This window comes from Polaribacter sp. KT25b (assembly GCF_900105145.1).
Classification (GTDB): Bacteria; Bacteroidota; Bacteroidia; order Flavobacteriales; family Flavobacteriaceae; genus Polaribacter.
In genome coordinates this window covers 980,416-1,095,758 of sequence record NZ_LT629752.1, presented here as the reverse complement: position 1 = coordinate 1,095,758, position 115,343 = coordinate 980,416, and the positions used below count along the sequence as shown (strand labels likewise).

Sequence of the window (115,343 nt, the reverse complement as noted above, 5' to 3'; positions counted from 1 at the left end):
ATCGTGTTCGCCATTATCTATAACCATCACACCACCAAAAGTTGGATACGGAAAAAAGAAACCTTTCCATTTTATTAAACTTACAACCTCAACCCAAGCTCCTTTGTCGTTTTTCATGTAATAGGTGTCACTTGGCTCGTAGTTGAATAACATCCAAGGATTTAAACGTTGCACAACTGCATTATACGTATTTCTACTAAACTTTAAAGATTCACCAATTGAGAATGTAACCGGAATTCTATTTTCTGATGAAAAACGAGGAAAAGGTGTTGTACTTGACACAGAAAAAACCTCTTCTGTATTGTCTTTAATACCTTGCCAAACATATTTTTCTGTTGGTTGAATTGCCATTGTCCATTGGTTTTTTCCATCAACTCTTACCAAATGCGGTAAAGAAACATCTTTGGTTTCGCCTACAGATTCATTTGCCATCGAAAAAATATTTCTTAATGGTTGAATTCTTTCGTTTTGTGTTAGCGGAAGTTCTACAATTTCATAACGGTTTAAATTGTTATAAACATTGTACGTTTTCATATAATCATACATATTGTAATGAAAACCTACAAAATAAATAAGTGTAAAAAACATGGTTAATAGCAATAAAATTCCTATTCTTTTTCCTGCACCTACTGATTTTCTGAACTTTCTTAATCCGAAGAAAAGAACAGTAAAACAAAGTAAAATAATAAAAATAAATTTTCTTATAAATAATAATACAGGTTGATAATCGTCTCTTAAAAAGAATAATAATGCTAACAATATTATACTAAATATAATGACTCTTTTCTTTTGTTTTGAACCTTTGTTCCAATATGTTTTTATCATTTTTTTAATATTTTGCCACGAATAAACTTTTTTTCTTTAATAACAACCAAATAAAGGTCTTCTATTTCAAAAATCCTTTATCTTTTAGACGTTCTCTTGCACTTTTTTTATCCGTTTTTGGTGTTTCTTTTTTTATCGCTACTTCTTCTTTAGCATCTTTGATTTGTAAATCGTCAATAAAGTCTTTTCCTTTTTCTAGAACTTCATCAAGTTTTACTTCAAAAGACTCTGATTGTTCTTCTATAACTTCGCTAGATTTAAAAATAAAATTAGCGATATATGTTCCTATCAATGTTCCAAAAATCATGGATGCAAATAATGAAATTGTTGCTAAATCAATAGGTATTAAAAAGCGAGTTATAACAATTACAATCAAAAACAAAGAGGTTACAAATACCAATCTTAACAAAAATGATTGCTGATAAACAAATCCTTTTTTATCTGTTAATTTCATTTGTAACTCTTTAGAATTCATTATTTTATTAAAAAAACGATACATTCCATTTCCTTGAGATTCTCTCCAATAAATAACAACTCCAAATAAAATTGAGGTTATAAATACAATTAATTCTAATGTCATAATTTTAAATTTTGAAGTCCTTATAAAGTTAGTCTTTTTTTTTAGAAATTGTTACTAATAGTTTCTACAACCCAATCTTTTTTTGATTCTTCCCAATTTTTAAAATTTGCATAAAAATTTTCTTTATCATACCAATACCAAAACAACACATCTTTTGGAGCAATGTTTATCAACAGTTTCCAAATTAAATCTTGATGATTTGGTCTTAATGATGAATGTGGTTTGTGTAATGAAAAATAAAATTCTTCATCTACAATATCTTTAATTTTAATATCTGGATTGATTTGTTTTTTCTCCAAATATCGTTCTACACTCATTACTTTTTTTCGTGTTTTTATATCAACCTTATTCAAATAACTTTTAAATAACATTTTATCCTTTAAAATATCATTTACAGGATGTTGTGTTTCTTTTAAAGCTTCTCCAAAAATAAATTTCTTAATTCGCTCGTATCTTTTTGAGGTAACTTCCTTAGTTAAATCACACTCAATAATTACGTGATCTCTTAATTGTGTAACCAATTCTGGTTGTGTTATATGAAACATCAACACGTCGTAAGTTGTGTCATTTATTGCTTCTTTATAAGCTTCTTGATTTTCGAAAACAAGAATTGGTTTTATAAAGTTTCTCAACAAATAGACACCCCCAAACGCCTTGGTATAAAATGAATCTGATGTATAAATAATAGACTCTAAACTAATATCCCTTTCTCTTAAATCGCCATATTTTTTTGCTGATTTTAATAATTTTTGATGCAAGTTTTCATCAATAAAATTATTGTCTTTATGAAAAGTTTCTATAAGTTTTAATTGTTCTTCTTTTGCTTTGTGCAAATTATCTATTAAATGAAATTTGATTTCTACATCTTGATATTTTAATACATCTAAAGGTTCGTAAAAAACATCAATACTTTGATCAAAATCAATACAAAGTGCAGAATCTCTTGTTATATTTTGAATTTTTTGTTGATGTGTTCTAAACACTAATTTCATCAGTTCTACATCAAAAGAATGAAATGGATTGTAAATTGGCAATCCTTTTTGCAATGGTGTAATTATTATTGCATGCGGATTTGCTTCCCCGTTATTTAAATAAAACACCTCGCTCTTTTCTTCTGCAATTTCTGGACTCCAACCAATTCCGTCTATAGAAAATGATGTTAATTTGGTTTTTGTAAAACCTAATTTTACTAAACATTTATTATAACGTTCTACTAATTTTCCGCTAATAGGAATTAGTTCGCTTCTGTATAAATTGGCTTTGATTAGTTTTTGCATATTCTTATTTCACTGATAATCAACGAAAAAAATCACTGAGAATCTCTGAGTTTTTTAAAAGTTATTCTTACCTATTAAAAAATAACATCTTCTTTTATTCTTTATATTTACTATTAATTACAAATGTTCCTGCAGCCATATCTCCAATTCTCTGGTTGTCTTTATTTATTATTGTAGCAATAATTCCGCTAATAAAAGAACAATCAATAAATCCTAAAACAAAACGACCAAAAGCTTGCCCCATATTAACATCAGTATAATCTTTAGAAACCACTTTAATATCCATAAAACGTTTTCCTATAGTTTGTCCCCAAATTCCTTCGCTTACTGGCCAAAGAAAAAAACCAATTAAAAATGCCACTAAAGCTGAAAAACCTTCTAAATGAAAGCTAAAAATGCTTTCAGAAGAATTATCTAAAACTAATGCCAAAAAGACACAAACAAAGTAATAAATAATAAAATCTATTACAGACGCAACTATTCTTCTTCCTATACTTGCTTTTTCAAATTTAGCTTGATAATTATCAAACTCTTCGAATCCACTCATTTTAGCAGTTTATTAATCTGTAAATATTGCAATAACATAATTGTTCTTGCATCAATAATTTCTTCGGTTGCTATCATTTTTAAAGCGTCTGAGAATTCAGTTTCTAACACTTCTATTTCTTCATCTTCTGCTAGTACTCCTCCTCCATTTTCGGTTTTATTTTCATCAGCATATTCACCAATAAAAAGATGCACTTTTTCGTTTACAATTCCTGGAGATAAAAAAACCGTACTTATTCTTTTAACTTTATCTATTTTGTACCCAACTTCTTCTTCAGTTTCGCGAATTGCAGCATGTTCTGGAGATTCATCTTTATCGATTGCACCACCAACAACTTCAATAGAAAATCCATCAGAAAATCCGTGAACATAAACAGGAACTCTAAATTGTTTGGATAAAATTACTTTATTAGTTTTAGGATTGAATAACAAAATGGCAATTCCATCACTTTTACCATAAATCTCGAAAGTTAGGTTTTTTGATGTTCCACTCTCAAAAGTATAGTCAAAATTTATGTCTTCTAATTTTCCCCAACCATTAGATTTTAAGGTTGATGAAACGTTGTTAATTTTCTTTTTAATTTCCATTTTCAAAACTTTTTCTCGCTTCTAAATCTATATTCAATTGATTTACTCTTGCATCAACTTTACGTTTAAAATCGGTATCTGCAATAGTTGCAACATTGTCTAAATATCTGACAACTTCTTGTCTTCTAATTTCAGAAAAATCGAGGCCTTTCATATTGGCTTTCATTAATTCTTGTAACATATTAAACTTCGTTTGATAATCTTTTTTAAAGTAAATTTCAGGATTAACGAACCAATCTTGTTCTAAATCAAAATCTGTTAATCGCAAAGAAATTGCAGACTGAATGTTTCTAACATCTCTTGATGAAAAGAAAGGAAATATGTTTTGAATTTCTTTATACAAACTTGCAAAAAACGAATGTTCGTTGGTTTTATGATTCTGACTTGCTTTGTCATAGGCTTCTAAAACCCTTGCTTCTGATGGTTTTTCTATTGCATTTAGAATTTCGCCCATACTTTTGGTTAAACCTTGATCTTTTAAAAAATCGTATTTTTTTGGATTTTGCATATTCACAAAACCTGGCATTGTTTTTTCAAATTTCTTCCACCAAATGTAATCTTGATCTAGAAAATCGTGCTCAGTTCTTGCGCCATCAATCTTAAATCGACCTTGAATTCTAGAAATTACAGCTTTGTCTAACATTTCTGGCAAATTTGTAAATAAACCTACTGAAGAATTTCCATAATTTACGGCATAAGCACCTTCTGTATATCTTAAGAAAACACCAATAACTTCTTTAACTCCAGCAGAAACACCTTGTGCAGTTCTTTCTTGTAAATTATTCTCAGCATCATCAATAGGCGCAAAAATTATTTTTGTAGGATCTTGCATAGGTTTCATCCATTCTACCATTTTTTCTGCAGAACCACCTTGAAAAGTTGAAATTAACGTGTCTGGCATTGGATGAAATAAAAACGGAATATCTAAATGATCACAATGTTCTTTTAAACGAGTGGCTATGGCCGCAATTAACATCGATTTTCCTGTTCCTGGAATTCCATATCCCATAAAAACGGGCATAAATCCACCTAATTCTTGAAACGGATTTTTCTGTGCTTCAAAATCATAACTCAGCATTCTTTCTGTTAATCTACGTGCAAAATGTTTGGCATCTTTGTTCCCTACAATTTGCTCAAATTGAATTTTATTAAATTCAACACTTTTTGCTGTACCCTGAAAAACGTTTTCCCAACCAGAAATAGCAAAATCAGAATTTTCTAGTTTGTAGGTTCTATCAACAATAGTTTCTGTGTATTCTAAACTACTTTTACGCAACTGAATTTCATCAATTAAAGCTTCGAAATACACTACTGTAAAATCGATAACATCTTTATCTGATTTTATGATTTCTGGATGTCCTAAATATTTATCAAAATAAAATAATGCACAAGCAATTCCTTTTAAAGGTGATAAAAATGACACTTCTGGAATACCTGCAAATTTCTGTTTCATTACAGATAAATCATCACTAGCAGATGGTTTTAAATCGTGTAAAATTTTATAAGCAGTTGCAAATAATTGAAATGCTGTTGCTGTTTGTAACTTACTTTCGAACTCTCTTTTTTGGGATGAATTTAAGCCAGATTTACGCTCGTTTAAAGAAGATAAACCTGATGCATCATAGTAAGAATCTTTAATCCAAATTCCTAAAGTTAAGCCTTCTTGCACTGCAAATAAAGTCTGATTTAAATGCACAGGAATTGCAATTGAATCTGGCAATAATCTTTTTTTAAGTGCTAAAATGGTTTTAGAAACAGATGTAATTTCTACATTACTTCCATTATTTGCTCTTGATAAATACAGTAAAATAGAATCGTCTTTCGCATCTTTTTCCCTACTTTTTGCTTTATTACCTTGCTCCCATTGAACGGTTTTTATATAATCTGTAGCTTCATCACGAAGCATATCTAATTCGTTTTGTTTTATAGGGAAAGTTGAATTGTGTTCCATTTTTTTTAGCTTTTAGCAATTTGATTTTGGCTGTTAGCCACTTACTAATTTTGTAATTCTTTTTCAAATTTTATTTAACTTTCAAATCTGCCATTTGAATAGGTTCTTTGGCTAAATTATCTAGTGACCTAGGAATTTGATTGTGCAAAAGTTGAATAATTCTATGTGGTGCAAAAAGATATTTTTGTTTGATAACATCGCTCCATTTTTGCATTGTCTGTTTTGAGAAAAATCCGCCTTCTGTAAATGTGTCTCCAGAAAAAACTTCATCAATGGTTAAAGAAACAGCATAAGATTCTAATGAAACTGTTTTGCTTGAAATTCCGCTTAAAATTGCGTGTGTAATTTGGTTTTCATCCTTAGCAAAAACATTGTGTAAAGGCCCAAGATCTATTCTTTTGATGTGTTTTGGTTGAATTCCTGTTAATTTTCGATCAATATTATAAGCCATTGTGTCTAAAGACATTTCTCTATCTGCACTTTCTTTTAAAGTTTGATAAATTTTTTCTTTATCCTTAATCGCATTATTTCCATCGTAATTGAAATACATAAAACAGATAAATGGTCTATTATGACTAACATCGTAAAAACTCCAGCTGGTAACATAATCGTAATTCGCATCTTTTGGAGCATCTAAAATTTTACCTTGCACAAATCGATTGAAAATGAATTGTCTTTCTACAGAAGTGTAATAAATTATTGATGATGCTTTAAAAAGTTCTGTTTTTTTTATGGGTTGCTTTTTTCTTAAAAGCGTATCTAAAAATTGTTCTTTTAAAATACTTGTATCTACTAATTTATCTAAATATTGTTTTCTAAGCTCTAAATCGTTATACAAATATCTAAATTCTAAATAATTAGGGAATCCAGAATCTGTTAAATCTACTTTCATATTATCTTCTTCATCATACATATATTTAATACGCATTGCCTCAATAGAATATAAAAGTAAATCTGAATATTGCTTAAAAAACACCACTTCTTGTTGACTGCACAATTGCTCTTGCTGTATTCTTACAATAATTTCTTTTAAAACAAAATCTACCATTTTGTGATAAAAAACGTATTGTTCTTTGGTGTTTAAAACAGCAGAATCTAAGGGAGTTGTTATCATAGCTAGTACTTCAAAATATCGTTTAAGGTTTTTTTAATGACCTCAACATCTTTTAATGGAATTTCGCCTAATTTTTTATCGAAACGTGTTTTAGAAACTGAACGAACGTGAAAAGTTAATACTTCAGAAATTTTAGTTAAACCATTTTTTGCATTTGGTTTGATAATTAAATTGCCTTTATAATTCTTAACACTTGTGGTTAAAGGACAAACAATTACAACTTGTAAATATTTGTTTAGCATATTACCGCTAATAATTACAGCTGGTCTTCTTCCACTTTGTTCACTTCCTTCTGTAGGATTTAAATATAACTCCCAAATTTCACCTTGCTTCATTATTTAGAATCTGCATTATTAACAGTATTAAAATAATCTTGCATACCTTCTTCTGCAACCACTAAAATATCTTTATCTGTAGCAGCTTGCTGATACGATTTTATATAACTCGCTTTTTCTATTTGCTCTAAGTATAATTCTAAAGCATTTTCTATAAGCCTATTTTTAGGAAGCTTTAACTCTTTTGCTAAAGTTGATAGTTTTTCTAAAAGAGCATCTGGTAAAGAAGATGTGAATGTTGCCATTTTATATTTATTTTTCACAAATATAATATATATTTATATTTTGTGTTTTAATTTGATATTATCTTTAAATAAACAATGCACTTTTAGTTATCTAAAAAGCAACAAGTAAGCCTGCGTTAAGGATTGAAATGGCATCCTTTTTTCTTTTTCTGAAAAAAGATATAATGGAAAGCCTGACCCTGATTTTTCATCAGGGAAACGCCCTTCAAATAATTTTCTTTTAAAAATTAGCTTAACATATCATCATCAGAAACCTCTTTTTTAGGTGCTTCTGTTGTGGAATTATCTTCTAAAACTGGAGTTTCTTTATCAGCTTTATAGAAATCTTCGAAAATCTCTTTCATATCAATTCCATATCTGTCTGCAAAGTTCTTTTGAATATCTCCATCCTTTTCTCTAATTTCTTGTAACGCTTCTGCATAAGTGCTGTACACACCTTTCATTACTTTTTCGTGAACAGGAATATTGTCCATCATTTCTTGACGAGCTCTGGCACTTGCAGAATGCATTGACGCTAAAGTTGCACCTATATGCTCATCGGTTTTTACTCCTAAATGCTCTAAAATAGCCGCAAATTCTTGATCTGTTCTTGCTTTTAAGGCAACTACATAACCATCATAATACTTTAATCGCTCTTCAGTATCTGACTTTAATTTAGCTCTATGTGTTTGTAAATTTGAACGCAAAGAAGTTAAAACTTTGATTGTTAAATTGTGTTTGTGAACAAAACTATCTTTGGAAGCTGCTAAAGTTGTATATGCATTTTTAAGACCTTCTAACTCTTCTACTTTTTGCTCTAAAGTGGTAACTTTTCCAATAGCTTCTGAATATTCTGTAGATTGTTTGTCAGCAATTTCGTCTAATTCTTGACGAGATTGTTTTAATAAAGCATATTGCTCTTCTAACTTATCTTCTATTTCTTTCTTCTTTTCTAAAGCTTTTGTATGGTTTTTAGAAGCTTCTACAATTGCATCTTTTAGCTTTTCTTCAACTTCTTTAATTTCTACTTCTCTGTTTTTTAAACGACTTACTGCTGCTTGAGATTTATAAGAAAGTTCACTTAATAAAGTTTGAATATCTGCACTTTCTATACGTTGCTGAAACATTGCTTTTGCTTTATTATCTGCTCCTGCTCTAATTTTTTCTGCTTCTGCAAACTCTACTTCTTCTTTTTTAATCTTGGATTTTCTTCCCCAAAGATTGTTCCACCAAGTATCTGGTTTATTTTGTGCGTCTTCTAATTCAATTCTTGCTCTTTCTAGTTCTTTTTGAGCATCGTCTATCACTTTTTGTTCTGTTGGGTTTAATGCCGAAAATTTTTCGAACATAATACCAACTTCATCTTGATAGTCTGTTAAATCTTTAATAGCATCTAAAAGTGTAGTTCTATCTTTTTCTGCCATATGTACAACATCATCTAAGGTAGCATTTAAGATTTTTTGACGTTGTTGAGGATCATCTTCTTGAGCCAATTTAGACTTCATAGTATCTACAGCTTTACCCCAATTTACATCTACCTTTTCAGTTTTTTCAGCAGAATTAGTTTCTAATAAATCAAAATCATCAGACATATTTTTTTTTAGTTTTTAAAGTTGAACAATTTTTAGACAAGCAATTTCGTTATTTTTTTTTAGTAAAAGAAATATTACTTTAATTATATGTAGCAATTAAACCTTCTTTGTTACTTAATTTTAGGTAATTGTTTGAATTTTTGATTAATTTCTAACTATTTTTGACAAAATAATTTATTCTATATAGCAACTTGTATGTTAAAAAAATCCTTTTTTTATTCAATTCTATTTTTAATTAGTTTTTTTACTTTTCAAAACACTAATGCTCAATTAAGTAAAACACATTATTTACCACCAATTACGAGTGATGATCCTATTGAAAATCAATACATATATATTTCTACTCCTAAAAATAATAATGTTAACTTTACAATAACACCTATCGGTAGACCTTCATCCGAAGAAATAAAAGGAACTGTTTCAAACTCTAAACCCTACACTACAACTTCATCAAGAGTTGGCGATCAATTATTTCAAGAATCTAATAATACCGCAACAATTATAACTACTAAAGGCTATATTATTGAAGCAGACGACGTAATCTATGTTTCAATCAGAATGGTATCTTCAAGTACATTTCAAGCAGCAGCAATAGTTAGTAAAGGGAATTCGGCTTTAGGAACCGATTTTAGAATGGGAGGTTTTTGGAGCCCTTCTCCCAAAGGAGGTTTTTTAAATTTTATTTCTGTAATGGCAACAGAAGATGATACTAATATTACTTTTGATGATTTTTCTGCAGGAATTTCAATTAACAACTATTCTGGCTCTCTCCCTTTCACAAAAAATCTAAATAGAGGAGAAAGCTTTATAGTTTCTGTATCTTCGGATGCTGGAGGAGATCCAAATGACTTAATAGGAACTTTAATTCACTCAGAAAAACCTATTGTAGTAAACTCGGGTTCTGCAACGGGTAGTTTTTATGAAGGCAGTAATAATAGAGACTATGGTATAGATCAAATTGTAGATGCATCAAAAATTGGAACTGAATATATTTTTGTTAGAGGAGACGGAGAAGATGAATGGGAAAATGTGCTTATTGTTGCCCACGAAAACAATACAGAAATAAAAGTTGGAGGTACAGTTGTTAAAACAATAAACACAGGAGAATTTCATGTTATCGAAGGAGGATATTACAATGCAAATGGAAACATGTACATAGAAACATCAAAACCTGCATTTGCTTATCAAGGTGTTGGTTTTGGTGACGACGCCGCCAACCAAGGTTTATTTTTTGTACCTCCTTTAAATTGTGAAAGCAAAGGAAATGTAGACAACATATCATCAATTGACGAAATTGGAAGTAATAACTTTGGAGGAGGGGTAACGATAGTTACAAATACTGGCGCAACTGTTAGTATTAATGGGCTACCAACCTCTTCATTTAGTTCAACTGGACCAAGTTCTGTAAACGGAAACCCTGATTATGTTACTTATAAAATAACAGGCCTTACAGGAAATGTAAGTGTAGAAAGCAGCGAAGAATTATATTGTGCTTATTTTAACAGAAATGGAGCAGCCACTTCTGGTAGTTTTTATTCTGGGTTTCCTTCTGCTCCAGAAATTAATTTTAACACAACCGTTTCTTCTTTAGGAAATTGTATACCTAACATTACTTTACAAGCAGCAAACACAGAACTTTTTGATGGAGGCATAAAATGGTATTATTACAATGAAACCACATTAACTTGGGAAGAAAGAAGTACTAATTCTAGTTACAAACCTATTGCATCTGAACCTGGAAGATATAAATTAGTTGGAATTATCGACTGTACAGGAGCTACTTTTGAATCTATTGAAATACCTGTTAGTATTTGTCCTGATGATTTTGACGGCGATTTAATTATAGATAATTTAGATGTTGATCTTGATAATGACGGAATTTTAAATTGTGATGAATCTTTTGGAAACGCAGCTTTAAATTTATCAGATATTAATAATCCTGAAATAATTTTTGCAGACAATACAAAAACTTCATCAATTACAACACCTATTTTCACAATAACAGAACCCACCAATTCTTTTACAGGAAATACTGAAGGGGATTTTGTTTCCGTAATAAATCCTGCAACAGATTCTAAATTAAAATATGAAATTAACTTTAATCAAAAAATCAACTTTAAATTTACTCAAAACAAAGCTTTTGACCATAAAGTAGTTGCTGGAGAATTTTTTATCCTAAAAATTGGCCCAAACTCTAAAAATATCACACTTTTAGACCCTGATGACCAACTTTTAATCGACACTAATTTTGATGGCGAATTTGAAGACGGAATTACCAATATTTCTGCATCAGAAATCTGGTATAAATATAAATCAAATACAACTGGAGCGGCAAGTACTTTTGAGTTTTTAGCAAATCAAGTAGATCAAATCGATTTTAAACATCAATCTTCAGGAATAGCTGCTACATCAACATTTAATGGAAACATTCAACTTACTTGTTTTTCTTTGGATTCTGACGGCGATGGAATTGAGAACATGTTTGATTTAGATTCTGATAATGATGGAATTCCTGATATTTCAGAAGCTTCTTCTCCACAGATTATATTATCAAATCTTGATGTAAATCAAGATGGTTTAGACGATATTTTTAACGGAATTATCACAAATATTGACACAGATAATGATGGCATTCCTAATTACTTAGATGTTGATTCAGACAATGATGGAATTTTTGATTTAGCAGAAGCTGGTCATAATTTAGTGGATACAAACAATGATGGAATTATTGATGATGCAAACGCAACCTCAGTTGGAATTAACGGTCTTATTAACAATCTAGAAACAACTGCTGATAATGCAATTCTTAATTACACAATTACAGATACTGATTCTGATACTATTTTAAATTTCTTGGAACTAGACTCAGACGATGATGCTTGTTTTGACACTAAAGAAGCCGGTTTTACTGATGCTAACTCCGATGGAATCATTGACGCAAGTCCATTTCAAGTAGATACAAATGGAAAAGTATTAAACATCACAAATGGATATACAACTCCTAATTTAGATTATATAACAAGCGCTCCAATAGTTATTACAAAATTTGAAGATGAAATTTTTTGTGAAGCTTCTACAGACACAATTACAATAGAAACTACTGCTGATAGTTTTCAATGGTGGGTTTCAATTGACGGCACAACATGGAACATCATTTCAGATGATGCTATCTATAGTGAAAGTAGCACCAATTCGTTAAAACTTACTAATATACCTTTAACTTACAACAACAATAAGTACAGAGTTGTTTTAAATAGAACGGGAAATGCCTGTACAATAACATCAGACATAATTACCCTAACTGTTAACCCTAAACCAATAGTTACAGCTATTGTAGAATTAAAACAATGTGATGATGATTTAGACAGAATTTCTACTATAAACCTTACTGAAGCAGAAATTAGTATTTCATCAAATTACAAAAATGAAACTTTTACATATTTTGCAACCGAAGCGCATGCAATAGCAGGAACCCCAGAAATTACAGACAAATTACGATATCCTGTAAATCAAAATGGAGAAGCTTGGGTTAGAACAATTTCTACTGAAGGATGCTACAATATCTCTAAAATTAATTTAGAAGTTGAAGCTTCTGCAGATGTTATTTACAACAAAGAATTCCCAGCTGTTTGTGATGATTTTCTTCAAACTGATGGAACAAACGGAGCATTAAATAATGATACAGACGGAATTACTAATTTTAATTTTAGCGACGCAGAATCAGAAATTTTATTCTTCTTCCCTGCAATTTTAAGACCCGATTTAGAAGTTTCTTATTACGAATCTAAAGACGACAGAACTGCTGTTATCAACAAAATTACCGACATTTCTAATTACAGAAACATTGGCTTTCCATCAAACATAACTAGACAAACTATTTATTTTAAAATCACCAACAAAAATAATAACAATTGTAATGGAACTGGAGAATTATATTTAAAAACCAATTCTGTTCCAACCGCAAAAACTGTTGATGATTTAGAATTATGTGACGATATAAATGATGGAGACGCAACAAACGGAATTGTACAAAGCTTTAATTTAGAAAGTCAAACTGCAACAATTTTAGGAACTCAAAATCCAGCAGATTTTACAGTTACATATCATGATTCTGCCGCAAATGCAAATTCTGGAAACGATCCTCTTTCATCTCCTTTTACAAATTCTGTAAGAGATTTACAGACCATTTATGTTAGAGTTACAAATAATTCAACTGGCTGTTTTACAGATCACACAACTTTTAATTTAATTGTAAATCCTTTACCAATTGCCAATTTTGTAGGCGATTTAGAAGTTTGCGATGATAATACCGATGGTTCTGCTAGAAACGGGTTCTCTGACACAATTAATTTAGAAAGCCAAACTGCAGGAATTTTAGGAACTCAAGATCCTAGTTTATTTACAGTAACTTATCACAGATCACTTGCAGAAGCACAAAATGGAAATTCACCTTTAGTTTCACCATATACTAATTTAACACCTTATCGAGAAACAATTTATGTACGTGTTTATAATGCTGATGCACAATGTGCAAATGGAATTTCTAATTTTGATGTAATTGTAAATCCGGAACCAACTTTCGAAACAATTTCTAATCTTTCTGAATGTGATAATAATGATGATTTTGATGATGCAAATAACATTATTCAAACCATCGATTTAGACGGGAAAATTCCTGAAATTTTAGGCGCTTCTCAAGATCCAGATGATTTTAATGTAACTTTTCATTCATCAAAAGCAAATGCAACATCTGGAGATTTACCAATTTCATCTCCTTACGAAAACTCATCAGCAACAGAAACAATTTATGTTCGCATACAAAACAAAAAAACTGGCTGTATAAATGATGATGCCTTTTTTGATGTAATTGTAAATCCATTACCAGATTTTACGGTAACAACTCCGCAAATTTTGTGTTTAAACAATTTACCACTTAATATTTTTGTAGAAAATCAGAAAGGTACTTACGAATATGTTTGGAAATATCAAAACGGAGATACAGTTAGCACAGAAGACAATGTTAATATTTCCGTTGCGGGAACTTACACTGTAACTGCTACAACTACTAACGGAACTTTCTGTTCTAGAACAGAAACAATTGTTATAAACGAATCAAATATTGCAACTTTAGAAAATAGTTTTATCACCATTATTGATGAATCTAATAATATTGGTAGCGAAAGCAATTTATCTATAGCAATTAACACAATTGACAATGATTTAGGTCCTGGTGATTATCAATTTGCAATTGAAAACACAGATGAAAATACGAGAATTCCTTTTGCTGGTTTTCAAGACGATCCTCTTTTTGAAAACCTAGAAGGCGGAATTTATAAAATAATTGTAAACGATAAAAACGGATGTTCTCCAGATACAACTTTGTTAGTTTCTGTTATTCAATTTCCAAAATTCTTTACACCAAATGCTGACGGAGATAATGACACTTGGATTGTAAGAGGTGCAAACAAAACTTTTTACCCAAATAGTAGTATCAATATTTTTAACAGATACGGAAAATTAGTAGCTCAGTTACCAATTGACGGCCAAGGTTGGGACGGAACTTATGGAGGAAAAACGCTTTCTTCTGATGATTACTGGTTTAATGTTACGCTAATTCCTGCGGACATAACAAAACCAGCCATCAACAAAAAAGGACACTTTTCTTTGATTAGAAAATAACAAACAATCAAAAACCTCTTTGAAATAATTCAAAGAGGTTTTTTTTAACCAACTATTAATAAACTAGCTTATCTAAGCTACTTTCCCTATTTCATTTCTCATTTCTTTAGATTCCTCAACTGTTTCAAACTGATTTGAAGTATTATTTTCTCCACTAGCTTTTAGAGCTTTATCACCTGCAAAAAAAGTTTTATGATCATCACCTAAATCAGAACCTGCCATTCTTTGATGTTTCACACAAGCAACTCCTTTTCTAATTTCTTGTCTTTGAACACCTTTTACATACGCTAACATTCCTTCTTCACCAAAATAACCTTCAGTTAAATCATTCATGTGTAATGCTGTTGTATGATACGTTGGCAACGTAATTAAGTGATGAAAAATACCAGCTTCTCTTGCTCCATCAATTTGAAAAGTTTTAATTTTTCGATCTGCACGATATCCTAATTCAGATGCATCATATTGTTGATCCATTAAATTATTTTGATCATAAGCAGTCATATTTTCTCCCTCCGCAAGCATTTCTTCATAAGTTTGCTGTCTAAAGTTTAAAGTCCAATTAAATGAAGGCGAGTTATTATAAACTAATTTAGCATTTGGCACAATTTGCTTCACTCTATTTACCATATGTGCAATTTGTTTCACATTTGGCGTTGGTGTTTCTATCCATAATAAATCTGCACCATTTTGTAAACTTGTAATACAATCTAATACAACTCTATCAACATTAGAACCTTCTTTAAATTTATACAAACCATTTGCTAACCTTACAGGACGAACTAATTTTCCGTCTCTTTTTAATAAAACATCATCTTCTTTTGCTTCATTAATAGCAATCTCTTCTGCCTCTACAAAAGCTAAATATTGAGAAGCTAAATCTCCAGACTCTTGACTTACTGGTAATTTTTGAGTTAAACCCGCTCCTTCAGAATCTGTTCTTGCCACAATAATTCCTTCTTCAACTCCCAATTCTAAAAACGCATATCTTATTGCATTTAATTTTGCAATAAAATCCTCATGAGGAACCGTTACTTTTCCGTCTTGATGACCACATTGTTTTGCATCAGAAACCTGATTTTCTATTTGAATTGCGCAAGCACCAGCTTGAATCATTTTTTTAGCTAACAAATAAGTAGCTTCTTCATTTCCAAAACCTGCATCAATATCAGCAATAATTGGCACAATATGAGAATCAAAATTATCAATTTCATTTTGTACATCCTCTCCTCTTTCAAGTCTTCTAAACAAATCATTCAACTCAATTGCATCCGCTTGACGTAAAAAATCATAAATTTCTTCAATTAAGGATGAAACTGCTGTTTTTTCATGCATAGATTGATCTGGCAAAGGACCAAATTCTGAGCGCAACGCAGCAACCATCCAACCTGATAGATATAAATATCTTTTGCTTGTTGTTTTATGATGTTTTTTAACTGCAATCATATTTTGTTGCGCAACAAATCCATGCCAGCAACCTAAAGATTGCGTGTAATTTGCAGAATCTGCATCATACTCTGCCATGTCTTTTCTCATAATTGAAGCCGTATATTTTGCAATATCTAAACCTGTTTTAAAGCGATTTTGAGAAACCATTCTTGCAGCACTTTCAGAATTTATTGCATTCCAAGAATTCCCATATTTTTGTTTTAGATTTCTTACAGTGTCTAAAGCTGAACTATAACTATTTTCTGATAAATTTTTCATAATTTTGTATTTGATTATTAAGGTTTTTCTAGATTTTGATAATTTCGTCTCGTTAACTATTACAGTAGTTGCGAGACATTTTTTTTATATTTGATCGTACGCTTTTAGTGTTAAAAATTCTTCGAAATTCTCTGTTAAAACAAGTTCATCAAATAACTGTATCGCTTCCTTGAATTTACCAGTATCAAATCCACTTTGTCCAACATAATTTTTAATTTTTTCAATCTCTTGATGTTTGAATTTTTCATAATTTTTAGTGTTAAATGTTTCTCCGTTATTTATTATAATTCCATTTCTAAGCCATAACCAAACCTGAGTTCTAGAAATTTCTGCAGTTGCAGCATCTTCCATTAAATTATAAATTGCTGCTGCGCCATTTCCACGCAACCAACTTTCTATATATAAAATACCAACGTTTATATTTTTTCTTATTCCTTCTTCAGTAATTGTACCTTTTGGTATTTCAACTAAATCTGCTTCAGAAACTTTTACATCACTTCTAGATTTATGTATTTGATTTTTAGTTTTCATGTTCTCATTAAAAACAGCCATTGCCACAGAAACCAATCCTGGATGTGCAACCCAAGTTCCATCATGTCCATTTTTTACTTCTTGTTCTTTATCTGCTATCACTTTTTTAAACGCTAACTGATTTGCCATTTCATCATTTTTAATTGGAATTTGAGCAGCCATTCCGCCCATAGCATGAACATTTCTTTTATGACACTTTTGAATAACCAATAAAGAATACGCTTTCATAAAAGGTGTTTTCATCGTTATTTGATCTCTATTCGGAACCATGAAATCTTTATGATTTCTAAATTTTTTGATGTAAGAAAAAATATAATCCCAACGCCCACAATTTAAACCAGCCATGTGATTTTTTAACTCATAAATAATTTCATCTAACTGAAAACTTGCTGTAATTGTTTCTACCAAAACCGTTGCTTTAATCGTGCTTTGAGGAACATTTAAATAATCTTGCGCAAAAACAAAAATATCATTCCACAAACGCGCTTCTAAATAATGTTCTAGTTTTGGTAAATAAAAATAGGTTGCAGAATTTTGTGCTTGCAATGCTTTTATATTATGAAAAAAATACAATCCGAAATCAACCAAAGAACCAGACATTTTTTCGCCATCAACCATAAAATGTTTTTCATCTAAATGCAAACCTCTTGGTCTAACAATTAAAGAGGCAGTATTTTCACCTAACTGATATGTTTTATTTTTTTTGTCATCATGAAATGAAATTGTCTTATTAATTGCATCTCTTAAATTAATTTGACCTTGTAAATTATTATGGATGTTTGGAGAATTACTATCTTCAAAATCTACCATAAAAGTTTTAGCGCCAGAATTTAAAGCATTAATTACCATTTTACGATCTACAGGACCTGTAATTTCTACTCTTCTATCCAATAAATCTTCAGGCAAAGGAGCACAAACCCAATTAGATTCTCTAACACTTTTTGTTTCCTTAGGAAAAGAAGGAAAATTTCCTGCATCAAAATATGCTTGTTCAACTTTTCTCTCTTCCAATAATTTTAATCTTCTTTGATTAAATTTATCATGTAATTCTAACAAAAACAATTGTGCTTCGCTTGTTAAAACATCTTGATACTCATCAATCTTAAAGCCATTAAAACTGATTTCTTTTGCAATTGTATTTTCTTTCATGATTAGACTTTTTTAATTTCTATACTGCAATAATATAAATAATTTTTGAACTCCACAAGCGAACGTTCGCTAAATTTAAAAAAAACTTTATTTTATTTAATTCGCTATTTATTATTATCTTTGATATTATGATGATAGAAGACGAATACATTCGGTTAATTTTTGGCCTAAAACTCAAGCAAATACGTACAGAGAAAAATCTTTCTCTATTTGGATTATCAAAATTATCTGGTCTTTCAAAATCGTATTTAAATGAAATTGAGAAAGGAAAAAAATATCCAAAACCAGATAAAATTTTATTACTTTCAGAAAGTTTAGAAGTGCCTTACGATCATTTTGTATCTTTAAAGTTGGATAAAAACCTTGCTCCGATTGGCGATATTTTACAATCTAAAATTCTAAAAGAAATACCATTAGAACTTTTTGGCATAAAAGAGAATAATTTAATAGACATTATTGCAAATGCACCAGCAAAAGTAAATGCGTTTATAAGTACTATTATAAAGATTTCTCAAAACTATAATCTTACAAGAGAAAGTTTCTTTTTAGCTTCTTTACGATCTTACCAAGAAGCACATAATAATTATTTTGAAGACATCGAAAATGATGTCGAAAAATTTGCAAAATCCTATCATTTAGATGTATCAAAAAGAATTACTTCTATTCAGTTAGAAGAAATTTTAATTGAAGAATTCAGTTATACAATTGATGATAAAGAGCTTTCTAAATATGAAAATTTAGGAGAAATTAGAAACATATACATTCCTAAAAACAAAACACTTTTAATAGATAAAAATATATCCGAAGCTCAAAAAACATTTATTTATGCAAAAGAATTGGCGTATAATTATCTAAAAATTGAAGACAGACTATATACGTTTCCTTGGGTAAAATTCGAAAATTTTGATCAAGTTTTAAATAATTTTATTGCCTCTTATTTTGCAGGTGCTTTAATTATTTCAAGAAAATCTCTTACTGAAAAACTAACAGATTTCTTTGCTTTAGAAGACTGGAAACCACTAAAACTACATCAATTAATTAAGCATTATAATTGCTCTCAAGAAACTTTTTATCAGCGTTTAACAAATATATTGCCTAAATATTTTAATATAAAAAATTTATTTTTCTTGCGATTTACCCACAAAGAGAATTCGCCAGAATATAAATTAAGTAAAGAATTACATATTACACAGCAGCAATCGCCTCACGCAAATAGAAACAACGAGCATTATTGTAGACGTTGGGTATCGATAAAAACGATTCAGGATTTAGAAAAATCAAACAAAAAAAGAGCCACTTTTGGCATTCAAATTTCTTCTTACGAAAATCAAAAAAACGAGTATTTAGTACTTTCATCTGCAACTCCAGATCCTTTTAAAAAAGATATTAATAGAAGCGTAAGTCTTGGACTGTTACTTTCTCCGCATTTAAAAAAGAAACTTGCTTTCTTGAAAGAAAATACATTTCATAAAAATCTTGTAGGTGTTACTTGCGAAACTTGTTCTGTGAAAAATTGTACTGAAAGAATTGCAGAACCTACTCGTTTAGAAAAGCAACATCTACACAGTGAAATTGCAAAAACAGTTGATAATATTATTAATTCTTACAGCTAAATTTTTCTTATTTTAGCAATTAAATACAATCATTTTTTATGGATATCAATTTCAATAAAAACGAAGATTACAATAAATTATTAGTTTCAGATTTACGTAAACGTTTTGCAAAAGTAAAATTAGGTGGTGGTCAAAAGAGAATTGACAAACATCATTTAAACGGCAAAATGACAGCTCGTGAAAGAATTGATTATTTATTAGACAGTAATTCTAAATCCATAGAAATTGGCGCTTTTGCTGGTGATGAAATGTATGCAGAACATGGTGGTTGCCCTTCAGGTGGAGTTGTTGTAAAAATTGGATACATCAAAAATAAACAATGTATTGTTGTTGCCAATGACGCAACTGTAAAAGCTGGAGCATGGTTTCCAATTACTGGAAAAAAGAATTTACGTGCCCAAGAAATATCCATAGAAAACAAATTACCAATTATTTATTTAGTGGATTCCGCTGGAGTTTACTTGCCTTTGCAGGATGAAATTTTTCCTGATAAAGAACATTTTGGACGCATTTTTAGAAATAACGCAATTATGAGCAGCATGGGAATTACTCAAATATCTGCTGTTATGGGAAGCTGTGTTGCCGGTGGTGCATATTTACCAATTATGAGCGACGAAGCTTTAATTGTTGATAAAACTGCTAGTATATTTTTAGCAGGAAGTTACTTGGTAAAAGCTGCAATTGGCGAAACTATTGATAACGAAACATTAGGTGGCGCAACTACACATTGTGAAATTTCTGGCGTTACAGATTACAAAGCAAAAGATGATAAAGATGCGCTTGATAAAATAAAATTTATTATTGATAAAATTGGCGATTATGACAAAGCTGGCTTTAGTAAAACCGAAAGTTTTCCGCCAAAAGAAAATGAAAATGATATTTTCGGAATTCTACCAAAAGAAAGAAATGCACAATATGATATGCTCGAAATTATTAAACGTTTAGTTGATAATTCTGAGTTTGAACAATACAAAGAAGGTTACGGACAAACCATTTTAACTGGTTATTCACGAATTGATGGTTGGGCAGTTGGTATTGTTGCAAATCAAAGAAAATTAGTAAAAACCAAAAAAGGAGAAATGCAATTTGGTGGTGTAATTTATAATGATTCTGCTGATAAAGCAACTCGTTTTATTGCCAATTGTAATCAGAAAAAAATACCTTTAGTTTTCTTACAAGATGTTACTGGCTTTATGGTTGGCAGCAGATCTGAACACGGCGGAATCATAAAAGATGGCGCAAAAATGGTAAATGCAGTAAGCAATTCTGTTGTACCAAAATTTACAATTATTATTGGTAATTCTTATGGCGCAGGAAATTATGCAATGTGTGGTAAAGCGTATGACCCAAGACTAATTGTTGCTTGGCCAAGTGCTGAACTTGCAGTTATGAGTGGAAATTCTGCTGCAAAAGTTTTACTTCAAATAGAAACTGCATCACTAAAAAAACGCGGAGAAGAAATAACGCCAGAAAAAGAAGCAGAATTATTTGATAAAATAAAATCAAGATACGATAAACAAATATCTCCTTATTATGCAGCCGCAAGAATTTGGACTGATGCTGTTATAAATCCATTAGATACCAGAACTTGGATTTCTATGGGAATTGAAGCCGCAAACCACGCTCCTATTGAAAAGAAATTTAATATGGGAATTTTACAGGTTTAACTCTTAAACCTATTTTTTTATAAACACTAAATGATATTTATCACAAAAATTAACTATTTTATCCTTTATTTTTGCCTCACATATTTTAAGAAAAATGAGTAAATCAATTTATATTACTACCATAGAGCCCAATAGCGGTAAATCTTTAATGTCTTTAGGTATTCTAAGGATGATGCTAAATCAATCGTCTAAAGTTGGTTATTTTAGACCAATTATCAACAAAGACAAAAACAGTCTTTATGATGATCATACATACACTGCAATTAATTTTTTTAATCTTGATATAAAATATGAAGATTGTTACGCTTTTGAGCAAAGTGAAGTTGTTGAGTTATTAAGTGAAGGAAAAAAGGATAAAGTTATACACGACATTATTAAAAAACATAAAAGCCTTGAAGCTCAATACGATTATGTTTTAGTTGAAGGTACAGATTTTTCTGGCGAAGGTGGTTTTACAGAATTAGATGTAAACTTAATGATTGCTAAAAACTTAGGAATTCCTGTATTAATTGTTGGTGCTGGTAATGATAAAAAGAAGAAAGATTTTATCAACACAATGCAACTTTCATATAACTCATTTATTCAAAAAGAAGTTGATGTAATTGGTGTAATTGCTAATAAAATTGAAGTTGATGAAATTGGCTATATAAAAACAGAATTAAGAAAAGTAATTCCGAATGAAGTACATATTGATGTGGTTCCTAAAGTACACTTTTTAGCAAACCCAACTGTTAAAGAAGTTGTAGAATCTTTAAACGGAAGAGTACTTTTTGGTGAGCAATTTTTAGATAATTCAATTGGTAGTTATAGTACAGGTGCCATGCAATTGCGTAATTATTTAACACGTATTAAAGAGAACACGCTAGTTGTTACCCCAGGAGACAGAGCAGATATTATTTTAGGCGCAATACAAGCAAATTCATCTAGTAATTACCCTAGAATTGCAGGAATCATTTTAACTGGAAGCTTAATTCCTGAAGATTCTATTTTAAAATTAATTGAAGGAATACAATCTTCAGTTCCTATTATTTCTGTTGAAGGAGGAACTTTTGGAATAACCAATAAAATTGGTGCTGTAAAATCAAAAATTTACGCATCCAACAGTAAAAAAATATTGTTAGCTTTAGATACTTTTGACACCTATATTAATGTAGAAAGTCTTAGTAGTATTTTATCTAAATTTAATTCAGATAAATTAACGCCAAGTATGTTTCAATACAATCTGTTGCAAAAAGCAAAAAGTAGCAGAAAACATATTGTTTTACCAGAAGGAAATGATGAACGAATTATGGAAGCTGCAGCTCGTTTGCAGTTATTAAATATTGTTGATTTAACTTTATTAGGCGACAGAAGAGAAATTCAAAATAAAGCAGATCAATTAGGATTACAGATAGATTTAGATAAAATAAATATTTTAAATCCAGAAAATTCTATACACAATAACGATTTTGCAAAAACACTTTATGAAGCTCGTAAACATAAAGGTTTAACAGAAACTACAGCAATGGATTTAACCAGAGATGTTTCTTATTATGGAACATTAATGATTTTAAATGGTTTAGCAGACGGTATGGTTTCTGGTGCAGTGCATACAACAATGCACACTATAAAACCAGCTTTACAAATCATTAAAACCAAACCTGGAGTTAGTGTAGTTTCATCCGTATTTTTTATGTGTTTATCAGACAGAGTTTCTGTAATGGGAGATTGTGCTGTAAACCCAAACCCAAATGCAGAGCAATTAGCTGAAATTGCAATTTCGTCTGCACAATCTGCAGAAGCATTTGGTATTGAAGCAAGAGTTGCTATGTTGTCTTATTCTTCTGGAAGTTCTGGAAAAGGAGAAGAAGTTGAAAAAGTTAGAAAAGCAACTGAAATTGCTAAAAAATTAAATCCAGACTTATTAATTGAAGGCCCAATACAATATGATGCCGCGGTAGATATGTCTGTTGCAAAAACAAAAATGCCAGATTCTAAGGTTGCTGGTCAAGCATCTGTTTTAATTTTTCCTGATTTAAATACAGGAAATAATACATACAAAGCTATACAAAGAGAAACTGGTGCTTTAGCTATTGGACCAATGCTACAAGGGTTAAATAAACCCGTAAACGACTTAAGTAGAGGTTGTACTGTAGATGATATTTTTAACACCGTTTTATTAACTGCTATACAAGCAAATCAAGAATAAATATGAATATTTTAGTTTTAAATGCAGGATCTTCGTCCTTAAAATACCAAGTTATAGAAATGCCTTCGCAAATTGTAGAATGTGTAGGTTTAGTAGAAAGAATAGGAATGGAAGATGCCATCTTTACGCATGAGAAAAATGGTGAAAAGTATTCTGAAACATTACCAATTAAAAATCATGAAGTTGGTTTACAAAAAATTGCCAAAACTTTATTAGACTCTAAAATTGGTGTTATCAATTCTGTTGATGAAATTGAAGCTGTTGGACACAGAGTTGTTCATGGAGGAAGTAAATTTAGCAAAACAGTAATTATAAATGATGAAATTAAAGATAAAATTAGAGATTTATTTGATCTAGCTCCCCTTCATAATCCTGCAAATTTAACCGGAATTGAAATTGCAGAAACTATTTTTACATCAGCAAAACAAATTGCAATTTTTGATACAGCATTTCACCAAACAATGCCAAAAGAAGCATACCAATATGCAATTCCTAATTCATTTTTAGAAGATCATAAAGTTAGGGCTTATGGTTTTCATGGCACAAGCCATAAATATGTTTCAGAAAAAGCAATGGAATACCTAGGCGAAAAATCTAAAAAAATAATTACTATTCATTTAGGAAACGGCTGTAGCATGTCTGCAGTTAAAGACGGAAAAAGTATAGAAACTTCAATGGGTTTTTCGCCAACAAATGGTTTAATTATGGGAACAAGAGCTGGAGACATCGATCAAGCTGTTATTTTCCTTTTGATGAAAAAACTAAACAAATCTGCAGATGAAGTAAATAATATTCTACAAAAAGAATCTGGAATGCTAGGTTTAACTGGTTTTTCTGATTTACGTGAAATTGAAGAAGCAGCAGAAAAAGGCAATGAAAAATGCCAAAATGCTTTACAATTAGCTGCTTATAGAATTAAAAAATTTATTGGTTCTTATACAGCAATTTTAAACGGATTAGATGCGATCGTTTTTACAGCAGGAATTGGAGAAAATTCTGATTTAATGAGAGAATTAGCTTGTAAAAACTTATACTTTTTAGGTATTGATTTAGATAAAAATAAAAACAAAATTAGATCGAAAGAAATTAGAGAAATTCAATCAAATGAATCTAAAGTTAAAATATTGATAATCCCTACAAATGAAGAACTTGAGATTGCAAAACAGTCTTATAATCTTTTAAAATAAACATTTAAATTCATAAAAAAGACCTTTCAATATTAAAATTGAAAGGCCTTTTTGTTTACAACGAACTCTAAAAACATTTGAGGATTAATTCTTTACAAATCTTTTTGTAGCAATATTACCTTTATCATCTTGTACTTTTACTAAATAAACTCCGTTTACTAAATTTTCTATATTCAATTGGTTTATGCTTGAAGTTACAATTTTCTTACCAAGAACATTATATACTTCAACATTTTTAATAGTAAAATTACTGTCATCAATATTTAAAACCGAAGTTGCTGGATTTGGATAAATTGTAAAATTAGCCAAACTAAAATTATTTACGTTTGCAGTTGCATCACCATAATTATATGTTGTTCTATAGTTTGTTGAAGATCTTGCAAGAATTTTATTTACAATTCCATTAGCAGAAAATATATAATCTATACCTGTTCTATCTTTAAAAGGATGCAAATAACTAGATATTAACTTTGAAGTATCAAAAGTAATCGTTTCTAAATCTCCTTCAACTAAAACATCATCATCTAAATAATAATCTTTTTCTGTAATAGCATTTCCATTCGCATCATACGTATATTCAGATTTGTAATCAGTTTCCCAATTTGTGCCATCCCAGGTTTGCCCATCTTCTACAATAATTCTATTATTAGCATCATAAGTATAAACAGTTCTATCAGAATCAATCCAATTAGTGCCATCCCAACTATCAGATTTAGAAATATAAACTTTTCCATTTGCATTGTATGTTAAAGTAATTCTAGAAGAATCATCACCAAAAATCCAAGTTGCACCATTCCATTCATAACCTAAAGCAGAAGAAAGTCTATTATCTGTGTATGATAACTCAAATTTACCTTCATCTACCCAATTTGAATTTACGGATTTTTGGTTTAAAATTTGACTTAAATCGCCACTAGAGTTATATGTATTTATAGTTTTATATTGCTCTCCGTCGATATTACCAGTTGCATCATAATTTTCATAAGTTTCAGAAATAACCCTGTTATCATCATTATAAACATATTTAGACGCATAGGATTTAATCCATTTAGAAGTTGAACTATCCCAATAAAACTCTACTTCTTCAGTAAAGTTATTATCATTATCATAAGTAAAGGTAGCTTTATTGCTACTTACCCACTTTTCTCCGTTAAAATATTCAGACAAACTAGATGTCAGTTTTTCTTGTCCAAAAAAAGCAGTTGTTACAATAGTAAAAAGTAAAAAAGTAATTTTTTTCATATTTATTGTTTTTTAATGTTTGTATAAAAATAAACTAGTTATACTACTAAGTCAATACCTATAAATAGGTATATTTCCATTAAAATCAACATTCAAAATAATTGTAAATCATCTTTCAAATTTTTATATTTGCGTGTTAAAAATTTAAAGAAAACAATCAACAGAAATGGGTAGAGCATTTGAGTTTAGGAAAGCAAGAAAAATGAAACGTTGGTCAGCAATGGCAAAAACTTTTACCAGAATTGGTAAAGATATTGTTATGGCCGTTAAAGAAGGTGGACCAAACCCAGATTCGAACTCTAGATTAAGAGCAGTTATGCAAAATGCAAAAGCTGCCAATATGCCTAAAGACAATGTAGAAAGAGCTATTAAAAAAGCTACCGACAAAGACACAGCAGATTACAAAGAAGTGCTTTTTGAAGGTTATGCACCTCATGGAGTTGCCATTCTTTTAGAAACCGCTACAGATAACAATAATAGAACAGTAGCCAATGTTAGAGCTGCATTTAATAAATGTGATGGAAATTTAGGAACTTCTGGTTCTGTTGCTTTTATGTTTGACCATACATGTAATTTCACAGTAAAAAAAGAAGACATTACAATGAATATGGAAGAGTTAGAATTAGAATTAATTGACTTTGAAGTTGAAGAAGTTTTTGACGATGAAGAAGGCGTTATTATTTATGCTCCTTTTGAGCAATTTGGAGCAATACAATCTTATTTTGAAGAAAATAATATAGAAATTTTATCATCTGGTTTTGAAAGAATACCAACTACAACAGTAAAATTAAACGATGACCAAAAAGCTGATGTTGAAAAACTTTTAGAAAAATTAGAAGAAGATGACGATGTAAATTCTGTGTATCATTCTATGGAAGAATAATTAAAAAGATTATATATAAAACAAAAATCCCAAATCTAAAACGTTTGGGATTTTTTTATGCCTTTTATTTATTTATCAAGGCAAGCCTTGGAAAATTGAAAACTTAGGTATCACTCTGCGATTAAAACCGATTATCTCCATCTAATAAATCTCCTATTCCACCTAAAACAGAACCTTCTCCTCTACTTCCATTTCCAGTTTTTGGAGCCATTGCTAGAACCCTTCCTGCTAATCTACTAAATGGTAAAGATTGTACATAAACTGTTCCAGGACCACGTAAAGTTGCAAAAAACATTCCTTCTCCTCCAAAAATGGTGTTTTTTATTCCGCCAACAAATTCAATATCATAATTTACATCTTGTGTAAAACCAACTATACAACCAGTATCTACTTTTAAAACTTCTCCAGGTTTTAAAACTTTTTTTGCCATTGTTCCACCTGCATGAATAAACCCTAAACCATCACCTTCCATTTTTTGCATGATAAAACCTTCACCACCAAACAAACCTCTTCCTAGTTTTTTAGAGAATTCAATACCAATTGAAACTCCTTTTGCAGCACATAAAAATGCATCTTTCTGGCAAATAAATTTTCCGCCAAACTCTGTTAAATCAATAGGAATAATTTTACCTGGGTAAGGAGATGCAAATGAAATTTGTTTTTTACCAACTCCATCGTTTGTAAAAACTGTCATAAAAAGGCTTTCGCCAGTTAAAATTCTTTTTCCTGCAGAAAATATTTTTCCTAAAAGTCCTTTATCTTGATTTGATCCATCACCTAAAATAGTATTCATTTTAATATTATCATCCATCATCATAAAAGTGCCTGCTTCTGCAACAACACCTTCTTGCGGATCTAATTCAATTTCTACAAATTGCATTTCTTCTCCAAAAATCTTATAATCAATTTCATGAGCGTTTAATCTATTGCTACTATTTGATGAATTTCTTGGTAATTTATCTTGATACATAAAATATTATTTTAAAGTTCGTATAATATTAGAAGGTTTACAAACACATTTGTTACATCAATATATTAGTAAATTTAATAAATTTTGATTGAACATTTATTATAACACTAAATTAACTCTTAATTATTATACTGCTTTAACTAAAATATTACTTTTGACATCAATAAGAAAACTGTAAAATAAATACTAAATAATTATGAAATATTTATCACCACAAATAGAAGCTTTATCTAAGCAATTTGAAATAACAAAATCTTTAGCACGCACAAATGTATCTTGTGGTATTTTTCAAGAATGTGATTATAATGAAGAAAGACCAAAATTGTATGAAAAGCGAAACGAGATTTATAAAAAATAAATAGTTTTTAGGTATTTTTATTGTTTTTAAGAAAATCTAAAACTCTTAAGTGCTCTTAAACTAAATTTCGATTTCTCTTTACTTTACTTTTAAACTCCATTGAAATTTAAAATTAGAGACCACAACTCCATCTTCGTTAATACCTTCAGAAATTAAATCAACAACCTCACCTTCACCAGTTTTTATAGATTTTTCTATTGCTTCTCTAATTTGATTTCCACCACTACAAGTAAAAACAATCTTACCTTTTGCTTTTTTAAAAAAATCACCTTCCTGATGTGTAACTAACATAGAAACTTTACGATTAGATTTTTCTATTTCTTGCATTACCAAAACGCCTGTACTCATTTCTGCTGCCATTCCTTGTGCAGCCCAAAACATACTTTTAAACGGATTTTGATTCATCCATTTATACTTAATATTTACAACTGCAGTTGTATTCGTTAAGCTTAATACACGCATTCCAGACCACCAACCCAATGGCAATTTAAAAAACATAAACATATTTATTTTACCTGTAGTTATCTTCATAAGTATTGAATTTACTTGCAATTTACCACTTTTTTATCAGAATAAATAAAAATCATAAATGTTAAATATATGTTAATTTTAGTACTATGTATTGCATAATACTTTCTTTAAGATATATATTTGCATAAGAAAGTATTATACTAAATTTTAAATAATGAAAAAAAATAACGAAAACACAAATGCTTTTTTAATACATATTTCTGCTTTTGCTGGTTTTATATTTCCTTTTGGCAATATAATAACCCCATTAATTGCATGGCAAACATTAAAAGATAGAAGTACTTTTTTAGATGAACAAGGTAAAGAAGCAGTTAATTTTAACATCAGTTATACACTTTATGTTTTTCTTTTAACACTAACATTTATTCCGTTTGCTTTTGGCTCTATTTTTAGAAATAACCATCATTTATGGAATAATAATCACTTTAATTTTAATTTAAATTTTGATAATCTTTTTGGATTTATAAGTTTTGGCACTATTACTACCTTTATTTATATTATAGGTATTGCTTTAGTTATTATAGCATCAAAAAAAGCTAGAGAAGGCGAAAATTATAAATATCCTTTTACAATAAAATTTATAAAATAAAACCACATTTATGAAGATTGAAAACACAAAAGCACAAATGCGAAAAGGTGTTTTAGAGTTCTGCATATTATCCATCTTAAAAAATGGCGATGCTTATACTTCTGAAATTCTTTCGAGCTTAAAAAGTGCAGAAATGATTGTGGTTGAAGGAACCATCTATCCGTTATTAACGCGTTTAAAAAACGCAGGTTTATTAACGTATCGTTGGGAAGAATCAACCTCTGGACCACCAAGAAAATATTACGTACTAACAGAAAACGGAGGCATGTTTTTAAAAGAATTAGACAAAACATGGCATAATTTAGTAAATTCAGTTCACCAAGTAACTAGTAAAAAAGCAACTACAAATGAATAAGACAATCAATATAAATTTAGGCGGATTTTTCTTTCACATTGATGAAGTAGCCTATCAAAAATTAAGAAGATATTTAGAATCGATTTCTAAATCTCTAAGCGATGATCCTCAAGGTAAAAACGAAATTATTGCTGATATTGAAGCAAGAATTAGTGAACTTTTATCAGAAAAAATTACAGATGCCAGACAAGTTGTAAACGAAAGTGATATTGATGACATTATTAAAATAATGGGACAGCCAGAAGATTATGCAGAAGCAGAAGAAAGCTACAATGAATCTACTTATTCTTACACAAGAAATAATGCTTCTGGAAAAAAATTGTTTAGAGATGGTGACGATAAATTTTTAGGTGGTGTTGCATCTGGAATAGCTCATTATTTTGATATTGATACTATTTGGGTGCGTCTTGGATTATTAGCTTTGTTTTTTGGTGCCGGTTTTGGTGTTTTAATTTACATTATTCTTTGGATCTTATTGCCAGAAGCTAAAACTACAGCAGAAAAATTACAAATGGAAGGTGAACCTGTAAACATAGATAATATTGAAAAAAAGATTCGTGAAGAATTTAATAATGTATCAGAAAACGTAACAGTTTTTGCTAACAAAGCTTCAGAAAAGATAAAAGATGGTGCAAATGAGTTTTCTGATAAAATGAGTAAAACTTTTTCTGGAAAGACAAAAAAAAATAACGGATTACAAGATTTATTTGAAACTCTAGGAAAAATTATACTTGCCATTTTTAAAGTAATTGGTAAGTTTATTGGGGTAATTATAATATTTGTTTCTGCTGCTGTTATTTTATCTCTAATTATTGGAGGGTTTTCTGTAGGTAGTTTAGAATGGCTAAATGTTGATGGTCAATTATTACAATATCCACCTTTTTTCTATGATGCTACATTACCTAAATGGTTACTAGTTTTAAGTGCATTTTTTTTGATTGGCATTCCGTTTTTAATTTTATTTATTTTAGGCTTACGAATTCTATCTAGTAATGTAAGAAAATTAAGCAAACCTGCTTCTTTAACTCTTTTAGGCATTTGGATTGTGGCTCTATTAGCAATGATTTTTACAGGTTTAGAATACGGAACTTCCTATGCTAATTATGGGCAATCAACAGAGAAAAACACGTTAAATATTGTTAAAAATGATACTTTAAGAATAAAGATGATTAATGATGATACAATTTATTATCGCCATAATTTAAGAAGAAATTCATCACAAGAAGAAGTAGAAATTGATGGTACAATGATGACATATTCTAACTACATAAAGGTTGATGTAAAAAGAAGCTCTTCTAATGAAAGTTATGTAATTATCCAAAAAGAATCTAGAGGAAAAAATAAAAGTAATGCCAGCAAAAATGCGCAGAACATAAAATACAAATATGAAGTTGTAGACAATACAATTGTGTTAGATGCTTATTTTTTATCAGAATATAAAAATATGTGGAAAGATGAAGAAATTAACATTACCATTTATGTAACAGAAAATGCATACGTTTATTTTGATAATTCAACAAAACACTTTTTAAATGATGTTGATAATGAAACAGATATTTATGATAAAGAAATGGTAAATCATCACTTTTTAATTACAGAAAGCACTCTAAAGTGTACAGATTGTATCGAGGAAATTGAAGATAAAAAAGAAGTGTTAGAAGAACAAGCAAATGAAAAAGTTGATGAAAAACTTGTAAAAAAACACGAACTAACTGTTTAAAAGACAGTTCAACTAAATAAAACAACAATTCGGTAACCAAGTTTTCTTTTTAAACGTCTTATTAAAGACATTTGATACATATTTAAAACAAAAATCATGAAATCAACAACCACAAAATTTTTAACTCTTTTATTTACAATTACACTTTTTACTTCTTGTAATATAAATATGTTTAATAGAGTGAACGGTAACAAAAATGTAGTTACAGAAGACAGAACTACAAAAGAAGCTTTTACAACCATAAAAGTAAGTTCTGGTTTAGATTTATTTATTTCTCAAGGATCTAAAAACAAAATTATTGTTGAAGCTGATGAAAATTTACAAGAAATTATTATCACAGAAGTTAAAAACGGCGAGTTAAAAATCTATTCAGAAAAAAATATTTGGAGAGCAAAAGCAAGAAAAATTTATGTAACAGTAAAAAATCTAGAAACTTTAACAGCAACTAGTGGCGCAGAAGTGTATGCAAAAGAAAGCCTTAAAGTAAATAATTTAAGAATTAGCGCAACAAGTGGCGCAGAAATTAATATTTCTGTGAATGCAAATACTGTTGAAACAAATGCAACAAGTGGCGCTGATATTGAAATTTCTGGTATTTCAAATAAATATATAACAAATGCAACAAGTGGTGCATCTATTGATGCATACGAATTAAAAAGCAAAAATGTTATAGCAAAAGTTACAAGTGGCGCAGATATTAACCTTTTTGTATCAGAAAAATTAGATGCAAAAGCTACAAGTGGTGGAGATATAGATTTTAAAGGAAATCCAAAAAAGGTTGATAAAAAATCGACTTCTGGAGGAAGTATTTCTGCTGAATAATTTCAACTAAAAATCAATTAAAAGCAATCAAACATGAATTCATTTTTAACACCTTTTAGAGAATCAATAATTTTAAAAACACTTTTTGCAATTGCATTATTCCTTTATAGTTTGATGACTTCTGCTCAAGTTGATAAAAATTCTGATTTATTTAAAACTTTAAAATCAAAAGACAGTATTCTTTTTGCAAGCTCATTTAACAATTGTGATATTGAAAAATTTGAACCAATTATTGCAGAAAACTTTGAATTTTATCATGATTTAGGTGGTGTTCAAAATAAAGAAGAATTTATAGCTGTTATAAAAAACAATCTATGTACGAATCTAGGAATGAATCAAAGAAGTCTTGTTGATACTTCTTTAGAAGTTTTTGAGATGAAAAATAACAACAAATTATATGGCGCAATTCAGAAAGGAAAACACACTTTTCAGCAAAAAATTGATGGCAAAATGAAAACTGTTGGTATTGCAGATTTTACACATCTTTGGATATTAGAAAACAATCAATGGAAATTAAAAAGAGTGTTGAGTTACAATCATCAACCTTTAACAGAATAAAAAATTATTAGAAAGCTAACTTCTAATATAAATACTAATACTTGGTTTTATTAGTTTACTTGGTAAGTCGTCATTTTGTAAAAAATGGCGCTTACTTTTTTTAATTGAACTTGTTATAACATCAGAATAAATAAAATTTAAGCTTTATCTAACAAGTTTCTACATCTCTTTTATTTGCACCTAAACTTTAAAAAAATTAACTTCGCTTTATTGCATGTAAAAAAAATCGTGTTACATAAACTACTCTAAAATGAAAATTAAATTTTTATATATAATTCTAAGTACTCTTCTTTTTAGTTGTAATAATGAAAAAGAAATAAGTTCTGTAAATCCTGAAAATTGGACTAAAAGAACAGCTGATATTAGTACTAAAGATTCCCTTGAAAACGGAAAATCTTACCTTTCTATTTATTCTCAAATCTACAGCATGTCAGAGCACAAAACACATAATTTAACTGCAATGGCAAGTTTAAGAAACACGAGTGATGTAGATTCTATTTATATTACAAAAGCAGTTTATTATGATACTCATGGAAAAGTTGTAAGAACCTATTTTGATTATCCAATATATTTAGCACCAATGGAAACTACAGAAATAATTATTGATGAAGTTGACGTTTCTGGCGGAACGGGTTCTAACTTTATCTTTGAATGGAAAATTCCTAAAAATTGCCCAGAACCTTTATTTGAGGGAATTATGAGTTCTACAATTGGGCAACAAGGGTTATCATTTACAACACACGCAAAACGAATTAAATAATCATGGAAAATAGATTTAATATTTCGGTTCTTATTGACGGAGACAATGCACAACCAAAATTAATAAAAGAAATTATTGAAGAAGTTTCTAAATATGGAAAAGCAACCATAAGGCGAATTTATGGAGATTGGACATCGCAACAAATGAATAGTTGGAAAGCAACTATAAACCAACACTCTATTACTCCTATTCAGAAATTCTCTTACACAACTGGTAAAAACTCTACTGATGGTGCATTAATTATTGATGCTATGGATATTTTACACGGAAAAAGTACTGAAGGTTTTTGTATTGTTTCTAGTGATAGTGATTATACAGGTCTTGCAAAAAGAATTAGAGAAGAAGGTTTATTTGTAATGGGAATTGGAGAGAAAAAAACGCCTACAGCATTTGTAAAATCATGTGAAGTTTTTACATTTACTGAAAACCTAAAAAATGATGAAGAAGAAGATGAAAAAAACACTATTGAGACTGATAACACTAAGAAAAAAGCAGTCAAAAAAGCAAAATCAATAACCTCAAATATAAGACTATCTAAAGAAGATTGGAAAACAATAATGAAAGCTTTTGATATTTCTTTAAACGAAGAAGACAAAGCACATATTTCAACTTTAGGTTTAAATATCAGAAAAATAGACCCAAGTTTTGACCCTAGAAGTTATGGTTTTAAAAACTTAACGAAACTTTTTGAAAATATAGACAAATTTGAAGTCATTAAAAATGAAGTTAACGGATTAAATCATCCATTATTAAAAATGAAATAACTACTAAATTTTAATTTTTGTTTTCTAAATGCTCTTCAATATCAGCAATATGATGCTTTAAAGCTTCATTAGAAATATGTATTTCTTTTATTAATAAAGCTAAAGAAACGATTAATAAAATAAGTGCAAATCCAAAAACAAATTCTGCAACTCTATGATAATTAATGTAAATTATAAACATTGATAACACACAAAAAAGCAAACTAGAAATTCCGAAAATTTGCATCCATTTTGTTAAACTTAAACGCAATTTTAAATTTTTAATTTGTCTTAACAAAGAAGCGTCTTTGCTTTCTAAATATTCACTATGCAAACTTCTAATTACCGCTGCATAAGCTAAAAAACGATTTGTATATGCAAGCATTATCAATGAAATTGCAGAGAATAAAAGGGCTGGGGTTGTTAAAGTAAGTTCTTCCATAAAAATTACAAAATTAAATAAAATTTCTAGTATAAATTGATAAAATCAATTTTGTATTTTTGAAACATGAAAAATTTACTTTTCCTTTTAACTGTTATAATTAGTTTTACTCTTTATGCCCAAAAATTACCAGAAGGTTTTGTATATCTTTCTGATGTAGATGCTACTATTAAATCTGAGTTAAGATATTTTAGTAATAATAATTTTATTGGTAAAAAAATAGATGGTTATTATGCTAATTGTGTAATTGTAACCAAAGAAACTGCTGATGCATTGCAGAAAATACAATCGACTTTAGCTAAAAAAGGATTAAGTCTCAAAATTTTTGACGCGTATAGACCACAACAAGCTGTAAATCATTTTGTAAAATGGGCAAAAGTTTTAAACGACACTTTAATGAAACAACAGTTTTATCCAAAAGTTCATAAATCAGCATTATTTAATAGCGGTTATATTGCATCAAGATCTGGTCATACAAGAGGTAGCACTGTCGATTTAACAATTGTTGATGCAAAAACTGGCAAAGAATTAGATATGGGAAGTCCGTTTGATTTCTTCGGCGTTGAATCTCATCCGTTTTATAAAAACATATCAGAAAATCAAAAAGAAAACAGGTTTTATTTGCGTAAAATTATGTTAGCCAATAACTTTAAACCTTATGATAATGAATGGTGGCATTTTACATTAAGAAACGAGCCTTTTCCAAAAACCTATTTTAATTTTCCTATTAAAGACTAATTTTTAACAGTTTATAAACAGCTTCAATAAAAATCGGCATTATATTTGTAATTAATAGCTAGAAATTTATATATCTATGAAATCATTTTTGAACGTTTTACTTCTTATATTTTGCTTCTTTTTATCTACTACAACCTTAGTTGCACAACTAGATAATAACAATGACAGCAAAGAAAAAGGTAAAATAAAAGCAATTATTTTAAATAACTCTAAAGAAGCTACAAAACCAAAAGCGTTAGACTTAGATGGTTCTGATGGTTTTAAAAAAGTGTATGATGAAGAAAATAAAAAGTTAAAAGAGAAACAGAAAAAAAGCGATTTAAAAAACAAAGGAATTCTTACCCAAGAAAAAATTAATGAGCAAAATTTCTTAAAATCGTTTAAAAAAATAAATGGCCAATATAGTATTCCAAAAATAGATCAAGATCTAGGCAGTTTTAGAACAGATTCTAAAAGTGTAAATATTATTTGTAGAGATTTTCAATATCCAGATGGCGATAGAATTACAATTTTTGTAAACGACATTCCTGTTATACATAATATAGAATTAAAAAGTAGTTATCAAAAGTTTAATATTCCTTTAGAAATAGGAATTAACAAAATTGCATTTACAGCTTTAAATCAAGGAAGTTCTGGCCCAAATACTGCAGCTTTTAAAGTTTTTAATGATACTGGTACGTTAATTTCTTCTAATGAATGGAATTTAGCAACAGATGCTAAAGCAACAATAGTAATTGCTAAAGATAAATAATTAGTCAACGAAATCGTTTTCGCTAATTTAAAAAACTCTAATTTTTTTATTCCTTAAAAAACAGCTATTTTTGTCTTTGGTATTGTGTAGTATAAGAACTGCTTAAACGATTAAACAAACAATAATTCCTTAAGAATGAAAAAAATCACCAAACAAACCTATCTAGATTGGTACAAAGACATGCTTTTCTGGCGTAAGTTCGAAGACAAATTAGCATCAGTTTACATTCAACAAAAAGTAAGAGGATTCTTACACTTGTACAATGGTCAAGAAGCTATTCTTGCAGGAGCATTGCATGCAATGGATTTATCGAAAGATAAAATGATAACGGCATACAGAAATCACGTTCAACCAATTGGTATGGGAGAAGATCCTAAACGTGTTATGGCAGAATTATATGGTAAAGCAACTGGTACTTCTAAAGGTATGGGAGGTTCTATGCATATTTTCTCGAAAGAATTTCGTTTTTATGGTGGTCACGGAATTGTTGGTGGTCAAATTCCTTTAGGCGCTGGTTTAGCTTTCGCTGATAAATATAAAGGAAATGATGCAGTAACTTTAACATGTTTTGGAGATGGAGCTGCAAGGCAAGGTTCTTTACATGAAGCTTTTAACATGGCAATGTTATGGAAATTACCTGTAATTTTTATTGTAGAAAATAATGGTTATGCAATGGGTACTTCTGTAAACAGAACTGCTAACCATGAAGATATTTGGAAACTTGGTTTAGGTTATGAAATGCCTTGTGGACCTGTAGATGCTATGAATCCTATAAAGGTTGCTGAAGCTGTAGACGAAGCAATTCAAAGAGCTAGACGTGGAGATGGACCAACTTTCTTAGAGATGAAAACATATCGATACAGAGGTCACTCAATGTCTGATGCGCAACACTATAGAACTAAAAACGAAGTTGAAGAATACAAAAAAATAGACCCAATAACTCAAGTATTAGATGTAATTAAAGAAAATAATTACGCTACTGACGAGGAAGTTGATGCTATAAATAAAGAGGTGAAAAGAATGGTGAAAGAATGTGAAAAATTCGCAGAAGACTCTCCATATCCAGAGCCTAAACAGATGTATGATATGGTTTATGAACAAGAAGATTATCCTTTTATAAGTTAAAAATATGGCTACAATAATAAATATGCCGAGATTAAGTGACACCATGGAAGAAGGTGTTGTGGCAAAATGGTTAAAGAATGTTGGAGATAAAATTGAAGAAGGCGATATTTTAGCTGAAATTGAAACAGATAAAGCTACAATGGAGTTTGAATCTTTTCATGAAGGAACTTTATTATATATAGGAATTCAAGAAGGTGAAACTTCTCCAGTAGATACTTTATTAGCTATTATTGGTGAAGAAGGCGAAGATATTTCTGCTTTTGTTAAAGGAAATTCTCCATCAGAAGAAACAGAAACTAAAGCTGAAGTTAAAGAAGAGGTTGTTGCTGAAACATCTAATTCGGATGCTGTTGAAATTCCTAAAGGCGTTCAAGTTATTATGATGCCTCGTCTAAGTGATACGATGACAGATGGTACTGTAGCTACTTGGTTAAAGAAAGTTGGTGATAAAGTTGAAGAAGGAGACATTTTAGCTGAAATTGAAACAGATAAAGCTACAATGGAATTTGAATGTTTCTATGAAGGAACAATCTTATTTATTGGTGTTCAAGAAGGTGAAACTGTACCAGTTGATAGTCTTTTAACTATTATTGGCCCAGAAGGAACTGATGTTTCTGCAATTGTTGCTAATGGTGGAAATGTATCATCTAGCGAACCATCAGAAAAAGCTACTCCATCAGAAAAGAAAGAAGAGAAAAAAGTAGAAACTGTTGCAGAACCTGTTGCAACGACTAATACTTCTACAAATAATTCTGGAGGACGTATTTTTGCATCTCCTTTAGCTAAGAAAATTGCTTCTGATAAAGGAATTAATTTAGCTGATATAAATGGTTCTGGTGAAAACGGAAGAATCATTAAAAAAGATGTAGAAAATTACACGCCTACTGCACAACCAACTCAAGCTGCTGCATCTAACGCTGCTCCTGCTGTAAGTTTTGTTGCTGCTGGTGAAGAAAAATCTGAAGAGGTTAAAAACTCTCAAATGCGTAAAGCAATTGCAAAATCTTTAGGTAACTCTAAATTTACTGCTCCAGACTTCAGTTTAAATATTGAAGTTGATATGGACAATGCGATGGCTTCTAGAAAAACTATAAATGCAATTCCTGATACTAAAGTATCGTTTAATGATATGGTTGTTAAAGCATGTGCAATGGCTTTGAAAAAACATCCACAAGTAAATACTTCATGGACAGATACAAATACAGTTTATCATAGTCATATTCATGTTGGGGTTGCTGTTGCTGTAGATGATGGTTTATTAGTACCTGTTATAAAACATACAGACGCATTGAGTTTAACTCAAATTGGTGCTGGTGTTAGAGATTTAGCTGGTAAAGCAAGAAACAAAAAATTAGCTCCTACCGAAATGCAAGGTAGTACTTTTACAGTTTCTAATTTAGGTATGTTTGGTATAGAAAACTTTACTTCTATTATAAACCAACCTAACTCTGCTATTTTATCTGTGGGTGCAATTGTACAGAAACCTGTTGTTAAAGACGGACAAATAGTTGTTGGTAACACAATGAACTTAACATTAACTTGCGATCACAGAACTGTTGATGGCGCTGTTGGAGCTCAATTTTTACAAACATTAAAAACGTTTATAGAAAACCCAGTTACAATGCTAGCGTAGGTTTTTTTTAAACTATATTATATAAAAAAGCTCGCAAATTGCGAGCTTTTTTTTACACCTATTTTTGATGAAAAATTTAGAAGACAAACTTAAAAACCCTGTTTGGTATTCATTAAATGAAACCCACAAAAAGTATTTAATTGAGTTTGATGGCGTTCAATTTTATAGACCAAATGTAAACATATTTGGTGCTTTTTTTGATGAAGAAAAAACAGCTAAAGCTCTAAATGAGTATTCTAAAATTGCCAATAAATTCTTTTTAGTTTCAGAAAATCAAGTACCCATAATAGATGCAAATCATGTAATTTTAGAGAAGAAAATTAATGGTTGCCAAATGGTTTTTGACCATTTAATAGATATAGAAATTACAGAAAATATTGTTTTATTATCCAAAGAATATATTGATGAAATTTATGAATTAATCTGGCTGGTAATGCCTGGGTTTTATCAAAAGGGAGGGTTCGAAATGGGTAAATATTATGGAATATTTAAAGATAACAAATTAGTTTCAATAACTGGACAAAGAATGCAAACTGATGATTTTATTGAAGTTAGCGGTGTTGTAACTCATCCAGAGTACACAAAAAAAGGATATGCTAAACAATTAGTAACTTACACTACTAAAGAAATTTTAAAGGAGAGAAAACTCCCTATTTTACATACCAACAAAGGAAACCCTGCAATTGCACTTTATAAAAAACTAGGTTATAAATTAACTAGAGATATGAATTGGTGGTTATTTAGTAGAAAATAATATTAAAAAAAGTCTCAAATAATTATTTATTTGAAAATAAAAAAAGCCTTGAAAAATTAATTTCAAGGCTTTTCTTTTATAAAATATATGCTTATAATTTAGTCATTGTCATTGTAACTTTTGAGATCAAGTCTTGACCTTGCATAGAAAGTTTCATGTCTATAACAGAGCTTAAAGGAACTCCAGACTCTTTATCAATGTTCATTGTTCCTGTAATATCACCTGTTGCCATTCCTGATGATTTACCTGTAATATCTAGTTCAACTTTATCTTTTAAAATAGATTTTACAGTATAAACAAAATCTAAAATCATTCCTTTTTGATTTTTTTGATACGTCCAAGTAGAACCAACTTTTACTGCTTCTTTAGGATATATAACATTAGATTGATTAGCAAAATCATCCATTCCTGGAACATTAGGTTCTGCTTTCATTTCTATAACTTCTCCTAAATTATTTCCTTTAGCTGTAAGAACTGCAGCTAACATTGGAGACATTTGAGCTTTTACCATTTTACCTGCTTCATCCAATTCGTCGTCACTTTTAGTAGAATCAAAACTCATTACATTTCCAGCTTGTAACATATCCATTGTCATTTTTGTAAACGACATTTCGCTAGTATTTGTATCATCAGTAACATCAATAATCTTCATATTCATATCTATATTCATCCCCATAGACATCATTGTTCCCATTTCTTGAGACATTGTCATTTGCGCATTATACACATCTCCTTTATTATAATTTAACCTTAATAATACTGATTCTTGAGCAAAGCTAATTGTAGAAGATACAACTAGAAATAAAACTAACAATTTTTTCATGTTTCTGATTTAAAATTAATATTGATTTTTGTTATTGACAAATATAATCGTTTAAAAAGAAAAAACGCTTGGAGTTACCAAGCGTTTTTTAAAAATATTTATAGAAAATCTAAAAATCTTGGTTTACATCCCAAGCTTCTAAAATTTCTTTAAGAGTTTTAATAAACATACCACCTAAAGCACCATTTACTACTCTATGATCATAAGAATGAGATACGAACATTTTTTGTCTTATTCCTATAAAATCACCTTCTAGAGTTTCAATTACTGCAGGAACTTTTCTAATAGCCCCTAAAGCTAAAATTGCAACTTGTGGTTGATTTATAATAGGCGTTCCCATAACAGAACCAAAACTACCAACATTTGTAACGGTATAAGTTCCTCCTTGAATTTCATCAGGTTTTAACGCATTATTTCTAGCTCTTACAGCTAAATCGTTTATTGCTTTTGTAATACCAACTAAACTTAGCTGATCTGCATTTTTAATAACAGGTACAATTAAATTTCCGTCTGGTAAAGCGGCTGCCATTCCTAAATTTATATTTTTCTTTTTAATGATATTTTCGCCATCAACAGCAATATTTATTAATGGATATTTTTTAATTGTAGTAGCAACAGCTTGCATTAAAATTGGTGTGTATGTAAGCTTCTCTCCTTCTCTTTTAAAGAATGCATCTTTAACTTTTTCTCTCCATTTTACTATATTAGTTACATCAATCTCTATAAATGATTGCACATGAGCAGAGGTTAAAACAGAGTTTACCATGTGTTTTGCCACAAGTTTACCCATTCTACTCATTTCAATAATTTCATCTTCGCCATTAACAGAAACGGGAGTTGCTTTAGCTACAACTTTTTCTACTTGTTTAGGTGCTTCAACTTTGGTTATTTCTGATGCTTGCTCTACTATGTTTTGTGGAGATTTTACTTTATTTTCAATATATGATAAAATATCTTCTTTAGTAACTCTTTCATCTTTTCCTGTTCCAGAAATAGTTTCTAATTCTTTCATAGAAATACCTTCTGTTTGAGCTATATTTCTAACTAAAGGAGAATAAAATTTACCAGAATGTGAAGTTTTAGCTATTGGTGTAGAAACAACATTAACAGCTTTTTCAATTGCATTTTCTATTTCTTCAACTTCTTTAGGCACTTCAGCTTTGGGTTGTGTAGCTATAGGAGTTTCGCCAGAAGTTTCTGTTTCTATAATTGCAATGGTTTCACCTACGGAAATAATAGCATCTTTTTGGTATAAAATTTCAATTAAAGTCCCTTCAACCTCACTAGGAACCTCAGAATCAACCTTATCTGTAGCAATTTCTACAATTGCTTCATCTAATTCAATGGTATCTCCTACTTCTTTTAACCAAGAAGTAATTGTTGCTTCTGCAACACTTTCGCCCATTTTAGGTAATTTCAATTCAAATCTTGCCATTTTTTATCTGTTTTTACAGAATGCAAAAGTACTAAAAATCGTTGATTTCTTAATACTTTTAAACCTTAAATAAATATTAAATATTAATTTAAAATTACAATATTCATAATATAACTATTCAAAAACAGAAACTAAATAAATTTAATTTAATAAAAAATTGATTTTAATAAAATTAATACAATTTAACTAATGAACGCAGCAGTTTGTTTTACAAAAAAACAATTTATAACCGCTTTAAAAAGATATTATAATATCTGCTAAAAAGAATCGTTTTAAAATTTTATTTTATATTTGAATTTAGAACAAAACGAATTGAACTCTCCCTTAAGTAATTTAAACTTCATATTCACTTGGCGACCTTATCAGGAAAAAGTTTTAAAAAATTTTGATAAGTTTATAAAAGACAATCATTTTCATGTAATTGCACCTCCCGGTTCTGGAAAAACTATTTTAGGTCTCGAGTTAATAAAAAGAATTGGTAAAAAAACACTCATTTTAACTCCTACTATAACGGTAAGAAATCAATGGGAAAATAGATTGCAAACTTTTTTTACTCATAATAATTCTTTTACAGATTTTTCTTTTGATATAAGAAAACCAAAAACCCTTACTTTTTCTACATACCAATCTTTAAATTCTCTTTATAAATCTTTCGAAAATAAAAATGAGTATTTTAATTTTTTTGAAGAACATAACATAGATGTTTTAGCATTAGACGAGGCACATCACTTAAAAAAAGAATGGTGGACGTGCTTATACGAACTAAAAAAGCAATATCATAAAACCATAGTAGCTTTAACAGCAACACCACCTTACGACAGTTCAAATACTGAAATTAAAAAATATTTTAGTTTATGTGGCGAAGTAGATGATGAAATTATGGTACCCGATTTAATTAAGGAAAACAATCTTTGTCCTCATCAAGACCTTGTTTATTTATCAGAACCTCTAGATTATGAAATAAATTTTATTGTTAATTATCGCATTAAGATTGCTAATTTTATTGATGCATTATTAGTTGACACACATTTTATCACTTTTTTAAAACAACATCGTTTCTATCAACAAACAGAAAATAACATTGATGAAATTTATCAAAATATAGAATACTTTTCTGCAATATTAATTTTTCTAAATCAAGTTTCAGAACATATAAATCAAGAAAAACTGAGTGTTTTGGGTTTTAACAAAAATGAAACCATCGAGTTTCCTAAAGTAACCAATAATTGGATAGAAATTCTATTGCAAAACTTATTGGTTACCGATAGAATTAACCTCTTTAATAAGGAAGGTTATCTGCATGAATTAGAAAAAAAGTTAAGAAAAATTTCTGCTTACAAACAAAACAAAGTTAATCTTACAGGTAACAAAACAATTTATAAATCTTTATCTTCTAGCCCAAGTAAACTAAATAGTATTTGTGAAATTGTACTGCACGAACAAATAAATTTAAAAGCTAATTTACACTGTGTAATTTTATCCGATTATATTAGAAAAGAATATTTAAATGCATGTAATACAGAAATTGATGCAATAAATAAATTAGGCATCCTTCCTATATTTCATAAATTAAGAAAATGTATTCCGCATAAAAATACTATTGGAGTTTTAACCGGTTCTTTGGTAATTATACATGAAAGTATTTTATACTTACTACAAGAAAAAGAACCTTTAAGCATGTATTCTGGTACTCCTTTATCTTCGCAAAATGAGTTTTTGATTATCAATTCTAAAAGCTCTAAAAACCAAATTGTGAATAGCATTACAGAACTATTTGAATCTGGAGACATTAAAATATTAATTGGCACAAAATCTTTATTGGGTGAAGGTTGGGACGCGCCTTCTATTAATTCCTTAATTCTTGCTTCTGTGGTTGGTTCTTTTGTCACTTCTAATCAAATGAGAGGAAGAGCAATAAGAATGCATATTAAAAAACCTAATAAAGTTGGTATTATTTGGCATCTAGCCTGTGTAGACTTATCTGAAAAAAGTGGAGGAAAAGACTTGGAAATTTTATCGAGGAGATTTACTGCTTTTCTAGGAATTACCTATTCAGAAAAAGTAGTTATCACTAATGGTTTTGGGCGATTACAAATTCCTGCAAAATTAAATTCTGATACAATTAAAACATATAACCAACATAATTTTAAAAAAGCTAAAAATAGAAATCAGATAAAAAATAATTGGAACAAAGCGGTTTCTATAGGTAAAAGTATTACACAAGAAATCCTTTTATTAAATCAAGAAAAAGATAAACCAGCCACTAAGACAAAAATATTTTACCAAGATATCGTTAAATACTTATCTATAGAAGTAATTATTGGTATTTCTTATTTTCTACCAAATTTTATATTTAAAAATTTAAACATCATCTTAAATAAAGGTATTGTTACTTTCTTCTTTTCTTTACTAAGTGCTTTTGCATTTGCTTTTGGATATAAAATATTTACAATCACAAAATTATATATTCGTTATGGTTTTATTTATAAGAAGATTCACAAAATGGCTTTGACTATTTTAGATACTTTAATTACTATAAAATTAATAACTACAGATAAAAATGAAATACTTATTTCTACTGAAAAATTAAGCAACGGAAATATTTCTTGCAATATACAAGGTGCAAACAAATTAGAAAGTCAATTATTTACAAATGCTTTAGATGAAATATTAAAACCTATTGAAAACTCTAAATACTTAATAGTAAAAACCAATTGGTACAGAAAAAAATTAAACATCTATAATTTCTTTGCGATACCAGAAATCTTTTCGAACAATAAAAAAGAAGCTTTGTTATTTCAAGAAAACTGGTTAAAACATTTAGGAAAATCTAAATTAATTTACACCAGAAATAAAATTGGAAGACGCATATTACTAAAAGCACGACTATCTTACATTTATAATATAGATAAAAAAATCACAAAGAAAAATGTAATTTGGAAATAAGATAATTTAATAGTTGAAATACTTTTTAAGAAAACTTAACTTTTATATTTTTTTGTAACATCAATACAATTTGCAACTATTATAAAAGTGCCTCTAAAATCTAAACCTTTGTTTCTAATCTACTCAGTAAACTAAGTCTTAAAATTAAAAACATACCTTCTTTTATACTTTATAAAAAAGTTTGAATAATAAAAGCAACTTGTAATAAGCTACTTTTATTATTCGTTATATATAATTGGGGGAGGGGAACAATAAAGATTGGGGAAATCGTTTTATTTTCAAGATTTACTCAAACTTAATTATTTAAGCTATTAATTCCACAAAAAAAGGGTAACAAAAAGTAACAAAAATTACAAAAAAGTAATAATAAGTAACAAAATAAAACATAAAAAACTAAAAATAAACATATTAACAATAGAAACACTGTTACATTATAATTACTAAATATCTTACGGTAATTTATTGAGAAAATTAACTACACTGATAAATTTTGAATAAAAATCTCTAACTTTTGACTTTTTGGCACATTCATTTTCTTTCTTATTCTATAACGTGTAACTTTTATTGCATCCGAGCTTGAGTTTCTAATAGATGCAATTTCTTTAACAGATAAATTTAATCTCAATAAAGCACAGACCTCTCTTTCTGTTTTAGTTAAATCTTTATAATGAGAAATTAACATATTATCGAAACCGTCATTAATTGAATTTATCCTCTGCTTAAGTACAGTTAATTTACTATCTGTTGTTATTTGCTGCTGTATTTTAAAAGATAAATCTTTAATATAATTTTTTACGTCAATTGAATTAATTGATTTTCTCTGTTTTTTGAGCTGAGATAAAAGTTGTTTTAAAAACTCTAATCTCATAGAGTTATCTGCCACTAAATTCTTTATTTCTATTTCAGATCTTTTAAACTTTTGTAATAAAACTTCTTTTTTAATTTTTTCTTTTTCTAAATTCGCCTCTATTATTTTGTTTTTATTTTCTGAATTTCTGTAAAGTAAAATAACAAGAGGAATACTCAATAAAAAGAATACAATAATTATAATTAAATACAACTTCTTATCAAAAGCCTGTTTTTGATTTATTATTTCTAAATTTTTCTTTTCTATCTTAAGCTTATTTTCTATCTCTGCTTCTACAATTGTGTTAGATAATTGCGACTCATAAATAGAATCTGAATAAATCTTATACTTTTGATAATATATATAGGATTCCCTATAATTTTTCATAGCATAATTAATCTTAGCAATAGAACCATAAGATTTTGATAATCTTAATTTAAAATTTTCTTTTTTAGCAACCATTATAGCAGAATCTAGATATTTTAAAGCCTTATTATATTCTTTCATTTTACTATAAGCAGCAGCTATGTTATGATAATTAACTGATACTAATAGTTGATTACTTTCTTTTTTAGCAAATTTTAAAACTAGAGTTCTAATATTTATTATCTTATTATACTCACCTTGCTTATAATAAGTATTAGCTATATTATTGTACACATTATAAACTCTATCGTCTCTGTTTAATTTTTTAAAAACTTCAAGAGCTTTATCATAATAATAAATTGATGAATCTAATTTCTGAAGTCTAGTGTAATAATTACCTAAATGCAAATAGCCCTTTCCTAATATCAACTCATCTTGTCCTACACTAAGCTCTAAACCTTTTTTGTAAAACTCAAACTCTTTATTCATTTGATTTTTATAACGATACAAATACCCAATATCAAAAAAAATAGAAGCATAACGTTCTGTATCGTTTGTCTTTTCAAATATATCTTTTGCTCTATTAAAATACCTAAGACTGGTACTTAAATTACCTTTATTCTTCTCTATAAACCCTAATTTATGCAAAACATCACCTTCAATAATAGCATTTTTATCTTTACATAATAGCAAAGCTTCTCTTAAAAAATACTCAGATTTACTAACATTTTTAGAATAAAAATAATTCCCACATTCAAATAAAAACTGCAACTTTTTATCGTCTGTTTTAATAGATTTTAAAATTTCTTTTTTTGAAATAAAGATAGAATCTAAGTTCTGAGAGTTGGCTTTTAATACAAAAAAAAGAAAAAAGATTAATATGAATTTGTAATACATTTATTATATCGTTATTATTTATGTCCTTAAAAAATATTAAATATCATTTTATAAAAAATAAAACAAAATACAGAAACTAACACTAATAAGAAACTAAATCATTCTGGTTTAAAAAATAAAAAGTCTTTTCTTCTTTAGTAACTGATAATTCTGCATAATTTAAAACACCCAATATTTATAAAGTTATAAAATTTCAACTTACAGTACTATAAATTAGCACCTCAATACAATAATTACCATATTCACAAAATAACAACCATAAAAAAGATGATACTTTAAGATATTTTAACAAAACAATATGATTATTATCATATAATAAAATACAGTTCTAATGTAAATTTGCAATATAAAACAGTCAGAGTATGAGAAACAACTAAAAATAATATTTGAATTAATTAATAGAAAAAGCAGGAATTATATTCCTGCTTTTTTATGCAACTTAAATCCACTCTTTAGGACTCTTTAAAATTTGTGTAAGTCTTTCTTCTTCAGAGTTTTTTTCTGGATGATGATTGTATTTCCATTGCACAATTGGTGGCAAACTCATTAAAATACTTTCTATCCTTCCGTTTGTTTTTAAGCCAAAAAGAGTTCCTCGATCATGTACCAAATTAAATTCTACATAACGACCTCTTCTAATTTCTTGCCAATCTTTATGTTCTTTTGTAAATCCAATTTCTTTTCTCTTTTCTACAATTGGCACATAACTTTCTAAAAAACTATTACCAACTTCTGTTACAAAATTAAATCTATCTTCAATCGAAAATTCTTCAGTTTTCTTTTGATAATCAAAGAATAAACCACCAATTCCGCGAGCTTCGTTTCTATGTGAATTCCAAAAATACTCATCACAAGTTTTTTTAAACTTCGGATAAAATGCTGGATGATGTTTGTCACAAGCCGATTTACAAACCGTATGAAAATGAGTTGCATCTTCATCAAATAAATAATACGGAGTTAAATCTTGACCTCCACCAAACCATTGATTAACAATGTTTCCTGCCTCATCATACATTTCAAAATAGCGCCAATTTGCATGTACTGTTGGTACAAATGGGTTCTTTGGATGTAAAACTAAACTTAATCCACAAGCAAAAAAATTACCTTCTTTTACTTTAAATTGATTTCTTAAAACTTCTGGTAAATCACCATAAACAGCAGATATATTTACACCACCTTTTTCAAAAACATTTCCGTTTTCAATAACACGAGTTCTTCCTCCTCCACCTTCTTTTCTTTCCCAAATATCTTCTTCAAATTTAGCTAAACCATCTACTTCTTCTAATTTAGAAGTAATTGTATTTTGTAAATTTTCTATGTATTTGTAAAATTTATTTTTCATAAACTTATTCATGTTTGCTATGTAATAACGATAAAGTTTTTGTTGACGCAGCTGTTACTGATAGTGGTAAAACTATAATAATTCCGATGATTGGAATAAGTAAACACAACATAAAAACAATACCGTTTCCTATTGCATAACCTTTATTTTTACCTACAAAATCTACACTTTTTTTATAATCTAAATGACGCTCTAAAGTATAATCCATATTACCAAAACCTGCGTAATACGCCTGAACTAAAAATAATAAAATAGTAGAAAATATATTTATTATTGGTATAAATTTTAATAGTAAAATTGGAAATGTAATTAAAAGCTCTTTTAATAAATTTCTTAAATTTATTCTTATTCCTCTAATTAACTGTTCTGTAAAAGATGTTTTTCTATGTAAGTGTTTAACATTTCCATAAAAATGATGTTCTATTTTTTCTGAAACTGCGCTCATAAAAGGCGCGGATAATGCCATAATTATGTGTTTATAAACGATTAAACCAATAATTACGACTATTAAACCTCCAATAAAATTGCTAATTGATGTAAAAGTTTCTTTACCTGAATCCCAAACCCACGCTTTTGCTATATAACTACCAATATTATCTGATAAAACATACGCTTCTACACCAATTAAAATAGCAGTTACAATACTTATTAAAACAGGAATTATAAAATATTTCCAAAGTTTTAATTTTGAAATTAGCGATAAAGCACCAGCGTATTCTTTAATTCCTAAAATAATATTTTTAATCATTAGCGTTGGTTTGCGTTAGCGATTGAAGTGGCATCCTTTTTGCTTTTTCTGCAAAAAGATACAACGGAAAGCGCGACCTTTTTAGGGAACGCCCAAATTATAGATACTTTTCAGATATCAAAATTACTCAAAATAAACTTAGTTTTTATACTCTTTTACTGCGTCTATAAATGCTTTTGCATTTTCTAAAGGAATGTTTGGCAAAATACCATGACCTAAATTTACAACTAATTTGTCTTTACCAAATTCATTAATCATTTCATGCACCATTTTTTTGATAACTTTTGGTGGAGAAAATAATCTTGTTGGATCGAAATTACCTTGCAAAGTAATTTGTCCTCCTGATAAATAACGAGCATTTCTTGGAGAACACGTCCAATCTACACCCAACGCAGAAGCGCCAGATTTCGCCATTTTATCTAAAGCAAACCAACATCCTTTTCCGAATGCAATTACTGGTGTTTCATCTTTTAAAGCATCAATAATTTGCTGAATATATTGCCAAGAAAATTCTTGATAATCTACTGGCGATAACATACCTCCCCAAGAATCAAAAACCTGAACTGCATCTACACCAGCTTCAACTTTTGCTTTTAAATAGGCTATTGTGGTGTCTGTAATTTTTTGCAATAAAGAGTGAGCCACAACAGGATTTGTAAAACATAATTCTTTTGCTTTATCAAAGTTTTTAGAGCCTTGCCCTTGTACACAATAGCACAAAATTGTCCAAGGTGAACCTGCAAAACCTATTAATGGAACCTCATCATTTAGCTTTTCTTTGGTTGCTTTTATCGCTTCCATTACATAGCCTAAAGTTTCATGAACATCAGGAACAATTACACGATCTAAATCTTTTTGAGTACGAATAGGATTTGGTAAATAAGGTCCAAAATTTGGTTTCATTTCCACTTCAATATTCATCGCTTGTGGAATTACCAAAATATCTGAAAACAAAATTGCAGCATCCATTCCGTATCTTCTGATAGGTTGTACAGTAATTTCTGATGCTAATTCTGGAGTTTGACAACGTGTAAAAAAATCGTATTTCTTTTTGATTTCTTGAAATTCTGGCAAATATCTTCCTGCTTGACGCATCATCCAAACTGGCGGCCTATCTACAGTTTCTCCTTTTAATGCTCTTAAAAATAAATCGTTTTTTATCATTATATTCTTTTACGTCATTGCGAATGTAATGAAGCAATCTGCTTATCAATTAACAAATTACTTCGTCATTCTTCCTCGTAATGACGGTTTATTATTTACATTTTAGAAACAGCCAACATTGCTTTATCAATTGCGGTAGCTATTTTTTTAATATCCTTATCAGTTAATGCTGATGATAAAAACCAAGCTTCAAACTGACTTGGAGGTAAGAAAACTCCGTTATTAATCATTTCCCAAAAGAAAACTGCAAACTTTTTAGTATCAGATAATTGAGCTTCTACAAAATTAGTTACTTCTCCTTTTAAAAAGAATGGATTTATCATAGAACCAAATCTATTTACAACCAAACCAATTTTATGTTTTTTAGCCGATTCTAATAACAATACTTCTAAAATACTTGCAATTTCTTCAAAATGTTCATAAGGATTCTGTTTTTTTAACTCCGTTAGCGTCGCAATTCCTGCTGCCATTGCAATAGGGTTACCAGATAAAGTTCCTGCTTGATACATACCACCTAAAGGTGCAACCATTTCCATTATTTCGTTTCTTGCCCCGTAAGCTCCAACAGGAAATCCACCACCAATTACTTTTCCTAAACAAGTAATATCTGCTTGAACACCTAATAATTCTTGAGCTCCTCCAAATTTAGAACGGAAACCCGTCATTACTTCATCTGCAATTAACAAAGCTCCTTTAGATTCTAAATATTTTTTTAATTCAACTAAGAAATTATCTTCCGGTAGTACAACTCCCATATTTCCTGCTATTGGTTCAATAATAACTGCTGCAATATCTTTATACTCTTTAAAGTGCTTTTTTACACTCTCTAAATCATTATAATTAGCAATTAAAGTATTTTTTACCGCTCCTTCAGGTACACCCTTAGAACCAGGCAAACTTAAAGTTGCTAAACCAGAACCTGCTGCAACCAATAATGCATCTTGATGCCCATGATAACAACCAGCAAATTTTATAATTTTGTCTTTACCTGTAAAAGCTCTTGCTAAACGAATACCACTTAAAACAGCTTCTGTTCCAGAATTTACAAACCTAACTTTATCCATTCCAGGAAAAGCATCACAAACTATTTTTGCTAACTTTATTTCGTTTTCTGTTGATGCTCCAAAAGAATAACCATTTTTCAACGCTTTTTCAACAGCTTTTTGCACTTTTTTATGTCTGTGACCTAAAATCATTGGTCCGTAAGAAAGTACTAAATCTATATACTTGTTTCCATCAACATCTGTAATTTTAGTTCCTTTTGCTTTTTTGATAAACAACGGATTTCCACCAACTGAAGAAAATGCTCTTACTGGAGAATTTACTGCTCCTACAAGGTTTTTTAATCCTTTTTTATATAATTTTTCTGATTTTTTGAATTTCATTTTTTTAGCTTTTCTGTCATTGCAAATATGATGAAGCAATCTGTTAATTAAGAGATTACTTCGTCATACTTCCTCGTAATGACTTTATTTTTTCAACAAAACTTTTGCCGCTTCCTTTGCAAAATACGTAATAATAATATCTGCTCCTGCTCTTTTCATTGATAGTAAACTTTCCATCATTACTTTTTCTCCGTCGATCCAACCTTTTTCTGCAGCTGCTTTTACCATTGCATATTCTCCACTTACATTATAACAAGCAATTGGTCTATCAAAATTATTTTTTAAATCTCTAATAATATCCAAATAAGATAACGCTGGTTTTACCATTAAAATATCTGCTCCTTCTTGATCATCAAAAGTGGCTTCACGCATTCCTTCATCTCTGTTTGCAGGATCCATTTGATAAGTTCTTCTGTCTCCAAAAGTTGGTGCAGAATCTGCTGCATCTCTAAAAGGACCATAAAATGCAGATGAATATTTTACTGAATACCCCATAATTGGCAAGTTCACAAAACCTGAATTATCTAATGCTTGACGCATCATATCAATCGTTCCATCCATCATTCCTGAAGGTGCAACCATATCTACACCTGCTTTTGCATGAGAAATCGTTTGTTTGGCAATATTTACTAAAGTTGCATCATTATCAACATCATTATCGTGTATAATTCCACAATGTCCGTGAGAAGTATATTCGCAAAAACATACATCAGTAATTACATATAAACTTGGGTAGTTTTTCTTGATAAAACGAATTGCTTGTTGCATTATTCCGTTATCATTCCAAGTTTCTGTTCCTTCATCATCTTTATTTGATGGAATTCCGAATAATAAAACTGCGGGAATATTTAAAGAAACTACCTCATCTAATTCTTTAGAAATTCTATCCAAAGAAAAACGTTTAATTCCTGGCATGGAAACAATTTCAGTTTCAATATTTTCTCCTTCTTCTATAAAAAGTGGGTATATAAAATCATCAACAGAAAGTTTAGTTTCTCTTACTAATCTTCTTATTCCTTCTGATTTTCTAAGTCTTCTTGTACGAAACATAAATTCTAGTTTATGTCAGGTCGAGCGCAGTTAAAACCTAATTTATAAAACCTCTCGACTGCGCTCGAGGATATGTACTGTATTATTTTGTAAAATACGAATTCACCAACTCTAGAGCACTTTCTACACTTGGTAAATGAGCAACTTCTACTTTTTCAAAATGTTTTCTTGCTTCTTTTGCAGTGGTTTCTCCAATACAAAAAGCTACTTTATCTGTGCTATTTTTTTCTAAATAACTTTCTATTCCAGAAGGGCTATAAAATAGTACTCCAGGAACTTCTTTATCAATCTCTACTGGGCTTAACATCGTTTTATAAGCCTCAACTTCGTTAACTACGATATTATGAAGCTGTAAATATGCTGGTAAAATATCTAACCTTAAGTTACTACAAAAATAAGTTACTTCTTTGTTTATCAATTCTTTTGACAGATATTCTCCTAATTTTTTCGCATTTTTTGTTACATGAGCAACTTTACCAATTCTGTTTTCAATCAGTTTTTTTGTTCTTCTACCAACACAATAAATACTCTTAAATTTTATTTCATCCTTTGTAAAAGAATTCAATATTGCTTCTACACCATTTTGACTTGTAATAACTACATTTTCAATTTCTGATTTCATCACTTTGGGAGGAATTCTATTAAAACGAATTTTAATAAAATCACTATCTTGAACACCTATTTCTGGAGATAATATTTCTTTCTGAGCTTTAGATAATTTTTTGGTAGAATATATATGTTGTAGTTTTTTAGAAACTTCATTATCCTCTAACATTAACTCTTTACCACCTCTATTAATTACGTAATCTGCACAATCTTTCGCCAAAAACTTATGGCTTCCCAATTTTACATTTTGATTTACAGTAATTTTTCTAGAACCATCTTTTTTAAGTAAGATTCCTTTAAAATTAACTTCTTGCGTTTTTTCATCAATATAAGCTAAAGCACCAATTGGCGCAGTACAACCACCTTCTAAAAGTCTTAAAAACTCGCGTTCTATACCAACACAAACTTTGGTTTCATAATGATTTATTTGTTCGCAGGCGTCTTTTACATAATCATCATTTTCTAAACAAGCAACCATAATTGTTCCTTGTGCAGGAGCTGGAATCATCCAAGTTAAAGGTATTGCGCCTTTATCTCTAATACCTAATCTTTCTAATCCTGCTGCCGCAAAAACTGCACCATTCCAAGTTTCACTATTATGTAACTTATCTAAACGTGTAATTACATTTCCTCTTAAATCTTCTACTTTATGGGTTGGATATCGGTTTAACCACTGTGCTTTTCTTCGCAAACTTCCTGTTGCAATAACACCGTTTGGTTGTCCAAAAAACTCTTCAGTATCTTTTAAAACCAATAAATCTGTATAATTTGCACGTTTTAAAACAGCAATTTGAATTATCCCTTCTGGCAAAACTGTAGGTACATCTTTTAACGAATGTACAGCAACATCAATCTCGCCATTTAGCATAGCAATATCTAAATTTTTAGTAAAGACACCTGTAATTCCTAATTCGTACAAAGGTTTATCTTGAATAAGATCTCCTGTAGATTTAATAGGAACAATTACCGATTGATAACCTAAAGCCTCTAACTCTTTACGTACTTTATTTGCTTGCCAAAGAGCTAATTTACTATCTCGCGTACCAATTCTTATAATTTTTTGCATGTGTTTTTTATTTGTGATGAAACACTTTATTGATGATTTGAATACTTTCTGATACAGAAGTTTCATCATCTTTTAAATGTTTCACAAACTGAGTTGTAATTTTTTGAATGATGCGTGAAGTTAATATTTCTGCTTGATTTTCATCAAAATTATCTATTTTCTTTTTCTGAAAATTTATTTCATCATTTTTAATATTCTCTAAAGAAACCTTTAAAGCGGCAATTGTAGGTGTAAAACTTCTATGATTTAACCATCTTTTAAATTCTTTTTTATGCGATACTATAATACTTTCTGCTAACGGAACTTCTTGCAAACGAATAGTCAAAGTTTCATCAGTAATTTTAGAAAGCTCATCAACATTTACTAAAGAAACACCTTTAAAATCAGCAACTTCTTTAGAAACATTTTCTGGCATAGATAAATCTAAAATTAGTAATTCTTTATTTTCTGATATGTGTTTTTTTGTAATTGTAGGTTTATCAGAACCAGTAGAAACAATTAAAACATCTGCTTTTTTTATTTCTTCTGATAAATTACCTATCGTAGATTTTCTAATAGAAGCATGTTCTTTTACAAACTCTGCGGCCTTTTCTTCTGTTCTATTTATTAAACAAACCGATTTATTTTGGGTATATTCTGCCAAGTTTTTACAAGTATGTTTACCCATTTTACCAAGCCCAAAAACCAAAATGTTTTTAGAGTTATAATCTGGCAAGTTTTTGATAATATATTGCACGGCAGCATAAGAAACAGAAGTAGTTCCTGAACTTAATTTGGTTTCATTTTTTATGCGTTTACTCGCTTGTAAAACACTATTTATTAACCTTTCTAAATATGCATTTGTAGTTTTTACAGATTTTGCCAATTTTAAAGATTGCTTTAATTGACCAACAATTTCATAATCACCTAAAATTTGACTTTCTAAACCAGTACCAATTCTAAATAAGTGTTTAATAGCATCATTGTCTTTATAAACATTTGATACTTGCGAAAATTCTTGAATTGTACCTTCTGAAAACTCACATAAAAGTTCAATTAATTGACAAGGACGCTCTGCAAAACCAGATATTTCTGTTCTGTTGCATGTAGATAAAATAAATACACCTGTGTATCCTTTTTCTTTAGAAAGTTCTAACAAAGCAATTTGATTCTCTTTTGATAAAGAAAATTTACCACGCGTTTTAGCGTCTGCTTTTTTATAACTAACCCCAATATTGTAAAAGTGCTCTTGCCTATCTTCTAACATAAATTTGTAAAAGTTACGCAAAAGTAGAAACTTCATTAATAAAAAAATGTCGCTAAAAGTACTTTTTATAACGATAACAGATTTTTATGATATTTTAACACATTAAAATTAAAGAAACCGCTACTTTTGCAAGGGAATTAAGGCTATAATTCAATTTTATATAGAATGATTCTAAATAGCTCTAAAACTAAAAATATGATTGAAAATGTCGGCGAAAGTTCTTTTGAAGAAATTAATTTAGAAAAAGGTTTTTATATACTTCATTTTCAGAACGAAAGCAACGAAATTCAATGTTTTGAAAGAGAAATAAATAGCACCTTTATACAAATTCACTTTTGTTTGCGTGGTAATTCTAAATTTCTTTTTAATAATGGCGCATATTCTTTTGATGTTTTAGACAACAGATCTATACTTTTATATAATCCGCAGAGAATTTTACCTATTAATTTAGAGATTCAACCAAAAACAACCTTAATTTCATTATTAATTTCTATTGAAAAATTCCATGCATTATTCTCTAAAGAATCTGGATATATTCCATTTTTAAGTAGTGAAAATAGTAACAAAAAATATTACGATGATAAAGAAATAAAAACAACAGAATCTATTGTTTTACAACAAATCATCAACTCTAACATTAATAGTTCTATTCGAGAATTATATGTAAAAGGAAAAGTATACGAATTACTGAGTTTACATTTTCAAAAAGATGAAACTGCAGATGGAGAGTATTGCCCGTTTTTAGTAGATGAAGAAAATGTTTTAAAAATTAGAAGAGCAAAAGAAATAATTATTTCTAGAATGGCAGAACCGCCAAGTTTACAAGAATTAGCAAATGAAATTGGTTTAAATATCAAAAAATTAAAAGAAGGTTTTAAACAAATTTATGGCGACACTGTATTTAGTTTTTTGTTAGATTATAAAATGGAACATGCAAGAAGATTGCTAGAAAGTAATCAATTTAATGTAAATGAAGTTGGCACACAAATTGGCTATAGTACTGCAAGTCATTTTATTGCAGCATTTAAGAAGAAATTTGGAACAACGCCCAAAAAATATGTAATGGGTTTGAATCAATAAGCAATTAACAAAAATAAAAAATAATTTACAGTAAAAGTTCTCGACACAAAATTCTTAAAAAAACTCACTCGAACTGACAAACTTTGAAAATAAAATAAAGTGATACAATTAACACATAACGACATAGAAAATAAGCAGCAACAATTCCCTATAACAATTGTTTGTGATGCTATTAGAACTCCAGAAAACATTGGAATGTGTTTTAGAATTTCGGAAAATTTTGGAATCCAAAAAATATATTTCCATGAGAGCTCTCCTTCCTTAGAAAACAGAAAAGTTATTAATACAGCTAGAAATACAATCAATCAAATTGAACATGATTATTATACTGATTTTACAACTGTTATTAACAAATTAAAAGCAGAAGGAAACACAATTATTGGCATAGAAATTACTGATAAAAGTATCAATATTCAAGATTTTAATTTTAAAAATCATGAAAAAATCGTTTTACTTTTGGGCAGCGAAAGAAACGGAATTGAAAATATCAACTTGGTAGATTACACAATTTCAATACCAATGTTTGGCAGAAATTCTAGCATGAACGTAATTCATAGTTTGGCAATTACTCTGTATGAAGTTACGAATCAGTTAGCAGTTAGCAGTTAGCAGTTAGCAGTTAGCAGTTAGCAGTTAGCAAAACTAAAAAATAAATTAAAAATAAAAACTCATTGTTTTCAACTTTAAAAAACTTTGAAACTTTGAAACCTTAAGTAAATGAAAGGAATATTACTAAACAATTTAGGATCACCAGATTCTACAGAAACAAAAGATGTTAAAAAATATCTAGGCGAATTTTTAATGGACGAACGCGTAATTGATATTCCTTATTGGAAACGTTGGTTACTAATAAACGGAATTATTTTAAAAACGCGTCCTAAAAAATCTGGCGCTGCTTATAAAAAAATATGGTGGAAAGAAGGTTCTCCTTTGGTTGTAATATCAGAAAGATTTACAAAAAAATTAATTAAAAAAGTTGATATTCCTGTAGCTTTAGCAATGCGTTATGGTTCTATGACCATGGAAAACGGAATTAAAGAATTAGCAGATAAAGGAGTAACAGAAATCTTTTTAGCACCAATGTATCCGCATTATGCAATGTCTTCTTACGAAACTGTTGTTACAAAAGCAGAAGAGATTATTGCAGAAAAATATCCGAATATAAAATTAGACACATTACCTCCTTTTTATAATGAACCAGATTATATAAAAGCAATGAGCAACAATATTGCTAATCATTTAAAAGGCTTTGATTACGATCATATTTTGTTTTCTTATCACGGAATTCCAGAGCGTCATATTTTAAAATCTGATGTTACAAAAAGTCATTGTAAAATTGATGGTTCTTGTTGTGAGAGAAACTCTGTTGCACATCACACTTGCTACAGACATCAATGTTTTGAAACCACCAAAGAAATCGCAAAAACCTTACAATTAAAAAAAGGCACGTATAGCAATTCGTTTCAATCTCGTTTATTAAAAGATCCTTGGCTAAAACCTTATACTGATTTCGAATTGGAGAAATTCCCATCCGAAGGCAAGAAAAAATTAGCCGTTATTACCCCCGCTTTTGTGGCAGATTGTCTAGAAACTTTAGAGGAAATTGCCATGGAAGGAAAAGATGAATTTTTAAAATTTGGAGGTACAGATTACAAACATATTCCTTGTATGAATGACAATGACGATTGGGTAGATGTTGTAGTTAAATGGATTAATGATTGGAAAAACAAGTAAAATTATAAGAAGCTATTTCCTGCTTTTCATTGTATCTTTTTATGCTAAATATATTTCAGCATCTTACTAAATTTAAAAGTAATTTATTATTTGTAACAGATATTAAAACCAGTTCAGCATAAAAAGGATGCCATTTCAATCAGGGCTAAGCTTATTTATAAACGAATTACAAACGCTAAAACTCAATTTAAAACTTATGGATTTTTTATACATAAAAGCATTACACATAATTTTTGTAGTAACTTGGTTTGCAGGTTTGTTCTATATAATTCGATTGTTTATTTATCATATAGAAGCTGAGAAAAAACCTGAACCCGCAAAAGAAATTTTACAAACTCAGTATAAATTAATGAGCAAAAGGTTGTGGTATATTATTACTTGGCCTTCTGCAATCTTAGCTAGTATTTTTGGCATTTGGATGCTAGTTAAAAATCCTTATTATTTAGAAATGCCTTGGATGCATGTAAAATTAACGTTCATTTTAGCCTTATATTTTTATCATTATTCTTGTCATCGAATTTACAGCCAACTACAAAACAACATCATTAAATATTCTGCATTTAAACTAAGAATCTGGAACGAAGTTGCAACAATAATTCTTTTTGCAGTTGTTTTTTTAGTAACACTAAAAAGTGCCATTAACTGGATTTGGGGAGTTGTAGGAATTATACTTTTTGGAGTTTTACTAATGCTAGGAATTAAACTCTACAAAAAAATTAGAGAAAAAAATTCTTGGGAAAAAGCAGAGAAAGAGGTTTTAGATCGTGAATAATTTTTCAGTTTACAGTAGCAGTATTCAATTGCAGTATTCAGAAAACTATAAACTAAAGACCGAAGACTAAAAGCTAGCTCCTTATACTTTGTTCAAAAGGAATTCTATTTATAATAGATCTCCCTAAAGTAACTTCATCTGCGAATTCTAATTCGTCACCAACAGCAATTCCACGTGCAATTGTACTTGTAGTAATTTCGAATTTTTCTATTTGTTTATAAATATAAAAATTGGTTGTATCACCTTCCATTGTAGAACTTAAAGCAAAAATAAGTTCTTTAATTTCACCAGAAGAAACTTTTTCAATTAAAGAATCTATCTCTAAATTTTGAGGGCCAATGCCTTCAATTGGCGAAATTTTACCACCTAAAACATGATACAATCCATTAAATTGCGATGTGCTTTCTATAGCCATTACATCTCTAATATCTTCAACAACACAAACAATTTCTGGGTTTCTTTTTGGGCTACTACAAATATCACACAAAACAGTATCAGAAATATTAAAACATTTTTCGCAATTTTTTACATCATTTCTTAAATGCAAAAGAGCTTCAGATAAATATTTAGTATTTTCTTTTGGCTGTTTTAATAAATGCAAAACCAAACGCAAAGCTGTACGTTTTCCTATTCCTGGTAAACGCGAAACCTCATTTACTGCATTTTCTAATATTTTTGATGAAAAATCCATAGCGTGCAAAATTACAAATTATCAATTATGAATCATAAATTATAACTAATAAAAATAAACCTAAATTCTACTTTTTAATTCTTCCTAAATTTTCTTTTAATAATTTCCATTCTATGAACTCTAAAAAATTCTATATTCGTATTTCTTAATTGAACACTCATATTTAACTATGCAACCAATTCATATAATCCTCTTAATTGTAGCTTATTTTTCTGTATTAATTTTAATTTCTTTTATCACAGGAAAATCAGCAAACAACAAAACTTTTTTTAAAGCAAACAATTCTTCTCCTTGGTATTTAGTAGCTTTTGGTATGATTGGCGCATCGCTTTCTGGCGTAACTTTTATTTCCGTTCCTGGTTGGGTAGAAGCGCAAAGCATGAGTTATATGCAAATGGTTTTGGGGTATGTTGTGGGTTACGCCGTTATTGGTTTAGTATTACTTCCACTCTATTATCGATTGAATTTAACATCAATTTACAGCTATTTACAAGATAGATTTGGAAACTATTCTTATAAAACTGGCGCAAGTTTCTTTTTACTTTCTAGAGTAATTGGCTCTGCTTTTAGGCTTTTTTTAGTAGCAAATGTATTACAATTGTTATTGTTTGATGAATATGGAATTCCTTTTTGGGCTACAGTTACAATTACTATTTTATTAATTTGGCTGTACACTTTTAAAGGCGGAATTAAAACCATTGTTTGGACAGACACTTTGCAAACACTCTTTATGCTAATTGCAGTTGGCGTTTGTATTTATACAATTTCTAATGAATTACATATCTCTAATATTTTCTCTTATGTTGCAGATAATAAACTTTCTAAAACTTTCTTTTTTGATGATGTAAATGCAGGAAATTATTTTTGGAAACAATTTTTAGCAGGTGCATTTATATCAATTGTAATGACAGGTTTAGACCAAGATATGATGCAAAAAAACCTTACTTGTAGAAACTTAAAAGATGCGCAAAAAAACATGTTTTGGTTTACAATTGTGCTCGTAATTGTTAATTTTTTCTTTTTAGCTCTAGGAATTCTTTTAACAGATTACGCTCAAAAAAACGGAATTGACGCTCATAAAGACGAGCTTTTTCCTATTATTGCAACCAAAGGAACACTAGGTTTAGCAACCGCTATTTTCTTTTTATTAGGTTTAATTGCTGCTGCATATTCAAGTGCAGATTCTGCTTTAACTGCTTTAACAACTTCTTTTAGCATTGATATTTTAGAAATTGACAAAAAGAAAAAAGAAGCAGATCAAGAAAAAATTAGAAAGAAAATTCACATATTATTTTCATTTATATTAATAGGCACCATTTTAATTTTCAAATACTTTATTGCTGATGCAAGCGTTATTGCCAAAATATTCACATTTGCAAATTACACCTACGGCCCCTTATTAGGGCTGTATGCTTTTGGTTTATTTACAAAATTGAAAATTAAAGACAAAGCTGTACCTTTTATCTGTATAACATCTCCTTTTTTAACATATTTAGTAAGTTACTTATGTTTACACTATTTAAATTTCGATTTTGGTTTTGCGTTATTAATTTTAAATGGTCTTATTACTTTTATAGCTTTATCGATCTTTAAATTAAAAAAAGCCGAAGCTTAAATCAATAAAAGTCTCTTTTTGTTTAATAATTTTATTGCTCAAGTATTAAAAAAATGCTAAAAACCTAAAAACACTTGGGTTTTCGACATTTTTATTATAAATTTATAAAATCATTGTAACCCCCAACATTATGAACACTCAAAAAAAGATTTTTTTCTCTATTGCTATTATCATACTTTTTATAAAAACAGCATACAGTTTCAACCCATCAATTTCTAAAAAAGAGTTCAATATTTATACCAATTCTAATGTAACTCATACAACTTCAATAGACGTTAATTGCTCTTCTATTTAAAACAAAGGAAGAAATCTATATCTTTAAAAAACATAATCAAAAAATAAATCTATAAAATTTGTATAAGAGCATCCTTCTATACATTCAGATTCATTCAAAAAAAAATAAGGCTTATAATCTTTCGATATTAAAAAAACCTTAAAAATAGTTTAGTTAGTTAATTAGTTAGTTTGATCAATAAGAATGAGGTTTTTAGCCTCATTCTTTTTTCTATGAATTAATCACAAAATCGATACTTAAAAAAGTTTTTTTCTTAAACACTTACACTACTAGACTTCTTTTAATAAAAGCCATAAATAACTTTAATCGCTTAAAGCACAACAAGCAACCTTTCATCGAAAGAAAAAAGCCATTTACCTAAGATGAGCTAAAAAGTCAATATCATAATCTTAATTTTACGGTATAGATCAGTTTAATGATCATTTAAATTACCAGTTATGAAAACATTCAAAACCATTTTAATTACTGTATTTACCTTATTATTTGCACAAATAGCAATTGCAAACAACACAAATAATGCTGTTAAAAATGACAACAAAGTTTTACCTACATCAACTACAGTAATTGACCCTTGCGATGCTGTAGCTTCTGGTAATCTAGATTCAGACAACGATGGCATTTCTGATATTTGTGATTTAGATGATGATAATGATGGTATTTTAGATTGTGATGAGAATAACTTAAATGCTACATCTAGTTTAAGCAGCTTATTTTCTATCGCAGGTACCGCTTCATTTATGAATTCTAATGAAATTGAACTTACTCCAGATTTACAAACTCAAGCAGGATCTGCAATGTCTTATGGAAAAATTGACTTCAATTATGATTTTAATTTTTCAATCGAAATTAATTTAGGTACAAAAGATATTGGCGCAGACGGAATCGCAATTGTTTTTCATAATGATCCTGATGGCATAAATACTGTTGGAATTACTGGTCAAGGAATTGGAGCTTGGCATATTAAAAACGGAATTTCGATAGAATTTGACACTTACCAAAACCAAGACGACATAACTAACGACCACACTCAAATAAAAAAAACAAGTACTTGGGCCGGACTTACAACAATGACTGATTTAGGGAATATTGAAGATGGAAATTGGTATCCTATAGATTTCAGTTGGGATGCAAGTTCTAAAACATTAAGTTACTCTTTTAATGGAAATGTAATCGCAAATTACACAGACGATTTAGTTTCTAATATTTTTAACAACGAATCTAAAGTTCATTTTGGGTTTACTGCTTCTACAGGAGGACAAAGAAATAGTCAAAAAATAAGATTAATAAATGATTTATGTAGCTACCCTTTTGTTTTAGATACAGATAATGATAATATTCCAAATCATTTAGATACAGATTCTGATAATGATGGATGTCCTGATGCTTTAGAAGGCGGAAGCAACTTTACTGTTACAACTAACAACAATCAATTAACTGGTGGCGTAGATGCTAATGGTGTTCCATTAGTTGCATCAACAGTTGGTCAAACAATTGGTAGCAGTTTAAATAACAATATAGTATCTTCTATTTGTGATGTTCCTTACAGCCCAATATCTCCTACTCAAGGATTTAATGTATTTGTTCAAAAGGATTTAACTGTAAAAACTGATGAAACTAAAGGAACTGTTGCAGTTGGAGAAAATTTAACTATTAAAGGTGATTACAGAATTGGTTCTGATACTTGTGGTGATTTTACTACTAATGGCTCATCAACCACAACAAAAATAGGACTTTTAGTAAACGGAAATGTAAATTACCCACTTAATACTACAATAAACACAACCGATGAAGATTGCGATTGCGGAGATCCTACAATAATACACAACGGAAGTTTTGAAAGCAACAATACCGTTACTACTTGGAAACAATTTGATCAAAATAATGTTGATGGCTGGAGAACAACGTCTACTGATGAAAAAATAGAAATCTGGAAATCAGGATTTTTAGGAAAAGCTTCTCAAAATGGTGGATTTCATGCTGAAATAAATGCAACACAAAGAGCTGCTTTATATCAAGTTATATGTGCAGAACCAGGCTCTGTTTTAACTTGGTCTGTTTGGCACAGAGGAAGAGATGGCGTAGATGTAGCTGATGTTAAAATTGGTAGCACTGTAGCATCTGCAACTACAAAAGCTGTAATGAAAACTGGCAAAAATGCTTGGAAACAATATACTGGAACTTATACAGTGCCAGCAGGAGACAACAAAGCTTACTTTGTATTTCAAGCAATATCTAGCAAACCGAACAACAATCTTTCTTACGGAAACTTATTAGATAATTTTGAAGTTACAAAAACAGTAACTGGAACTTGCCCAACAGGAACTACAAACCCTAATGGAATTTTAACAGTCGTTGATCCTTCTTATTATACTAAAATAGGAAATACAAACGGGAATGCTTCTTGGTATTTTGATGAGTTAAACGCTCCTGCTAATATTAGAATTACACCAGATGCTAATTATAATTCATCTTCAAGAATTCAGCTTTCTACAAATTCTACTGCTTTAAATGTATCTTCTAGCAATAATCCTATTTTTGAGAGTAATTTAATAGATTTTACTAGTGCTTTTGAAACTATGAAAAGCTCTTCTACTAGCATGTCTAATTGTTCTAGCAACATTACTTTAACAGATAACAGCAACCAACCTATAAACAACACAAACCTACCATCAACAGTAAAAATTAACCTACAAAATGGCGCTAACTATTTAAACATAAATGGCTCTGATTTAAACAATGTAACTACTTTTACTTTTAATCAACCACCAAGTGCAACTCAATATTTAATCATTAATGTTGATGCATCTGGTACTTTTAATTGGGATGTTTGGAATCAATTAAATATTGGATTAAATGAAAGTTATTATATATTATATAACTTCTATAATACTACAGAATTAAATATTTTAGGCGCTAATGAAATAAAAGGAACTCTTTTTTCGCCACTTGCTGATATCAATAAAACAGTTAATAAAGCAGATATTTACGGACAAGTTATTGGAAAATCTTTTAATCATGATGGTGGAGTTATTCATTGTGTAAAATTTATTCCAACAATAAAAAGCTGTACAACTTCTAGCGTTGCTCCTACTGCAGATTTTTCTTTAAATGTAGATCCTCAATGTTTAGTTGGCAATGAATATCAATTTACAAATAACTCTAACACTGGCGGAACTATACAACCAACAAATCCTATAACTTATATTTGGAATTTTGGAGACGGATCAACATCAACAGAAATGAATCCTACAAAAACCTATGTTAATTCTGGTACTTATACTGTAATACTAACAGCTACAAATACTTCTGGTTCTAATACAACTACAAAACAAATAGAGGTTTTAGCTAATACAGATCCTATTATTACAGAAACTACTAAAAATTCATCAAACGGTTCTGTTACCAAAGAATTAACTTTAACCAATAGTACAGAATTTTCTGAATTCTATTGGGAATTAGCTAGCGAAGGTTCTAATTTATTTCAAGATCAAGCAACAGTTAGTTTTACTTTTACACAAGCAGGAACTTATAATGTAACAGTAACCGCAATTAAAAACGGATGTTCTAGCATGTCAACAATTGCTATAACAATTAGTTCTAACGAAGTTACTACAGGAAATAGTGGCGGTTTAGAAAGTGAAAGCCTAGGAGATGCTGTTACAAAAAGATATGTAAACAGAAAAAAGAAAAGTGAGCCTACAATTTTTGTAAAATCTGATGACATTATTTATAATAAAACAAAATTAAAAAGCGCACAACCGTATCAAGGTAAAGGACAAACAATTTTAGATATGTTTCCTACAGAATTAATTGCAGGTAATGTTTCTCATGTTACTTCTCCAACCGATATTTTAGATTACACAATAGCTGATGAAGTTCTTTCTGTAGATTTCTCTATTGACGGAAATACGAAAGGTGTAGTTTTAGGTGTTAAAACTTCAGATAAAGTGTACAACCACACAAAAGCTTCTTGCGACCGTTTAAAAGGTGCAGAAATACTAAGTGTTCAAGCTGTAAAATTAGACGGATACAACTTTTTAATGCAAGGCATCAAACAAAGAAATGGAGTTATTGAATATGCAATTTCATTTGCTACTGCAAAAAATAATAACGACACAAATTATACCATTCAAACAAATTGGTATGTAAATAACTACACAAAATTTAATGATGTATATAACTTTCAAGTTTGGTCTACAAACCCTACAGATACTCAAAAATTAGTAACTGATATTTTAGCGAACTTAAAATCTTACATTCCGGTTATTCAAACAGAAACTCAAAAAGTTCCTAAAACCTATGCTGCTAAAATTGACAGAGAAAAATCTAATTTATTAATTACATTAAGAAGTATCAAAAAAGCACAAAACATAGAAATTACAATGGAGGAAATCTATTCTGAAACTGCCAACAATTTAAAACATAGATATAACCCAGTAAACTCAGAAACTGAACAAATTTTAAAAATTGATATTGCTGATGGTTATGAATATGATGGCCTTGTTAAAGTGGATGGCGAAATTCAAGATGCTTTTTATCATGCAGATGGTAACTGGGGTTTAGATTTTGATTCTAAATACACAGAAATTACAGAGTACTTTGTTTCTAATGATTTTGATAGAGAATATAATGATGACGAACTTGCAATCAACAGAAACATTAAAATTAAAGCAGTTAGTGAATATGATTATTTAGGAATCTATAAATCATTATTACCTGGAAATATTCCTGCAGATTATACAGCTTATAAATATCTTTCTTTTACTGCAAAAGGATCTGGTTTAATGGAGTTAGGTTTGGTAAAATCTTCTATTGAAAACTGGAAAGCTCAATACAGAATTATGGTAGATTTATCAGAAGAAGAGCAAACCTATTATGTGCCTTTTGATGCATTTACATCTATAGGAACATCAGAAAATATTACAGCAGACGATTTAACAACGCTTACCTTTACGTTTTTACCTGTAGAAGCAAATACAAAAGAATTAGATTTAACAATTTCTGATGTAAAATTCACTAAAACTGCGGTTGAAGAACAAACGATTGCTAAAATTGAAACTTTTGAGAATAACTTTATGGCATATCCTAATCCTTCTCAAGGAAATGTAAATGTGTTACTATATAGTAAAGTTGATACAAATGCAACAGTTTCTTTATATGATGTTACTGGTAAAGAAATCTACACTGCTCCTGTTGAATTATTAAATGGTAAAAACGAAATTTCTTTTAACGTAAAGGTAAAACCAGGAATGTTGTTCTTAAAAGTAAACAGCAAACAAACCAATTACGGAACTTCTAAAATTATATTTAGATAATTTATATCAAAAAGTGGAACCTAAAATAGTTCCGCTTTTTATGTTTAAAAATATTTAATAAAATATAAGTATTTTTTAAGTCTTAAAATATTTTCTTTTTAATAAAAAACAAGTACATTTGCCACCGTTTATTAAAATAAGCGTCAGTTCTAAGCTTAGTAATATCCCCAAATTATTTAAAATATACAATAGGTTTAACAAGTCTAAAGCTTGTTTCATCTAAATAAAATTGCTTTCTAACGAAAGAAAAACAACTATTACAGAAATGAGAATATTTTTGTAATAGATTGGGTATATAAATTAATCATTAAATTAATAACTATGATGCGTAAAATTACTTTTTTATTAACCGCGGTATTGCTGTTTGCAAATACAGTATTCTCACAAAGCCCAACATCTCCCGCTCAAGGTTTCAATGTTTTTGTTGAAAACAACGCTACTTTAAAAACAAATGAATCCGAAGGAGGAGTTGCTATAGGAGGTGATTTGACAATTAAAGGAAATTATAACGTGAACATTCATAATGTTGGAACTTTTTCAACCAATGGTACTTTAATAGGTCTTTTAGTTGGGGGGAAAATAGATTATAATTCTAGCAGTAGTGGAAATATTAGTGTTAATTCTAACCGTTATGTAAAGATAGGAGATGGTACAGGTTCTACAGTTTGGTACCAAGATCAAAACGGAGCTTATTCAAACATTAGAATTACTGATGGGAATAATTATAATTCTTCTTCAAAAATTCAACTTCAAACAAATGCACAAAACTTAGGTGTAAGTGCTACCAATAATCCTGTTATAGAAGGTAGTTTAATTGATTTTGCATCAGCATTTCAAACAATGAGAGCTTCTTCTACAGGTATTTCTCAGAATACAAATAATGCGCAATTAACAAATCCTAACGGACAAACTATTTCAAATACAAATCTTCCAAATCAAGTAAAAATTAATTTACAAAATGGAATCAATTATTTAAATATAACGGGTACAGATTTAAACAATGTTGATGTTTTTACTTATAACAACCAACCAAGTGCATCAAAAGTTTTAGTTATAAATGTTGATGCTGCTGGTACTTTTAATTGGGATGTTTGGAATCAAGCTGGTGTTGGATTTCAGAACGCACCTTATATATTTTATAATTTCTACAACACTACACAATTAAATATAAATGGAAATTCTACAGTTGAAGGAACAGTTTTTGCTCCTTTTGCTGATATTGATAAAAGTGTAAATCAATCTAATATTGAAGGACAAGTTATTGGAAAATCAATAATACATGCAGGTGGACAAATGCATTATGCTTTATTTGACACTACCTTAACAGCACCTGTAGTATGTTCTACTGCTGATAACACAACTTCAACGACTTCAATCACAGAAAACCAAACCAAAACTTTATCAGGAAATCCTACGGGAGGAACTTGGTCTATCGTTTCTGGTGGCGGAACAATCAACGGAAATATTTATACGCCTGCAAATATCAACACAAATACTGATGTTACAATTAAATATACAATTGCTGCGGATGGTTCTTGTGCTGCAACTTCTAGCGATGTTACTTTTACTGTTACTCCGGTTTGTTCAATAGTTGCTGATAACACAACTTCAACAGCAGACATTACTGAAGGAGAAACAAAAACTTTATCAGGAAATCCTACAGGAGGAACTTGGTCAATCGTTTCTGGTGGTGGAACTATTAACGGAAATGTTTATACACCTGCAAACATCAACTCAAATACTGATGTTACAATTAAATATACAATTGCTGCGGATGGTTCTTGTGCTGCAACTTCTAGCGATGTTACTTTTACTGTAACTCCGGTTTGTAATATAGTTGCCGATAACACAACTTCTACAGCAGACATTACAGAAGACCAAACTAAAACTTTATCAGGAAATCCTACAGGAGGAACTTGGTCTATCGTTTCTGGTGGTGGAACTTTAAATGGAAATATTTATACGCCTGCTAACATCAACTCAAATACTGATGTTACAATTAAATATACAATTGCTGCGGATGGGTCTTGTGCTGCAACTTCTAGCGATGTTACTTTTACTGTAACTCCTGTTTGTTCAATAGTTGCTGATAACACAACTTCAACGGCTTCAATAACTGAAGGTCAAACTAAAACTTTATCAGGAAATCCTACGGGAGGAACTTGGTCTATCGTTTCTGGTGGTGGAAGTTTAAACGGAAATGTTTACACACCTGCAAACATCAACTCAAATACTGATGTTACAATTAAATATACAATTGCTGCAGATGGATCTTGTGCTGCGACTTCTAGCGATGTTACTTTTACTGTTACTCCTGTTTGTTCAATAGTTGCTGATAACACAACTTCAACAGCAGACATTACAGAAGGAGAAACAAAAACCTTATCAGGAAATCCTACGGGAGGAACTTGGTCTATCGTTTCTGGTGGTGGAACAATCAACGGAAATATTTATACGCCTGCAAACATCAACTCAAATACTGATGTTACAATTAAATATACAATTGCTGCAGATGGGTCTTGTGCTGCGACTTCTAGCGATGTTACTTTTACTGTTACTCCTGTTTGTTCAATAGTTGCTGATAATACTACTTCAACTGCTTCAATCACAGAAGACCAAACCAAAACTTTATCAGGAAATCCTACGGGAGGAACTTGGTCTATCGTTTCTGGTGGTGGAACTTTAAATGGAAATGTTTATACACCTGCAAACATCAACTCAAATACTGATGTTACAATTAAATATACAATTGCTGCGGATGGGTCTTGTGCTGCTACTTCTAGCGATGTTACTTTTACTGTTACTCCTGTTTGTTCAATAGTTGCTGATAATACAACATCAACTACTTCAATCACAGAAAACGAGACGAAAACTTTATCAGGAAATCCTACAGGAGGAACTTGGTCTATCGTTTCTGGTGGAGGTTCAATTAATGGAAATATTTATACGCCTGCTAACATCAACTCAAATACTGATGTAACAATTAAATATACAATTGCTGCGGATGGGTCTTGTGCTGCTACAACTTCGGATGTAACTTTTACAGTAACTCCAGTTTGTTCAATAGTTGCTGATAACACAACTTCAACGACTTCAATCACAGAAAACCAAACCAAAACTTTATCAGGAAATCCTACGGGAGGAACTTGGTCTATCGTTTCTGGTGGTGGATCAATCAATGGAAATGTTTATACTCCTGCAAACATCAACTCAAATACTGATGTTACAATTAAATACACAATTGCTGCAGATGGATCTTGTGCTGCAACTTCTAGCGATGTTACTTTTACTGTAACTCCTGTTTGTTCAATAGTTGCTGATAATACAACTTCAACAGCAGACATTACTGAAGGAGAAACAAAAACCTTATCAGGAAATCCTACAGGAGGAACTTGGTCAATAGTTTCTGGTGGCGGAACAATCAATGGAAATGTTTATACACCTGCAAACATCAATTCAAATACTGATGTTACAATTAAATATACAATTGTTGCGGATGGGTCTTGTGCTGCAACTTCTAGCGATGTTACTTTTACTGTTACTCCTACAATTCTTGTAGGTAGTATTGGAGACCAAGTTTGGTATGATACTGATGGAGATGGAATTAAAGATGCTAGTGAAAATGGTTTAGAAGGTGCAACGGTAACTTTAGATCCGGGAACTCCTGGTAATCCTACAGATGATATTACAACAATTACTGATGCAAACGGAAATTATTTATTTAATAATTTACCAGCAGGAAATTATACAGTAACTGTTGATATAAGTACTGTTACTTCAGCCTTACCATCAGGAAAAACAATTGCAGATTTAATTCCAACTTTTGATGCAGATGGTGTTGGAACTCCTAATACAAGTTCTTTAACTTTAGCTTCAGGTGAAAATAATTTAGATCAAGATTTTGCTTATGTAGCTCCATCTGGTGGAACTTCTGGTGGAAATAGTGGTGGTGTTGAATCTGAATCTTTAGGAGATGCAATTTCTAAAATTTATGTTGGTAGAAAGAAAAATTCTATGCCAACTGAATTTGTGAAATCAAATGAGAATTTGTACAACAAAACGAAGATGAAAGCTGCGCAACCTTATCAAGGTAAAGGTCAAACAATGTTAGACATGTTCCCAACTGAATTAACAGCTGGTAATATTGCAAACGTTACCTCTCCTACTGATATTTTAGATTACACAGTTGCTGATGAAGTATTATCTGTTGACTTCTCTTTAAACGGAGAAACGAAAGGTGTGGTATTAGGAATTAAAACTTCTGATAAAATTTACAATCACACAAAAGCGTCTTGTGATAGACTTCGTGGTGCAGAAATTTTAAACATTCAAAAAGTACAATTAGAAGGTTATAATTTCTTAATGCAAGGAATCAAGCAAAGAAATGGAGTTGTTGAATATGCAATTTCTTTCGCTGTTGCTAAAAATAATAACGATACCAATTACACAATTCAAACAAACTGGTATGTAAACAACTATACCAAGTTTAATGATGTGTATAACTTTCAAGTATGGTCTACAAAGCCTGCTGATACTCAAAAAATGGTAACGGATATTTTAGAAAATTTACAATCTTTTATTCCGATGAATCAAACAGAAATTCAGAAAGTTCCTGAAACATATGCTTCTAAAATTTATAGAGACAAAGGAGAATTAGTAGTAAACTTAAGAAGTACTGAAGTTGGTAATACTGCAGATATTTCTATGGTAGAATTATATTCTGAAACTGCAAATAACATCAAACACAGATACAATACGTTAGATACTGAAATTCAGCAAGCTTTAAGATTAGATATTGCTGATGGGTATGAATATGAAGGTCTTATTGAAGTAGAGAATGAAGTAGAAGATGCGTTTTATCATGCTGATGGAAACTGGGGATTAGATTACGACAAGAACTATACAGAAATCTTAAATTACTTTGTTTGGAACAATTTTGATAGAACATACGAAGATGATGAGTATTCAATCAATAGAAATGTAGAAGTCAAAGCAACCAGTGAGTATGATTACTTAACAGTGTACAAATCATTATTACCAGGTACTATATCTGCAGATTATTCAGAGTACAAATACTTATCTTTTACTGCTAAAGGTTCTGGGTTAATGGAATTAGGTTTAATTAAATCTTCTGTTGAAAACTGGAAAGAGCAATACAGAATCATGGTAGATTTATCAGAAGAAGAGCAAACCTATTATATTCCTTTCGAATACTTTTCTTCTACAGGTACAACTGCTAAAATAACTGCGGATGATTTAACAACCATCACGTTTACGTTCTTACCTGTTGAAGCAAATACAAAAGAATTAGATTTATTTATTTCGGATGTGAAGTTTACTAAAACTGCGGTTGAAGAACAAACGATTGCTAAAACTGAAACCTTTGAAAACAACTTTATGGCATATCCAAATCCTTCTAAAGGAAATGTAAATGTGCTTTTATTTAGTGAGGTAGACACGCAAGCAACTGTAACTTTATTCGATGTTACTGGTAAAGAAATCTTTGTTAGTGATGTTCAATTAACTACTGGTAAAAATGAAATCGACTTTAATCTAAAAGTGAAACCAGGTGTTTTATTCTTAAAAGTGAATAGTAAACAAACTGATTACGGAACTTCTAAAATTATTTTTAGATAGTAACAATCTTAAATTATAGATAAAAAAAGAGGAACCAGAAATGGTTCCTCTTTTTTTATGTAGAAATGAAAATATAAAAATAGATTATTCTTCATTTTTATCAATTGTAATTTGACCTATTAATAATGTACCAAAAAAAAATTAACATAAATTATAGTTAATAAGTAAAAAACAGTTATTTTCGCATAAATTTTGAAACTACCTTTTTAAAATGTAGTTTAATTACAATTCGCAATACAATCCCCAAATTTATTAAATATTAAATTTAATTCAATAATTGAGTTAGAATTTTGTTGGTCAATAAATTAAGTTTTTTAAAAAAAACTAAACCTTATTTATCGTTCATCGAAAGAAACTCATCTGTTATCGAATCATATTAGAAAAAAAATAATTAATTATTTAATTTTAACATAAAATTATAAATTGGAGATTGAAAATGACAAAATAACAACGTTGAAAACAACAGTAACTCCCCTAATAATTTAATTTTCAACGTGTTAATTTTACCAACTTTTCTTTCACCTTTGCATGTCAAATACCCTTATTAAATCATGAGTTACGCTAACAAAACTACCTTATTTTTAGTGATATTTTTTATATCACTAGTTCCACTTAGTTATGGAAACATTTTCTTGGATAACTTTGAAAATGAAAATGCACTTTCTACTGAGAAAATTACATCTTCAACTAACTTTTACGACAGTTATCAATCTAACTGGAAAAACTTAGAAAAGCAAAAATCTGGTTATTTGTGGAACAACACAAAACCTACAACCAAAGTATCCTTTGCCTCTGTTAAATCAACTATATTGGATGATAAACAAAGTTATATTACTGCAAATGGATATAGCAGTGCTAAGTCAAAAGAAAAAATTTCTTATAAAAGTAATCAAAGTAAATCTTCTACAACTAGTGCAGATGTATGTTACCCTGAAACATCACTAACAATAACTGAAGATAGTGGTTGGGGTATTTCTAGATCTACTTTAAATAATAGTGGTGTTCCATCATTCTGTATGGATATAACTAAAGATGCACCAAATACAGGTAACGTATATAATACAACATTAACACCAGATCCAGATATAAGTTTTAATAATTCAAATTATACACATGCAGAAATAAGGGAACTAGTACAACGTACAGTTTCAATATTAACACATCCAAATTATGCTCCTAACACTTTGCCCTCAAACGAAATGTCTAATTTTTACAAATCCATTCAGGCAACAATTTGGAAATGGACAAATAATACAAATGTAAGCACTAGCTATTCATGGACTGCAAGTAATGGAAGTACTTACAATGCTAATAATATAAAAACTTGGGTTCTTAACGGAACTTTAAGTCCTGCAAATGTATTTTGGTTAGTTCCTACTAATTCTCATAAACAACCAGAAGTTTTATTAAATCAAACTTCTAAACCAGCGCCAGTAATAACGAATGTAACAATTTGTTCTGATGAAACATATCAGTGGTCAGTAAATGGTGTTACTTACAATGGATCAGCAGGAAATACAACTATAACAGTAGAGGGAGACTCATCAGTAGACGGAAATGGTGCAGCAACCTGTGCAGCGGATCAAACTTTAAATATTACAGTTTCTCCTGAACCAACTCCTATCGTAACAGATATAACCATTTGTTCAGATGAAGACTATGTTTGGGCATTTAATAGTGTAACGTATAACGGATCGGCAGGAACGCAAACTGTTTTTGTAGAAGGCGCGAATTGTGCTGCGGATCAAACTTTAAATATTACAGTAAATCCTGAGCCAACTCCAGTTGTAACAGATGTGACTATTTGTTCGGATGAAGAGTATGTTTGGGCATTTAACAGTGTAACGTATAACGGATCGGCTGGAACGCAAACCGTTTTTGTAGAAGGCGCGAATTGTGTAGCGGATCAAACTTTAAATATTACGGTTACTCCTGAACCAACTCCAATCGTAACAGATGTGACTATTTGTTCTGATGAAGATTATACGTGGGCTTTCAATAGTGAAACGTATAACGGATCTGCAGGAACGCAAACTGTGTTTGTGGAAGGCGTGAATTGTGCAGCAGATCAAACTTTAAATATTACGGTTACTCCTGAACCAACTCCAATCGTAACAGATGTGACTATTTGTTCTGATGAAGACTATACATGGGCTTTTAATAGTGTAACTTATAACGGATCTGCAGGAACGCAAACTGTGTTTGTGGAAGGCGCAAATTGTGCAGCGGATCAAACTTTAAATATTACAGTTTCTCCTGAACCAACTCCAATCGTAACAGATGTGACTATTTGTTCTGATGAAGATTATACGTGGGCTTTCAATAGTGTAACGTATAACGGATCGGCTGGAACGCAAACCGTTTTTGTGGAAGGCGCGAATTGTGCAGCGGATCAAACTTTAAATATTACGGTTACTCCTGAACCAACTCCTATCGTAACAGATGTGACTATTTGTTCGGATGAAGACTATACATGGGCTTTTAATAGTGTAACTTATAACGGATCGGCTGGAACGCAAACTGTGTTTGTGGAAGGCGCAAATTGTGCAGCGGATCAAACTTTAAATATTACAGTTTCTCCTGAACCAACTCCTATCGTAACAGATGTCACCATTTGTTCTGATGAAGATTATACGTGGGCATTTAATAGTGTAACGTATAACGGATCGGCAGGAACGCAAACTGTGTTTGTGGAAGGAGTAAATTGTGCAGCGGATCAAACTTTAAATATTACGGTTACTCCTGAACCAACTCCAATCGTAACAGATGTGACTATTTGTTCGGATGAAGAGTATGTTTGGGCATTTAATAGTGTAACGTATAACGGATCTGCAGGAACACAAACTGTGTTTGTGGAAGGCGTGAATTGTGCAGCGGATCAAACTTTAAATATTACAGTTTCTCCTGAACCAACTCCTGTTGTAACAGATGTGACTATTTGTTCTGATGAAGACTATGTTTGGGCATTTAACAGTGTAACGTATAACGGATCTGCAGGAACACAAACTGTGTTTGTGGAAGGCGTGAATTGTGCAGCGGATCAAACTTTAAATATTACAGTTTCTCCTGAACCAACTCCTATCGTAACAGATGTGACTATTTGTTCGGATGAAGACTATACATGGGCTTTTAACAGCATCACTTATAACGGATCTGCAGGAACACAAACTGTCTTTGTGGAAGGCGTGAATTGTGCAGCAGATCAAACTTTAAATATTACTGTTTCTCCTGAACCAACTCCAATCGTAACAGATGTAACAATTTGTTCGGATGAAGAGTATACATGGGCTTTTAATAGCATTACTTATAACGGATCTGCAGGAACACAAACTGTCTTTGTGGAAGGCGTGAATTGTGCAGCAGATCAAACTTTAAATATTACTGTTTCTCCTGAACCAACTCCAATCGTAACAGATGTGACTATTTGTTCTGATGAAGATTATACGTGGGCTTTCAATAGTGTAACGTATAACGGATCTGCAGGAACACAAACTGTATTTGTGGAAGGCGTGAATTGTGCAGCGGATCAAATTTTAAATATTACAGTAAATCCTGAGCCAACTCCAATTGTTACAGATGTGACCATTTGTTCGGATGAAGACTATGTTTGGGCATTTAACAGTGTTACGTATAACGGATCGGCAGGAACGCAAACTGTCTTTGTGGAAGGTGTAAATTGTGCAGCGGATCAAACTTTAAATATTACAGTTTCTCCTGAACCAACTCCTATCGTAACAGATGTAACCATTTGTTCGGATGAAGACTATGTTTGGGCATTTAATAGTGTAACGTATAACGGATCTGCAGGAACGCAAACTGTCTTTGTGGAAGGCGTGAATTGTGCAGCGGATCAAATTTTAAATATTACAGTAAATCCTGAGCCAACTCCAATTGTTACAGATGTGACAATTTGTTCGGATGAAGACTATGTTTGGGCATTTAACAGTGTTACGTATAACGGATCGGCAGGAACGCAAACTGTGTTTGTGGAAGGCGCGAATTGTGCAGCGGATCAAACTTTAAATATTACAGTTTCTCCTGAACCAACTCCTATCGTAACAGATGTAACCATTTGTTCGGATGAAGACTATGTTTGGGCATTTAATAGTGTAACGTATAACGGATCTGCAGGAACGCAAACTGTGTTTGTGGAAGGCGCGAATTGTGCAGCGGATCAAACTTTAAATATTACGGTTACTCCTGAACCAACTCCAATCGTAACAGATGTGACTATTTGTTCGGATGAAGACTATACGTGGGCTTTCAATAGTGTAACGTATAACGGATCTGCAGGAACGCAAACTGTGTTTGTAGAAGGCGTGAATTGTGCAGCAGATCAAACTTTAAATATTACTGTTTCTCCTGAACCAACTCCAATCGTAACAGATGTAACAATTTGTTCAGATGAAGACTATGTTTGGGCATTTAATAGTGTAACCTATAACGGATCGGCAGGAACGCAAACTGTTTTTGTAGAAGGAGTAAATTGTGCAGCGGATCAAACTTTAAATATTACGGTTACTCCTGAACCAACTCCAATCGTAACAGATGTGACTATTTGTTCTGATGAAGATTATACGTGGGCTTTCAATAGTGTAACGTATAACGGATCGGCAGGAACGCAAACTGTGTTTGTGGAAGGCGCGAATTGTGCAGCGGATCAAACTTTAAATATTACAGTTTCTCCTGAACCAACTCCTATCGTAACAGATGTAACCATTTGTTCGGATGAAGACTATGTTTGGGCATTTAATAGTGTAACGTATAACGGATCTGCAGGAACGCAAACTGTGTTTGTGGAAGGCGCGAATTGTGCAGCGGATCAAACTTTAAATATTACGGTTACTCCTGAACCAACTCCAATCGTAACAGATGTGACTATTTGTTCGGATGAAGACTATACGTGGGCTTTCAATAGTGTAACGTATAACGGATCTGCAGGAACGCAAACTGTGTTTGTAGAAGGCGTGAATTGTGCAGCAGATCAAACTTTAAATATTACTGTTTCTCCTGAACCAACTCCAATCGTAACAGATGTAACAATTTGTTCAGATGAAGACTATGTTTGGGCATTTAATAGTGTAACCTATAACGGATCTGCAGGAACGCAAACTGTTTTTGTAGAAGGAGTAAATTGTGCAGCGGATCAAACTTTAAATATTACGGTTACTCCTGAACCAACTCCAATCGTAACAGATGTGACTATTTGTTCTGATGAAGATTATACGTGGGCTTTCAATAGTGTAACGTATAACGGATCGGCAGGAACGCAAACTGTGTTTGTTGAAGGCGCGAATTGTGCAGCGGATCAAACTTTAAATATTACAGTTTCTCCTGAACCAACTCCTATCGTAACAGATGTGACTATTTGTTCTGATGAAGACTATGTTTGGGCATTTAACAGTGTAACCTATAACGGATCTGCAGGAACGCAAACTGTTTTTGTAGAAGGAGTAAATTGTGCAGCGGATCAAACTTTAAATATTACGGTTACTCCTGAACCAACTCCAATCGTAACAGATGTGACTATTTGTTCTGATGAAGATTATACGTGGGCTTTCAATAGTGTAACGTATAACGGATCGGCAGGAACGCAAACTGTTTTTGTTGAAGGCGCGAATTGTGCAGCGGATCAAACTTTAAATATTACAGTTTCTCCTGAACCAACTCCTATCGTAACAGATGTGACTATTTGTTCTGATGAAGACTATGTTTGGGCATTTAACAGTGTAACGTATAACGGATCGGCTGGAACGCAAACCGTTTTTGTAGAAGGCGCGAATTGTGCAGCAGATCAAATTTTAAATATTACTGTTTCTCCTGAACCAACTCCAATTGATACAGATGTGACAATTAATTCAAATGAAACGTATTTGTGGCCAGTAAACGGAATCACTTATGACGGTGCTGATGGAGATCAATCAGTATTAATAGAAGGTATAAATTGTGCAGCGGATCAAATACTTACTTTAACAGTTGTATGTATTACTGCGGATAACACAACAACTACTACTTCTATAACAGAAGATGAAACTAAAACTTTAACTAGTTCTCCTAATGGAGGAACTTGGGCAATCGTTTCTGGTGATGGAACAATCAATGGAAATATTTATACTCCAGATGACATCAATGTAAATACTGATGTAACAATTAGATATACAATTGCTGGTACGAGTGGTTGTTCTGCAACAACAGATGATGTTACTTTTACTGTAACACCTTCACTTCTTTTAGGTAGTATTGGAGACCAAGTTTGGTATGATACAGATGGTGATGGAATTAGAGATCCAGGTGAATATAGATTAGAAGGCGCAACGGTAACTTTAGATCCAGGTACACCAGGAAATCCTAGTGATGATTTAACAACTACCACAGATGTAAACGGGAACTATTTATTTACCAATTTACCAGCAGGAAATTATACAGTAACTGTTGATATAAGTACTGTAACTGGTGGATTACCTCCAGGTAAAGCATTAGCAGATTTAATTCCAACATTTGATGCAGATGGTGTTGGTACACCAAATACAAGTTCTTTAACTTTAGCATCAGGAGAAAATAATTTAGATCAAGATTTTGCTTATGTAGCTCCATCTGGTGGAACTTCTGGTGGAAATAGCGGTGGTGTTGAATCTGAATCTTTAGGTGATGCAATTTCTAAAATTTATGTTGGTAGAAAGAAAAACTCTATGCCAACTGAATTTGTGAAGTCAAATGAGAATTTATACAACAAATCTAAGATGAAATCAGCGCAACCTTACCAAGGTAAAGGTCAAACAATGTTAGATATGTTCCCAACTGAATTAATAGCTGGAAATGTAGCAAACGTTACCTCTCCTACTGACATTTTAGATTACACAGTTGCTGATGAAATATTATCTGTTGACTTCTCTATAAACGGAGAAACGAAAGGTGTTGTATTAGGAATTAAAACTTCTGATAAAATTTACAATCACACAAAAGCGTCTTGTGATAGACTTCGTGGTGCAGAAATTTTAAACATTCAAAAAGTGCAATTAGAAGGTTATAATTTCTTAATGCAAGGTATCAAACAAAGAAATGATATTGTTGAATATGCTATTTCTTTCGCTGTTGCTAAAAATAATAACGATACCAATTACACAATTCAAACGAACTGGTATGTAAACAACTATACCAAGTTTAATGATGTGTATAACTTTCAAGTATGGTCTACAAAGCCTGCTGATACTCAAAAAATGGTTAAGGATATTTTAGAAAATTTACAATCTTTTATTCCGATGAATCAAACAGAAGTTCAGAAAGTTCCTGAAACCTATGCTTCTAAAATTTATAGAGACAAAGGAGAATTAATAGTAAACTTAAGAAGTACTGAAGTTGGTAATACTGCAGATATTTCTATGGTAGAATTATATTCTGAAACTGCAAATAACATCAAACACAGATACAATACGTTAGATACTGAAATTCAGCAAGCTTTAAGATTAGATATTGCTGATGGGTATGAATATGAAGGTCTTATTGAAGTAGAGAATGAAGTAGAAGATGCGTTTTATCATGCTGATGGAAACTGGGGATTAGATTACGACAAGAACTATACAGAAATCTTAAATTACTTTGTTTGGAACAATTTTGATAGAACATACGAAGATGATGAGTATTCAATCAATAGAAATGTAGAAGTCAAAGCAACCAGTGAGTATGATTACTTAACAGTGTACAAATCATTATTACCAGGTACTATATCTGCAGATTATTCAGAGTACAAATACTTATCTTTTACAGCTAAAGGTTCTGGGTTAATGGAATTAGGTTTAATTAAATCTTCTGTTGAAAACTGGAAAGAGCAATACAGAATCATGGTAGATTTATCAGAAGAAGAGCAAACCTATTATGTTCCTTTTGAATACTTTTCTTCTACAGGTACAACTGCTAAAATAACTGCGGATGATTTAACAACCATCACGTTTACGTTCTTACCTGTTGAAGCAAATACAAAAGAATTAGATTTATTTATTTCGGATGTGAAGTTTACTAAAACTGCCGTTGAAGAACAAACGATTGCTAAAATTGAAACTTTTGAAAACAACTTTATGGCATATCCAAATCCTTCTAAAGGAAATGTAAATGTGCTTTTATTTAGTGAGGTAGACACGCAAGCAACTGTAACTTTATTCGATGTTACTGGTAAAGAAATCTTTGTTAGCGATGTTCAATTAACTACTGGTAAAAATGAAATCGACTTTAATCTAAAAGTGAAACCAGGTGTTTTATTCTTAAAAGTGAATAGTAAACAAACTGATTACGGAACTTCTAAAATTATTTTTAGATAGTAAAAATCTTAAATTATAGATAAAAAAAGAGGAACCAGAAATGGTTCCTCTTTTTTTATGTAGAAAATGAAATTATAAAAATATCAGAAATCATTAATAATAATTTATCTTTGTTTGAACAAAAATAAAAATGAAGAAAATTTTCTTTTTATGTATCATTTTATCCTCTACAACAATTTTAAGTCAATTTAAAATTACAGGTTATTTTAATGCAGAAATTGGTTTAACTTACAAATTTTCTAAAAATATACAATCAGAATTAAGAATAAGTGATAATTTAGGAATGGAATTTAATACTGAATTAAGTTTATTATATACTTTATTAGCTAAGGATAATTACAACATGAACCTAGGTACTGGTATCTCTACTTTTCCTTTTCACTCTAAGAATATAGATTTTATTGAAAGTTATTTTATACCAGCTCAAATAGAAATCACACCATTTAAGGAAGTACGAAATTTTGGTTTCTTATTTGAAACTTCATACCACTTTTCTGATATTGAAAATTCATCCGGAGTTCGAAACTCAATAGGAATTAGATATATTTTTAATTAAATAAAATGCAAAAAGACTTAAGTAATTATAGAAAATCTTACGAAAAACAAGAACTTTTAGAAAGTAATTGTCCAGAAAACCCATTACAATTATTTCAAACTTGGTTTTTAAATGCAGATAATTCTGATTCAGTTGATGAAAGTAACGCGATGACTATTTCAACTATCGGTTTAGATGGATTCCCAAAAAATAGAGTTGTTTTATTAAAAAAATATACTTGGGAAGGTTTTATTTTTTATACCAATTATGATTCTGAAAAAGGAAAATCAATCGCTAAAAACAATCATATTTGCTTATCTTTTTTTTGGCCAGCTTTAGAACAACAAATTATTATTAAAGGAAAAGCAGAAATACTTTCAGAAAATTTATCCGACGGATATTTTGAATCGAGACCAGATGGAAGTAAATTAGGTGCCTGGGCTTCAAACCAAAGCACAGTAGTTTCATCAAGAAAAGAATTGGATGAAAACTTAGTATCCTTTGAAAAAAAATTTGAAGGAAAAGAAATTACAAGACCAAAAAATTGGGGAGGATATTTAGTAAAACCTTTTTCTATAGAGTTTTGGCAAGGAAGACCAAACAGAATGCACGACCGAATAAGATATAATTTAGAGAAAGATTTTTCATGGAAAATAGAACGTTTATCTCCTTAATTTTTATATTTACAATCTCAAATAAAATTGAATGAAAACACTTTATATAGTTCGACATGCTAAATCTTCATGGGAATATGAAGGAATTGAAGATATTGATAGACCCTTAAAAAAACGCGGAATTAAAGACGCTCACTTAATGTCTAAAGTGCTATCAAAATTAATTCCTAGACCAGATGTTTTTATATCTAGTAGTGCAAATAGAGCTTTACATACTGCTGTTATTTTTTGTGAAAATTTTGAATACCCGTTATCTAACCTAAAAATTAGACGTCAATTATATAGCTTTAGCGATGGTTATTTAGTAAAAACTGTTAAAGCTTTGGATGATGGTTTTAGTTCTGCTATAATTTTTAGTCATGATCATGGTATAAATACTTTTGTAAATAAATTTGGCCACAAACCTATAGCACATGTGCCAACTTGTGGTATTGTAGGTATCCAATTTGAAGAAAAACATTGGAAAAACCTTAAAAAAGGTAAAACTATTTTAACTGAATTTCCAAAAAATCATAAATAAAAAAGATTTGTTAGAAATAAAAAAATACGGAGCAATAGATATTGGATCAAACGCAATTAGATTATTAGTATCTAATGTTATAGTAGCAAAAGGAAAAGAACCTCAATTTAAAAAATCTGCTTTAGTTCGTGTTCCAATTCGTTTAGGTGCTGATGCTTTTGTTGGCGGAATAATTAGCGAACAAAACACAACTAGAATGATAGATGCTATGGAAGCATTTAAATTGTTAATGAAAGTTCATAATGTAGAACGTTACAAGGCTTGTGCTACTTCTGCAATGAGAGAAGCACAAAATGGTATTGAAATTGCCGATAAAATTCTTAAACAAACAGGTGTTAAAATTGATATTATTGGTGGTAAAGAAGAAGCTGCAATAATTTCATCTACAGATTTAAATCAATTAATACAAGGTAATAATTCTTATTTATATGTAGATGTTGGTGGTGGTAGTACAGAATTTACAATTTTTTCTGATGGTAAAATAGTCAACTCAAAATCTTTTAAGATGGGAACCGTACGACTATTAAATAATAAAAAATCTGTTAATAAAGAAATATTCTCTAATGTTGAGAAATGGATTAAAAAAAATACACACGGTTTAAAAAATCTTTCATTAATTGGTTCTGGTGGAAATATTAATAAATTATTTAAAATGTCTGGCAGACAAGAAGGAAAACCTATTTCTTTTATATATTTAAATGCTCAATATCAGTTTTTAAAACAAATGAGTTATCAAGATAGAATATCAGAATTAAGTTTAAATCCAGATAGAGCAGATGTTATAATACCAGCTACCAAAATATATATATCTGCTATGAAATGGAGCGGAGCAACAAAAATATATGTTCCAAAAATTGGACTTTCAGACGGAATTATTAAAAGTCTGTATTATAATAAGTTATAATTTATTTTTATTTCTTTAAATTTTATAAATGTTTTTAGTACATTTGGCACATTGTTAATTACTTAAAACAAAGGTATTTGTTAATGTTTACTAGTATGAAAAAAATTCTATTCAGTTTCGCTTTTTTAATGTTTAGCGCTGTAGTTTTTGGTCAAGATTTACCAGAAAACCCAGAACCAGGAAAATGTTATGTTCGATGTAAAACTCCAGATATTTGGAAAAATGAAACCGTAAGTGTTGCTGTTTCTCCAGCATATAAAACGATAATTACACATCCAGCAGAATACAGAACAATAGAAGAAAAAGTATTAACCAAAGAAGCTGGTGAAGAAATTTTATTAGTTCCGGCTGTTTGGGGAACTCAAGAAGTTACTTATTACGAAAAAGAAGATGGTTCTAAATTAGAGGTTCAAGAAGCAACTTTTAATCAAGGTTTTGAAACTGTAGAAATAAAAGCAGCATCTGCAACTTGGGCAATGAGTGAAAAAATGCCTGATTGTGAATCTAATGACCCTAATGATTGTAGATATTGGTGTTACCAACCTTTACCTGCTGAATTTAAGACAATGCCTGTAGAAAAGTTAAAAACAGATGCTTCTGTAGTTAAAACACCTGTAACTGGTGTTAAAAAAACGTACAAAAGAAAAGTTATGGTAAACAAACCAACTACTACAATTGTACAAACTAAACCAGAATATAAAACTATTTCAAAAACGGTATTAGTTAAAGATGCTTGGTCTGAAGAAACGATACAACCAGCTGTATATAGATCTATTACTAAACAAATATTAGTTAAAAAAGGAGGATTAACTTCTTGGAAATCTGTAGACTGTAAATTAGTAAATAACACTCCTTTACCAATTAATTGGGATTTTTCTAGTGCTGTTTTAAATGATGGTGCAAAAGCAATTATTGATGCAAGATTATTACCTATTTTAAATGATGGTGTTGCTGTATTTATTGAATCTCATACAGATATGAGAGGTACTAAAAGTGACAATCAAGAATTATCAGACAACAGAGCAAAAGCAGTTACAGATTACTTAATTTCTAAAGGAATTAATCGTAGTCAATTATATGCTAAAGGTTTTGGTGAAACAAAATTACTTAACAAATGTTCTGATGGTGTAGTTTGTTCTGAAGCTGAACATTCAGTAAATAGAAGAACAACTTTTAGAGTTGTTAATCAGAAATAAAATTATTTTCAAATAAAAAAAAGAAGCTAAATAGCTTCTTTTTTTTTGCTCTAAATTTAAAAAACAAAAAATAATCGCTCTTACAAAAAAAAATTTAAATAATAAAAAATCTGTTTTATTCGTGACTTTAGAAAAAAAAATGTGTCACATAAAAAACAAATTAAAAATTAACAAAAAACAAAACAGATTTATTATGAAAAAAATTTTACTAGGAGGTGCTTTTTTACTTTTAGCAACAAGCTCTTTTGCCCAAGCATTAACTCTACCAGAAAATCCAGAACCAGGTAAATGCTACGTAATGTGTAAAACTCCTGAAGTATGGAAAAACGAAGAAGTAACTATAGAAATTGAACCTGCATACAAAAAAATAATTACTCACCCAGCAGAGTATAAAACTATAACTGAAAGTGTTTTAGTAAAAGAAGCTGTAAAAACATTAGAAATTGTTCCTGCGGTTTGGGAAACTAAAGCAGTTTCTTATGTTGCTAAAGAAGATGCAAATAAACTAAGTGTTATTAATGCAACTTTTTCTAAAGATTCCGAAACAATAGAAACAAAAGCTGCATCTGCTAATTGGCAAATGAGTGATAAAAAACCAGACTGCCAATCAGATGATCCAAATGATTGTAGATATTGGTGTTACAAACCAGTTGCTGCAAAATATGTTACTGTTCCGTTAACAAAATTAAAATCTGATGCAACTACTGCTTCTAGCTCAGTTCCTGGTTTTGAAAAATCTTATACTAGAAGGGTTGTTGTTCAACCAGAAACTACTAGAACTGTTGAAATTCCTGCTGTTTATGGTACTATTAAGAAAATAGTTTTAGTTAAAGATGCATGGAAAGAAGAAGTTACTGTTGCTGCAAAATATAAAACTGTAAGTAAAGAAGTTTTAGTTAGTAAAGGTGGTTTATCATCTTGGAAAGAAGTTGAGTGCGAATTAGTAGATAACACTCCATTACCAATTAATTGGAATTTAAATAGTGCTACATTAACTCCAGAAGCTAAAAGAATTATAGATGAAAGATTATTACCAATCTTAAAATCTGGTGTTGCTGTTGCCTTAGAATCTCATACAGATGCTAGAGGCACTAAAGAATCTAACCAAGATTTATCAGACAGAAGAGCAAAAGCAGTAACTAACTATTTAATTTCTAGAGGTATTAATTCAAGCCAATTAACAGGAAGTGGTTATGGAGAATCTAAATTATTAAATAGATGTTCTGATGGTGTTGTTTGTTCTGAAGCAGAACATGCACAAAACAGAAGAACTACTTTTAGAGTTATCAATCAACAATAATATTTAGTTCTTTATAAGAATAAAAAAAGCCGAAGCAAATTTGTTTCGGCTTTTATATGCTTATTAATTTCTTAATAGTTATCAATTTCTGATTGAAAAAAAGGATAATAATATTCACTTAAAATATATCCTTTTTTCTCTGCAATTTTCTTTCCTCTATGATTTACAAACATTAATGTAGGAAACGCTTTTACTTTATATTTTTTTTGAATTGACTTATTTTCAACCATTTTATCTGGAGAAATTATATCTAATCTTCTTGGTATATCTACTTCTAAGAGAATTAAATTTTTATCTGCCAAAGCTTTAAACTTTTCTGTATGAAATAATTTTTTATCTAAAACTTTACATGGTCCGCACCAATCTGAACCCGTAAAATAAATTAAAACAGGTTTTTTTTCTTTTTTAGATTTTTTTAATGCCTCTTTATAATTTGGCATCCAATTTAATGTAATTTCATTACTCTTTATAATTTCTTCATCAGAACTAACTACATCTTGACCAAAATTAACGTGAGATGTAAATAAACAAATACTAAAAACGAAAAATATTTTTCTCATAATAAACTTTATTTCTTTAAAAGTATCAAAAATAATACCATAATTTTTAAATTAAAACTGTGACTTATTAAACCTAATTGTGTCTTACTTATTGTTAGGTAATCAGAAAAAGATTACTTCTAACAAAAATCAAAAATAAACCGGTGTTTTTAACATCGGTTTTGTTGTATATGAGCTTTTATTAGAGCATCAAATTTATTTTTATTTTCTATAAAAGTAGTTTCTATTTCTAAAAAAGAAAGTGCTTTTATTTTATTAGAAATTCTCGTATAATCTTTTTCTGTTGTTAAGATTAATTTCTTATCAGAATTTATCCGATTAAATTTTTGCTTAATTTCTACAATTTCTTTTGATGAAAACTCATGATGATCTCCATACTTTAAATGCATAAAATTGATGTTTTTTGTTCTTAAAAATTCTAATAACGGCTTTGGATTTGCAATTCCGGTAATTAATAAAACTTCAAAATCTTTTAATGTATTCAAACTAATTTCTTCACTTCCAGAAATTCTGTCAGCATAAGAAATCGTTGTAAAAAAAACTTCTTTATTGTACTTCTGTAATTTTAATTTAATTGCATCTTTTTGAGAATCATTTATATTAGAAGGGCATTTTGTAACCACAATTATATCACATCTTTTAGCTCCTGCCCTACTTTCTCTTAAATTTCCTGTTGGCAATAAATAATCATCTGTAAATAAATCATCAAACTTAGTTAATAAAACATAAAAACTTCCTTTTACTTTTCTATGTTGATAAGCATCATCTAACAAAATAACTTCTGGTAACTTTTTTGAAATTAAATTATTGATCCCCTCTACCCTATTTTCATCTACAGCAACATTAATTGCAGTATATTTTTTAAAATACTGCAAAGGTTCATCACCAACATCATTTGCAGAATGATTTTTATTTACTAATACAAAACCTTTTGTTTTACGTTTATAACCTCTACTTAATACAGAAACATTATAAGTATTTTTTAAAAGTCTTATTAAATACTCTATTTGTGGTGTTTTTCCCGTTCCGCCAACACTTAGATTGCCAACAACAATAACAGGAATTTTAAAAGAAGTTGATTTAAATATACCAACATCAAAAAAAATGTTACGAATTGTTGTTATCAAATCGTATAAAATTGCAAAAGGAAATAATAAAAATCTAACTAATTTCATCTGGGTAAAAATACATTAAAATTGTTAACTTTGAATTTTAATACATTCTAAAATGATCATAAAAGAAATTACTAATTATATTGAAAAATTAGCGCCTTTAAATTATGCAGAAGATTTTGATAATGTTGGTTTATTAGTTGGTAATTACAGTACAAATGTTACTGGTGTTTTAGTTACTTTAGATACTTTAGAAGAAACTGTAGATGAAGCTATTGCTAAAAAATGTAATTTAATTGTTAGTTTTCATCCTATAATTTTTGGTGGTTTAAAAAAATTAAATGGCAATAATTATGTAGAAAGAGTCGTGCTAAAAGCTATTAAAAATAATATTGCAATTTATGCAACTCATACTGCATTAGATAATTCTAAAAACGGAGTATCAGCAAAAATGTGCGAAGTTTTAGGTTTACAAAATACCCGTATTTTAATCCCTAAAAAAGGGATTATTAAAAAACTTACTACCTATGTGCCAATAAAAAATGAAGATGCTTTAAAAACTGCTCTTTTTGATGCTGGAGCAGGTAATATTGGTAATTATGATAATTGTTCTTTTACTGTTTTAGGTGATGGAACTTTTAAAGGAAATGAAAGCTCGAATCCTATAATTGGTGAAAAAGGAAAAATTCATACAGAAAAAGAAGCCAAAATATCTGTAGTTTATGAAAGTAAAAATGAAAAAGCTATTTTAAAAGCATTACAAGAAAATCATCCTTATGAAGAAGTTGCGTACGAAATTGTAACTACAGAAAATGTACATCAGAATATTGGAATGGGAATGATTGGTGAATTGCCGTTAGAAATGGATGAAAAAGAATTTTTATTCTATCTAAAGAAAACGATGAAAACAGATTGTGTTCGCCATTCTAATTTTATCAACAAAAAAATTAAAAAAGTGGCTGTTTTAGGCGGATCTGGAAGTTTTGCAATTTCAAATGCTAAAAAGGCAGGTGCAGATGCTTATGTAAGTGCAGATTTTAAGTATCATGAGTTTTTTACTGCAGAAAATTGCATACTTTTGGCAGATATTGGACATTATGAAAGCGAACAGTTTACAAAAAACCTTTTAGTAGATTATCTTACGAAAAAATTTAGTAATTTTGCAGTCATTTTATCAGAAAAAAGTACAAATCCTATATATTATATATAATCATGGCAAAGAAGAAAGAAGTTTCGGTTGAAGAAAAATTAAGAGCATTGTATGATTTACAATTAATTGACTCTAGAATTGACGAAATTAGAAACGTTAGAGGAGAATTACCTTTAGAAGTTGAAGATTTAGAAGATGAAGTTGCTGGATTAAACACTAGAATTTCTAATTTATCTAAAGATCTTGCTAATTTAGAAACTGATATCAATAACAAAAAGTTAGCGATTGACGAATCTAAAAGTTTAATGAAAAAATATGATGAACAACAAAAGAAAGTTAGAAATAACAGAGAGTTTGATTCATTATCTAAAGAAATTGAATATCAAGATTTAGAAATTCAATTAGCAGAAAAAAGAATTTCTGAGTACAGAGCTAAGATTGCACAAAAAAATGAAGTAATTGATGCTACTAAAGAAAAAATGGCGAAGCAAGAAAAACATTTAGGTCATAAAAAATCTGAATTAAATGCTATTTTAAAAGAAACTGAAAAAGAAGAAAAACTTTTATCAGAAAAATCTGTAGAATTTTCTGATTCTATAGATAATCATTTACTTTCTGCTTATAAAAGAATTAGAACTAAGGTAAAAAATGGTTTAGCTGTTGTGGCAATTGAGCGTGGAGCTTCTGGAGGTTCTTATTTTACAATTCCACCACAAGTACAGTTAGAAATTGCTAACAGAAAGAAAATTACTATTGATGAGCACAGTGGACGTATTTTAGTTGATGCTGCTTTAGCTGAAGAAGAAAAAGAAAAAATTGATCAGCTTTTTGCTTAATCTATTTTAAACATAAAAAAACTCGAAGTTTAAACTTCGAGTTTTTTTATGCCTTAATTTAAGGTAAATTAATAATCTAAACTTTTAAGGTAGGTTAGTTTTTCGTTCCAAATAGCTAGTTCATCTTTATGAGCTTCTACTCTATTTTTAACATTAACTAGTAAAGGATTATTATCATCTACATTAGAAAAGAAGCCTAAATTATTCTCTAATTGTTGAATTTCTTTAAAAACTTCATCTATTTTTTTTCTGATGAATATATGTTCAGAATCTAGTTTTCTAACATCATTAGCTGCTAAAAAAGAATCTACAACATTGGTAAACTTTAACATAGAAACTTCATTTTTATCTAAAGATAAACTTTCTAGCATTTTATCAATTTGCTTATTAAACTTACCATCTAAATGACGCATTTCTCTGGGCAATCTTCCTAAATCTCGCCAAGAATTAATAGCTTCTAAAACAGCATCTTTAGTTGTTACTTCTGTGGTTTTTAAAGTATCTAAAAACTCTTTTTTAATATCTACAACTGCTTGTTCTTCTTTACTTACAGCATTTTTTTGCTCATGAAATCTATCAAAATAATGATTACATGCAGCTTTAAAACGTTTCCAAATATCATCAGAAAATTTACGAGGAACGTGGCCAATTTTTTTCCAATCAGATTGTACTTTTTTCATGGCATTTGTTGCCATTTCCCAATCTTCGCTATCTTTAATAGATTCTGCAAACTCAATTAAAGCAATTTTCTTTTCTAAATTTTCTTGCTGATCATTTTTCTCCTGTTTGTAAAAAATATTTTTAGCAGCATTAAATTTCTTAGTTGCTTTTTTAAATTTTTGCCAAACTTCTTCACTTTTAGAATATGGTAATTTACCAGCATCAAAATAGATTTGTCTTAATTTTTCAATTTCATTAATGCTTTTTTGCCAATCGTTATGAGATTTATTTTTAGATGTATCATATGAGTTAATTGCGTTAATTGCAACTTGTTTTTTCTCTATAATTTCATCATATTTAGAACGCATTTCCTTATAATAATCATGTCTTTTATCATGAATATTTTTAGTTGCTGCACTAAATTTTTGCCAAACCTCTTCGCGCATTTCTTTTGCTACGGGCCCAACATCTTCTTTCCATTGTTTATGTAAATCTTGTAATTCTTTAAAAGCAAAATTAATATCATTTTCTTGAGATAAAGCTTCTGCTTTTTCTATAATCTTTAATTTTTTTTCTAAATTATGTTTAAATTCTAGATCTCTAAAATCATTACTTAAATGTAGTAAATCGTAAAAACGCTCTACATGATGATGATACGTTTTCCAAGTATCATTATAATGAGATTTTGGTACAGCACCAATACTACGCCAAGTATCTTGAATTTCTTTAAACTTTTTATACATTGTAGAAGTGTCTGCTTCTTCAATTAAATTTTTAAGATTTTCTATAACTTGCTCTCGTTTTACAAAATTATCATTTAGTTTATTTTCTAAATTTTTATAAAAAACATCTCTTTCTTTTTTATAATCTGATAATAACTGATTATAATCTGATTTTATAGGACTTGAAAACTGAAAATCGATAGAATTACCTCCTTCTGCTAAAAAAGCAGCTTTTTTCTCAGCTAAAGTTTTACCAAATTTTAAATTAAAAGCACTTTTAATAGCTTCTACTTGCGATTTTATTTTTTGAACCGGATTATCTGCTAACGTCTTTTTTAAACTTAAAACTAGCTCTTCTAATGAAAAAGTATCATAATTTACAACAGGAGATTCATCCTCTTTAGAGTCATCATTTTCTGCACTTTCTGCAACAGACTTTTCAATTTCATCTACAGCCTCATTAGCTTCATCAACTTTTATAGCTTTTACTTCTCCTACTTTCTGCTCAGGCTTAGAAATAATTTTATTTACTTTTTCTGATGCTTCTAACTCATTTTTTTCATTTTCATCTAACATATATACAATGTTTAAGGTCGTTTAAAAAATACTATTTACATAATGTATAAAGATACAGACAACTTACAAAATCTACAAGTTTAAGTCTGCAAGTTTTATAAATTATTCATTCCAAATTCTCCAAGATTCTTCTGCTTGTAATTGTAACATTTCAAATCCGTTTTTAATTGTTGCTCCTTTTTCTTTTCCTTTGGATAAAAAAGTAGATACTTCTGGATTATAAATTAAATCGAATAATAAATGCTTTTCTGATATAAATTGATACGGAATATTAGGACATTTTTCTATTGCTGGAAAAGTCCCTAAAGGTGTACAATTAATAATAACTGTATATTTTTTAAGAGTTTCTTCGGTTAAACTATCATAAGAAATTTCTTTTTTTCCTTCAGGATTTCTAGAAACAAATTTAAACTTAATATTGTTCTTCTTTAAAGCATAAGCAATTGCTTTAGATGCGCCACCAGTGCCTAAAATTAATGCTCTTTTATGATGTTTTTTAAGTAATGGTTTTATAGAGTTTTCAAAACCAACAACATCAGAATTATATCCTTTTAAATTTCCTCTTTTGGTAAATTTTATCGTATTCACGGCGCCAATATTTTTTGCAGTTTCATCTAATTTATCTAAAAACGGAATTACTTCTTCTTTATAAGGAATTGTTACATTAATACCTCCTAAGCTTTTTTTATTATCAATAATAGATGAGAAATCTTTTATTTGCTGAATATCAAAATTTACATATTTATAATTTGTGATATTTAATTTTTCAAACTTTTCTGTAAAATATCCTCTAGAAAAAGAATATGAAATATTTTTTCCTAATAAACCAAAAATCTTACTGTTTTCTTCTTTCATAATAATCTATTGCCAATATTAAACCAACACCAAAAAAGATAAAAAAGATAGCAATAAGTGTATCTATGCTATACATTTCTGGAATATATCTTTGGTAATTTTCAATAACTTTATTTCCTTCTTGATCAAACAAAAAGGCACCATTATTTGTTGCGTATATTTTATCTTTCCACGGCCACACAATACCTAAAGAACCAGTTATAAAACCGATAATAATTGCATTTACAATTTTATTCCAACGTTTTAAAACGTACCCTAAAACATGCGATATAGAAATTAATCCAAAAGCAGAACCACTAGTAAAAACAGCTATAATTTTTAAATATCTTATTTTTACAGGATCTGTTAATACCTTAAAATCACCAGAAAGAATACTAGTAAAAACATGTAATAAAACATTTACAGAATCTACTAAAAGCAACACGTAATTACCTAATAAAATTAAAATAAAAGAACCAGAAAGACCTGGAAGCGTCATACCAGAAACACCAATAATACCGCAAACAAATACAAACCAAAGGTTATCATTTTCTTTTGCTGGTGTTAAAAAGCTAATTCCTAAACCTAGTGTTACACCTAAAACTAGAAATATAAAATTTTTTCTAGTCCACTGCCCATAATCTTTACCAATGTAATAAATAGAACCAATTATCATCCCAAAAAACCAGCTCCAAACATACAGCTCATAATGCTCTAAAAGATAATCTAAAATTAAGGAAGCACTAAAATAACTAAAAACACTTCCAAACATTATTAAGGATACAAATTGAGCATTTGTATATTGAATAAAACTTTTAAACCTAGCATTTAAGAGAAATTTTAGGGCAATTATATTTACTCTTTTAAAAGAGAAAATTAACTCTTCATAAAAACCTAAAACAAAAGAAACAGTTCCTCCAGAAACTCCAGGAACTTTATTTGCAACACCCATTAATAAACCTTTTAAGAAAAGATTTAATTTTTGTTTAAAGGTTCTCTCTTTTTGCATTTATTGTTTATTAACTGCTAATTTTTCCATTATTAAAATTAAAGAAAAACCAACGACCGCCAAAACAATTGAGAATAATAATTGTGCATCTCCATCAAAAGAAAAAGGAGAAACACTTTGTTGATTAAATGGAACCTCAACTCCATGAGAATTTATGCGCCAGGTTAAAGTTTCTTTCCAAGGCCAAATTTTATTTAATGAACCAATTATAAAACCTGTTAAAGCAGCTAAAGTGTAATTTTTATAATGAGCAAATAACCATTTTAAAATTTTAGAAAAAGTTAACAAACCTACAATTGCACCTAAACCAACTGCAGCCACCGTTTTTAAATCTCTATCATTTACTGCTGTTAAAATAGGTTTATATGCACCTAATAAAACTAAAATAAATGCTCCAGAAATTCCTGGTAAAATCATTGCACAAATTGCAATTGCACCCGCAAAAAACATAAATAATAAAGAAGAATTCTCTGTTACTAACGGATTTAAAGTTGTTATATAATATGCTAAAAAAGCACCTAAAATTAAAACTATAAAGGAAATAACATTCCAGTTAGAAATTTGTTTAGCTATATAAATAATACTAGCTAACACTAAACCAAAAAAGAAAGACCACAATAAAATAGGTTCGTTTTCTAACAAATATTTTATAGCTTTTGCTAGAGAAATAATACTAATAAAAATACCAACAAAAAGGGATAATAAAAAATTACCATTTAATTGTTTCCAAGCAACTTTAAAACCATCCTTTTTTAGAGTTTTAAACAAATCTAGATTTACATTACTAATAGAACCTAATAATTCTTCATAGATACCAGAAATAAATGCTATAGTTCCCCCAGAAACTCCAGGTACTACATCTGCAGCTCCCATAGCCATACCTTTTAAACCAATAACTACATAGTCTTTAATTTTTCTACTCATTGTAAGTATTTTTTTTAGAAAAACGAAGATACTAGAAATTTAAGAAATATTAAGAAAAGGAATTTTAATTTGATTTGTTTCTAAACTTATTTTCTGATTATAATGATTTTCTAGAATAAATTCTGATTGAAATTATTCTCTTTTTTAATGATAATTTTTTAAGAATATTTCTATACATTTTTTAAAACCACCTCTTTTCTTGCTCTTATTTTTAAAGAAATGGCAGCAATCACAAAATAAATTCCAGTTAAAAACCATAAATGATTCCATTCTTTTAATACATCTAAAAACGAAGCTTCCATTTGTGTTAATTTCACAAAGCCATTCATACCAGATGTTGATGGAATTATTTCTGAAACATATTTATAAAACTCAGAAAACCCTTCCTCCGGAAAAGATAACCCGCTTAACATTAAAGACGGAATAGAAAGCAATACTAAAAACACTATAGAATCTTCTCTTCTTTTAAAAAATGAACTGATAGAAATTCCTAAAAATACTACAGAAAATATATATGGTATTATAAATACATAAATTGTAAACAATGAAGAACGCACCGGAATTCCGAAAATGGTATAAACAATTCCAATTTGAATTGGAATAATAACCATATAAATTAAAGTATACAAACAAGCTTTTGCTAATAAAACTGATAAAACACCTCCTTTATGTAATAATCTTGGAAATTTGATATGCGTAGATACTGTTTCTCGTCTAGAACCACTTAATAGACCAATGCCCATTAATAGTACTAATTGAATAATTAATGCTGTTAACATTGGTATTAGATAAGTTGCATAACCAGAACTTGTATTAAATAAACTGGTAGATATTGCTTTTATAGGTGTATAATCTTTCTGAGCTTTATCAAAAGAAACACCTTTTGCCATTTCTTTTTTTATTGATATTCCAGCACTAAAATATCCGTTAACGGTAGAAACATCACCCAAAACCCGTTTATAAAACAACATATTAGCGGCATCAGAAAAGGTGGTAATTGTAGTTTGTTTACCACTCCTTATATTCTTTTCAAAATACTTTGGAACCAAAATTACTCCTTGTACTTTTCTAGAGTAATACGCAACTTTGGCTGCTTCCAAATCTGTAAATGAAGATATTGTTTTTGTTCCTTGAGTAGCATTTAACATGGCAATATAATCTCTACTCATTCTTGTGCCATCTTGATTTACAATTGCTACGGGAACTTCTTTAATTATTTGATTTGAATATATATACGTATACACAACCAAAATAATAAGTGTTACAGATAAAAAAGTACTTACAACAGCTTTGTCTGATTTAATTGAATTCCATTCTGTTTTAAAAGTATTCTTAAATGAGATTATTCCTTTGTAAAATAATTTATATAAATTCTTCATTTTTAAATATTGTGATTAAACCTACCTTTTAAAAACAATCTTTTTAATTTAATCCAACTTAGAGTAATTGGCGTAATACTTAAAACAACTAAAATTATTATTGCTTTTAAAGAATAAAATGCAGGAAATCCTCTTTGAGATTGATCTAATAATAACTCAAAGAAATGCGTAAACGGAAAAACCTGACTTAACCATTGCAATACTATTGGCATTCCAAAAATTGGAAATGTAATACCAGAAAAAGAAAGACTTACAGCGCCAAAACCAGAACCAATTGTTAAAGCTTCTCTAAAACTACCGCTTATAGATATAAAAAATAAAGCAAATGATTGATTTGCTAAAATCAATAAAAGTAAACCGAATAAAACTGTTATTTTACTTCCAGAAAACGGAAAATCTTGCCATACATACATACTTAAAAGCGTAATGATACCTACAAATAAAAACCAAACAGTATAGGGTAAAACTTTTCCTAAAATTATAGCAGATAAACTTCCATTAGTAATGCTTAATAACTTATTTCCTTTACTGTATTTTAAATCTGCTCCAAAACAATAAATAGTGGTTAGCATAACAAACAATTGAAAAAACATTGTTAAAAATCCAGTATTTAAATAATATGAATAATTTGTATATGGATTTGATAATACGTGGCTATTAGTTTTTATTGGTTGATAATTAACCAAAGCCTGCTCTGTTGAAACTCCTCTTTTACGTTGCTTTTCTATGTTTATACCTGCCGAAATTGTACCAATAACTTTTCTAAATGCCTTATATTCTAACCCACCAGCCAATAACAAATTACTATTGTATTGATTGATAATATTTACTTGTTTACCACTTTTTAAATCTGCTTCAAAATTTTGAGGAATAGTAATTACTCCATATGCTTTTCCTAAACGAATTAACTCCTCTCCTTTTTGCTGATTTAAAGGAAAAAAACCAATTTTAATCTCTGGAGCTGCATCTAATTGAGCAATTACATTTCTAGAAGTAGCAGTATGATCTAAATCTACCACAGCAACAGGTAAGTCTCTTGCTACTCCTTTACTTAAAAGAGAATTAAAAAATAATATAGAAACAAAAGGTAAAATAATTGCAAGAATAAAAGACGACTTACTATTAAACAATAGTGCAATCTCTCTTTTTGCAATCCGAAAAGAAGGTTTCATTTTACTCATTAAATTGAGAATAATCAATTAAAATACTCATTCCTGGTCTTAATGCTAGTTCTTTTTTAACTGGCATTGCTTTTATTTCAAAAGTTCTAACATCAAAATCTCCACTTGCTTTAGTTGCATTCCAAGTAGCATAATCTCCCAAAGCCGCGATATAATAAATTTTAAACTCTACTTCTTTATTATTCAAAGCAGGTATTATTGCTTTAAATACTTCTCCTTTTTTAAAGTTAAAAAGGCTAGTTTCTTTAATGTTTAGAATTGCGTAGCTATTGCTTAAATCAACCAAATGAACAACAGGATAACCAGCACCTATCAACTCACCTTCTTCTGGCAAAAAATTAAGAACTTCAGCATCAATAGGCGCAATAATATTACGTTCATTTTTATATCCTTCTAATTCTATTAGCGCACCATCTGCTTGTTTAACCAAAGCAGAAGCTGCTTCTATATCCTCGTTTCTAGCGCCTTTTTTTGCCATTTGATACATACTTAATGCGGCTTCTTGGTCTTTTAAAGCAACTTCTTTTTTTGCAAAAATCTCGTCTCGTTGTTGTTCAGAAATCACACCATCTTTAAATAAATTTTCCATCCGTTTGTATGTTTTATTCATCACATTGGCAGCAGCCGATGCTTTTTCATACACACTTTTTGCAGCTCTAATTTCTTCTAATCTAGCACCGTTTTGCGCTTTGTTTTTTTGAGCATTTGCAGCATCTTTTAAAGCTAAAGCTTGTTGCTCTTTTGCTAAAATTTCTGGACTTAAAAGCGTTGCCAATAATTGTCCTTTTTTTACGCTTTCTCCTTCTTTCACTTCAAAAGAATTAATACGTGTAGGTATTTTAGCTGATAAATAAATTTCTTTTACCTCTATTCTACCTTGTAAAATAACTGATTTAGGTTTCGTTAATAACCACACACTTGTAAGTACTATAATTGAAAGAATTACAATACCTATTAATGATTTTATAAATTTTGGATTTCTCATTTTTATATTAATTTTGATTTAAGAAAGTAGCTGTTTTTCCTGTAAGTACCATTAACTCTCCGTAAGCAATATTGTACTCATATAAAGCTTTTATTTTATGAATTTTAATTTCTGATAATTTTAATGTAGCATCAACAACCTCTAAAGAAGTTCCGGTACCTTCTTCAAAAGCACGTGTTCTCATAAACTTTAATTTATTTGCCAATGCTTCATCGCTATTTAAACTTTCATATTGTTCCAATTCTTTTTGCATTGTATTGTAAAGTTTTTCTGTATATGTAGTTAAGTTTAATCTTGCTTGTTTATCAAATTCTTCTACTTGAGAAATTTTGTATTTAGATGCTTTTATTTTATGTTCTCTTTGAAAACCATTAAACAATTCCCATTCTACACCTACACCTACAAACCATTTTGTATCTACCAATGGTAAATTATCTTTCCATACAATGTATTTTCCAGAAACCCCTACTTTAGGAAAATATTCACTATTTTCTACTTTTACACCTACTTTAGCTAACTCATGATTTTTGTCAATAATTTTTAATTGTTCATTTTCCGTTAACATCTCATTTGTAAAATCTTGCAGAGGTTTTACAATTGTTGGTTTATTAAATTTACTGGTAAATCCATTAATGGAATCTACGCCAATTAAATTTTGAACAGCAGTTGTTGCTAAATCAACATCTTTTTGGGCAGCTAACAATTCTCTTTTGGCATTAGACAAAGCTACTTTTGCATTTAAGGTTTCTACTTCTGGAATAATTCCATTCTCAAAAAACTTATTTGCTTGGTTGTTATGCAGTAAAATAACGTCGTAAACCTCTTTTCTTAACTTTACAGCTTCTTGCGCTAATTTTAACTTAAAAAAATAGTTGATTAACTGAACAGTTAGTTCGTCTTCCTTAATTTTATGTTTGGTTTCTGATAATGATAATTTAATTTCTGATGCTTTGTTAGCAGCATTAATTTTTCCACCAGCATAAATTGGCATCGAAACATTTGCTGTAGCAAAACCCAAGTTTTTTTCTTGCAAGGTAAAATCCCAATCACCTAAAACTGAAGCAGGATCTGTTATACTTAACAAACCACCAACCATATTTCTTTGATCATTTAAATCAACAGCAATATCTTTATCTAAATGCATATAAGTACCAGAAACACTAACTGTTGGTAAACGTAAACCTTTTGTGGCCTTATGCTCTTCTTCCATGGCTTTTACCTCAAAGCTAGATGCTTTTGCTTCTCCATTTTTAGACAACATTAAATCATACGCTTGCTTTAATGTAATATTTTGAGCATTTGTAAACGTTGTTATAAAACATAAAAAAAGGAATAACTTTACATGTATTCTACTTAATTTCATCGCTTTAAACTTTAAATTGATTTCCATTTATTTTAAAATTTTTAAAATATTATCAGTAAGTTTATCTACATCATCGATAGTTACTTCTTGTTCTCCAAAAATATTTTTCCGTGTAAAATTGATATAATCTACAGCATATACTAAAATGTGATAATGTAATTGATAAACAGAAGTGTTTTTAGAAATTTCTCCTGCTCTTATTCCAATAAGTTTAATATTCTTTATTAAATCTGCACTTTTATGTCTAATTTCTTCGGATGCAAAAAAATTTTCATTGTGTAATAATTGATAAAAAAACTTTGATGCATTTGGCTCTTTTAAGAAATAAGTAATTCTGTTTTTAATAAACGATTTAATTAGAGGTTTTACACTTGTTTTATTTAAAATCAGTAAAGTTTCTAATTCTTTGTATAATGAATCTACTTTATCGTGATATAATTCATTTATTAAATCTTGTTTACCAGTATAGATTCGATACAAATAACCTCCGCTAACATTTGCCTTTTTAGCAATCATTGCAATAGTAGTAGCTTCAATACCTTTTTCTACAATTGTTTGCATTGTAGCTTGTTTAATTCTTGCTATTTTATCTTCATCAATTTTACGAGCCATATTAATTTTAATTTACACTACAAAATTATGAATAAATATTCATTCATTTAAAAAATAATTAAAGTTTCTATAAAAAAATAGCCTGATTAAAAAAATCAGGCTATTTTATATATCTATTATTCTGTTGCTTTTTTATAATTTTTAATAAGTTTCTGCACTTTTTCATTTTCGAAAACAGTTGGATAAATTTCCTTTAAAATTACATGATGATCGTAATCTTGTTTAAAAGCTTTTATCAAATGATGAAAACCATATTTCTCATTGTTTAAAATAAAAAATATTCCAGCAAATCGATACTCTATTTCAGCAATGTTTTTATATATTTTTTGTGCTCTTTCCAAAACTTTAATTGCTTTTTCAAATTCTCCTAAAAAAGATAAAACATCAACTAAACCAATATAAACTTTAAAAGTATTATCATTTAAAGCCAAGCAATTTTCAAAACCAGTAACAGCTTCTTCATAAAAGTTTAGTTTTAATTTAATATCAGAATATTTTCTCCAATACAACAAATTGTCTTCATCAATTTTTAAAGCTTTGGATATATAATAAGATGCTTTTTGGTAATTATCATCATTATAATAAATATTAGTTAGCAAAAGCCATCCTTTATCTAATAATGGATCTTCATGAACAGCTTTTTTATAGTAAGATATTGCAGCATCAAACTTTTGTATTTTTTCATAACACTCGCCAACTCTAAGATAAGCATACGCTGTAGGGTCATCTAATTCAAAGGTAATTAAATAATTCTCTATTGCTTCTTGATAACGTTCTAATTCTTCTAATGTTTTGGCTTTTTCTATATAACCACCAATAAATGATTCATCAATTAAAACAGCATAATCAAAAGAACTTAATGCTTTTTTAAAATTTTTTAATATAAAATTTTGCAGACCTAATTGGTGCCAGGCAACCTCACAATAAGGATTATTATTTAAATATTTTTCTATAAAAACGATAGATTCCTCATGTTTTTGTTCCATATCAAAACAATAAACAATATTATATAACGAAGAATAATCTTCAAAATTTACTTCTATACATTTTTCAAAGCTTAAACGAGCATTCTCATAATTTTCTAAGTATAAATATTCCATACCAATTAAAGACAAAACATCTACTTTATCATCAGTAAAAATTAATGCTTTTTCTAAATTGACAATTGCTTCGTTATGTTCTCCAGATTTAGAATTAATAATAGATTTTTGTATAAAAACCTCTTCATTATTTGGATCTAAAAGTTCTATTTTCTCCAACAAAGTAGATGCTTTATCTAACTCATTTTCGAAAATATAAATCTCTACATGTAATAATTTTAGATAAACAGATTCAGGATGCTGTTCTAAACCTAGTTTCACTGCTTTTTTTGCAAGCGAAAGTTTACCAGCTTCTAAATAATGCACAATAATTTCTTCGAACTCAACTAAATCAAAAAAAAAGATGTTGTTGGTTTTTAGCATGGATTCAAACTTCGTTAAAGACATAACTTAGGTGCTTTTCATTATAAAAATAAAGGTAATACAACAAGTTAATGTAGTTTTAAGCCAATACTTTTTCTTTTCAACAATTTAATTAACAACCATATTTACATAAAGTAATTTGGTTTGATCTTAAATATAACAAAAAAAATTTATTATTATATAAAAAGAGTAAAATAATTATTTCTGAATAGTTTTTTATTATTAGTATCTCATTTTATTTTGCTCATACGTTTATTTACCCTAATTTTGATTTTCAATAACTATCAACTAAAATTTGATAGCATTCTTATGAGCAAAAAAACCTTACTTAACTCAAAAGATATTGAAATTATTCTTCACAGATTAGCGTGCGAGCTAATTGAAAATCATAATGATTTTTCTAATACTGTTTTAATTGGTGTACAACCAAGAGGAACGTATTTAGCAAACAGATTAGCAACTTTGTTAAAAAACGAATACGGCATAAAAGATTTAAAATTAGGTCTGCTAGATATTACATTTTACAGAGATGATTTTAGAAGAAGAGATTCGCCTTTAGCTGCAACATCAACAAAAATCGATTTTTTAATTGAAAATAAAAAAGTGGTAATTATTGATGATGTTTTATTTTCTGGTAGAAGTATTAGAGCTGCTTTAACTGCAATACAGTCTTTTGGAAGACCAGAAAGTATTGAGTTATTGGTTTTAATTGATAGACGTTTTAGTAGACATTTACCAATTCAGCCAAATTATAAAGGAAGGCAAGTTGACGCAATAAATGAAGAAAAAGTTTTAGTTTCTTGGAAAGAAACGCATAAAAAAGATGCAGTTTATATAGAACAAAAATAATATGGATCAATTAAGCGTAGAACATTTATTAGGCATAAAATATCTAAAAAAAACTGATATTGACCTTATTTTTAAAACTGCAGATCATTTTAAAGAAGTTATAAATAGACCTATAAAAAAGGTTCCTTCTCTAAGAGATATTACAATTGCAAATTTATTTTTTGAAAATAGTACCAGAACAAAACTTTCTTTTGAACTGGCTCAAAAAAGACTTTCTGCAGATGTAATTAATTTTTCTGCAAGTCAATCATCCGTAAAAAAAGGAGAAACTTTAATAGACACGGTTAACAATATTTTATCTATGAAAGTAGATATTGTTGTGATGAGACATGGAAATGTTGGTGCAGGTGTTTTCTTATCTAAACACGTAAATGCAAAGATTATAAATGCTGGTGATGGAACACACGAACATCCAACACAAGCATTATTAGATTCTTATTCTATAAGAGAAAAACTAGGAACTGTAAAAGGTAAAAAGATTGTTATTGTTGGCGATATTTTACATTCTAGAGTTGCTTTATCAAATATATTTGCGTTGCAATTACAAGGTGCACAAGTAAAAGTTTGTGGACCAACAACTTTAATACCTAAATATATTACAAGCTTAGGTGTTGAGGTTGAAACCAACCTTAAAAAAGCCTTAGAATGGTGTGATGTTGCCAATGTTTTAAGAGTGCAACACGAAAGAATGGATATTAAATATTTTCCATCAACCAGAGAATACACTCAACTTTTTGGAATTAATAAAGACATTTTAGATAATCTTGGCAAGAAAATTGTAATAATGCATCCAGGACCAATAAATAGAGGTGTAGAAATTACAAGCGAAGTTGCAGATTCTGATCAATCTATTATTTTAAATCAAGTAGAAAATGGTGTTGCGGTAAGAATGGCAGTTATTTATTTATTGGCGCAACAAATTAAAAGGTAAATTAATGATAATAGAAAAAAAAGAAAATTATACTCTTATTACTTCGGATGAAAACTCGTTTTTAGATTTTTACACAACTTTTTTAAAAAAAGAGAAAGATTTTAATGAAGTTCATCTAGTTTTACAAATTTCTAATGAAATTAAAACTACAAAAGAAGAAATTTCTTTATTTTTGAATAACATCAAAAAGAAAAATAGTAAATCTTTTGTTATTGTTTACAATAATGTTGATATTGATGACTTACCAGAAGACTTAAACATTGTTCCTACTTTAACTGAAGCAGAAGATGTTTTAGAAATGGAAGCTATAGAAAGAGAATTAGGATTTTAAAAACACATAAATGATAAAAAAACTACTTTTTATTTTATTTTTAAGCCTAACCACAATTGGTTTTTCACAGCATAAATCTGTTGAAAAATTATCTGCTGCCCCAAATCCGTTTACAGAGAACACAAAAATATCCTTTAAAGCTGCAAATAATGCAACTATAATTTTTTCTGTAATAAATGTTTTAGGTAAAACTGTTTACAAAGAAAATATTAAAGTTACTACTGGCAATAATTCATTTACTTTTAAAAAAGGAAACTTACTTTCTGGTATTTATATTTACAAATTACAAGATAAAGAAACTATAATTTCTAAACGTTTTGTTATTAAATGAGTATAAACCTAACTATTTTAGGCTGTCATTCTGCGACGCCGCGTGCAAATGCTTTTCCAACTTCTCAATATTTGGAAATAAATAATCAACATTTTTTAATTGATTGTGGCGAAGGTACACAACGTCAAATGCGAAAATATAAAGTTGGTTTTTCTAAAATTAACCACATTTTTATTTCTCATTTACATGGCGATCATTTTTATGGTTTAGTTGGCTTGTTAGCTACTTATGGTATTTTAAGTAGAGAAAAAGAATTGCATGTTTATGGACCAAAAGGTATCAAAAAAGTGACACTTTTACAGTTGAAGATTTCTCAATCTCATGCTAAATATCCAATAATATTTCACGAATTAACATCCAAAGAAAGTGAACTTATTTTTGAGGATGATAAAGTTTCTGTAAGAACAATTCCATTAAACCATAGAGTGTATACAAATGGTTATTTGTTTACAGAAAAAGAAAAACCAAGAAAACTGAACATGTTAAATATTAGCGGATATCCAGAAATTGATAAAGCTGATTATTTAAATATTAAAGCTGGTAAAGATGTTGTCTTATCAACCGGAGAAATTGTTACAAATAAGGAGTTAACAATTGCACCAACAAAACCATTGAGCTTTGCTTTTTGTAGTGATACTTACTATAAACCAGATATTATTCCGATTATAAAAAATACTGATTTACTGTATCACGAAGCTACTTTTTTATCCGACAGAGAAGATTTAGCTAAAAAAACAAAACATTCAACGTCTGAACAAGCTGCACAAATTGCGAAAGATGCAAATGTAAAACAACTTATTATAGGTCATTATTCTGGTAGATATAAAGATATTTCATTGTTTCAAAAAGAGGCTAAAGAAATTTTTGAAAACACAAAATTAGCAGAACCAGGTAAAATTTTTAATATGTAACAGATATGAAAAAATTCAAAATAAACTCTATTTATAATGAAATTTTTGAGACATATCCTAATGTTGAAATAGAAGAACACATTAAAAAGTTAATTGAACTAGATTATTATTATCCTTACAATTCTACATTTTACTGCATTACAAATACAGTTCATCAAAATTTTGAATATATAAGTAAAAATTTTACAGCTTGTACAGGTTTGTCTATTGATAAAATGATGACTGGTGGAATGGATTATTATTGGTCCCTTTTTCATCCAGAAGATATTAAACTATGGCTTAATAGTTTAACTGATTTAATGGTTTTTACAATGACTGAGTTGAATGACGAACAACGTAAAAGAATGAGCTATACTTGGAATTATAGAATAAAAAATGCTGATAACAAATATGTAAATATTATTCAGAATACAACTCCTTTACAGTTTGATAGCAGCAATAAACCCATAATTGGCATGGCACATTACACCGTTTTAGATGGTCATTTAAAAATGGATATTTGTGCAACTGCAAAATATTTAAATAATAAAAATGAATATGAAACCTTATTTTATAAGAATCAATCAACTTCAAATTTATTAAATATAATTACAAATAGAGAAAGAGATGTTGTTCGTTTGTTAATAACAAACAAAACAAGCGAAGAAATTTCTAACAACTTACATATTAGCAAGCATACTGTAAATACTCACAGAAAAAATATACTTAAAAAACTAAATATCGAATCTACTTTTGAATTAATGAAATACTTTAAGAATAATCAAAATTTAATTTAGAAACTCTTAAATTTTAACCAAATCAATTTATTACTTTATTAATATTCATTGATAGAAATCATTACTAAAGTACATGCAATTACTGGTTCAATTTTATGTTCTTCCAACAATTTTACAAACTCGTCATTTTCTGCACCAGGATTAAAGATTACTCTTCTCGGTTGCAAATCAAGAATGTAATTATAATATTCTTCTTGTCTTTTTGGATTAAGATATAAAGTTACAGTATCTATATTTTTATAGTCTTGTCTTTTATCAGCAATATTTACATTTAAAACTTTCCCTTTTTTTTTCCCTAAAGCAACAACAGGTAATTCTTTATCTAACAATCTTTTTATTGCAATGTTAGAATATCTGTTGGGGTTTGCAGATGCACCAAGAACTAATGTTACATTTTTCATAAAATTAATATATAAATTATAGGATATTGATTATATTAACAAATATAAGCATTCAAAACACTAAAAAACGAGCAAATAAGATAAAATTAATTAAATAACAAAAAAAAAATATCACTCGTAAAGCTAATACGTAATTGAAAAAAATATTAAACAAGAAATAAATAAATGTTCAAAAAACTAAAATAATTATTACTGAATTCCATAATTGTGAATTAACAAAAAATCCGAAGCAAAAAAATTGTTTCGGATTGTTATTATTTTATATTTCTAATTGTTTGTCTAAATAAATGTTCACTTTTTTATGCACTAAAATCTATTTTACCATCTAATAATTACACTTCCCCAAGTAAATCCACTTCCAAAAGCAGCCAAAACTACTAAATCATTGTCTTTTATTTTACCAAGTTCCCAAGCTTCTGTGAGCGCAATAATTACTGAAGCAGCTGTTGTATTACCATACTTCATAATATTATTATACATTTTATCATCAGATAATTTAAATTTTCTTTGGATAAACTGTGCAATACGTAAATTAGCTTGATGCGGAATTAACATATCAATATCTTCTTTCTCTAAGTTGTTTGCTTCCAAACCTTCTACAATTGCTTCAGAAAAGCGCGTAATAGCATGTTTAAATACAAATTGACCATTCATATAAGGAAAATAAGAAACATCATCAGGATTATTTGCTGCTAAAATTTCTGGAACCCATCTTTGTGTAGATGGTCCTTCTAAAACTAATTCTTTAGCATGTTTTCCTTCAGAATGTAAATGAGTTGATAAAATTCCTTTACCTTTTTCTTCACTTCTTGATAAAATTGCTGCTCCTGCTCCATCACCAAAAATAACTGAAACATTTCTACCTCTAGTAGATTTTTCTAAACCACCAGAATGATTTTCTGCACCAATCACCAAAATGTTTTTATACATTCCTGTTTTTATAAACTGATCTGCAACAGACATTGCATAAATAAAACCAGAACATTGGTTACGAACATCTAAAGCACCTATTGTTGGCATATCTAATAGGTCTTGCACTTGCACGCCACCTCCAGGAAAATACATATCCGGACTTAAAGTTGCAAACACAATAAAATCGATATCATCTTTGGTTAAACTAGCTCTATCTATAGCGATTCTAGCAGCTTTTGCACCCATAACAGCAGTTGTATCTCCTGTTTTTGGATCAATCCATCTACGTTCTTTTATTCCTGTTCTTTCTTGGATCCATTCATCAGAAGTTTCCATAAATTCCTTTAAATCATTATTTGTAACAATATTATCAGGAACATAATATCCAAGTCCGGTAATTTTTGAATTATACATATTTTATGGGTATATTTTTTATTTATTTGATTTTTTGCACCTTGCTAAAATAGAAATAAATTAACATGTTTACAAAAGCTATAGTTTACTAAGTTAAAACTTATAATAGAAAAAACAAAATTACAAGTAAATTATCTACTATAAATTAAAACCATTTAATGGTTAGGTTAATCAATTTCTCTTTAAAGTTTGTATAAGGTGGCATTAATATTTCTAAAGCACCCGGAATGGTTTGTTTTAAAACGCCTCTAGCATTAGAAAACTCTTGAAAACCAAAAAATCCATGAGATTTACCAATTCCGCTATTATTAGAACCTCCAAAAGGCAAATTATTATTAAAGAAATGAACAGCATTATTATTTACACAAGAACCACCTGCTCTTGTATTATTTAAAATATACTCAATATTTTTACTTTTGTTACTATACACATAAAGTGCCAACGGTTTTTCTTTAGAATTGATTGTATCAATTACTTCATTTATATTATCATAAGGGATAATTGGTAAAATAGGTCCAAAGATTTCTTCTTGCATCACTTTAGTATTCATTTTAACATTCGTTAAAATAGTTGGTTCTATTGCATTTGATTTTTCATCAACTTTACCACCGTAAGAAACTATTGCTCCGTTTTCTTTTGCATTATTTATCATGCTTGTAACTCTACCTTTGTGAGATTCATTTACAATACAAGTATAATTTTCAGATTGATTTGCGTTATTATTATAAAACTTGGCCAATACTTTTTTAAACTCATTTACCAATTCTTCTTGTTTACTTTTATGCACATAAATATAATCTGGCGCAATACAAACCTGACCAGCATTTACAAATTTACCCCAAGCAATTCTTTTAGCAGCCGTTTTTATAGTAGCAGTTTCGTCTATAATTGTCGGCGATTTACCTCCTAATTCTAAAGTTACAGAAGTTAAATGTTTAGCAGCAGCAGTCATTACAACTTTACCTATTACAGGCGATCCTGTAAAAAAGATATGATTAAATGGTAATGATAATAAATCTGTTGCTGTTTGCACAGCTCCTTCTATAAGAGTTACTTCGTTTTCATTAAAAATAGTAGCAATTAATTCTTTCATCACTTTAGAAATATGAGGTGTCATTTCCGAAGGTTTTATAATCACAGTATTTCCAGCTGCGATTGCACTTACTAAAGGAGCTAAAGTTAAATTTACAGGAAAATTCCAAGGAGAAATAATTAAACAAACACCTTTTGGCTCATATTTATAATAGGACGAAGATCCTATAAAAGCTATTGGTGTTCCAACTCTTTGTTTTTCTGTCCAAGAATTTAAATGTCTTAAAGTGTGTTTAATTTCACTAGTAACAGGATAAATTTCTGTCAAGTCTACTTCTGCTTTTGGTTTGCCCATATCTTTATAAAGCGCCTCTTTTATTGCCGCTCTATAAGTAATTTCTACTGCTTTTTTTAAAGCTTTTAGTTTTCTCTTTCTTTCTTTTATTGTTTGATTTGCTACAACAAATTGATGTTCTTTTTGTGTATTAAAAATTGCAGTAATTGCTTCAATATTTAATTCGTCTTTAATAGTTTCCATAATTTATGAATTACGTAATTCTTTAAATATTTTGATAGTACTAATTTAAGAATTCTATGATAGAATGATTGAAAATAAAATTTTTATAATTTTATTTTATGCTTTATTCGCAATTTTACGCTCAAAACCTTCCAAAACAACTTCCAATAATTTCAAAATTAGGTTCTAAATCCATTTTAAGGACAAATAATAGATTCTAAAAATATCGAAAATTGAAATAAAAAATAATTTCTGTCATCTTGTCATAAAATTCCTTTTGGTATTTTATTTGACTATTGTAACATCATAAATAATAAAGTTAAACAAAACCTATATAAAATGGCAAAAGGAAATATTAATGTATCAGTAGAAAATATTTTTCCGCTGATTAAAAAATTCTTGTATTCTGATCACGAAATATTTTTACGTGAATTAATTTCTAACGGAACAGATGCAACGACGAAACTTAAACACCTTATTTCTATTGGTGAAGCTAAAACAGAACTAGGCGATGCTAAAATTGAAATTAGCATTGATAAAGAAGCTAAAACCTTAACAATTAAAGACCAAGGTTTAGGGATGACAATGGATGAAGTTGAAAAATACATCAACCAAATTGCATTTTCTGGAGCTGAAGAATTTTTAGAAAAATATAAAGACGACAAAAACGAAACTGGCGTAATTGGTCATTTCGGACTTGGTTTTTACTCTGCTTTTATGGTTGCAGAAAAAGTTGAAATCTTTACTAAATCTTTTAAAGACGAACCTGCTGCTCATTGGACTTGTGATGGTTCTCCAGAATATTCGTTAGTAGAAAATGACAAATCTGACAGAGGAACAGAAATTGTTTTACACATTGCAGAAGATTCTACAGAGTTTTTAACTGAAGAGAAAATTAGTGCTTTATTAAACAAATACAATCGTTTTAACCAAGTGCCAATTAAATTTGGAACTAAAAAAGTTAACGATCCAGATTTTACACCTCAAACTACTACAGATAAAGACGGTAAAGAAACTACAGAACCTCACAAACAAATTGAGGTTGATAATATCATCAACAACACAAATCCTGCTTGGACAAAAGCGCCTGCTGATTTAACGGATGAAGATTACGAAAATTTCTACAGAGAATTGTATCCAATGCAATTTGAAGAATCTTTATTTCACATTCATTTAAATGTTGATTATCCTTTTAATTTAACCGGAATTTTATTCTTTCCTAAGTTAAGTTCTTCTATGGATATGCAAAAGGATAAAATTCAATTGTATCAAAACCAAGTATATGTAACTGATAATGTTGAGGGAATTGTACCAGACTTTTTACAAATGTTAAAAGGTGTTATTGATTCTCCAGACATTCCTTTAAACGTTTCTCGTTCTTATTTACAAGCAGATGGAGCTGTAAAAAAAATATCTGGTTACATCACCAAAAAAGTGGCTGATAAATTAACTTCTTTATTCAAAAATAATCGTGAAGATTTTGAGAAAAAATGGAACGATATTAAAGTAATTATCGAATACGGAATGTTATCTGAAGATAAATTCTTTGACAAAGCTAAGAAATTTGCTTTATATCCAACAGTTGCAGATACGTATTTTACGTTTGATGAATTGATTGAAAAAACAAAAGAAAATCAAACTGATAAAGATGGTAATCACGTTATTTTATATACTTCTAACAAAGAAGCACAACACAGTTATATAAAAGATGCGACTGCAAAAGGTTATGAAGTTTTAGTATTAGACTCACCAATTATTTCGCATTTAATGCAGAAATTAGAAGGTGGTGATGCTAAAGTGAAATTTACAAGAGTTGATGCCGATTTTATTGATAATCTAATTAAGAAAGACGATGCTATAATTTCTAAATTATCAGAAGAAGAAACTGCAAAATTAAAACCAATTATTGAAGGTGCTGTAAACTCAAAAACATATACAGTTCAGTTAGAAGCGATGGATTCTGCTGCTTCTCCGTTCTTAATTACGGTTCCAGAATTTATGCGTAGAATGAAAGAAATGCAAGCTTCTGGTGGTGGTGGAATGATGGGAATGGGTAATTTTCCAGACATGTACAATTTAGTGGTAAACACAAATAGTCCGTTAGTTTCAGAAATTTTAAATAGCAAAGATGAGGCTGCACAGAAAGCATTAATTTCTCAAGCTTTTGATTTAGCTAAATTATCTCAAAACCTTTTACATGGTGAAGAGTTAACAAACTTTATCAAGCGTTCTTACGAATTGTTTAAGTAGAAAAAATGTCATTGCGAGTTCATGAAGCAATCTGTAATTAATTAAAAGATTGCTTCATTACATTCGCAATGACTATTAATACCAAAGCCTCTTTGTTTTCACAAAGAGGCTTTATTTTAAAAACATTATTTTTGTATAAAACAGATTTATAATGCAATTGAAACACCTTTTTGTTTTTTTACTGGTATTTCTTCACTCAGTTGCAGAATCTACTTTTTATGCTCAAGAAAGTACTAGCAATTATTATCAGTATTCTAAGATAATTCAGAAAAAGAAGTTTAATTATAAAAACACAAAACATGTTGTTTTAAAAAAAGACGTATTATCTAGCGCCGATTTTCTTGCTCTTTTCTTTCCTTCTATTTATCTAAAAAGTGCTTTTCAAAAACAAATTAAACTTACTTTAAAACTACAAAAGCAATTGTATCAAAATATTGCTTTACTACATAAACAACATATTTTCTTAATCAATAAAATTATTGCTAGTAATTCAATTTCTAATTTATACATAGCTTAGAACTACATTCTTGTTCTTTGCAAATGCTGAAAATGCATCAGATGATAAAACAAATGTCTCATCATTTATCATTACTAATATGTATAAAAAGAAAAAAAATACTCGTTTAGAAAAAACTAGACGACCAATATATTGGCTTAAAAGAAAATTATTATTAATTATTACCGCATTTATGTTAGGGATTTCTAATTCTATAAATGATGAAGATACATCCATTTTTGGAAATCAGCATAATATAGAACAACAAGATAAAATGGATTGATAAATTATTTTTTTAGTCACAAACTTCTTTATTAATTCTAATCCTTTTTTATAGTTTTAAATTGTAACTTTAGCCAAATAAATAATAAAAAACCTTTATTAAAAAATGATTATAGACGTACATACACATCTTAATAATTATCACGAAGACAGAGTAACTTCTATTAACGAGAGTTTAGATTTATTATCTAAAACAATGAAAGAAAACAATGTCGATTATTCTTTAGTACTTTCTTCTTACAAAGTAAATGAACATAGACCAAGTACAAAACAGATTGTAGAAGCTGTAAAAGGGTATAAAAATATTGGTATTGTTGCAGGTATAAGTTATTTACATTACAACTATAAAGATGTTATAGAAATTAGTCAATATTTAAAAGAAGGACATATTAAAGGTTTAAAATTTTATCCTGGTTACGAACCTTTTTATCCTAATGATATTCGATTTAAATTGATGTACGAAATGGCGATTGAATATGATGTTCCTGTAATGTTTCATTCTGGAGACACCTATGCACCAACAGGAAAAGTAAAATATTCTCATCCTTTACATATTGATGATTTGGCTGTAGATTACCCAGATTTAAAAATTGTAATTTGTCATGTTGGTAATCCTTGGATAAAAGATTGTATGGAGGTTGTGTATAAAAACAAAAACGTTTTTGCTGATATTTCTGGCTTGGTTTTAGGTGATTTTAATGAAAAATTTGAACGCTATATGAAAAAGGAAATTGAAGAAATGATTACTTATGCTGGCGATCCAAAGTATTTATTATATGGTACAGATTGGCCAATTTCTAACATGAAATCTTATTTAAAATTTATGAATCAATTAGATTTAGCAGAAGATAAAAAAGAATTAATTCTTTGGAAAAATGCTACAGAATTATTTAAAATTGATGTAAATGATTTAAAATAAACAATTAATAATAACAACAAAATGCAACTAACAAACAAAACAGTTTTAATAACAGGTGGCGCTTCTGGAATTGGTAAAATAATGGTTCGTTTAGCTTTAGAACGAAAAGCAAAAATTATCATTTGGGACATCAATCAAATAGGAATTGACAACACAATTACAGAATTTAAAAATCTTGGAGAAATTGCTGGTTTTGTTGTAGATGTTTCAAACCCAACACAAATAAAAGAAACTGCACAAAAAGTAAAACAAAAAATTGGTTTTGTTGATGTAATTATTAATAATGCAGGTATTATCGTTGGTAAATATTTTCACGAGCATTCAAATAATGAAATTGATAAAACAATGGCAATTAATGCAAATGCACCAATGTATATAACAAATGCTTTTTTAAGCGATATGTTGCAGAAAAACACAGGTCATATTTGTAATATTGCTTCTTCTGGAGGTTTAATTTCTAACCCAAAAATGTCTGTTTATGTAGCTAGTAAATGGTCTTTAATTGGTTGGTCAGACAGTTTGCGAATAGAAATGAAACAACTAAAAAAGAACATTAAGGTAACTACAATAATGCCATATTATATAAATACAGGCATGTTTGATGGTGTAAAATCATCTAAAATAAAAATTTTAGAACCAGAAACTGCTTCTTTAACCATTATAAAAGCGATTGAGAAAAACAAAAAAATGGTTACAATTCCTGGTTATTTATACAGATTTGTAAAAATTGGACAAGCAACAATGTCTATCAACTTTTTTGATTGGTTTGCGGGTTCTGCTTTAGAAATTTACAAAACAATGGACGCTTTTACAGGTCGTAAAAAGCAACAATAATTATCAAAAACCATTCTCTAATTTAAACTACCTTTGCTTTAAAAATAATCAATGCAGTTTTCTGATTTTCCTTTCCATAAATCTATCTTAAAAGCAATTGCCCAAGAGAGATACCATAGACCAACTTTAGTTCAACAAAAAGCAATTCCAATAGTTTTAGATAAAAAAAACGTTATTGTTTCTGCACAAACAGGAACAGGAAAAACTGCTGCTTTTGCGTTGCCAATTATTCAGCTTTTATCTAATAAACCTGTTATAGAAAATGAAGTAAAAAAGATAAAATCGCTAATAGTTACTCCAACTCGTGAGTTAGCAATTCAGATTTTAGAAAACTTTAAAAGCTATAGTAAATACACAAATCTAAAAACTACAGCCGTTTTTGGTGGAGTTTCTTTAGAGCCTCAAAAAGAAGAATTAGCAAACGGAATTGACATTTTAATTGCAACTCCAGGAAGATTAATTGACCTGCAAATGCAAGGAAATATCGATTTAAGTGGTATTGAAATCTTTGTGTTAGATGAAGCCGATTTAATGTTAGATATGGGTTTTATAACAGACATTAATAAGATTGAAAAATTATGTCCGAAGAAAAAACAAACCTTACTTTTTTCAGCTACAATTCCAGAAAAAATAGACGAATTAGCAAAATCTATTGTAAAAAATGCAGTTAAAATTGAAATAAATCCAGAGGAAACAACTGCAAAAAACATTGGACAATTATTATATTATCTTCCTAAAAAGAACAAAACAGATTTATGTTTACTCTTATTAAGAACTACCATAAATGGGCGAATTTTAATTTTTAGACGCACAAAATTGGGTGTTGATAAATTAGAACAATCTCTACTTAAAAACGAGTACAAAGTAACAAGTATTCATGGCGATAAAACTCAGGGAGTCAGAAATAAAGCGATAGAAGATTTTAAAACTAAAAAAGCAACTATTTTAATTGCAACAGATGTTGCTGCACGTGGAATTGACATTAGCAATGTAGATGCAATTATAAATTTTGACATTCCAAATGTGCCAGAAACCTATGTGCATAGAATTGGTAGAACTGGTAGAGCTGGTAAATCTGGAATTGCCTTTTCTTTTTGTTCTCCGGATGAAAATAGCTACATTAAATCCATCGAAGCTTTAATTGAAAAACCAATTAAAATTATTACAGATCATCCTTATATAATTAATAAGCCAAAACACAAAAAATTACAACCAAATACGGTTAGTAAAAATAAAAAAGGAAGAAAATCTGATGCTTCTAAAAAGAATAAAAAACGTTGGTATTAAATAATAAATAAACACTCTAAATTTAAATAATTACGGTATGAAATGGAGAAGTAATCGTACAAGTCAAAATGTTGATGACAGAAGAGGAATGTCTTCAGGTAGTTCTGGTGGCGGAGGTTTAAACCCAATGCTAATAAGCCTATTGTTAAAATTAGTTACTTCAAAAAAAGGATTAATTATAATAGCAATCGTTTTTGGGGTGATGTATTTTACAGGTAATAATCCGTTGCAATTTTTAAGTGGAAATTCTACAAATCAAATACAAAACACAAATTACGA

The 115,343-nt window shown here is 29.5% G+C and carries 91 protein-coding genes (2 of these 91 only partly in view); 49 read left to right on the top strand and 42 right to left on the bottom strand.

The window, feature by feature from the left end; genetic code table 11:
* The 10 genes from BLT70_RS04515 to BLT70_RS04470 form a co-directional block, all read right to left on the bottom strand.
* Positions 1-825, bottom strand: the start of a protein-coding gene (locus tag BLT70_RS04515) for a hypothetical protein (protein ID WP_091892093.1). It extends 867 nt beyond the left edge of the window; 825 of the gene's 1,692 nt are visible here — the first part of the coding sequence; it begins with the start codon at positions 823-825; the stop codon falls past the left edge of the window.
* A 61-nt stretch (positions 826-886) separates the two neighbouring features.
* Complete coding sequence (locus BLT70_RS04510; protein WP_091892091.1) at positions 887-1,405, bottom strand: hypothetical protein; 519 nt, start codon at positions 1,403-1,405, stop codon at positions 887-889.
* Positions 1,406-1,446: 41 nt separating this feature from the next.
* Positions 1,447-2,682, bottom strand: a complete 1,236-nt coding sequence (locus BLT70_RS04505; protein ID WP_091892089.1) for a DUF6638 family protein — start codon at positions 2,680-2,682, stop codon at positions 1,447-1,449.
* A 94-nt stretch (positions 2,683-2,776) separates the two neighbouring features.
* Positions 2,777-3,229: an RDD family protein gene (locus tag BLT70_RS04500; protein WP_091892087.1), complete on the bottom strand. Its 453-nt coding sequence runs from the start codon at positions 3,227-3,229 to the stop codon at positions 2,777-2,779.
* Positions 3,226-3,816 carry an NUDIX domain-containing protein gene (locus tag BLT70_RS04495; protein WP_091892084.1) on the bottom strand — a complete coding sequence of 197 codons (591 nt, stop codon included), beginning with the start codon at positions 3,814-3,816 and terminating at the stop codon, positions 3,226-3,228. Before BLT70_RS04495 ends, BLT70_RS04500 begins: the two co-directional genes overlap by 4 nt.
* A complete protein-coding gene (locus BLT70_RS04490) occupies positions 3,806-5,767 on the bottom strand; it encodes an AAA family ATPase (protein ID WP_091892082.1) in 1,962 nt (653 codons plus the stop codon). Before BLT70_RS04490 ends, BLT70_RS04495 begins: the two co-directional genes overlap by 11 nt.
* Before the next feature lie 70 nt (positions 5,768-5,837).
* A complete protein-coding gene (locus BLT70_RS04485) occupies positions 5,838-6,881 on the bottom strand; it encodes a hypothetical protein (protein WP_091892080.1) in 1,044 nt (347 codons plus the stop codon).
* Positions 6,882-6,883: 2 nt separating this feature from the next.
* On the bottom strand, positions 6,884-7,216 hold the full coding sequence (locus tag BLT70_RS04480; RefSeq protein WP_091892077.1) for a type II toxin-antitoxin system PemK/MazF family toxin: 333 nt from the start codon (positions 7,214-7,216) through the stop codon (positions 6,884-6,886).
* Positions 7,216-7,461 carry a ribbon-helix-helix domain-containing protein gene (locus BLT70_RS04475; protein ID WP_091892075.1) on the bottom strand — a complete coding sequence of 82 codons (246 nt, stop codon included), beginning with the start codon at positions 7,459-7,461 and terminating at the stop codon, positions 7,216-7,218. The genes BLT70_RS04480 and BLT70_RS04475 overlap by 1 nt, the downstream gene beginning before the upstream one ends.
* Before the next feature lie 227 nt (positions 7,462-7,688).
* Positions 7,689-9,032, bottom strand: coding sequence for a microtubule-binding protein (locus tag BLT70_RS04470; protein ID WP_091892073.1), 1,344 nt, complete (start codon positions 9,030-9,032; stop codon positions 7,689-7,691).
* Between the two features lie 195 nt (positions 9,033-9,227).
* Between BLT70_RS04470 and BLT70_RS04465 the strand changes: the two genes are divergently transcribed.
* Positions 9,228-14,711 carry a T9SS type B sorting domain-containing protein gene (locus BLT70_RS04465; protein WP_091892072.1) on the top strand — a complete coding sequence of 1,828 codons (5,484 nt, stop codon included), beginning with the start codon at positions 9,228-9,230 and terminating at the stop codon, positions 14,709-14,711.
* 72 nt (positions 14,712-14,783) lie between these two features.
* On the opposite strand, the gene BLT70_RS04460 is transcribed toward BLT70_RS04465, so the two are convergent.
* On the bottom strand, positions 14,784-16,415 hold the full coding sequence (locus tag BLT70_RS04460; RefSeq protein WP_091892070.1) for an isocitrate lyase: 1,632 nt from the start codon (positions 16,413-16,415) through the stop codon (positions 14,784-14,786).
* Between the two features lie 84 nt (positions 16,416-16,499).
* The gene (aceB, locus tag BLT70_RS04455) at positions 16,500-18,095 is read right to left on the bottom strand and encodes a malate synthase A (RefSeq protein WP_091892068.1); all 1,596 of its coding nucleotides are present in this window, start codon (positions 18,093-18,095) and stop codon (positions 16,500-16,502) included.
* A gap of 128 nt (positions 18,096-18,223) precedes the next feature.
* Here aceB and BLT70_RS04450 point away from each other — a divergent pair, with 128 nt between their 5' ends.
* From BLT70_RS04450 to BLT70_RS04435, 4 genes are all read left to right on the top strand, one after another.
* Complete coding sequence (locus tag BLT70_RS04450; RefSeq protein WP_172824389.1) at positions 18,224-19,708, top strand: helix-turn-helix domain-containing protein; 1,485 nt, start codon at positions 18,224-18,226, stop codon at positions 19,706-19,708.
* Between the two features lie 38 nt (positions 19,709-19,746).
* A complete protein-coding gene (locus BLT70_RS04445) occupies positions 19,747-21,375 on the top strand; it encodes an acyl-CoA carboxylase subunit beta (protein ID WP_091892066.1) in 1,629 nt (542 codons plus the stop codon).
* Positions 21,376-21,469: 94 nt separating this feature from the next.
* Positions 21,470-23,563, top strand: coding sequence for a phosphate acetyltransferase (gene pta, locus BLT70_RS04440; protein ID WP_091892064.1), 2,094 nt, complete (start codon positions 21,470-21,472; stop codon positions 23,561-23,563).
* A gap of 2 nt (positions 23,564-23,565) precedes the next feature.
* The gene (locus tag BLT70_RS04435; protein ID WP_091892062.1) at positions 23,566-24,750 is read left to right on the top strand and encodes an acetate/propionate family kinase; all 1,185 of its coding nucleotides are present in this window, start codon (positions 23,566-23,568) and stop codon (positions 24,748-24,750) included.
* An 84-nt stretch (positions 24,751-24,834) separates the two neighbouring features.
* Here BLT70_RS04435 and BLT70_RS04430 read toward each other — a convergent pair whose 3' ends face one another.
* Positions 24,835-25,992, bottom strand: a complete 1,158-nt coding sequence (locus tag BLT70_RS04430; protein WP_091892060.1) for a T9SS type A sorting domain-containing protein — start codon at positions 25,990-25,992, stop codon at positions 24,835-24,837.
* Positions 25,993-26,158: 166 nt separating this feature from the next.
* On the opposite strand from BLT70_RS04430, the gene BLT70_RS04425 reads away from it, so the two are divergent.
* The gene (locus BLT70_RS04425; RefSeq protein WP_091892058.1) at positions 26,159-26,875 is read left to right on the top strand and encodes a YebC/PmpR family DNA-binding transcriptional regulator; all 717 of its coding nucleotides are present in this window, start codon (positions 26,159-26,161) and stop codon (positions 26,873-26,875) included.
* Between the two features lie 121 nt (positions 26,876-26,996).
* On the opposite strand, the gene BLT70_RS04420 is transcribed toward BLT70_RS04425, so the two are convergent.
* A complete protein-coding gene (locus BLT70_RS04420; protein ID WP_091892056.1) occupies positions 26,997-27,845 on the bottom strand; it encodes a TIGR00266 family protein in 849 nt (282 codons plus the stop codon).
* 196 nt (positions 27,846-28,041) lie between these two features.
* On the opposite strand from BLT70_RS04420, the gene BLT70_RS17225 reads away from it, so the two are divergent.
* Entirely contained in the window at positions 28,042-28,203 is a 162-nt protein-coding gene (locus BLT70_RS17225; protein ID WP_172824388.1) for a hypothetical protein, read from the top strand.
* Between the two features lie 78 nt (positions 28,204-28,281).
* Here BLT70_RS17225 and BLT70_RS04415 read toward each other — a convergent pair whose 3' ends face one another.
* On the bottom strand, positions 28,282-28,734 hold the full coding sequence (locus BLT70_RS04415) for a DUF4442 domain-containing protein (RefSeq protein WP_091892054.1): 453 nt from the start codon (positions 28,732-28,734) through the stop codon (positions 28,282-28,284).
* 154 nt (positions 28,735-28,888) lie between these two features.
* On the opposite strand from BLT70_RS04415, the gene BLT70_RS04410 reads away from it, so the two are divergent.
* The 7 genes from BLT70_RS04410 to BLT70_RS04380 all read left to right on the top strand — a co-directional run bounded on the left by BLT70_RS04410 (position 28,889) and on the right by BLT70_RS04380 (position 34,302).
* Positions 28,889-29,323, top strand: coding sequence for a DUF4870 domain-containing protein (locus BLT70_RS04410; protein ID WP_091892052.1), 435 nt, complete (start codon positions 28,889-28,891; stop codon positions 29,321-29,323).
* 10 nt (positions 29,324-29,333) lie between these two features.
* The gene (locus BLT70_RS04405; RefSeq protein ID WP_091892050.1) at positions 29,334-29,678 is read left to right on the top strand and encodes a PadR family transcriptional regulator; all 345 of its coding nucleotides are present in this window, start codon (positions 29,334-29,336) and stop codon (positions 29,676-29,678) included.
* Positions 29,671-31,398: a PspC domain-containing protein gene (locus tag BLT70_RS04400; protein ID WP_091892048.1), complete on the top strand. Its 1,728-nt coding sequence runs from the start codon at positions 29,671-29,673 to the stop codon at positions 31,396-31,398. The genes BLT70_RS04405 and BLT70_RS04400 overlap by 8 nt, the downstream gene beginning before the upstream one ends.
* 96 nt (positions 31,399-31,494) lie before the next feature.
* A complete protein-coding gene (locus BLT70_RS04395; RefSeq protein WP_231962814.1) occupies positions 31,495-32,220 on the top strand; it encodes a head GIN domain-containing protein in 726 nt (241 codons plus the stop codon).
* Between the two features lie 33 nt (positions 32,221-32,253).
* The gene (locus BLT70_RS04390; RefSeq protein WP_091892046.1) at positions 32,254-32,778 is read left to right on the top strand and encodes a nuclear transport factor 2 family protein; all 525 of its coding nucleotides are present in this window, start codon (positions 32,254-32,256) and stop codon (positions 32,776-32,778) included.
* 250 nt (positions 32,779-33,028) lie between these two features.
* Positions 33,029-33,538 (top strand): DUF3124 domain-containing protein, encoded by a 510-nt coding sequence (locus BLT70_RS04385; protein WP_091892044.1) that lies wholly within the window; start codon positions 33,029-33,031, stop codon positions 33,536-33,538.
* 2 nt (positions 33,539-33,540) lie between these two features.
* Positions 33,541-34,302, top strand: coding sequence for an NYN domain-containing protein (locus tag BLT70_RS04380; protein ID WP_172824387.1), 762 nt, complete (start codon positions 33,541-33,543; stop codon positions 34,300-34,302).
* 10 nt (positions 34,303-34,312) lie between these two features.
* On the opposite strand, the gene BLT70_RS04375 is transcribed toward BLT70_RS04380, so the two are convergent.
* Positions 34,313-34,723 (bottom strand): DUF2721 domain-containing protein, encoded by a 411-nt coding sequence (locus BLT70_RS04375; RefSeq protein ID WP_091892040.1) that lies wholly within the window; start codon positions 34,721-34,723, stop codon positions 34,313-34,315.
* Between the two features lie 66 nt (positions 34,724-34,789).
* On the opposite strand from BLT70_RS04375, the gene BLT70_RS04370 reads away from it, so the two are divergent.
* The 5 genes from BLT70_RS04370 (at position 34,790) to BLT70_RS04350 (ending at position 39,724) form a co-directional block, all read left to right on the top strand.
* Positions 34,790-35,461, top strand: a complete 672-nt coding sequence (locus tag BLT70_RS04370; protein WP_091892038.1) for a M15 family metallopeptidase — start codon at positions 34,790-34,792, stop codon at positions 35,459-35,461.
* Between the two features lie 76 nt (positions 35,462-35,537).
* Positions 35,538-36,212, top strand: a complete 675-nt coding sequence (locus BLT70_RS04365; RefSeq protein WP_091892036.1) for a hypothetical protein — start codon at positions 35,538-35,540, stop codon at positions 36,210-36,212.
* Positions 36,213-36,347: 135 nt separating this feature from the next.
* Positions 36,348-37,337 carry a pyruvate dehydrogenase (acetyl-transferring) E1 component subunit alpha gene (gene pdhA / locus BLT70_RS04360; RefSeq protein ID WP_091892034.1) on the top strand — a complete coding sequence of 330 codons (990 nt, stop codon included), beginning with the start codon at positions 36,348-36,350 and terminating at the stop codon, positions 37,335-37,337.
* Between the two features lie 4 nt (positions 37,338-37,341).
* Positions 37,342-38,970 carry a pyruvate dehydrogenase complex dihydrolipoamide acetyltransferase gene (locus BLT70_RS04355; protein WP_091892033.1) on the top strand — a complete coding sequence of 543 codons (1,629 nt, stop codon included), beginning with the start codon at positions 37,342-37,344 and terminating at the stop codon, positions 38,968-38,970.
* Positions 38,971-39,037: 67 nt separating this feature from the next.
* The gene (locus BLT70_RS04350) at positions 39,038-39,724 is read left to right on the top strand and encodes a GNAT family N-acetyltransferase (RefSeq protein ID WP_091892031.1); all 687 of its coding nucleotides are present in this window, start codon (positions 39,038-39,040) and stop codon (positions 39,722-39,724) included.
* 91 nt (positions 39,725-39,815) lie between these two features.
* Here the strand turns inward: BLT70_RS04350 and BLT70_RS04345 are convergent, their stop codons facing one another.
* Both BLT70_RS04345 and BLT70_RS04340 read right to left on the bottom strand, forming a co-directional pair.
* Positions 39,816-40,547, bottom strand: a complete 732-nt coding sequence (locus BLT70_RS04345; RefSeq protein WP_091892029.1) for a DUF6263 family protein — start codon at positions 40,545-40,547, stop codon at positions 39,816-39,818.
* 109 nt (positions 40,548-40,656) lie between these two features.
* On the bottom strand, positions 40,657-41,982 hold the full coding sequence (locus BLT70_RS04340) for a dihydrolipoamide acetyltransferase family protein (RefSeq protein WP_091892027.1): 1,326 nt from the start codon (positions 41,980-41,982) through the stop codon (positions 40,657-40,659).
* A gap of 291 nt (positions 41,983-42,273) precedes the next feature.
* Here BLT70_RS04340 and BLT70_RS04335 point away from each other — a divergent pair, with 291 nt between their 5' ends.
* Positions 42,274-44,928 (top strand): DEAD/DEAH box helicase family protein, encoded by a 2,655-nt coding sequence (locus tag BLT70_RS04335; protein WP_091892026.1) that lies wholly within the window; start codon positions 42,274-42,276, stop codon positions 44,926-44,928.
* A 475-nt stretch (positions 44,929-45,403) separates the two neighbouring features.
* Here the strand turns inward: BLT70_RS04335 and BLT70_RS04330 are convergent, their stop codons facing one another.
* The 8 genes from BLT70_RS04330 to hemA form a co-directional block, all read right to left on the bottom strand.
* Positions 45,404-47,038 (bottom strand): tetratricopeptide repeat protein, encoded by a 1,635-nt coding sequence (locus BLT70_RS04330; protein ID WP_091892024.1) that lies wholly within the window; start codon positions 47,036-47,038, stop codon positions 45,404-45,406.
* 439 nt (positions 47,039-47,477) lie between these two features.
* A complete protein-coding gene (gene hemF / locus BLT70_RS04325) occupies positions 47,478-48,380 on the bottom strand; it encodes an oxygen-dependent coproporphyrinogen oxidase (RefSeq protein ID WP_091897403.1) in 903 nt (300 codons plus the stop codon).
* 4 nt (positions 48,381-48,384) lie between these two features.
* Positions 48,385-49,128 (bottom strand): EI24 domain-containing protein, encoded by a 744-nt coding sequence (locus tag BLT70_RS04320; protein WP_091892022.1) that lies wholly within the window; start codon positions 49,126-49,128, stop codon positions 48,385-48,387.
* Positions 49,129-49,266: 138 nt separating this feature from the next.
* Positions 49,267-50,292 carry a uroporphyrinogen decarboxylase gene (gene hemE / locus BLT70_RS04315; protein WP_091892020.1) on the bottom strand — a complete coding sequence of 342 codons (1,026 nt, stop codon included), beginning with the start codon at positions 50,290-50,292 and terminating at the stop codon, positions 49,267-49,269.
* Between the two features lie 95 nt (positions 50,293-50,387).
* Positions 50,388-51,677 carry a glutamate-1-semialdehyde 2,1-aminomutase gene (gene hemL, locus BLT70_RS04310; protein WP_091892018.1) on the bottom strand — a complete coding sequence of 430 codons (1,290 nt, stop codon included), beginning with the start codon at positions 51,675-51,677 and terminating at the stop codon, positions 50,388-50,390.
* Between the two features lie 84 nt (positions 51,678-51,761).
* Complete coding sequence (hemB, locus tag BLT70_RS04305; RefSeq protein WP_091892016.1) at positions 51,762-52,727, bottom strand: porphobilinogen synthase; 966 nt, start codon at positions 52,725-52,727, stop codon at positions 51,762-51,764.
* An 82-nt stretch (positions 52,728-52,809) separates the two neighbouring features.
* Positions 52,810-54,399, bottom strand: coding sequence for a hydroxymethylbilane synthase (hemC, locus tag BLT70_RS04300; protein WP_091892014.1), 1,590 nt, complete (start codon positions 54,397-54,399; stop codon positions 52,810-52,812).
* 7 nt (positions 54,400-54,406) lie between these two features.
* The gene (hemA, locus tag BLT70_RS04295; protein WP_091892012.1) at positions 54,407-55,645 is read right to left on the bottom strand and encodes a glutamyl-tRNA reductase; all 1,239 of its coding nucleotides are present in this window, start codon (positions 55,643-55,645) and stop codon (positions 54,407-54,409) included.
* A 195-nt stretch (positions 55,646-55,840) separates the two neighbouring features.
* Between hemA and BLT70_RS04290 the strand changes: the two genes are divergently transcribed.
* The 4 genes from BLT70_RS04290 (at position 55,841) to BLT70_RS04275 (ending at position 59,231) form a co-directional block, all read left to right on the top strand.
* Entirely contained in the window at positions 55,841-56,725 is an 885-nt protein-coding gene (locus BLT70_RS04290; RefSeq protein WP_091897400.1) for a helix-turn-helix transcriptional regulator, read from the top strand.
* A gap of 99 nt (positions 56,726-56,824) precedes the next feature.
* The gene (locus tag BLT70_RS04285) at positions 56,825-57,334 is read left to right on the top strand and encodes a TrmH family RNA methyltransferase (RefSeq protein WP_091892011.1); all 510 of its coding nucleotides are present in this window, start codon (positions 56,825-56,827) and stop codon (positions 57,332-57,334) included.
* Between the two features lie 108 nt (positions 57,335-57,442).
* Positions 57,443-58,459, top strand: a complete 1,017-nt coding sequence (hemH, locus tag BLT70_RS04280) for a ferrochelatase (RefSeq protein WP_091892009.1) — start codon at positions 57,443-57,445, stop codon at positions 58,457-58,459.
* Between the two features lie 196 nt (positions 58,460-58,655).
* Positions 58,656-59,231, top strand: coding sequence for a CopD family protein (locus tag BLT70_RS04275; RefSeq protein ID WP_091897397.1), 576 nt, complete (start codon positions 58,656-58,658; stop codon positions 59,229-59,231).
* A 73-nt stretch (positions 59,232-59,304) separates the two neighbouring features.
* On the opposite strand, the gene recR is transcribed toward BLT70_RS04275, so the two are convergent.
* Positions 59,305-59,922, bottom strand: a complete 618-nt coding sequence (gene recR, locus BLT70_RS04270; RefSeq protein WP_091892007.1) for a recombination mediator RecR — start codon at positions 59,920-59,922, stop codon at positions 59,305-59,307.
* Between the two features lie 169 nt (positions 59,923-60,091).
* Here recR and BLT70_RS04265 point away from each other — a divergent pair, with 169 nt between their 5' ends.
* The 10 genes from BLT70_RS04265 to BLT70_RS04220 all read left to right on the top strand — a co-directional run bounded on the left by BLT70_RS04265 (position 60,092) and on the right by BLT70_RS04220 (position 86,225).
* A complete protein-coding gene (locus tag BLT70_RS04265) occupies positions 60,092-61,537 on the top strand; it encodes a sodium:solute symporter (RefSeq protein ID WP_091892005.1) in 1,446 nt (481 codons plus the stop codon).
* Between the two features lie 732 nt (positions 61,538-62,269).
* Positions 62,270-67,147 (top strand): collagen-binding domain-containing protein, encoded by a 4,878-nt coding sequence (locus BLT70_RS04260; protein ID WP_091892003.1) that lies wholly within the window; start codon positions 62,270-62,272, stop codon positions 67,145-67,147.
* Positions 67,148-67,468: 321 nt separating this feature from the next.
* Positions 67,469-72,784, top strand: coding sequence for a collagen-binding domain-containing protein (locus tag BLT70_RS04255; RefSeq protein WP_091892001.1), 5,316 nt, complete (start codon positions 67,469-67,471; stop codon positions 72,782-72,784).
* A 632-nt stretch (positions 72,785-73,416) separates the two neighbouring features.
* Entirely contained in the window at positions 73,417-81,096 is a 7,680-nt protein-coding gene (locus BLT70_RS04250) for an SdrD B-like domain-containing protein (RefSeq protein WP_172824386.1), read from the top strand.
* 130 nt (positions 81,097-81,226) lie between these two features.
* Positions 81,227-81,652 carry a hypothetical protein gene (locus tag BLT70_RS04245; protein ID WP_091891997.1) on the top strand — a complete coding sequence of 142 codons (426 nt, stop codon included), beginning with the start codon at positions 81,227-81,229 and terminating at the stop codon, positions 81,650-81,652.
* 5 nt (positions 81,653-81,657) lie between these two features.
* Positions 81,658-82,305 (top strand): pyridoxamine 5'-phosphate oxidase, encoded by a 648-nt coding sequence (gene pdxH, locus BLT70_RS04240; protein ID WP_091891995.1) that lies wholly within the window; start codon positions 81,658-81,660, stop codon positions 82,303-82,305.
* A gap of 31 nt (positions 82,306-82,336) precedes the next feature.
* Positions 82,337-82,825, top strand: a complete 489-nt coding sequence (locus BLT70_RS04235; RefSeq protein ID WP_091891993.1) for a histidine phosphatase family protein — start codon at positions 82,337-82,339, stop codon at positions 82,823-82,825.
* Between the two features lie 7 nt (positions 82,826-82,832).
* Positions 82,833-83,729, top strand: a complete 897-nt coding sequence (locus tag BLT70_RS04230; protein ID WP_091891991.1) for a Ppx/GppA phosphatase family protein — start codon at positions 82,833-82,835, stop codon at positions 83,727-83,729.
* A gap of 95 nt (positions 83,730-83,824) precedes the next feature.
* Positions 83,825-84,925: an OmpA family protein gene (locus BLT70_RS04225; RefSeq protein WP_172824385.1), complete on the top strand. Its 1,101-nt coding sequence runs from the start codon at positions 83,825-83,827 to the stop codon at positions 84,923-84,925.
* Positions 84,926-85,118: 193 nt separating this feature from the next.
* Positions 85,119-86,225 carry an OmpA family protein gene (locus BLT70_RS04220; RefSeq protein WP_091897393.1) on the top strand — a complete coding sequence of 369 codons (1,107 nt, stop codon included), beginning with the start codon at positions 85,119-85,121 and terminating at the stop codon, positions 86,223-86,225.
* Between the two features lie 71 nt (positions 86,226-86,296).
* Here the strand turns inward: BLT70_RS04220 and BLT70_RS04215 are convergent, their stop codons facing one another.
* Positions 86,297-86,785: a thioredoxin family protein gene (locus BLT70_RS04215; RefSeq protein WP_091891987.1), complete on the bottom strand. Its 489-nt coding sequence runs from the start codon at positions 86,783-86,785 to the stop codon at positions 86,297-86,299.
* Positions 86,786-86,934: 149 nt separating this feature from the next.
* Positions 86,935-87,960, bottom strand: coding sequence for a tetraacyldisaccharide 4'-kinase (gene lpxK, locus BLT70_RS04210; protein ID WP_091891986.1), 1,026 nt, complete (start codon positions 87,958-87,960; stop codon positions 86,935-86,937).
* A gap of 52 nt (positions 87,961-88,012) precedes the next feature.
* On the opposite strand from lpxK, the gene BLT70_RS04205 reads away from it, so the two are divergent.
* Positions 88,013-89,107, top strand: coding sequence for a Nif3-like dinuclear metal center hexameric protein (locus BLT70_RS04205; RefSeq protein WP_091891984.1), 1,095 nt, complete (start codon positions 88,013-88,015; stop codon positions 89,105-89,107).
* Between the two features lie 2 nt (positions 89,108-89,109).
* Positions 89,110-89,883 (top strand): zinc ribbon domain-containing protein, encoded by a 774-nt coding sequence (locus BLT70_RS04200; protein ID WP_091891982.1) that lies wholly within the window; start codon positions 89,110-89,112, stop codon positions 89,881-89,883.
* 68 nt (positions 89,884-89,951) lie between these two features.
* Here BLT70_RS04200 and BLT70_RS04195 read toward each other — a convergent pair whose 3' ends face one another.
* The 10 genes from BLT70_RS04195 to BLT70_RS04150 form a co-directional block, all read right to left on the bottom strand.
* Positions 89,952-91,841: a DUF349 domain-containing protein gene (locus BLT70_RS04195; RefSeq protein WP_091891979.1), complete on the bottom strand. Its 1,890-nt coding sequence runs from the start codon at positions 91,839-91,841 to the stop codon at positions 89,952-89,954.
* 102 nt (positions 91,842-91,943) lie between these two features.
* Positions 91,944-92,696, bottom strand: a complete 753-nt coding sequence (locus tag BLT70_RS04190; protein WP_091891977.1) for a shikimate dehydrogenase — start codon at positions 92,694-92,696, stop codon at positions 91,944-91,946.
* On the bottom strand, positions 92,677-93,684 hold the full coding sequence (locus tag BLT70_RS04185) for a DUF368 domain-containing protein (protein WP_091891975.1): 1,008 nt from the start codon (positions 93,682-93,684) through the stop codon (positions 92,677-92,679). The genes BLT70_RS04190 and BLT70_RS04185 overlap by 20 nt, the downstream gene beginning before the upstream one ends.
* Positions 93,685-94,608 carry a DUF368 domain-containing protein gene (locus BLT70_RS04180; RefSeq protein WP_091891972.1) on the bottom strand — a complete coding sequence of 308 codons (924 nt, stop codon included), beginning with the start codon at positions 94,606-94,608 and terminating at the stop codon, positions 93,685-93,687. It abuts the gene before it with no gap.
* 170 nt (positions 94,609-94,778) lie between these two features.
* Positions 94,779-95,987 (bottom strand): ABC transporter permease, encoded by a 1,209-nt coding sequence (locus tag BLT70_RS04175; protein ID WP_091891969.1) that lies wholly within the window; start codon positions 95,985-95,987, stop codon positions 94,779-94,781.
* A gap of 2 nt (positions 95,988-95,989) precedes the next feature.
* On the bottom strand, positions 95,990-97,168 hold the full coding sequence (locus BLT70_RS04170; RefSeq protein ID WP_091891966.1) for an ABC transporter permease: 1,179 nt from the start codon (positions 97,166-97,168) through the stop codon (positions 95,990-95,992).
* Complete coding sequence (locus tag BLT70_RS04165) at positions 97,161-98,153, bottom strand: HlyD family secretion protein (protein WP_091891963.1); 993 nt, start codon at positions 98,151-98,153, stop codon at positions 97,161-97,163. The genes BLT70_RS04170 and BLT70_RS04165 overlap by 8 nt, the downstream gene beginning before the upstream one ends.
* 7 nt (positions 98,154-98,160) lie before the next feature.
* On the bottom strand, positions 98,161-99,543 hold the full coding sequence (locus tag BLT70_RS04160; RefSeq protein WP_091891960.1) for a TolC family protein: 1,383 nt from the start codon (positions 99,541-99,543) through the stop codon (positions 98,161-98,163).
* Positions 99,544-100,128 carry a TetR/AcrR family transcriptional regulator gene (locus BLT70_RS04155; RefSeq protein WP_091891957.1) on the bottom strand — a complete coding sequence of 195 codons (585 nt, stop codon included), beginning with the start codon at positions 100,126-100,128 and terminating at the stop codon, positions 99,544-99,546. It abuts the gene before it with no gap.
* 116 nt (positions 100,129-100,244) lie between these two features.
* A complete protein-coding gene (locus BLT70_RS04150; protein WP_091891954.1) occupies positions 100,245-101,615 on the bottom strand; it encodes a lipopolysaccharide assembly protein LapB in 1,371 nt (456 codons plus the stop codon).
* Between the two features lie 285 nt (positions 101,616-101,900).
* Here BLT70_RS04150 and pyrR point away from each other — a divergent pair, with 285 nt between their 5' ends.
* From pyrR to BLT70_RS04120, 6 genes are read left to right on the top strand one after another with little or no spacing between them, the layout of a single operon-like run.
* A complete protein-coding gene (gene pyrR, locus BLT70_RS04145) occupies positions 101,901-102,440 on the top strand; it encodes a bifunctional pyr operon transcriptional regulator/uracil phosphoribosyltransferase PyrR (RefSeq protein WP_091891951.1) in 540 nt (179 codons plus the stop codon).
* A gap of 1 nt (position 102,441) precedes the next feature.
* Positions 102,442-103,371, top strand: a complete 930-nt coding sequence (locus BLT70_RS04140) for an aspartate carbamoyltransferase catalytic subunit (protein ID WP_091891948.1) — start codon at positions 102,442-102,444, stop codon at positions 103,369-103,371.
* A 4-nt stretch (positions 103,372-103,375) separates the two neighbouring features.
* The gene (locus BLT70_RS04135; RefSeq protein WP_091891945.1) at positions 103,376-103,702 is read left to right on the top strand and encodes a hypothetical protein; all 327 of its coding nucleotides are present in this window, start codon (positions 103,376-103,378) and stop codon (positions 103,700-103,702) included.
* 10 nt (positions 103,703-103,712) lie between these two features.
* Complete coding sequence (locus tag BLT70_RS04130) at positions 103,713-104,033, top strand: T9SS type A sorting domain-containing protein (protein WP_091891941.1); 321 nt, start codon at positions 103,713-103,715, stop codon at positions 104,031-104,033.
* Positions 104,030-104,944, top strand: coding sequence for a ribonuclease Z (locus BLT70_RS04125; RefSeq protein WP_091891938.1), 915 nt, complete (start codon positions 104,030-104,032; stop codon positions 104,942-104,944). Before BLT70_RS04130 ends, BLT70_RS04125 begins: the two co-directional genes overlap by 4 nt.
* Positions 104,945-104,949: 5 nt before the next feature.
* A complete protein-coding gene (locus BLT70_RS04120) occupies positions 104,950-105,720 on the top strand; it encodes a response regulator transcription factor (RefSeq protein ID WP_091891935.1) in 771 nt (256 codons plus the stop codon).
* Between the two features lie 38 nt (positions 105,721-105,758).
* Here BLT70_RS04120 and BLT70_RS04115 read toward each other — a convergent pair whose 3' ends face one another.
* From BLT70_RS04115 to BLT70_RS04105, 3 genes are all read right to left on the bottom strand, one after another.
* Positions 105,759-106,121, bottom strand: a complete 363-nt coding sequence (locus tag BLT70_RS04115) for a CoA-binding protein (protein ID WP_091891932.1) — start codon at positions 106,119-106,121, stop codon at positions 105,759-105,761.
* 318 nt (positions 106,122-106,439) lie between these two features.
* Positions 106,440-107,447 (bottom strand): 3-oxoacyl-ACP synthase III family protein, encoded by a 1,008-nt coding sequence (locus BLT70_RS04110; protein WP_091891929.1) that lies wholly within the window; start codon positions 107,445-107,447, stop codon positions 106,440-106,442.
* A gap of 145 nt (positions 107,448-107,592) precedes the next feature.
* Positions 107,593-109,017, bottom strand: coding sequence for an aldehyde dehydrogenase family protein (locus BLT70_RS04105; RefSeq protein WP_091891926.1), 1,425 nt, complete (start codon positions 109,015-109,017; stop codon positions 107,593-107,595).
* 318 nt (positions 109,018-109,335) lie between these two features.
* Between BLT70_RS04105 and htpG the strand changes: the two genes are divergently transcribed.
* From htpG to BLT70_RS04070, 7 genes are all read left to right on the top strand, one after another.
* Positions 109,336-111,246, top strand: a complete 1,911-nt coding sequence (gene htpG, locus BLT70_RS04100) for a molecular chaperone HtpG (RefSeq protein ID WP_091891923.1) — start codon at positions 109,336-109,338, stop codon at positions 111,244-111,246.
* Positions 111,247-111,397: 151 nt separating this feature from the next.
* Entirely contained in the window at positions 111,398-111,763 is a 366-nt protein-coding gene (locus BLT70_RS04095; RefSeq protein WP_091891920.1) for a hypothetical protein, read from the top strand.
* Between the two features lie 10 nt (positions 111,764-111,773).
* Complete coding sequence (locus tag BLT70_RS04090; RefSeq protein ID WP_368086344.1) at positions 111,774-112,025, top strand: hypothetical protein; 252 nt, start codon at positions 111,774-111,776, stop codon at positions 112,023-112,025.
* Positions 112,026-112,130: 105 nt separating this feature from the next.
* Positions 112,131-112,943 carry an amidohydrolase family protein gene (locus BLT70_RS04085; protein ID WP_091891917.1) on the top strand — a complete coding sequence of 271 codons (813 nt, stop codon included), beginning with the start codon at positions 112,131-112,133 and terminating at the stop codon, positions 112,941-112,943.
* 21 nt (positions 112,944-112,964) lie between these two features.
* Positions 112,965-113,777: an SDR family oxidoreductase gene (locus BLT70_RS04080; RefSeq protein ID WP_091891912.1), complete on the top strand. Its 813-nt coding sequence runs from the start codon at positions 112,965-112,967 to the stop codon at positions 113,775-113,777.
* 51 nt (positions 113,778-113,828) lie between these two features.
* Entirely contained in the window at positions 113,829-115,064 is a 1,236-nt protein-coding gene (locus BLT70_RS04075) for a DEAD/DEAH box helicase (protein ID WP_091891909.1), read from the top strand.
* 37 nt (positions 115,065-115,101) lie between these two features.
* A protein-coding gene (locus BLT70_RS04070; protein ID WP_091891907.1) for a neutral zinc metallopeptidase crosses the window boundary here: on the top strand, positions 115,102-115,343 show its 5' end (the start). It continues 646 nt past the right edge of the window; the window shows 242 of its 888 coding nt (coding positions 1-242); the start codon lies at positions 115,102-115,104; its stop codon lies off the right edge, out of view.

Coding starts and splice junctions, on each gene's coding strand:
- BLT70_RS04510 (WP_091892091.1), bottom strand. CDS start 1,405: ATGACATTAGAATTAATTGTATTTATAACCTCAATTTTATTTGGAGTT.
- BLT70_RS04505 (WP_091892089.1), bottom strand. CDS start 2,682: ATGCAAAAACTAATCAAAGCCAATTTATACAGAAGCGAACTAATTCCT.
- BLT70_RS04500 (WP_091892087.1), bottom strand. CDS start 3,229: ATGAGTGGATTCGAAGAGTTTGATAATTATCAAGCTAAATTTGAAAAA.
- BLT70_RS04495 (WP_091892084.1), bottom strand. CDS start 3,816: ATGGAAATTAAAAAGAAAATTAACAACGTTTCATCAACCTTAAAATCT.
- BLT70_RS04490 (WP_091892082.1), bottom strand. CDS start 5,767: ATGGAACACAATTCAACTTTCCCTATAAAACAAAACGAATTAGATATG.
- BLT70_RS04485 (WP_091892080.1), bottom strand. CDS start 6,881: ATGATAACAACTCCCTTAGATTCTGCTGTTTTAAACACCAAAGAACAA.
- BLT70_RS04480 (WP_091892077.1), bottom strand. CDS start 7,216: ATGAAGCAAGGTGAAATTTGGGAGTTATATTTAAATCCTACAGAAGGA.
- BLT70_RS04475 (WP_091892075.1), bottom strand. CDS start 7,461: ATGGCAACATTCACATCTTCTTTACCAGATGCTCTTTTAGAAAAACTA.
- BLT70_RS04470 (WP_091892073.1), bottom strand. CDS start 9,032: ATGTCTGATGATTTTGATTTATTAGAAACTAATTCTGCTGAAAAAACT.
- BLT70_RS04465 (WP_091892072.1), top strand. CDS start 9,228: ATGTTAAAAAAATCCTTTTTTTATTCAATTCTATTTTTAATTAGTTTT.
- BLT70_RS04460 (WP_091892070.1), bottom strand. CDS start 16,415: ATGAAAAATTTATCAGAAAATAGTTATAGTTCAGCTTTAGACACTGTA.
- aceB (WP_091892068.1), bottom strand. CDS start 18,095: ATGAAAGAAAATACAATTGCAAAAGAAATCAGTTTTAATGGCTTTAAG.
- BLT70_RS04450 (WP_172824389.1), top strand. CDS start 18,224: ATGATGATAGAAGACGAATACATTCGGTTAATTTTTGGCCTAAAACTC.
- BLT70_RS04445 (WP_091892066.1), top strand. CDS start 19,747: ATGGATATCAATTTCAATAAAAACGAAGATTACAATAAATTATTAGTT.
- pta (WP_091892064.1), top strand. CDS start 21,470: ATGAGTAAATCAATTTATATTACTACCATAGAGCCCAATAGCGGTAAA.
- BLT70_RS04435 (WP_091892062.1), top strand. CDS start 23,566: ATGAATATTTTAGTTTTAAATGCAGGATCTTCGTCCTTAAAATACCAA.
- BLT70_RS04430 (WP_091892060.1), bottom strand. CDS start 25,992: ATGAAAAAAATTACTTTTTTACTTTTTACTATTGTAACAACTGCTTTT.
- BLT70_RS04425 (WP_091892058.1), top strand. CDS start 26,159: ATGGGTAGAGCATTTGAGTTTAGGAAAGCAAGAAAAATGAAACGTTGG.
- BLT70_RS04420 (WP_091892056.1), bottom strand. CDS start 27,845: ATGTATCAAGATAAATTACCAAGAAATTCATCAAATAGTAGCAATAGA.
- BLT70_RS17225 (WP_172824388.1), top strand. CDS start 28,042: ATGAAATATTTATCACCACAAATAGAAGCTTTATCTAAGCAATTTGAA.
- BLT70_RS04415 (WP_091892054.1), bottom strand. CDS start 28,734: ATGAAGATAACTACAGGTAAAATAAATATGTTTATGTTTTTTAAATTG.
- BLT70_RS04410 (WP_091892052.1), top strand. CDS start 28,889: ATGAAAAAAAATAACGAAAACACAAATGCTTTTTTAATACATATTTCT.
- BLT70_RS04405 (WP_091892050.1), top strand. CDS start 29,334: ATGAAGATTGAAAACACAAAAGCACAAATGCGAAAAGGTGTTTTAGAG.
- BLT70_RS04400 (WP_091892048.1), top strand. CDS start 29,671: ATGAATAAGACAATCAATATAAATTTAGGCGGATTTTTCTTTCACATT.
- BLT70_RS04395 (WP_231962814.1), top strand. CDS start 31,495: ATGAAATCAACAACCACAAAATTTTTAACTCTTTTATTTACAATTACA.
- BLT70_RS04390 (WP_091892046.1), top strand. CDS start 32,254: ATGAATTCATTTTTAACACCTTTTAGAGAATCAATAATTTTAAAAACA.
- BLT70_RS04385 (WP_091892044.1), top strand. CDS start 33,029: ATGAAAATTAAATTTTTATATATAATTCTAAGTACTCTTCTTTTTAGT.
- BLT70_RS04380 (WP_172824387.1), top strand. CDS start 33,541: ATGGAAAATAGATTTAATATTTCGGTTCTTATTGACGGAGACAATGCA.
- BLT70_RS04375 (WP_091892040.1), bottom strand. CDS start 34,723: ATGGAAGAACTTACTTTAACAACCCCAGCCCTTTTATTCTCTGCAATT.
- BLT70_RS04370 (WP_091892038.1), top strand. CDS start 34,790: ATGAAAAATTTACTTTTCCTTTTAACTGTTATAATTAGTTTTACTCTT.
- BLT70_RS04365 (WP_091892036.1), top strand. CDS start 35,538: ATGAAATCATTTTTGAACGTTTTACTTCTTATATTTTGCTTCTTTTTA.
- pdhA (WP_091892034.1), top strand. CDS start 36,348: ATGAAAAAAATCACCAAACAAACCTATCTAGATTGGTACAAAGACATG.
- BLT70_RS04355 (WP_091892033.1), top strand. CDS start 37,342: ATGGCTACAATAATAAATATGCCGAGATTAAGTGACACCATGGAAGAA.
- BLT70_RS04350 (WP_091892031.1), top strand. CDS start 39,038: ATGAAAAATTTAGAAGACAAACTTAAAAACCCTGTTTGGTATTCATTA.
- BLT70_RS04345 (WP_091892029.1), bottom strand. CDS start 40,547: ATGAAAAAATTGTTAGTTTTATTTCTAGTTGTATCTTCTACAATTAGC.
- BLT70_RS04340 (WP_091892027.1), bottom strand. CDS start 41,982: ATGGCAAGATTTGAATTGAAATTACCTAAAATGGGCGAAAGTGTTGCA.
- BLT70_RS04330 (WP_091892024.1), bottom strand. CDS start 47,038: ATGTATTACAAATTCATATTAATCTTTTTTCTTTTTTTTGTATTAAAA.
- hemF (WP_091897403.1), bottom strand. CDS start 48,380: ATGAAAAATAAATTTTACAAATACATAGAAAATTTACAAAATACAATT.
- BLT70_RS04320 (WP_091892022.1), bottom strand. CDS start 49,128: ATGATTAAAAATATTATTTTAGGAATTAAAGAATACGCTGGTGCTTTA.
- hemE (WP_091892020.1), bottom strand. CDS start 50,292: ATGATAAAAAACGATTTATTTTTAAGAGCATTAAAAGGAGAAACTGTA.
- hemL (WP_091892018.1), bottom strand. CDS start 51,677: ATGAAATTCAAAAAATCAGAAAAATTATATAAAAAAGGATTAAAAAAC.
- hemB (WP_091892016.1), bottom strand. CDS start 52,727: ATGTTTCGTACAAGAAGACTTAGAAAATCAGAAGGAATAAGAAGATTA.
- hemC (WP_091892014.1), bottom strand. CDS start 54,399: ATGCAAAAAATTATAAGAATTGGTACGCGAGATAGTAAATTAGCTCTT.
- hemA (WP_091892012.1), bottom strand. CDS start 55,645: ATGTTAGAAGATAGGCAAGAGCACTTTTACAATATTGGGGTTAGTTAT.
- BLT70_RS04290 (WP_091897400.1), top strand. CDS start 55,841: ATGATTGAAAATGTCGGCGAAAGTTCTTTTGAAGAAATTAATTTAGAA.
- hemH (WP_091892009.1), top strand. CDS start 57,443: ATGAAAGGAATATTACTAAACAATTTAGGATCACCAGATTCTACAGAA.
- BLT70_RS04275 (WP_091897397.1), top strand. CDS start 58,656: ATGGATTTTTTATACATAAAAGCATTACACATAATTTTTGTAGTAACT.
- recR (WP_091892007.1), bottom strand. CDS start 59,922: ATGGATTTTTCATCAAAAATATTAGAAAATGCAGTAAATGAGGTTTCG.
- BLT70_RS04265 (WP_091892005.1), top strand. CDS start 60,092: ATGCAACCAATTCATATAATCCTCTTAATTGTAGCTTATTTTTCTGTA.
- BLT70_RS04260 (WP_091892003.1), top strand. CDS start 62,270: ATGAAAACATTCAAAACCATTTTAATTACTGTATTTACCTTATTATTT.
- BLT70_RS04255 (WP_091892001.1), top strand. CDS start 67,469: ATGATGCGTAAAATTACTTTTTTATTAACCGCGGTATTGCTGTTTGCA.
- BLT70_RS04245 (WP_091891997.1), top strand. CDS start 81,227: ATGAAGAAAATTTTCTTTTTATGTATCATTTTATCCTCTACAACAATT.
- pdxH (WP_091891995.1), top strand. CDS start 81,658: ATGCAAAAAGACTTAAGTAATTATAGAAAATCTTACGAAAAACAAGAA.
- BLT70_RS04235 (WP_091891993.1), top strand. CDS start 82,337: ATGAAAACACTTTATATAGTTCGACATGCTAAATCTTCATGGGAATAT.
- BLT70_RS04225 (WP_172824385.1), top strand. CDS start 83,825: ATGAAAAAAATTCTATTCAGTTTCGCTTTTTTAATGTTTAGCGCTGTA.
- BLT70_RS04220 (WP_091897393.1), top strand. CDS start 85,119: ATGAAAAAAATTTTACTAGGAGGTGCTTTTTTACTTTTAGCAACAAGC.
- BLT70_RS04215 (WP_091891987.1), bottom strand. CDS start 86,785: ATGAGAAAAATATTTTTCGTTTTTAGTATTTGTTTATTTACATCTCAC.
- lpxK (WP_091891986.1), bottom strand. CDS start 87,960: ATGAAATTAGTTAGATTTTTATTATTTCCTTTTGCAATTTTATACGAT.
- BLT70_RS04205 (WP_091891984.1), top strand. CDS start 88,013: ATGATCATAAAAGAAATTACTAATTATATTGAAAAATTAGCGCCTTTA.
- BLT70_RS04200 (WP_091891982.1), top strand. CDS start 89,110: ATGGCAAAGAAGAAAGAAGTTTCGGTTGAAGAAAAATTAAGAGCATTG.
- BLT70_RS04195 (WP_091891979.1), bottom strand. CDS start 91,841: ATGTTAGATGAAAATGAAAAAAATGAGTTAGAAGCATCAGAAAAAGTA.
- BLT70_RS04190 (WP_091891977.1), bottom strand. CDS start 92,696: ATGAAAGAAGAAAACAGTAAGATTTTTGGTTTATTAGGAAAAAATATT.
- BLT70_RS04185 (WP_091891975.1), bottom strand. CDS start 93,684: ATGCAAAAAGAGAGAACCTTTAAACAAAAATTAAATCTTTTCTTAAAA.
- BLT70_RS04180 (WP_091891972.1), bottom strand. CDS start 94,608: ATGAGTAGAAAAATTAAAGACTATGTAGTTATTGGTTTAAAAGGTATG.
- BLT70_RS04175 (WP_091891969.1), bottom strand. CDS start 95,987: ATGAAGAATTTATATAAATTATTTTACAAAGGAATAATCTCATTTAAG.
- BLT70_RS04170 (WP_091891966.1), bottom strand. CDS start 97,168: ATGAGTAAAATGAAACCTTCTTTTCGGATTGCAAAAAGAGAGATTGCA.
- BLT70_RS04165 (WP_091891963.1), bottom strand. CDS start 98,153: ATGAGAAATCCAAAATTTATAAAATCATTAATAGGTATTGTAATTCTT.
- BLT70_RS04160 (WP_091891960.1), bottom strand. CDS start 99,543: ATGGAAATCAATTTAAAGTTTAAAGCGATGAAATTAAGTAGAATACAT.
- BLT70_RS04155 (WP_091891957.1), bottom strand. CDS start 100,128: ATGGCTCGTAAAATTGATGAAGATAAAATAGCAAGAATTAAACAAGCT.
- BLT70_RS04150 (WP_091891954.1), bottom strand. CDS start 101,615: ATGTCTTTAACGAAGTTTGAATCCATGCTAAAAACCAACAACATCTTT.
- pyrR (WP_091891951.1), top strand. CDS start 101,901: ATGAGCAAAAAAACCTTACTTAACTCAAAAGATATTGAAATTATTCTT.
- BLT70_RS04140 (WP_091891948.1), top strand. CDS start 102,442: ATGGATCAATTAAGCGTAGAACATTTATTAGGCATAAAATATCTAAAA.
- BLT70_RS04135 (WP_091891945.1), top strand. CDS start 103,376: ATGATAATAGAAAAAAAAGAAAATTATACTCTTATTACTTCGGATGAA.
- BLT70_RS04130 (WP_091891941.1), top strand. CDS start 103,713: ATGATAAAAAAACTACTTTTTATTTTATTTTTAAGCCTAACCACAATT.
- BLT70_RS04125 (WP_091891938.1), top strand. CDS start 104,030: ATGAGTATAAACCTAACTATTTTAGGCTGTCATTCTGCGACGCCGCGT.
- BLT70_RS04120 (WP_091891935.1), top strand. CDS start 104,950: ATGAAAAAATTCAAAATAAACTCTATTTATAATGAAATTTTTGAGACA.
- BLT70_RS04115 (WP_091891932.1), bottom strand. CDS start 106,121: ATGAAAAATGTAACATTAGTTCTTGGTGCATCTGCAAACCCCAACAGA.
- BLT70_RS04110 (WP_091891929.1), bottom strand. CDS start 107,447: ATGTATAATTCAAAAATTACCGGACTTGGATATTATGTTCCTGATAAT.
- BLT70_RS04105 (WP_091891926.1), bottom strand. CDS start 109,017: ATGGAAACTATTAAAGACGAATTAAATATTGAAGCAATTACTGCAATT.
- htpG (WP_091891923.1), top strand. CDS start 109,336: ATGGCAAAAGGAAATATTAATGTATCAGTAGAAAATATTTTTCCGCTG.
- BLT70_RS04095 (WP_091891920.1), top strand. CDS start 111,398: ATGCAATTGAAACACCTTTTTGTTTTTTTACTGGTATTTCTTCACTCA.
- BLT70_RS04085 (WP_091891917.1), top strand. CDS start 112,131: ATGATTATAGACGTACATACACATCTTAATAATTATCACGAAGACAGA.
- BLT70_RS04080 (WP_091891912.1), top strand. CDS start 112,965: ATGCAACTAACAAACAAAACAGTTTTAATAACAGGTGGCGCTTCTGGA.
- BLT70_RS04075 (WP_091891909.1), top strand. CDS start 113,829: ATGCAGTTTTCTGATTTTCCTTTCCATAAATCTATCTTAAAAGCAATT.